This window comes from Pontibacter chinhatensis (genome assembly GCF_900113285.1).
Classification (GTDB): Bacteria; Bacteroidota; Bacteroidia; order Cytophagales; family Hymenobacteraceae; genus Pontibacter; species Pontibacter chinhatensis.
On record NZ_FOOT01000008.1, the window covers coordinates 57,672 to 139,363 of the forward strand.

Genomic DNA, 81,692 nt, shown 5'->3' on the forward strand with positions numbered 1-81,692 from the left:
GCTGTTGGAGTAGGATTTACCGTTACAACCGTAGCAGCTGATGTGGTGTTACAATCTGTACCGCTTACTGATACTGAAACAGTATAACTGCCGCTCTCTGATACAACCAGCGTTGGACCTGTACCAACTTGTTCAGTTCCATTCCTGAACCAGGTAAAGTCCGTGCCAATATCTGTGTTGGCGGTTAAAGTTATAGAACCTCCTGAGCAGAACACAGTCGGACCAGACGCACTAATCGTAGCTGTAGGCGCTGGATTTACAGTAACAGTTGTAGCTGCAGATTCAACAGAGCATTCGTTATTTGTTACTACTACAGTATAATCACCCGCTGCGCTTGCAGTGTAGCTGCTGCTAATTGCGCCTGGTATACTTGCCCCATTTAAAAACCACTGATATGTATTACCTGTAGCCTCGGGAGCACTTAACACCACATTGCCACCCTGGCAGAAAGTAGTAGGGGTACTTGTGGTGATAGTAGCAGTTGGCAGAGGCTTAACTTGAAGCACAACAGCGCTGCTGGCATCTGCACACCCTGCTGCCGAATTGCTCGCGGTTAAGGTGATGGTGGCGCTGCCGGTGCCGGTAGCAGTTACGGTAGCGGTAGCTACTCCTGTTTCGGGGTTTATAACCTGGTTAGAAATTACAAAGCTCCCATTATCTGAACTCCATTCAGCTGTCTCGCCAGTAAATGTAGCTGTTACCTCAAAGCTGGCAGTGTTACCAGGCACAAAGCATACCGCTGCACCACCGCTCGTTATACTGGCTGCAGGCTGTGGACTAACAGTAACAGTTACTTCTGTTGAGGTCTTGGTGCAGATACCATTGCTAACTCTAACACTATAATCTCCTGTTGCCGTAGCAAGATAGGTACGCCCGGTTGCTCCATCTATCTCCTCACCATTAACTAACCACTGATAAGTATATGTTTGTCCAACTGGTGCCTGCGTGGCTTCCAAAAGCACACTACCACCTTCACAAAACTCTGTTGGCGGCGTAAATGTAATTGCTGCCTCTTCAACATTGCTTACTCTAACTACAGTAGCCGCTGAAGTATTAGGGCATCCTTCTTCACTTGTAACAATTACGCTGTAGCTACCTGAGTCTCTAACTGTTAGGCTGCTTGATGTTTCGCCTATAATTTCTTCTCCATCCAATAACCACTGATAAGTATATTCTCCGGTAGTTGGCACAGGAGCATTAAGCACAACAGAACCGCCTGTACAGAAGTCTGTTGGCCCTGTAGGGGTGATAGTTGTCGGCGGCAGTTGGTGAACCGTAACAGTTATTGGCTCAACAGCCACAACAGAACATGTATTTACAGTTACCTCTACATTGTAAGTTCCAGAAGCAAATACTTCATAGGTTTGTGCTGTACCTAGCGTTGTTTCAGGAGAACTTTCTTCAAACCATCTGTAAGTATATGTCCCCACTTCAGGCGTTTCCGGGTCAGCTACGGCGGTCAATACAACAGAGCCACCCGCGCAAAACTCAAGTTCAGACCCTTCCGTTATGCCGATGGTTGGCAAAGCCTGCTCCGTAACTATGGTAGCTGCCGACATAACAGTACACTCCCCCAGCGTAACTTCTACGGTATAGCTGCCTGAGGCATCAGTGCTAATACTGCTTTCTGTTCCACCAGTTATAATCACTCCATCCAGGTACCACTGATAGGAATAGCCTGTGCCTGTCTGGGCAGTAAGTGTTACATTTTCCCCTTCACATACCACGGCATTTGGTCCCTGCGTAATCACGGCAACTGGGTTAGGGTTAACTGTTACGGTAACCTGAGAGGTAACGGTACAGCCTCCTGATACAGCTGTAACAGTATAGGTAGTGGTTGTGGCAGGGCTTGCCGTTACAGTAGCACCAGATGTTGCGCTAAGTCCTGCTGCCGGCGACCAGGTATAAGAGTCGGCACCACTTGCTGTTAAGGTAGTAGAGCCTCCCGCACAAATCGCAGCAGGATCAGCAGTTACTGTAACCGTAGGCTGTGGTGTAACCGTCACCGCAACAGCATTAGACCGTGCGCTAGTACAAGCACCTATCGATGTGCTAATCTCTACCGAATAGCTGCCCGATGTAGCTGCAGAATAAGTGGCTGATGTAGCCCCAGGAATAGCTGTATCTCCGTTATACCACCGGTAATTATAAGTAACACCTGAAGGTGCCGCTGGAGAAGCCTGTGCTGTTAGCAATACTGTTTGTCCCTGGCACACTGCAGGTGGGCTAGCAGGAGTAACTGTTGCGGTTGGTGTTTGAATAGCTCTAGCTACTACTGCTGTCCTTGTCGCACTTTCACAGCCTGCTGCACTTACACTGGTTACAAAATATGTTCTGCTTTCTCCAGCAGCTAAGGCAGGAGTTGTAAAATCCGCACTTGTGGCACCATCGATTGGTGTTGTAGCAGTATTGGAAATATACCAACGATAACTGCCGCTAGCAGGTGCGCCAGAGGCAGTTAATGTAACGGTTCCAGGACCACATCTCACCTGCTCTGCTGCAGTTGGTGCATTAGGAATATCGTTAATAGTTGCCGTTACAGCAGTTCTCGTAGCACTTTCGCAACCGGCCGGACTAACAGTACTAACATAGTAAGTTGTAGTGGTAGTTAGGCTTGGAGTGGTAAAGCTTGGGCCAGTAACAGTTGCACCTGCTGAGTTTGTAAGAGCTGTTCCGCCGGTGACTGTAGAATACCATCGATAGCTACCCCCATTAGGTGCGCCAGAAGCCGAAAGTGTAACTGCACCATTACCACACCGACTATTAGGTGTAGTGTTTGGTGCAGCAGGCAAGTTAACGCACGTTTGGGTAATAATTAAGTCATCAATAAACATTGATGCGTTATTAATTGCTGTTTCTACATATAAACCGATATAAAGAGTTTGCTGGGCATTAACTGTGAAAGAATTAGAATTTAAAGTTCTATAAGTTGTACTTGTAACATTATTACCTGTAGATGTTAAAATTCTATTTGCAGGATTTTTTGCTGCTGTAATTGAAGAGCCACTTAAAATTTCAAGTTTTCCATCACCAGCGTTTTCTCTTGCTCTTACGGAGACACGATAACTAACATCTGGATATATGGTAAGGCCTGTATTAACCACAACATATCCTTGATACCCTCTTGGATTGCCATTAGTACCAGGTACTAGTAACTCGTTGTTTGAAATAACGGGGCCGCCTGTTCCTACATAAGTGAATTCGAACGACAATCCTGCCGCACTTGTAAATCCATTATTATAGATGGTGGTTGGCTGCCCCAAAGCCACATTTCCCATCATCAGGAATAGCAGGAGCAGCCAACTGGTTAGGTAAACTTTGCCAAGGCGGGCGCTGATAGCTTTGGCAATCAACTGAGTAAAACGTTGTTTCATAAAATGTGGGAATAAGATTGGGGTTTAAGGCTGTATGCTTTGGCCTTGGTGATGCTTGTGGGTCAGGTGAAACGAAAGCCTGGGGCTTTACAGTAGGGCAAAGTATAGCTAGGCAATAGGTTTATTAGCCGATTTTACCAGCTAAAACCATATTGCAGATAGGCTAAGTCTAACCAGCCTATAGAGTTGGGTATATAGAGCGCAGGAAGAAAAAGTGATTCAGGCTACCTCGCTTTGGCCAGGCCCTAAGGGGCTCCACGCACATAGTAGGGGGTAGTAGCTATAGGCATATATTCTATTTCTATAGTTTTTTATTATTATTCAAAGAGAATATACCCAAGTTACTATAATTTGTTACAGCGGCAACGCAATATTTATTCTATAAATAATATATAAACCTATAAGATTGTACTACAAAAACAGCCTGTAAACTTCTGCTAGTATGGGACATACAGCTTAACACATATACAGGTATGATTTTATGGCAACACCGGCACATTAAATTGCACTAAAATAATTTTAATTTTATCTAAGATTTTGCGATGTATTTGCTGCAGAACACTCCCTTTTTGAAATAAGAAGTACTGAGGAAGCATTAATGCAGGTGGTGGAAGTGTACCTAGTAAGGGTAGAGTTTATCATACTTTGGGTAAAGTATAAAAGAGCATCTGCTCAAGAACTTACACTTGCCAGCAATGGTAAATGCTGGAGCTAAATATTCCGATTCTGCGCTTGTACTGTTATACTTGGCTTATACCTGCGTTTCTTGCACCAGACGCCCGTATTTTATACTTGCAAAAGCCTCCGCAAAACAGGAAATTGCAGGTATAACCAAACATCTAACCTATACTTCCACCTTTACTCATGAAAAACCTACGCATGCTTGCTGTAGCAGCCATGCTGGGCCTAAGCCCGGCCGTGGTGGCGCAGCAAACCGAGACGCCTCTCTCATATTACCTGCCAGCGGGGCTCAGCTACAACAGCAGCATCCCCACGCCTAAAGATATCCTGGGCTACAATGTGGGCGAGTGGCACGCCAGCCACGACCAACTGGTGATGTTCATGCGCGAAATTGCCAACCTGTCCGACCGCATCAGCATCACCGAGTATGGCCGCACCCACGAGAACCGGCCGTTGTACCTGCTCACCATCACCTCGCCGAAAAATCACCAGAACATTGAGCAAATAAAGGAGCAGCACCGCCAGCTTACCGACCCGGAGAAGTCCGGCAGCCTAAACATAAAGGACATGCCAGCCGTGGTGTGGATGGGCTACAGCGTGCATGGCAACGAGCCAAGCGGCAGCAATGCCTCGCTGCTGGCCGTGTATCACCTGGCAGCCGCACAGGGCCCAGAGATAGAGAAACTGCTGGATGAAACCATCATCCTCATCGACCCTTCTATTAACCCGGACGGCATGAACCGCTTTGCCAGCTGGGTAAACTCGCACCGCAGCAAGAACCTGGTAACCGACCCCAACAGCGCCGAGTTCAGCGAAGCCTGGCCTCGTGGCCGCACCAACCACTACTGGTTCGACCTGAACCGTGACTGGTTGCCGCTACAGCACCCGGAGTCGAAGGGCAGGCTGGCCAAGTTCCACGAGTGGAAGCCGAACGTGCTGACTGACCACCACGAGATGGGCACCAACTCCACGTTCTTCTTCCAGCCGGGCATCCCGAGCCGTAACAACCCGCTCACGCCGGAGAGCAATTACAAGCTCACGCAGAAAATCGGCACGTACCACGCCAAGGCACTCGACAAGATTGGCTCGTTTTACTATACCGAGGAAAGTTTCGACGACTTTTACTTTGGCAAAGGCTCCACGTACCCCGATATCAACGGGGCGGTAGGTATACTTTTCGAGCAGGCCAGCTCCCGCGGACATGCGCAGGAGAGCGTAAACGGGGTGCTGACCTTCCCGTTCACCATCCGCAACCAGTTTACCACCACCCTCTCTACCTTAGAGGCAGCGCAGGCCATGCGCGAGGAGTTGCTGGCGCACCAGCGTGACTTCTACAAGGATGCCCTGAACGAGGCGAAGAAGGCCAGCACGAAGGCCTATGTTTTCGGCTCGGAGAAAGACAAAGCCCGCGCTTTCCACCTGGCGGAAATCATCCAGCAGCACCAGATTGCCGTGTACCGCCCGAAGGAAAGCTTTACGGTGGATAAGGTGACCTATACGCCGGAGAACGCCTACATCATCCCGACAGACCAGCCGCAGTACAAGCTCATCGAGGCGATGTTTGAGAAGCGCACCACCTTTAAGGATAGCCTGTTCTACGACATCTCTGCCTGGACCTTCCCGCTGGCGTTCGACCTGGAGCATGCGGCGCTCTCCTCCCGCAACTTTAAGAAGAGCCAGCTGGGCCAGAAAGTAGAGGCGTTTGCCTTGCCGGCAGGCGAAGTGATAGGCGGCAAAAGCGATTATGCCTATGCCTTTGAGTGGCACGGCTACTACGCCCCGCGCGCGCTGAACCAGCTCATGGACCGCGGCATCAGCACCCGCGTGGCCACTGATAAATTTACCGGCGCCGATGGCAAACAGTTCGACTACGGCACCATTCTAATACCTGTGTCCGGACAAAGTATAAACGCTGACCAGTTGCATCAGGTACTACAGGAGGTAGCGCAGCAAAACGCTCTGCAAGTATACGCCATGGGCACTGGCTTCACCCCGCAAGGTATAAAACTGGGCAGCCCGATGGTGCGCAGCCTGGAGCAACCCCGCATCATGATGCTGGTAGGCGACGGCGTGAACAGCTACGACGCCGGTGAGGCCTGGCACCTGATGGATGACCGCTTCGGCATGCGCCCCGTGCTGGTAAAGACTACCGACTTTAATCGTTCGGACCTGAGCAAGTATAACGTGCTGGTGATGGCCGAGGGCTCCTATAACAACATCTCCAAGGATAAACTGCGCGCCTGGGTGCAGCAGGGAGGCACCGTGGTAGGAATGGGCGGTGCAGCCAAATGGCTCGCCGACAACGGCATCGGCAACATCACCTTCAAGAAAGTAGAGCCAGACACGAGTGCACAGAGAGCGTACGCTGACCTGGAAAATGCCGAAGGGGCACACGTGATTGGCGGGGCTATTTTCGAAACGAAGCTGGACCTGACGCACCCGCTGGCTTACGGCTATACCGATGCGAAACTGCCCATTTTCCGCAGCAACACGCTGTTTATGGAGCGCTCCAAGAGCCCGTACGCCAACCCGGTAATGTATACTTCGGAGCCGCTGATGGCCGGTTACATCTCCAAGCCGAACCTGCAGCGGGTGAAAAACACCGCGGCAGTAGACGTAACGGCTTTAGGCGCAGGCAAGGTCATTGCGATGCCAGATAACCCGAACTTCCGGGCCTTCTGGTATGGTACCAACAAACTGTTCCTCAACAGCATCTTCTTCAGCCAGATTATCAGCGGCAACTCCGCCCGCGCCGAGGAAGCGGCACATTAAATAAGTATAGCAGCTGTAAAGCTCCCCCTCTTCTTGTCTTAGAAGAGGGGGAGTTTTTGTTTTGGGATTTTCATTAAGCTGTTTCGGACTTCTTCGTCTGGCACTTCTTCTGGTGCGGATATCCGTGTCCGCTTTTTGCAGTACCGGGTCCAACCACCCCTGCCCCTCAGAGCTACGCTCGCTACCTTCGAACTCGCGTTCTCGGTAGTCTAAGGAGGGGAGTCTGTAGTTACTAAGGCGAAAATATAAGCTTTGTAGCTGGTGTCCTCGCGCGGACAGGTCGCGACTTGTCCCTACCAAGTTTAAACCCACCCCTAGCCCCTCCGAGGAGGGGAATTCTCTGTAGGCGATTAACATCCCCCTACCCCCTTCGAAGGGGAACTTTGGCTAAAGTTGCAACAGCAGCGGCTATCGAACTAATTACCAGCCTTTGGGTTGAGCGCCTTGTGCATGTTGCGGTGCCGAACGTAGTGAGGCAGCCGGAGCAGAGCGGAGGCAGCTTCAGGCACACAGCGCGATGCCCGAAGGCGAGGCCTCCCGGCCTGGGAGGGCAGAAAGTATAAATGCAACAATAGCTTATGTAAGGCTGGAGGATGAACAGCAGCTAGCAAGAATAGCTTGTGTCAAGTTGCGGGAAGCAGCGGCTAGGAAAGTATAAACCGGCAAGTATAAAAGCAAAAGCGGACGCTTGCGCCAGAGAAAGCAGAAAGTGTAAGCAAAGTATAAGCATGGCTTTTCAAGCCAGAAAAGTATAAAGTACAAAACCGCCAAAAAAAGTATGGCCAGCGCAAAAGCACTGGCCATACCTGTTTATACTTTAATAATCACTCTTACGGCAGTCTAAACCCAAGCACAATCTCATGCGAGCCAGCGCTGTGGTGGCGCATGGGTGATACCGTGATGTCGTAGGTATAACTCAGGCGGTACTGCTCCTTGAACTGCACGCCAACCAGGCCCACCACGGCATCTTGGGTACGATAGGAAATGCCGGCCCAAATCATATCGTCGTAAACGGTTTTGCGGCGCTTGGTGAAGTGGTACTCGCCGCGCACGTTAATGTCGGCCTGGATGGGGGCGGGGCTCACATACTTGAGCAGCACCGAGGGCGTCACGGTGATGTTTTTGTTTACATCGAAGTGATACCCACCCGACACAAACAGGTGGCGCGACAGGCGGGCCGGATCCTCAATCTCCTTGTTCTTGTTGATTTTGTTGCCCAGCACCTGAAACAGCGAGGCGCCTACAAAAAACTCCTCCGAGTGCAGGTAGGTGCCCACGCTCAGGTCGGGCATAAAGGAGTTTATACTTCCCTGCCGCGTCACCGGGTCACGCTCGTTGGAGCCGTCTGCAAGGTGTATCTTGTTCTCATCGAACTTATACTGCTGCAGCCCCCCAAACACTCCCGACGAGAGGTAGAGGTTTTGGTTGAGGGGCACGTGGTAAGCGTAAGAAAGCAAGACGCCGGTCTGGGAAATCGGGCCGGTCTGGTCTTTGTAAATGTAGCCGCCTGCTCCGTGGTAAGGGCGCGACCTGCGGCTTCGGAGCGTTTGCTTGAACAAGGCCGTCTCGGCACTCAGGTAAAAGGTTTTGGGTGCTCCGTCGAAGCCCGTCCATTGGTTGCGGTAGCCGGCTTTTATGTTCCAGTCCTTCTCCACCCCAGCCACAGCTGGGTTCAGGAGAAAGTAGTTGGTCATGTATTGGCTATACAGCGCCTTCTGCTGTGCCACAGCTACCGAACTTACGAGCAGAAAGCAAAATATAAGGATGTAATTTTTCATAACACGTCTTGTTTGGTAAATGGGCAATTAGCGCATAATGGTCACTGAAGTTTTGATTGGAGCCGTGCCGTCGCCGAACTCGATGATGGTGTAGTAGGTACCATCCGGCAGGCGCTTGCCTTTGTAGGTGCCGTCCCATGGCCGTTTGTATCCTTTGGACGAGAACACCTCGCTGCCCCAGCGGTTGTAAACCGTTACCTGGCAGTTCGGGTACAGGTTTGGCAGGTTCTTCAGCACCCAGGTATCGTTCATACCGTCACCGTTTGGCGTAAATCCGTTCGGAATATCGATATCACCCAGGCCCTCAATCACGAAGGTGGCCGTCGTCATACAGCCTCTGCTGTCTTTCACCGTCAGGGTGTATTCGCGGGCGCTCAGGTTGGTGAACACCGAGTCGGAGGTGAAGCTGCCGCCATCCAGCGAGTAGGTATAAGGCCCTACCCCACCAGTAATTTTGGTCACCGCCGCGCTGCCTGTTTTCTCCAAGCCCACCGCTTTGGTGAGTGGCGTTACTTCTGCCAGCATCACTTCTGCCTCCTTCACCTCCACAGTACCTACATTGATAGTGCACGCTTCGGAGAATTTGGTAATAAGCTGGTAAGTGCCTTTAGCCAGTTCCTTGAACACAGGGCTTTTCTGGAAAGTCTTGCCGCCGTCGATGCTGTACTGGGTCTGGGCATCGGCGCCTGTCGAAGCGAACACAATCTCGCCGGTGTTACCGCCCGAGCAGGCCAGGTGATGCACGTAATCCAGCTTGCTGCTCACGCCTTCTTCCACCTGCACCTCTATACTATAGGTACAGCCCGCCGCATCTTTCACCGTTAGAGTATAAGTGCCCGGTGCTACATCGGTTAGTGTGGCAGCAGCCGTAAAGGTGGCGCCATCCAAGGAATAAGTATAAGGAGCTGTGCCGCCAACAACTTCGTCGATGGAAATGCTTCCGGCAGGCTGCTCGCAGGTAGGGGAATTTACTGTAGCGCTCAGGTTGGTGATAGGCGGAGTGTTGCGGATGGTCAAGACCTCGATGCTCACGCAGCCGGCTGCACCCTTCACCGTTACCGGGTACTCTCCTTCGGCCAGGCCGGTAAACTCCGGCGCGTTCTGGAAAGTGGTTCCGTCTATACTATACGTGTAAGGACTCACGCCACCGCCCACGTTGCTGATGACGATACGGCCGTTGGAAGCGCCACAGCTGGCGTCGGTGCCGGTTGCCGTGAAGGTTGGCGCTCCGCTGTTGCTCACCTCTTTCGTTACCTCCAGCACGCAACCTTCCGCATCCTTAATGGTGATGGTATACACGCCCACCGCCAGGTTGCCAAAAGTAGCCGACGTCTGGAAGTTCTTGCCGTCTATACTATAGGCCAGCGGCTTGGTGCCTTCTTTTACAGCAGTCACTGTGATGGTGCCGTTATCCTCGCCGCAGGTAGCATTTGTAGCAGCCACCTCAGCCTCTTTCGGCCCTTTGATGCCTACCGTTACCTTCACCGTGGTGCTGCAGCCGTTGGCATCCTTCACGTATAGGTCATACTCCCCAGCCGCCAGCGAACCAAAATTGCCAGCCGCCTGGTAGGTTTTGCCATCCAGCGAGTAGGTATAAGGCGCTTTGCCGCCGGTTACGCCGCTCACGGTAATGGTGCCGTTATTGGCCGTGCAGGCCGTTGGCGTGGTAGAGGCAGCGATATCAGAAGGACCAGCAATGTCGCTTACCACGACTTTCTTCTCCAGGATACAGCCGTTGGCATCTTTCACCCGGATGGTGTACTCGCCGGCTGCTACGTTGGCAAAGGTAGCGGCCGCCTGGAAGCTGCCGTTGTTTAGGGCGTAGGTATAAGGCGCCGTGCCACCGGTTACCTTGCTTACCGTGATAGAGCCGTTGGCCGCGCCGCAGGTAGTGGCTACCGTTGCCAGCTCATACTTTTCCGGCCCACTGATGTTGCCCACCTCGGCGGTTCTGGTGAAAGTACAACCGTTGGCATCTTTGATGGTGATGGTATGCGAGCCTGCAGCCAGTCCGGTCAGCTTAGCATCGGCCTGGAAGGTTTTGCCGTCTGCGCTATAGGTATAAGGAGCCGTGCCGCCCGTCACGTTGGTCACCGTCACCTCGCCGTTGCTGCTGCCGCAGGTAGAGGCTTTGGTAGCAAAGGCAAATCCTTCCGGACCGGTGATGTTGGACACCGTGATTGGCTTCACGAACAGACAGCCCTTGGCATCCTTCACCGTTACCAGGTACTCGCCGGCAGCCACCCCCGTAAAGGCAGCGGCCTCCTGGAAGTTGTTGCCATCGATGCTATAAGCATATGGTTTGGTACCACCGGTTACGCCCGTGATGCTGATTTGGCCGTTGCTGTTGCCGCACGTGGTGTTGGTAGCCGTAGCCACCAGGTCAGACGGACCATCCACGTTGCCGACCATCACTTGGCCGGAGTAAGTACACTGGTTGGCATCTTTTACCGTGATGGTGTAAGCTCCTGCCGCCAAGGCTGTAAAGCTGGCCGAAGCCTGGAAGTTGCCGCCGTTTATACTATAGGAATAAGGTCCTACACCGCCGTCTACAGACGCAATCGTGATGCGGCCGTTCGCGTCGCCGCAGCTAGCCGACACAGTCGTGCTGGCAAAGCTGGCCGGGCCGTCCTTACTTACCTGTACTTTTTCGGAGAACTCGCAGCCGTTGGCGTCTCTTACCGTGATAGTATACTCGCCCGAAGCCAGCCCTGAGAAGGTAGCCGCGCTCTGGAAGTTCTTTCCGTCAATCGAGTAAGTATAAGCTGATGTTCCACCGATTACGCGAGTTACCGTGAGGCTACCGTCGTTGTCGGCGCAGCTGGCAGCCTTGGTAGTAGCCGCTATGGCGCTTGGCCCGGCCATGTTGGTTACTTCCACCGCCTTGGTAAAGGTACAGCCGTTGGCATCTTTTACCGTGATGGTGTGGAAGCCGGCCGCGAGCCCTGCAAAAGTGGCTGAAGCCTGGAAGGTGGCGCCATCTATACTATAAGTATAGGAACCCGTGCCGCCGCTCACGCTGCTTATACTTACTTCGCCGTTGCTGGCACCGCAGGTAGAGGCTTTGGCCGTGGCTACAAAATCCGTAGGCCCGCCGATGTTGTCTACTTTTATACTTGCGGAGAAGGTACATCCTTTGGCATCCTCCACCGTGATGGTATACGCGCCGGCCAGCACGCCCTCGAACGTAAGGCCGTTCTGGAAGTTCACGCCATCCAGGCTGTACTTATAAGGAGCCGTGCCACCCGTTACGCGACCTACCGTGATGCTGCCGTTGCGGTCGCCGCAGGTAGAGGCCGTGCTAGCCAGCTCTAACCCGGATGGACCGGCCACATCTTCCACCACAACTTTCATCGTGATGATACAGTTGTTAGCGTCTTTCACCGTGATGGTATGCTCACCAGCTAACAAGCCGGTCAGCGTGGCAGCTTCCTGGAAGTTAGTACCGTCTGCGCTATAGGTATAAGGTGCGGTTCCGCCGGTTACGGCATCTACTTTTATACTTCCGTTCGCACGACCGCAGCTCGAGGCCGAGGCAGTGGCAGTGAAAGCAGATGGACCCGGGATGTTTTCCAGCGTAATGGCTTGTGTGAAGGTACAGCCGTTAGCGTCTTTCACCGTTATCTCATACTTGCCTGCAGCCAAGGAGCCGAAGCTGGTGCTGCTCTGGAAGGCGGCGTTGTTCAGGCTGAAGGTATAAGGGGCTGTTCCTCCTGTTACGCCGCTCACCGTGATGGAAGCGTTCGGGCTGCCGCAGGTAGAGGATTTTCCGGTTAAGGCAAGTGCCGATGGTCCAGCGATATCTTCCACCTCTACCTCTTTGCGGAACGTACAGCCTTTGGCATCGCGTACGGTGATGTTGTAAGTGCCTGCTGCCAAGTTGGCAAAAGTAGCCGACGTCTGGAAGCTGCCGCCGTTCAGGCTGTACATATAAGGTGCCGTGCCGCCGGTAACTGCACCTACTGTGATGCTGGCATTGCCGGCGCCGCAGGTAGAGGCTACCGTCGTGCTGGCAAAATCGGTCGGTACGTTCTGGTTTACTTTTATACTTGTAGTAACCGTACAGCCATTTTTGTCTTTTACCGTTACCGTGTAGTCTCCGGAAGCCAGGCCGGTGAAAGAGGTAGATGCCTGGAAGTTTCTACCGTCGATAGAGTACGTATAACCTGCTGTGCCGCCTGTTACCTGGCCCACCGTGATGCTGCCGTCGTTGTTCTGGCAGCTGGCTGGCAGCGACGTGGCCGCTACTGCCGAAGGTCCGGCAATGTCGGCTACACTAAAGGTTCTGGCAAACGTACAGCCATTCTTGTCCTTCACCGTGAGAGTGTGCTCCCCGGCCAGCAGGTTCTCGAACACCAGTCCTGCCTGGAAGTTCACGCCGTCTATACTATAAGTATAAGGCGCCACACCACCTGTAGCTCCTGTCACTGTCAGCTTGCCGTTGGCCGCGCCGCAGGTAGAGGAAGTAGCGCTGGCCAGCAAGCCCGTCGGGCCTCCTGTATTCTCCACCACCACTTTCTTCTCCAGAATACAGCCATTAGCGTCCTTCACCGTTACGGTGTACTCGCCAGCCTTTACGCCAGCAAAGGTTGTTCCCTGCTGGAAGGTCTTGCCGTCGATGGAGAAGGTATAGGAAGCCGTGCCGCCTGTTACGCCGCTCACCTCAATTTTACCGTTGTTCTCGCCGCAGGTAGAAGGTGTAGAGGCAAGTTGCAGCTCGCTTGGGCCAGGGATGTCGGTTACATCAATCGTACGGGCAAGCGTACAGCCGTTCTTATCCTTCACCGTGATGGTATACTCGCCGGCAGCAAGGTTTGCAAAGGTAGCCGAAGTCTGAAAGTTCTTTCCGTCGATGCTATAAGTATAACCTGACGTTCCGCCCACCACGTTGCTTACCGTAATGGTTGCGTTAGCAGCGCCGCAAGTGGAGGCTTTAGCTGCCAGTGTCATATCGCTTGGACCGGCCACGTCGTCTACCACAACCGTGCGTGTGCCTACGCAGCCTTTCATATCCCTAACAGCGATGGTGTAGGTGCCCGCTGACAGCCTGCCGAACGCTGCCGACTCCTGGAACGGTCCTCCGTTTATACTATAGCCATAACCGCCTGCGCCGCCGGATACGTTGCTCACGGTGATGCTGCCATTGCTATCGCCGCAGGTGGTAGCTTTAGCCGTGGCAGTGAAGGTCGGTCCTTCCAGGTTGGCTATGCCCACTTCGCTGGTAAACGTACAGCCTTTGGCATCCTGCACCGTGATTTTATAAGTATCGGCCACCAGCCCGGTGAAGGTAGCTGAGGTCTGGAACGCCCCTCCGTTTATACTATACTTGTAAGGCCCTGTGCCACCAGTTACCACGCCAACTGTAATCTGACCGTCTGGGCGGCCGCAGGTTGCGGCTATCGTATTGCTGGCAAAGGCAGTTGGCACGTTAGTCCTTACAACTACCGATGCCGTTACGGTACAGCCGTTCTTGTCTTTCGCCGTTAAAGTGTAGGTACCGGCCGCCAGGCCCGTAAATGTAGTAGAGCTCTGGAAAGTGGTGCCGTTGATGGAGTAAGTATAATCTGCTGTGCCGCCCGTTACGCGACCTACCGTGATGCTACCGTCATTGTTCTGGCAACTGGCCGGCAGCGACGTGGCCGCTACCGCCGTAGGTCCGTTAATGTTAGAGACTGTAACCGAAGCAGACACAACGCACTTATTCTCGTCCATGGCATACACCGTATGCGTGCCGGCCGCAAAGCCGGTCAGGGTAGCGGAGGTCTGGTAGTTCACCCCATCCTTGCTATACTTGTAAGCGCCTGTTCCGCCGGTCACACCCGTGATGGTCACCTCCCCATCCGCTCTACCACAAGTGGATGCCTTGGCGCTTGCCGTAAGGGCTGTCGGGCCGGCCACGTTATCGACTACAATTTCTTTTGTGAAGGTACAGCCGTTCGCATCTCTTACTGACAGGGTATACTTGCCAGCCAACACCGCCCCGAATACCTGTGACTCCTGGAAGTTCTTACCATCTATACTATAGGCATAGGGGGCCGTGCCATCGGTTACACCCGCAACGCGGATTGTGCCATTGCTGTCGCCGCAGGTAGAGGCAGTGCTTGCTAGGGCCACATCATTTGGACCTGCAATGTCGGTTACTACAATTTTCTGGGTAAGTTCGCAGCCGTTGGCATCCTTTACAGTGATGCTATACTCTGCAGCGGCCAGTCCGGAGAAAGTAGCCGAAGCCTGGAAGTTTCCATTGTTGAGGGCATAGGTGTAAGGAGCCTTGCCACCAGTTGGGCTATTCACGGTGATGCTTCCGTTTCTGGCGCCGCAGGTAGAGGCCTTTGCGGTTAAGGTAAACGATGGACCTGCAATGTTGCTCACCGCTACTTTCTCAGAGTAAGTACAGCCGTTGGCATCCTTTACATAGACCGTATAAGTGCCTTCAGCCAGCACCGTGAAAGTACCGGAGTTCTGGAAGTTCGCCCCATCTATACTATAGGTATAAGGCGAGGTACCACCCGTCACGCCGCTCACCGACAACTGTCCGTTGGGGTTACCGCAGGTAGAGGCCGTAGCCGTGGCTGTAAGGTCGGATGGACCGGCTACATCAGTCACTGTAATGGCCTTTGAGAAAGTACAACCTTTGGCATCTTTTACCGTGATGGTATGCGCACCGGCTACAAAACCGTTGAGCGTAGCAGAGGCCTGGAAGTTCACGCCGTCTTTGCTGTACTCATATGGGCCGACACCTCCTGTTACTGCTCCCACTATGATCGTGCCGTTATTACTGCCGCAGGTAGATGGCTCTGTAGTGGCGGCAAAGTTCGTAGGAACAGTTTTGCCCACGGTAACAGACCTGGTGACAACACAGCCGTTCGCGTCTTTCGCCCGAACGGTGTAAGTGCCGGAAGCCAGGCCATTGAAGGTTGTTGAAGCCTGGAAATTAACACCGTCTATAGAGTACGTATAACCTGCGGTGCCGCCCGTCACGCGCCCTACTGTAATGCTGCCATCGTTAGCACAACCGGCAGGCTGTGCAGTTGCGGCTACCGCCGTTGGTCCTGCGATATCAGTCACAGCAAAGGCGCTGGAGAAAGTACAGCCGTTGGCATCTTTTACCGTGATGGTATGCGTGCCCGCCACGAAACCGGTAAGCGTAGCGGAAGCCTGGAAGTTCACGCCATCTTTACTGTAAGTGTAGGGAGCCGTGCCGCCGGTTACGCCGGTAACTGTTAGCTCTCCGTTGTTGCTGCCGCAAGTGGATGCCTTAGCACTAGCCGTGATATTTGTCGGGCCGGCCACGTTCGTCAGGGTGATTTTCTTGGAGATAACGCAGTTGTTGCGATCCTTTACCGTGATGGTATACTCGCGGGCAAGCAGGTTTGCAAAAGTAGCCGAGGCCTGGAAGGTCTTGCCGTCTATACTATAAGTATAGGCACTGGTTCCGCCGGTTACGTTGCTTACGGTCAGGCTGCCGTTGCTCGCGCCACAGGTAGAAGGCGTTGCCGTCAGCACAAAATCACTCGGCCCGGCAATGTCCGTCACTTCCACTGTTTGGATAGACTCGCAGCCGTTGGCGTCTTTTACCGTCACCTTATACTCACCCGCCTTCAGGCTCGTGAAAGTGCTCCCGCTCTGGAAGCTGCCGCCGTTGAGCGCGTAAGTATAAGGAGCATATCCTGCCGCCGGGGCGCTCACGGTTATACTTCCGTTACTTGCGCCGCAGGTAGAGGCCTTTGCTGTGGCCGTAAAGGCAGGACCTGCCATATCAGTCAGGACAACGGCCTCTGAATAGATACACCCGTTGCCGTCTTTCACATAAACAGTGTAATTGCCTGCAGCCAGCCCGGTAAAGGTGGCTGACGCCTGGAAGTTGGTGCCGTCTATACTATAAGTATAGGTGCCCGTGCCGCCGCTCACGTTGGTCACCGTCACTTCGGCGTTGCTATAACCGCAGGAGGAGGCTTTAGCTGATACCGTCAGGTCTGTCGGGCCGGCGATGTTGCCTACCGTTACTGCTTTGGTTAAGCTACAGCCTCTCGCGTCGCGTACCGTAACGGTGTAGTTACCGGCTGTCAGTCCTGAAAGTGTTGCGTTTGTCTCAAAGTTCACTCCGTCTACACTATAGTATAAAGGAGCGACACCGCCCTGCACATTGCTTACAGTTATACTGGCATTGCTGTTTCCGCAGGTAGAAGAGGCAGGGGTAGCTGTGAAAGCTGTCAGGGTTTCCTGGGCAACGGTTACTGTTCTGGTAACAGTACAGCCATTTTTATCCTGTGCAGTAACGGTGTAGGTACCTGCTGCCAGCCCTGTAAAGGTGTTAGCATCCTGGAAAGTGCTGCCGTTTATACTATACTTATAAGGAGCCGTGCCGCCGCTCACCTGGCCCACAGTAATGCCGCCATCGTTGTTTTTACACGAAGCCGCCACGCTAGAGGCCGCTACCGCCGTCGGGCCGGCCACGTTCGTGATAGTCACGCTCTTGGAAACGGTACAGCCGTTGGCATCCATCACGTAGATAGTATAAGTGCCGGCCGCCAGGTTCGAAAGCGTGGTGCCTGTCTGGTAGGTTTTGCCGTCGGCGCTATACTTGTAACCTGCTGTTCCGCCCACCACACTGCTGATGGTAACACTGCCGTCGCTTCTGCCGCAGGTTTCCTGGGTGGCGCTTAGGGTAAAGTCAGTAGGGCCATTTACCTGTGTTACGGTGAAGGATTTGGTAATCGCACAGCCCTTTCCGTCTGAAACCGTGACAGTATAAGTACCTGCAGCCACGCCCGTGATGGTGGCCGTAGTCTGGCCGCTGCTCCATTTATAGGAGATAGACCCCTTGCCGCCTGTTACCTTGGCTGATATCGTCCCGAGGGTACCGTTACAGATCACTGGCGTGCCCGTCAGTTCCACATCGATGGGGTAAAACGTAATCAGCACGTCATCTTTCACGGCCGTACACGATCCGTTGCCGGTAGAGGTAAGCGTGAGCCTTACGGAACCTGCTGCAATCTCAGTTGCCGTAGGGGTATAGACTGCATTAAGCGCGGTGTTGCTCGGGCTGAAGGTGCCCCCGCCCCCGCTCCAGACGCCTCCGGTGGCTGCTGTTATAACACCCGCTAGTTGCACTGGACTCTGCGAACACACCTGTTGATCGGAGCCAGCGTTTGCCGTCAGGTCCGACACTACATCTATCGTGGCTGTAAAGTCCTCACAATCTTTCGAGTTCTTAGGAATAGCCTTTAGAGTATAAGTTCCAACCGCAGTGGCAGTATAGTTCAGTTTGTTTCCAACCTGCACGCCAGCTGCATTTGTCCAGACATACTCAAACTCACCATCGCCTCCCGTTACATTTCCGCTCAGGAGCACACCACTGCCACCAGGGCAGATAATCGCAGGTGTAGGCCCCACCGTAACGACAGGCTTTGGGAAGAAATACACCCGTATATCATCGTAGTAAAGGGTTGGTGCACATGTAGTTCTTATAGATGTACCCCTTACGCGATAGTCCACATAGGCAGGTGCATCGTCATCACCTGTTACAACCGCGTTTTTCTTGCCATTCGGGAAACTTAAGTACTTAAGATATGCTCCACCTCCAGTTAGGTCCTCCCACACGATGTCTGCCTCATTGAAAGTCGCAGGCGCCCTCAGGATATCGGAGCAACCTGCCGTAAGGGAAACATCTGCCTGCGGCTCAAAGGCAGCGATAGATCTTATCGTATACCTGTTCGCATTACCACCAGGCTTGCAGGAAGTAATCGTCAGAATACCTGTATTAACAATACAAACTGGCTCATTCGCATTTTTTGGATTTGCGGCATCACAGTTAATAATATATTTCATGGAGCCAGAACCGCCATCAACTGTTACTTCTATTTGGCCAGCGTCTTTATGGAGCCTGATATTAAACTGAATACAATTGTCGCCTCCGCAGTTACTACCACCTCTCTTCAGAGGTTCTGAAGTATATACGCCATTTGGATCTCCACTAAGGTCCACATCATAGGTCGGAACATTTGAGAGCGCTACCGCTATGGATGCTGTACTGATACAGCCATTCACATTAACCGTGAGGTTGTAAGTGCCCGCATCACTGGTTCTTATATTAGCCCGGGATGGTTCTCTTAAGTTAGAGCTAAATCCATTCGGCCCTGTCCAGGAGTATGTCGCCCCAGGAATTTCAGTCGCTGACAAGTAAAGCGTGCCTCCAGCACTGGGGCTGGTGGCTGTCAGTTCAGGTACCGGTGGTGTGGGCTTGATAATCAGGTCCGCCCCATTATCAGACCCCACAAAACCAGGATTAGTAGCAACAACCCGTATGCGGTACTTGGATCCGGCAGGGGTATTAGCCGGTATGGTAGCCGAAATTGAACCGGTGTTGCCATTAAAATGAATAGAGCCTATCTTAACAGGACTGGCAAAGCTTCCGTTAGCATCTGAAAGCTCGGCGTGGTAGTCTCTTCCAAGGATACTGGTAGTCTGATACCTTACAGTAACTGTCTGCCCTGCGCAGTATGGGCCAGTCGTGACGCTGGTAGTAGTTAAAAAGGGGTCTAGTTTGGAAATGAAGGTCTCCTCCCCCCCCCTGTTCGGAATCGGGATGCCGCCGAAACTGGTGGTAGCACCTTGAAAATAACCGGTCACATACACGTTTTTCGAGGCATCCGAAACAATCCCGAAGCCACGGTCATCCACACCGCTGCCAGCACCGATTAGCCACTGTGGTGTGCCATCGCTTAGGTAATGGGCCGCATAAATGTCTAACAAGCCTGTTGTGCTGAAATTGAAGTTGCCAACCCTCAGGCTGCTGCTAAAACTGCCTGTCAGATAGATATCTCCATCCGCATTAACCGATAAGCCATTTAACTCCTCTGTGCCGTTGCTGCTTATACTTTTTGCCCATGTATTTGCTCCTGAGCTGGTATATCTGGCAAGGAAAATATCCTGATTGTTGCCGTTGGTGCGTAGTTGTGTGGAGCCAAAGGTTGATGTGCCAGTGAAATGACCTCCTAAATACAGGTTACCGCTGGCATCTATGTCCAGGCTGGTAACAACATCCGAGTTGGTTCCGCCTGCGCTGGTTGCCCACTGCAGGGTTCCGTTGCTGTCAAAAGAGGCCAGAAAAATATCCTGCCCGCCTTTGCTTGTTAAGGTGGTGCTGCCAAATGAGGCGCTGCCTGTGTAATTTCCGGCTACGTAGACATTTCCATTACCATCAGTAGCAATGCTTCTTCCCTCGTCTGCGCCCATACTTCCGGCATTTCTTGCCCAAACAAAAGAACCATCTGTGCGTAGCATGGCCACAAAAACGTCCTGGCCGCGGGCGTTTAAGCTTGTGCTCCCAAAGGTTGCTGTACCCGCAAAGCTTCCGGTTATGTAGCTGTTACCGGCTGCATCAATTGTTATACTTTCGCCATTATCAGCTGAGGCTCCTCCCGCTTTTGCAGCCCATACCACTGTACCGTTAGTGTTATACTTAGCCACTACAATGTCACTGGAGCCACTGCTGGATAGTGTGGTACTGCCTAAACTTACAGAACCGGTAAAGGTGGTAACAACGTAACTATTCCCGGCGGCATCGGTTTTCAGGCCATGCCCATTTGTCACGTTGGTATCCGAGATCTTCCGGGCCCATGCAAAATTGCCGGTGTTACTATACTTTGTAAGGTAGGTACCCGTGCCGGGGGTTGACAGGGTGGTTGTCCCGAACAGAGCAGAAGGATTAGAGAAGAATCCTACTACATAAATATTGCCTGCGGCATCAACTTGAATAGCCCGGCCATGGTCATTTTTCGTACCGCCGGCGGTTTTTACCCAATTAATGTTCTGGCCCATAGTGGGGGTGGCGCAAAACATGGTTAGGTAAAAAATTGCTAGAACCTGTAAAAGTTTCTTCATATAGTGAACGATTGATTGGGGAATAGGTGGTGATATCTGATTAGATCGGGTATAAAGGGCTATGGGCCGTTGCGTACGTGCAGCAGCCTCAGAGTCAGAAAAGTTATAAAGTCAGTGTTTTGGGTAAAGGTTATTCTCATAAGCTTCCGTTAAAACGGTGAAGATGTTAGTAGCAGAAGGTTACTTTGGTACACGTTGTTAATAAGCTGTGCTATTCTGGCAGCATCATAGCTTGGCGTCACATCAGCAAAACACTAAATCAAACATGCTACGGCTTTCGGATGCTACAGCAGCATAAATCCACTCGCTCGCTATTTTATTATACTTCAGGAGCACAATCATCCAATTACAGCACACTTACAGGCAGCTTCTTAGCCCGGCATCATGGTTATTACTTAATTGTATTTATTATTACACTACCCTCCAACCAGTAAGCGTCACCCCATTGGTGCGCTTTTTCTCTTCTTTAAATAACAGTGCAATTATTTTTTAGCCTGCAGCACACTAAAAGCACCTATCACAACGTTTAAGCAAAACTAAAACAAATTAAATAGGAATATATATAGCAAGCAATACAATTCAAACTTTTAGAACAACCCAAAGTACAGATAAAACATAACTATAATTATTCCAATAAATCAGATACACAATATATAGTTAGCTTTATATATACTCCCTGCTACCCGTTTGCTCACCTACTCTTCATTCATCCAATTCTCTTATATCTCACCCCGGAAGGCCAGACGTATTTCCGCAAAAGACGCCCAACGGATAAGTCCAACAGACCGATTTTCAGCGGCAGCTATTAAGTGCTTTTATCAATCCTATTTCCATCAGTTTGCTTTGGCCAACAAGTCGTAGCGTAAGAAAGTATAAATCACTACTTTTGCGTTTTGACAAACCAAACCAGCTATGAGCGCCAGAAGCTTTGAACTGCTATTAGAGACGGCTTTCGACAGCCCCACCCCCCACGTGTTTGAGGAGGGTGCCGCCACCGTGTATCAGGAGCTGGAGCGCGCGCTGCGTGAGGCTAAATTCTCGAAGGGCGCCGCCCGCGAGCACCTGAGCTTCCGGTTTGAGCGCTTGCGGCTTGGCGTGGCCATTGCCTTTGTAAAGGCCTTTCTGCGCCTGGCCGATAACGAGAAGAGCAAGGAAGTGCTGGAGGTGCTGCAGGAGGCGCTTACAGCCAAAAACACCCGCGAGATTGACAAGATTGTGCAGAAGCGCATCGCCTCGTTTGATAACCTGTACCACGAGATTTTCGTGAATCCGCAACGGGAGGAAATCCTGCACCTGTTTGAGCAAACCCTGGATGCCGGCACCAAGGAGGAGCTGGATGAGCTGATTCTGGACGGGCTGGATTTGCTGAGCCAGGTTGACTGGAATGCGGACCGCAACCCGGAGGAAGACGACGATGACATTGAGCCGCTGGACGAGGACTTCCTAAAAAGCCTCTAGCCGCAAAAAGCAGAACGTATGGAAATCACCCTGACCACTCCTGCCCTGCTTTTTCCAGCACTATCGCTGCTGCTCCTGGCCTACACAAACCGCTTTCTGGGGCTGGCTTCGCTTATCCGCAGCCTGAAAGACCGCTACGCTGCCTCGCGCGACCAGCGGGTTTACGGGCAGATACGTAACCTGCGCGAGCGCCTGATCCTGATCCGGAACATGCAGGCCTTCGGCACCCTGAGCATGTTTGGCTGTGTGCTGTGCATGTTTTTGCTTTTTGGCGGCTACATGGACGCGGGCAAGTATGTTTTTGCCTTCAGTTTGCTGATGATGCTCATTTCCCTGGCACTGGCCATCCGCGAAATACAGATCTCGGTGAAGGCGCTTGAGCTGGAACTGAACGACCTGCAGGAAGCAGCTGACAAATAAACTATTTGAGTTAAGAGTTGAGAGTGATGAGTTAAGAGTTGCAAGTGGCGGGACAATAAAGGGTCCTGTACATAAAAAAGTAAATCGATTATAATCAAACGATTTACAGGAGCCAATTCTTTAGCTATACTTTAAACCAAGTTTGCCTCTACACCTATAACTTTTAACTCATCACTCTTAACTCTTAACTTTTAGCATGTCTGACCCCAAGAAGCTGGCGATAAAGGATTTTGTGTACGACCTGCCTGAGGAGCGCATTGCCAAGTTTCCGCTACCTGTGCGCGACCAGTCGAAGCTACTGCTTTACCGCCAGGGCCAGTTCATAGACCATACTTTTACAGAACTGCCAACACTGCTGCCGCCTGACACGCTGCTCGTGTTTAACGATACCAAAGTGGTGCAGGCCAGGCTGCTGATGCAGAAGGAAACCGGCGGGCTGGTAGAGATTTTCTGCCTGGAGCCTGTGGCCCCGCACCGTGAGGTGCAACTGGCGATGCAGCAAACCGGAAGCTGTACCTGGAAGTGCCTGGTAGGCAATAACAAGCGCTGGAAAGGCGGACTTGTGCATTTATACTTTGAGGGAGGCGTGTTGCAGGCCGAACGAGAGGCGCAGCAGGAAGGCCATTTCCTTATCCATTTCACGTGGCGGCAAGCTGAGCTAACCTTTGCTGAAGTGTTGGAGCGTTGCGGCCGATTACCCCTGCCCCCCTACCTCAACCGCGACCTCACCCCTGAAGATCATACCCGTTACCAGACCATCTACGCCAGCCAACAGGGTGCCGTAGCAGCCCCAACCGCCGGTCTGCACTTTACGGATCGGGTAATGGATGCCCTCAAAGCCCAAGGTATAGACACGGCTTACCTGACGCTGCACGTGGGAGCGGGTACCTTTAAACCGGTTAAGTCGGAGACGATGGAAGCCCACGAGATGCACGCCGAGCAGGTGTACATCAGCAGAAGTATACTGGAGCGGCTTCTGAAGCAGCAGGGCAACCCGGTGATACCGGTAGGCACGACCAGCATGCGCAGCCTCGAAAGCATTTACTGGCTGGGGGCCAAGGTGCTGGCACAGCCCGAGCTTACACAACAAGAACTGCACGTGAGCCAATGGCAGGCCTACGAAAGTATAAACCAACCTACTGCCGCCCAGGCGCTGGAGGCACTACTGCACTACCTGGACCGCCAGGGCACAGACCACCTGCACGCCAACACACAAATCATCATCGCGCCGGGTTATACTTTCAGAATGTGTCACGGCCTGGTTACGAACTTCCATCAGCCGGAAAGCACCCTGCTGCTCCTGGTTTCTGCCCTGATAGGTGAGGACTGGCGCAAAGTATACCAGCACGCCCTGGCGCACGACTACCGCTTCCTGAGCTACGGCGACAGTTCGTTGTTACTGCCGTAGGGTTTTAGGGATTCTCGCAGTTACCGGGTCCAACCACCCCTGCACCCTCCTTAGCTCTAATCTTGTAGGGAAAAGTTTGTATTCTTTTGTTGTTCTTCAATAAGCCTCCATCCTTCTACCATATTTTGAAGCTTGACCAGCGCCCGGCCCAGCAGCTTTACCCCCGGCAGGGGCTGCTGCTTCGTCGGCTGAAACTCCATACCAGCCTGCCCAGCGCCAGCACGGCCTCCTGCAGTGTCTGGACCGGCTTTTGGGTGCTGGCCTGCAGGATTTTCACCTCTACCGGTTCCAGGTACTTTGCTGCCGGGGCCTGGCGGCTGCTGTAGCAGGAGGGGGCGTTGCAGCAGGTGTGTACATGGTCAGCCTGCAGCTTCTCCACCTTCAAGCCGCCGGATCTGTGGCCTGCACGTGGCCCTGGAGCATCTTGTCTGTCTGCTTCTCTTGCTTGGCCAATATGGCGGCGATGGCAAACGTGTTGCCCGGTGCTTTGGAAAAGGAGGAACCAAGCTGCTGGTAAGCCAGGTCCGCCGCCCTGAGAAGACTACTGACGTTGCGGCCGTGTATCTCACTTAAGGCTACACTAAATCCTGTGGCTGCCCACATAACACAAGTGTTTCCTTCCAAAACAATTTCCCCTTAAAATCCTTCCGGTTTTTCCCTACAAAATTAGGGCTAAGGAGGGGAGCCTGTGACTACGTTGGCTGAAGTATAGGGTTCGTAGTTGAGGCTATTACGCAGACAGGTCGCGACCTGTCCCTACGAAGTATAAACCCACCCCAAGAGCTGCGCTCGCTAGCTCAAAACTCCCGTTTTGGCTAGTCCACAAGAGAGGAATTTATACTTCCTACTTTCCCTATCATCTCGAGCAGCGCGAGAGATCTATCGGTAATCCTAAAGAGATCTATCCCAAAGGTCGAGATGACAGCAATAGAAGTAGCTATCGAATCAATTCCCAGCCTTTGGGTGGAGCGCCTTGTAGATTTCCGGTGCCGCCTTAGCGGCATTGCGAAAGCAAAGGAAATGTACACCGCGCGATGCCCGAAGGCGAGGCCTCCCGGCCTGGGAGGGCACCAAATCCAGAGATGCAACAGTAGCTTAAGTAACCTGGAGGATGAACGGTCGCTAACAAGAATAGCTTGTGTCGAGTTGCGGGAAGCAGCGGCTAGGAAAGTATAAAGTATAGCAGCAAGAGTAAAGTATGGCTTTTCAAGCCAGTCGAGTTTCAAACCCGACACCACAAAAGGACACGAGTCTAAAGACTTGCGCCATATAACCATAAACGCAAAGAGGGTGCCCTTTCCGGACACCCCTTTTATCAATGCTAGTTATACTTCTCTTAATACTTACTTCTGCACTTTCGCTGTACCACCACTCAAACCATACTCCGAAATCAGGTAGGCCAGGGAAGCCATAGAAGCTGCACCCAGCTGCATCTCGCGGCGGTTCACCTGCTCAAATGTGTCGATTTCTGTGTGGTGATAGTCGAAGTAGCGCTGAGAGTCTGGCTTAAAACCAATCAAAGCCACAGAGCCCTGCCCTTTCAGGGGGCCAATGTCGGCGCCACCGTAGCCCGGCGCAATGTCGTGCAGCCCGTAGGGCTCCAGCAAGGGTTTCCAGGCCAGTACCGCCTGCAGCTGCTCCTTAGAGCCATCCAGACCGAAGCCGCGCGGCGTAAAACCGCCCGCGTCCGACTCTATGGCCGCTACGTGCTTCTCTCCTTTCGCCTTGGCAACCTCGGCATACTTGCGACCGCCGCGCAGTCCATTTTCCTCGTTCATGAACAGGACCGCCCGGATCGTACGCTTCGGCTTAATGCCTAGCTCATTGAACACACGCAGCACCTCTATCGACTGCATACAACCGGTGCCATCGTCATGCGCACCTTCGCCCACGTCCCAGGAGTCAAGGTGGCCGCCTACCAGGATGATCTCGTCCAGCTTTTCAGAGCCTCTTATCTCCCCAATCACGTTGTAGGAAAGCACATCCGGAAGCGTTTGGGAAGTCATGCGCATGTAGAACTTCAGGCTTGGGTCGTCTTTCAGCAGGCGGCTGAGCTGTTCTGCGTGTTTAGTGCTTATAGCAGCCGCCGGGATTTTCTCTACCCCGTCTTCGTAGCGTGTGCTACCGGTATGCGGCACGTCCTGGATGTCGTTCGTCATGGAGCGCACCAGCACCGCCACGGCGCCCAGCTTGGCCGCCGCTATCGGGCCTCCGCCGCGCTGGTCTACCGCCTCGCCGTAGGCAGATCCGGTGTGAAGATGTCTGTTATCGAAAGGCCGGTTGAAGAACACGATTTTCCCCTTCACCTTTTTCTTGCCCAGTTTCTCCAGTTCCTCAAAGCTCTTCACCTCCACCACTTCGGCAGACAGGCCCTGCCCGCCGGTGCCAACTGAACCGCCCAGCGCCAGGATGTTCATGTCAGCGGAGCCTACCAGTTTGGAGTTTATCACACGGCCAATTTCCTTGTCACCGCGCACCCAGTGCGGCACCATCACCTCCTGCAGGTATACCGTGTCCAGGTCCATCTTTTCCATCAGCTGGCGGCTCCACTCTACGGCCGCAGCGGCTTGCGGCGAGCCGCTCAGGCGGGCACCGATGTTCTTGGTCAGGTAGCGCAGGTTCTCGTAGCTCTCGTAGCTGGTGAGGGCGTTGTCATAGATTTTCTTGATCGTGGCAGAGTCCTGGGCATAGTTCTGCGCCATGGCCGGCAGTGTAAGTACCGTGGTGGCAGCGGCCGCCAGCAGGCAGCGTAGGTTGTTTCTGTTCAGCATTTTGTAAAAGGTGAAATAGGATTTAGTTCGAGGGCTTTAATTTATGTATTTTATTTCAGAGAAGCCTTACTCCCCGCCATCCTACTCTAAAAAAGCTCCCAGGTATACTTTGCAGGGGTACAAAAAAACGGGCAACAGCCGTCATGCTGTTGCCCGTTTATACTTTGCGTTAGATTTCAGATTTATACTTCCGGCGGCATAACCTATTTCAGCAGCTTCTCCATTTGCTGCCGGCTCACATCCAGCAGGCCTACCTCGGGCAGGCGTGTGGTCAGTTCGCGCCAATTGGGGTCTTTCTTGTAGATTTCGCGGAGCAACTTGGCGGCCTCGTCAATCTGCCCGTTGTTGGCCAGGCTGATAGCGTGCCAGTACCTCATCTCCAGGTTATTGGGGATCAGCGCCTGGGCTTTGCCATACTCCTGCATGGCCTGCTGCACCTGCCCCTTTTCGATGGCCAGGTCGCCGGCGTTCATGTGCTCATAGGCCCGGTGCACCTTCAGCAGGCGCTCCAGCTCCTCCAGGGGCTGCTCATGGTCGTCCACGCGCAGGTCTATGGTGGTATCGTCCCAGGGCTGGTTGCTGCGTTGCCCCTTCACCACCACCAGCGCCGCCGATTGCTTGCCGCGTATGTCGCCGCCCTCCTGCTCGGCCGCCTGCATGGCCAGCAGCACGCGCTCGGCCAGCGGCTGTCCCTCGCTTCGCTCAAAAGCCTTTGCCATGGCCGGCCATACTTTGTCGGTCAGCATCATGTTAGCCTGCACCGAGAAGTTTTTGCCCGAGATATGCCCCGCGTAGCGGATACATTGCTTGCCAGTGTGGGTCGCCACGTTTCCCCGGGCATCCATAATGGCTACTTGTCGCACTTCGCGCGCCTCGTCAGTTTCTAAAAGTATAGCCAGCGCCTCTTCGGGTGTTTTGCCCTGCCGCAGCAGCTCCAGCCCCCGCGGCCCAAACGACTTGTTCGTAAAAGATTGCGTGGCTACCGCGCCCACGCCCGCCTCTGCCCAAGGCACCACCGTGCCCACCGAAAACCAGTGGCTTTGAACGCCCACGGCCATCTCGCCGGTCTTAGGGTCGCGGGCCACTATGGAGTACGTGTGGGCCAGCGGCTCCTCCGCCTTAAACACCTGCGCCCTGGCCGGTCCGACCGAGGCCAACAAGGATACTCCCATCGCTAAAAGTGTGGTTTTATACTTTTTCATATGGATGATGTATACGTGGTTAAGCAAAGGCGCGCTGCCGCTGCGACAGGCGGAAAATTAAAATAACAGTCGGCAGCAAAATTATACCTACATTTATAGCTGGCTGTATATCAATTTATAACAAATATAAGTTTTATACTTTAGCGCTGCCCGCTTTTCTGCTGCTACAACCTCCATCATAAATAGCAGTATAACTATGTATGGCGATCCTATGCCAGACCCGGAAGCATTTTGCCTCCATTTCCTAAACATTTGTACATGAAGAACCTACCCAAAAACAATAAGATTGATAAAATGGCGATGCTGATTGACGGCGACAATGCCCAGCCCAGCCTGATTGCCAAGCTGCTGGCCGAGGCCGGCAAGTATGGCGCCCCTACCATCCGGCGCATTTACGGCGACTGGACCACCCCTCAGATGAACGGCTGGAAAGAGTGCCTGAATAACCACGCCATACAGCCCATCCAGCAATTCCGCTATACCGTAGGCAAGAACGCTACCGACAGCGCCCTCATCATCGACGCGATGGATTTGCTGCACTCCGGCCTGGTGGACGGCTTCTGCATCGTCTCCTCCGACAGCGACTACACCCGCCTGGCCACGCGCATCCGCGAGGAAGGCATTTTTGTGATGGGCATTGGCCAGCGCAAAACCCCCAAGCCTTTCGTCAACGCCTGCAACGTGTTCATCTTCACCGAGAACCTGACCGGTAACATCGATGAGAAGATAGACCAGGCCGAAAAGACGAGCGACAGCTCCGGAAACCAGCAGCGCCCTAACCCGGTGCCGCTCCTGAAAGAGGCATTCGAGATGTCGTCGGATGAGGATGGCTGGGCGCACCTGGGCATGATGGGCACCAGCCTGCGCCAACTCGACCCCAGCTTTGACCCGCGCACCTTCGGCTACGGCCAGCTGCTGCAACTCATCGACGCCTACAAAGACATCTTCACCATCCGCAAGGAGGACGACAAGGGCCGCTCTGCCGTGTATGTGAAACGCAAAGAGACCCGCCGCCGCCCCGTTCATAAGAAGGCTGCCGAGGCCACTACAGACACAAAATAAACCTGCCTTTAAAGTATGGCTTCAGCTACCGACTCCTGGCAAGAGCCATACTTTTAAATTTATACTTCTTAACCATCTCACAACAGCCTGTTAACGAAGCCTTAACGTGCACCCCCTAGTTTTGTGGCCACTACCACCGAAACTATGGAATTAGTACTGGCTACTTTTACGGCGCTCTTCACGGTTGTAAATCCGTTCGGGGCCATGCCTGTGTTCATCACCCTCACCCAGGACGACACGGCCGCCAACCGAAACCAGCAGGCCCTGCGCGCCTGTATCTACATGGCGCTTATACTTTCTGTCTTTTTTGTGGCCGGGCAATACGTGCTCAATTTCTTCGGGGTAGGGCTTACCGATATCCGGATTGTGGGCGGGCTGATGATCATGCGCGCCGGGTTTGGCTTGCTCACCAGCAAATCGCACCAGGGAAAAAAAGTATCGAAAAGTGTCCTGAAAGAGAGCCTGGAGAAGGATGACATCTCTTTTACACCCCTGGCAATGCCAATGCTTTCGGGACCGGGCTCCATTGCCGTTAGCATCGGCATGTTTTCCCCGGCCCTTTCCTACTCAGGTATCAGCCTTATACTTGTCTCCATTGCCCTGATGGCCGCCATTACGTTTGTTTTACTTGTTTTCTCGCATCAGCTGGTAGGCTATATCGGCAAAGCGGGCTTATCGGCCTTGTCGCGTATTATGGGCTTTATCGTGCTGTCTATCGGGGTAAACTTCGTGACCACGGGCATACTTTCGCTGTTGGGGAAATAGGGCGCCTACCTGCTACCTTTGACAGGGTAAATTCCGTATCTTTGTAACATGCAACTAAAGAATGATCTGCTTTTAAGAGCTGCCCGGGGTGAGGCTGTGGAGCGCACTCCCGTTTGGCTAATGCGCCAGGCTGGCCGTATTTTGCCTGAGTACCGTGCTGTACGCGAGAGTTTGAGTGGTTTTAAGGAGCTGGTGGAAACACCGGAGTTCGCCGCCGAGGTAACCATACAACCAGTGGACATCCTGGATGTGGACGCTGCTATTATTTTCTCCGACATCCTGGTGGTGCCCGAAGCCATGGGCTGCACTTATGAAATGATCGAAAAACGCGGCCCTATCTTCCCGAACACGATACGCTCTGAGGAGGACATGAGGAAACTGCGCGTAGCTGATCCGCACGAGCACCTGCACTATGTACTGGATGCTATTAAGATCACCAAAAGAGCGCTGAACGGACGTGTGCCGCTCATCGGTTTTGCCGGCGCTCCGTGGACAATTCTGGCCTACATGGTGGAAGGCAGCGGCTCAAAGACATTCTCTCATGCGCGCGGTATGTTGTATACCAACCCGAGGCTGGCGCACCAGCTGCTCCGCATGATCACCGACACCACCATTGCCTACCTTAAGGCGCAGGTAGAGGCCGGTGCCAACCTCATTCAGATCTTTGATTCCTGGGCAGGCATCCTTTCACCGGCGCATTACCGCCAGTTCGCTCTGCCTTACATCAGCGAAATATGTAACGCTATCCGCAACGTGCCGGTAACGGTGTTTGCCAAGGGCGCCTTCTTTGCCATGGAAGACTTCAGCAAGCTTAACTGCGAAACCATCGGCGTGGATTGGAACATGGAGGTAAACAAGGTTCGCCAGCAAGTAGGTCCGAACAAAACGCTGCAAGGCAACATGGACCCATGCCTGCTTTACAGCTCTTTCGAGACTATCCAGGACGAGACTATCAAAATGTTAAAGGAGTTCGGCCCGCACCGCCACATCGCCAACCTCGGCCACGGCGTATACCCCGACACTGACCCTGAGAAAGTAAAATGCTTCGTGCAGACAGTGAAGGAGTTCAGCCCGATACTGAAGAGTGAGGGAGTTTAGAAGTTGGGGAGTTAGAGAGTTAGAGAGTTTGAGTCTCCCAAAGTATAAAACGCGAGCGGCTGGCCTTTAAGTAGTGCCAGCCGCTCGCGTTTTAGAAAATGAGATAAATATAGTAGCAGCGCAGTTGTTGATTGTGAGAGAAAGGCAGAAGTTATACTTTATACTTTGTCTGAATCAGGATTTGGGGATGAACAGGATTTCTGCAATGCCGGGTCCAACCACCCCTACCCCTCCTTGGCCAGGAGGGGAGCCTGTTACTACTTTAGCTAAAGTATGAGCTCTGTAGCTTCAGCTTAACCTTCCTTCTGCAAAGTTCCACTTAGGATGGCAAAAAGGAAAAGCCTAGACTGTAATGGTGGCACAAGAAGCAGTAAGAACAAGCTCCCCGCCTTGGATAAGGAGGGGCTGGGGGTGGTTGGACCCGGTACTGCAAGGGTTATACTTTATACTTTGATAACCTTCATACCGCAAGTTTATCAATAGCTCAACTTGCGGTTGCTTTAGCAGCAGTTTGAAACTGCTTTGCTTTGAAAAGGCAAGGTTGCCAAAGCTTTGGCTCTACCTTATACTTTGGTTAAAGGTATACTTTTCTGCTCCGCAGAAAGCAAGTTGCAAACTTGCATCATGCACAGCCACAAGTTACGCTATCGTTAAACTTGCGGCAGAAAGTATAAACTCAGAAAGCTCTACCCACTTTCTAACTTTTTAACTCTCTAACTCTCCAACTCCCAAACTCTCTTACCCCACCGGCAGGTGCGACTCAGGATACTTGTACTCTGAGTAGGCTGCTCTGGTGCTTAGGGCCAGGGCTAAGGTAAGGGAGCCTACCCGGCCCACGTACATGGAGAAGATCATGATGCACTTGCCCACATCCGACAGGCCTGCTGTAATGCCCGTGCTCAGCCCCACGGTGGCAAAGGCCGACACCTGCTCTACGGCCAGCGCGATAAGGTCGAATTGGGAGTCGGAAATGGTGAGCACGAAGATGAAGAAGATGTTGAAGATTGCTGCAAAGGTGAACACCGTGAAAGCTTTGTAAGCTACTGAGTGCGGAATGGTGCGGCGCCCCATCTCCAGATGCCGCTTGTTACGCACAGTTGCCGCCACCGCGAACAGAATTACTGCAAAGGTAGTAGTTTTGACACCGCCCCCGGTGGAACCCGGTGAGGCACCGATAAACATCAGCACGATGAACATCATCAGCGTTGGCACACTCAGCGCGGACATATCCACGGTGTTGAACCCAGCAGTACGTGTGGTGACGGACTGAAAGAAAGAGGTGATGATAGCCTCCGCAAACGTCATTTGCGAAAGCGTGTTGAAGTATTCCAGCAAAAAGAAGCCCACGGTGCCTAATGCCAGCAAAGCCGAAGTGGTATAGATGATGACACGGGTCATGAGTTTCCAGTTCTTCCAGGGCGCTGCCATCCGCTCCCGCATAGCTCTGGGCGAAAAGATGTCTATCATAGCCGGGAAGCCAAGGCCACCGAAAATAATGAGCAATGCCACTACCAGGTGCATGATGTAGGAAAAGCGCACAGGCTCGGTGTAAAGCCCCTGCGGATATAGCGAGAAGCCGGCGTTACAGAAAGCAGACACGGCGTGAAAAACAGAAAAGAAAATCTTGCTGCCCAGGTTAGCGAACTGTACTTCGCCGCCCCAACTCATGAAAATCATGAAGGCCCCTATACTTTCTATCGTAAGCGTGAGGTAGATAAGTTGGCGCAGCAGGCTTTTGGTGGAGAACAGCGATTCGCTCTCGAGCAGCTCATGCATGGCTACGTGCTGCTTTACCCCCACCCCCTGCCGCATCAGGGAGGCAAAGAACGTGGCAAACGTAAGGATACCCAAGCCGCCCATCTGTATCAGCAGCAACAGCACTACCTGCCCCGAGAAAGTAAAGTAAGTGCCGGGGTCCACCACGGCAAGCCCCGTAACGCAGGAGGCGCTGGTGGCCATGAACAGGGCATCCAGGAAACGCATACTACCAGGTGTTACCGTCATCTTGGGCAGCATCAACAAGCCGGTACCCAGCAGGATGAGGAAGACGAAGCTGAGCAGGAAGGTAACGGAAGGCTTAAGCTGCAGCGCTTTCAGGTGTATCCTGGTCTGGATCAATTCCACCGTCAGAAACACGAGCATGTATAACGAAACACTCACCCGGTACCACTCCACCGACAGCGGGATGCCTATACTTTCGGAGATATCGTAAATCAGCGGAATCCCAAAACCATAGGTAAAGAGCTCGTTCAGGGAAATAATCCCCATCAGTATTCCCTCAAACCAGGTACGCTTCAGGAACTTAATCCGCTCAAAAGCATAAAGAATACGCAGGATGTAGATAATTACAAAGATGGCCAGGATGCCATCAATGATCCTGAACAGTATGTTTAACTGCTTTGGGTCCTCTACCACCCCATGCGCCAGTATAAGCAGCCCAATCGACAGAATGGAAAGGCTATACGTAGTGCCCCGCATCATCTTGTATGCGGTCAGCTTACTGCCGTAAAGCGCTCTGTTTAACGCCTCTGTGTTCATACGCGCTTACTGTTGCTTAACAATTAAACCGCTTCTGCCTAGTTTATACTTTGCTGTGGTCGTCGAAGCCTGCAAAGCTAAAACAGGATTTACGAATGCCCCTGCTTATAGGCGTAAATAATTTAATGACAGTGCTTGCTTAGCCCACTGGCAGGTGTGAGGTGGGGAGTTTGTAGGCCTTGGTACTAACGCGCGTGCTCAGCGCCAGCGCCAGCGTAAGGGTACCCACCCTGCCCACGTACATCGACATAATAATAATCAGCTTACCGGCGTCCGACAAGCCTGCCGTAATGCCCGTGCTCAGCCCCACCGTGGCAAAAGCCGATACCTGCTCAAACATAAGCTTTAGGATATCAAACTGTGCATCGGTGATGGACAGGAAGAAGATGCAGATGATGTTGATGACAACAGCAAAGGTGAATACGGAGAAGGCTTTATAGGCCACAGAGTGCGGAATGTTGCGCCGCCCGATCTCCAGGTTCTCACGCCCCCGTATCGTAGTAATCACCGAAAGTATAAGCACCACAAAAGTGGTGGTTTTGATACCCCCACCCATAGAGCCCGGCGAAGCCCCGATAAACATCAAAGCCAGGAACAGGAGTACGGTAGGTGTATTGAGCACCGAGATGTCCACTGTATGAAAGCCAGAGGAGCGGGTAGTAGCCGATTGGAAAAAAGCGGTCACAATGGCCTCGGCAAAGTTCAGGGTAGAGAGCGTGTTAAAGTACTCGAGCAGGAAAAACACCACCGTGCCAAAGGCCAGTAAGGCGGCAGAAGTATAAATGGTCACCCGCGAAAGCAGTTTCCAGTTGCGCCAAGGGGCATGCATGCGGCGGCGCATGGCCGAAGGCGAAAAAACATCCAGCATGGTAGGGAAGCCAAGTCCGCCAAGTATAACCAGGGCCGCTATGGTCAGGTGCATGATGTAGCCGGTTCGGAGCGGCTGCGTGTACAACCCTTCCGGGAAAAGGGAGAAACCGGCATTACAGAAGCCGGACACTGCATGAAAGACGGAATAGAAGATCTTGCTGCCCAGGTTCGTGAACTGCACCTCAGGACTCCAGGTGGCAAAGATGATCACCGCCCCCACGGCCTCGATGCTCAAGGTAAGCGTGATGAGCTTGCCCAGCAAACCTTTGGCAGAAAGCAGCGAGTCGCTGTCCATGAGCTCGTGCATGGCCACGTGTTGCTTTATCCCCATGCCCTGGCGCATGAGCGTGGCAAAGAAGGTGGCAAAGGTCATTACCCCCAGCCCTCCCAGCTGCACCAGCACCAGCAGCAGCACCTGCCCCGACAGGGTAAAGTAAGTGCCGGGGTCCACCACGGCAAGGCCCGTAATGCAGGAGGCGCTGGTAGCCATAAACAGGGCATCCACAAACCGCATCCCGTCCGGGGTGGTGGTCATTTTGGGCAGCATAAAGAGCCCGGTGCCAATGCATATCAGGGAAATAAAGCTAAGCAGGAAGGTGATACCCGGCTTGAGCTGCAGCGTTTTCATGTGCACCTTGGTCTCGAGCAGCTCCACAATCAGCAGCAAAAGCATGTACATCGAAACGCTTGCCCGGTACCACTCCACCGACAGCGGGATGCCTATACTTTCGAAGATGTTGTAAATGACGGGGATGCCCAGCACGTAGGTACTGAACTCGTTGATGAACACCACCAGCATCAGGAAACCCTCGAAGCGGGTGCGCCTGAGAAACTTGAGCCGCTCGAAGGCATACAGGATGCGCAGCAGGTAAATCACCACGAAGATGGCCAGGATACCATCGATGGCATGGAAGAGCTTGCGCAGGGTGGCCGGGTCCTCCACCACGCCGTGGGCATACAGCAGTATACCCACGGCAAGTATGGTGAGAACATAGGTGGTCCAGCGCATCAGGGCGTAAGCCCTTAGCTTGCTGTCGTAAAGGAATCTGTTAAGCGATTCGGTGTTCATGTGTTTCAAACAGGCGTATACGCTGTGCCTCTTCGTATAGCCGTTGCTTGTCTACGGGCACCACGCCTACCTGCTCACACACCAGGCCGCCGCCCAGGTTACTCAGGCCGGCCATAAAGTGCACAGAAGTTTTCAGAGCCATACAGAGCGCCGCAATGCTGATAACGGTATCACCGGCCCCGGAAACGTCGGAAATAGAGCGGCGGTGCGCCTCGATGTAGGTTTTCGCTGCCCCATCTGCCACAAACACGCCCCGCTCCGACAAAGTAACCAGCACCTGCTTTACCTGCAAGCGCTCCTGAAGCTCCTCCACGGCATCCTCAAAGGCGGGCAGGTTCTCATCGGCAAAGTCGGCTTTCAGGCCTTCCTTCAGCTCTTTCAGGTTTGGTTTAAACAGCGTACAGCCCACATAGCTCAGGAAATTCTTTTTCTTCGGGTCGATGACGCTCGGAACCCCGCGCTGGTTGGCCAGGTCCAGAAAACGCCTGATGTTGCGCTCCGAGAACACGCCTTTGTCGTAGTCTTCAAAGATCACCACGTCGGCCTTCTCCAGCAGGTGCACAAAGCGTTCTTCCAGGTAGCGTTCCTCGTAGTCTGTCAGGTTGTGCTCTATCTCGGCATCCACGCGCAGCAGCTGCTGCGCCCCGGCAATAATACGGTGCTTGATGGTGGTAACGCGCTCCGGGCTCTGCACGATGCCCTCGGTAGAAAGGCCCCGATCCTCCATCAGGCGCAGGTAATCGGCCCCGTCCTGGTCATCGCCGATAACGGAGCAAAGCAAAGGCGTGGCTCCCATGGCCTGCACGTTCAGGGCCACGTTAGCGGCCCCACCCAGGCGCTTCTCCCGCTTCACCACGTTCACGATCGGCACCGGTGCCTCCGGCGAGATGCGCGAGGTTTTGCCCCACAGGTAGGAGTCTATCATCACATCGCCCACCACCAGCACGTTCAGGCGGTTAAAGGCCTCAAAAATACTCTCTAAGCTATTAATTTGATTCATTACTGCAGTTTTGCGAGGCTGTTCTTGATGCGACGCATTGCCTCAACTAGTTTTTCGTCGGAAGCGGCAAAAGAGAAGCGGATGCACTGCGGTGCCCCGAATGCCTCTCCGCTTACCACTGCCACATGGGCGTCGCTCAGTATAAACATGCTCAGGTCTTCGGCACTCTCCATCGTTTTGCCTTCGAACTGTTTCCCAAAGTATGCGCTAACGTCCGGGAAGATGTAAAATGCCCCGTTCGGAAGGTAGGTCTTGAACCCAGGAATGTCGTTCATCAGGTCCAGCACCAGGTCGCGGCGGCGGCGGTAGGCCTCAGCCATTTCCAGGGCGCTGGCGTTGCCGCCTTTCAGGGCAGCGGCGCCGGCTTTCTGGGCGATGGAGCAGGTGCCGGAGGTAATCTGGCTTTGCATCTTATCGCAGGCGGCGGCAATCTCACGGCTGGCAGCCAGGTAGCCCACACGCCATCCCGTCATAGCGTAGCCTTTCGAGAAGCCGTTCACCGTCACCACGCGATCGCGTATAGCATCGATGTTGGCTATGCTGAAGTGCTTGCCACTAAAGTTAATGTACTCGTAGATTTCATCGGCGATCACGTGCACCTGCGGATACTTCTCCAGCACGCTGGCAATCGCACGCAGTTCCTCCTCCTCAAACACGGCACCGGTTGGGTTGCATGGCGAAGAGTACATTACCAGCTTGGTGTTGCTCGTGATGGCTTTCTCCAACTGCTCGGCGGTCACCTTGTAGTCGTTCTCCAGGCGGCCCATAATAGGCACCGGAATGCCCTCAGCCAGCTTCACGATCTCCTCATACGACACCCAGTAAGGCGAAAAGATGATTACCTCGTCGCCGGGGTTTACCAGGCACAGTACCGCGTTGGCTATACTTTGCTTGGCCCCGGTAGATACCACGATCTGCTCGGGGGCATAGTCCAGGTTGTTATCGCGCTTAAACTTTTTAGAGATCTCCTGGCGCAGCTCCGGGTAACCGGGCACCGGCGTGTAAAACGTGAAGCCTTCGTCTATGGCCTGTTTGGCGGCGTCTTTGATGTACTGCGGCGTCTGGAAGTCAGGCTCCCCGAAGCTCAGGTTGATCACATCGTAGCCTTTAGCTGCCAGCTCACGGGCCTTTTTAGCCATGGCGATGGTCTGCGACTCAGCCAGGGACAAAATTCTATCAGAAAGGATTGCTTTCGCTTCTTCGGTTTCTCTCATATACGTTGAGTTAAGCGGGCAATTTACTCATAAAGCCACACACTTTCCACAAACCGAAGCGAATATCAACTACAATGATTTAAAGGACACAAAAGGGAGGTATAAAGTATGAAAAACAAGCGTTTGCGTAGCAGGATAGGGGTTATGCCTTACCACAGGTTCTGCGGACAAAGCACCTTGGCCTTGTTAAAAATGCGCATGCCCAGCACCACCTCGTGGTTGCCGTTACCCATGCCGTAGTTTGCCTCCACCCCTCTGTCGTAGGCATAGCCCAGGTCGAAGATGTGGTTGATGGTTACCCCTGCTAACACGGCAAAATTCCCGTTCTGCCGGTAAGACCCGCCCACCCACAGCCTGTCCTGGTATACAGCGCGCAGGTTAAAGTCTATCGTGCCGGGGGCCGTCTGCAGCCACATCAGCATGACCGAGGGCACCAGGCTAATTTCCTCCGTGACGCTGAAGCGGTAGGCCCCGGTCAGGAAGTAGTGCTCGTAAAGCAGGTTACGGTCTTGCACGGAGTTGTCGAAATTGACGGCGTTGCCCAACAGCTGCGTGCCGGACGTGCCGATGTAGAAATTGCTGCCATAGAGCCACAACCCCGCCGACAGGTTTGGTTTCATCATGTTCCAGTTGGTGTTGGCGGCATCGCCGGGGTTGGCAAACTGCAGTTCGTCGGCCCGCTGCTGCTGCTGTATCAGGCCGGCACTGATGCCGCCGGAAAGACGCACCTCCCGCGACAGCGCCAGGTGGTAGGCATAGGCCATACTTGCCTCGGTACGGTAAAAAGCTCCTACCCTGTCATGCACGGCCAGCAGCCCGACGCCATGGTGCGGCCTGAACTGCTCGCTGATGCGCCCGCCCTTGCTGCTCCCTCCAAACGAAGGGGACCGGCGGCCAGCACTTTTCCGCCCTCCTCTCGAAGTGTAGCCTATAGGAGCATGTGCGCTGACATAGTAGGTTCTGGGGGCGCCCTCCACTCCGGACATGGCCGACCGGCTACCTATTTTAACGTCGGCATACTCTTCGATCCCCGCAATGGCAGGGTTAAGCAGGTAATTGTTGATGCTGTACTGGCTGTATTGCGGCTTCTGCTGTGCAGAGGCCAGTAAAGGCAATAAACAGAAAAGAAAAGGAAGTATAAGTCGCTTCATAAGCGGTGCATTAATTAACTAGGTTCAGGTAGCCGGTAAATTTGCCCTTGCCAGGCACTGTTATCACATAAAAGTAAGTGCCGACCGGAAGCGCATTGCCCCTGTAGGTGCCATGCCACTCGTTGCGGTAGTTTGTCTGCTCAAAAACCATACTTCCCCAGCGGTTATACACCTCCACCTTTGCCTGCGGGTAATAGGTGATGTTTTTGATTTCCCAAGTGTCGTTCACGCCATCGCCGTTGGGTGAAAAGGCATTGGGTATCTCCAACAGCTGCCGCACCTGCACTTCCACGCTTACGCTGTCTTCGCAGCCCTCTTCGTTGCGCACGGTCAACGTATAGCGGGTTGTTTTATCGGGGGTGGCTACCGGGGTGGCACTGGTTGGGTCATCGAGTCCGGCAGCGGGGCTCCAACTATAGCTTGCGCCCCCGCTGCCGCTCAGGCGGGTGCTGGCGCCTGCGTCGATCTCGGCCTCCTGCACACTGGCTGATGCCACGGGAACAGGGTATACAAAAGCCTTCACCGGTACCCGCTCCGTCTCACACCCGTTCCGGACAATGGACACATAGTAGGTGCGCGTGCTTTGCAGGGCTGGCGTCTCAAAATCGGCATTTACCGCTCCTGCTATGGGCTTGGCAGTGGCGGCATCCTCGTACCAGCGGAACTCCCCATCGGCGCCGCCAATAGCGGAGAGCAACACCTTACCGGGCCCGCAGGAAATGCCATCGTGAGCCACCGGTGCCTGAGGGGCCGGCCATACGTTAATTTTTATGCTGTTGGAAGAAAGGGTTGCCCCGCAGTCGTTCTGTAGTTTTAAAGTATAGACGCCGCTTTCGGTGGCCTGCAGAGTGCTAGTGCCGCGGGCATACTCTTTCCCATCGCGCAGCCACACATACTCGCCGCCTTTGTGCACTGTTTTGCTGCTTATCTCCACAGCCCCGCCCTCACAGAACTCCAAATCGCCTTTTGCTTCAATGGTTGATACCTCCGGCTTGGTTTCGATAACCGCCTCCACCGGCACCCGCTCGCTCTCACACTCTCCATTGGTGATGGCGACATAGTAGGTGGTGGAGCTTGCTAGCACAGGCGTAGTGAAGGAAGGGCCATTGGCACCCGGTATAGCCGTGCCACCCTTGGCGGCAGTATACCAGCGGTACATGCCGTTCTTTCCGCCGGAGGCTGTAAGGGTAAGGGAGGACTTGGTGCAGCCTACCACCCGCTCGGCAGCAGGAGGCTCCGGAAGCCCCAGCAGCTCTACCTGCATGCTGTTGCTGCTCTTAAACGTACCGCACTCGCCGGTGATGGCGGCCGTATACGCCCCGGCTTCGGTGGCCTGCCAGGTATGGCTGTTGCTGCCCGGTAGCGCTTTGCCATCCAGGTACCAGGCATAGGTTACATTTTTATGCTCCGGCACCGACAGCTTTACATTGCCGCCCCTGCAGAACATTAGCTTACCGGTTGCCACCACCTCGAAGGGGGGCAGCGGTTGCTGAATCACGAACTCTACTTTGTTGGCGCTGCGCACATACCCGCAGAAGTTGGAAAGCTCCACTGTATAAACGCCCGCCTCGGTGGCGGTAAACTCGTTCGACTTGTCCGACACCGGCACACCGTCTTTCTTCCACACATAGGACGCTCCCTCCTGCTCCTCCACACGCATGGTTATACTTCCTTTGCCACATACGATAAGCGGATCGGTGTACTCAATCTTAGGCGCCTTCAGTTTGGCAGACACCTCCACCTTTACCACATCCGACTTGCCCACGCAGCCATTCTCATCCACCACCTCCACGGTATATTCCCCTGAGTGTGTGATGGTGATGGATTGGGAGGTGGCGCCGTTGCTCCATTTATAGCTTTTGCCCGGGCTTGCCGTAAGCAGCACGCTGCCACCGGCGCATATGGTGGGCGGGCCATTGAGGGTAATCTTTGGTTTTACGGCAGTAGAACAGGAAGCCACTTCCAGCGCACGGGGAGCTTCATTTACTACCCTGGCGTGGGCAGAAAATGTGCAGAAACAAAGGATTAGCAGCAAAACGCCGGTTAAATTCTTATACTGCCTAAAAGTAAATGTATGATTAGGTAAACGTGATGCTTCCATAGGCACCGATGGCTAAAGCTATTAATTACGTCCTATACATACTTATTAGTCTTATATTTAGTTCCACTTACAATTAATTTAAGTCTATTTTTTGAAAGTATAAATCAATTAATTCAAGCTAATATATAGGTGCAGTTATATTCTAACAGGATGTGATAGACACAAAAAAAGGCTGCAGAGTATTTCTGCAGCCTTTCCTGTCCAATTTTATACTTTTTATACTTTTCCGTAAGCCGTGCGCTCTACGATGCTTCTGCCGAGCGTTACCTCGTCGGTATACTCCAGCTCGCCGCCTACCGGCACACCGCGGGCGATGGTGGTGATGCGCAGGTCAAAATCGCGGAGCTTGCGCGTGAGGTAGAACGCTGTAGTATCGCCCTCCATGGTGGGGCTAATAGCCAGCAGGATTTCTTTCACCTCCGAGCCTGGCAAACGCTCCAGCAGCGCATCAATGTACAGATCGGATGGGCCAATGCCTTCGATAGGCGAAATGACGCCACCCAGCACGTGGTAAAGGCCTTTGTACTGCGCCGTGTTCTCAATGGCAATCACATCGCGGATGTCGCTGACCACGCACAGCATGCTGCGGTCGCGGAGGGGGTTGGAGCAGATGGAGCAGACCTCGGTATCGGAGATGTTGTGGCAATGCTTGCAGTGCTTGATCTCGGTACGCATCTTCACCAGCGCCTCTGCCAGCGAGAAGGTATCCTCCGACTCGTGCTTGAGCATGTGCAAGGCCAGGCGAAGGGCGGTTTTCCGGCCCACACCGGGCAGCTTCGCCAGTTCCTCTACGGCGTTTTCAATAAGTTTAGAAGGAAAATTCATCAATCCAGCTGCGCCTCCTCTACTCTATATTCGCTGAAAGGTCTTTATCGTGCAGCGCGGTGCACATCCCCTTCAGTTCCTCAAACGTTCCCACCTTCACGGTGCACTTGCCTTTGTAGTGGATGAGCATGGTGCACTGCTCGGCCTGCTCTGCCGTGTGGCCGCATACTTTGATGAGCGTGTCAATCACATGGTCAAACGTGTTCACGTCGTCGTTGTACACCACCAGGTTCCGCAAGTCGGTGGTTTCTTCGAGCAACGCAACGTCAAAATCCTCTTTATGTAAAATACCTGTATCCCAATTCATACTGCAAAACTACTAAATTCTACCCACTAAAAGAAGTGCGTGGCCTAAGTATAAGTACCTGTTCCGGCGCCTTTTTATACTGGTAAGGCGTATGGATTTTAACAAAATACAACGGGGTATGATTCCCCGTTTTCAAGCATACTTTGGCGGCTAAGGGCCAGTGGTTTTTGTAAAAAAGGCAGATTAAGCGTTTCTTGCATACCTTATTTTTATACTGTTTATACTTACAAATGATGATTATTTCATATTTACAAAAGCGGCTGTGCCTGCTCCTGCTGCTGGTGGTGGCCATCGTGCCCCTACAGGCCCAGGACAAGGTGCTGACCATGGAAGACGCCGTTATCAACCCGGCCCTGCAGCCCCAGAACCTGCGCCAGCTTGCTTGGGTGGCAGGCACCAGCGACTTCACCTACCTCAAGGCAGACAACGGCAATCAGGTGCTTGTACGCGGCAACGCCACCTCCACCAAGCAGCAGGACATCCTGACGCTGGAGCAGCTGAACGCGGCCATAACGGCTACAGGCGCCGATAAGCTCAGCAGCTTCCCCGCGCTCTACTGGCGCGACGGCAGCAACTTCCTGATGGACGTGCAGAACCGCATCATCGGCTATGACCTGAAATCAGGCAAGGCGCGCGTTACGATGACCTATGCCAAAGAGGCCGAGAACAAAGAACTGGACCCGACCATGCAGCGCCTGGCTTACACCAAAGGCAACAATTTATACTTGTCGGTACCGGGCAAAGAAGACGTGGCGATAACGAAGGAGGAGAACGCAGCCATTGTGAACGGGCAGGCGGCACACCGCTCTGAGTTCGGCATCACCAAGGGCACCTTCTGGTCGCCGACGGGCAGCAAACTGGCCTTTTACCGCATGGACCAGACGATGGTAACCGATTACCCGCTGGTGGATGTGGCCCCGCTGCCGGCGCAGCTCAACAACATCAAATACCCCATGGCAGGCGGCAAGAGCCACCACGTGACGGTGGGCGTGTACGATGTGGCCTCCGGCAAAACGATTTACCTGCAAACCGGCGAGCCAGCCGAACAGTACCTGACCAACATCACCTGGAGCCCGGACGAGAAACACATTTACATTGCTGTGCTCAACCGCGACCAGAACCACATGAAACTTAACCGCTACAACGCCCAGACCGGCGCCTTTGAGCGCACGCTACTGGAGGAGCAGCAGGAGAAGTATGTGGAGCCGGAGCACGGGTTATACTTTGTACCGGGCAAACCCGACCAATTCGTGTGGGTGAGCGAGCGCACCGGCTTCGACCATTTATACTTGTACAACACGAGCGGCAAGCAGCTGCGCCAGCTCACCAAGGGCAATTGGATGGTTACCGACATCCACGGCTTCAGCAAGAAAGGCGATGAGCTATACTATACCTCCACGGCCGAGAGCCCGCTGGAGCGCCACATTTACGCCGTGAGCCTGCGCAACGGCAAAAGCCGTCGCCTGTCGCAGGGCAGCGGCGTGCACAGCGCCCAGCTCAGCCCCGACGCCAGGTTTATTCTCGACAACTATAGCAGCCAGGAAGTACCACGCAAAATCCAAGTGCTGAGCACCCACGGCAAAGTAGAGCAAACGCTATTGACAGCCCCAAATCCACTGACTGCCTATAAGCTGGGGGAGACTACCATCTTCCCGATTAAGGCTGAGGACGGTACGGAGCTGTACGCCCGCATGATTACGCCACCAAACATGGACAAGAACAAGAAGTACCCGGTGGTGGTGTATGTATACGGCGGCCCGCACGTGCAGCTGGTGACCAACAGCTGGCTGGGTGGCGCCAACCTTTGGATGCACCTGATGGCCCAGAAAGGCTACATCGTCTTCACCCTCGACTCCCGCGGCTCTTCAGGCAGAGGCCTGGCGTTTGAGCAGGCTACGTTCCGCCAGCTCGGCACGGTGGAGATGCAGGACCAGCTGCGCGGTGTGGAATACCTCAAATCGCAGCCTTACGTGGATGGCACGCGCCTGGGCGTACACGGCTGGAGCTACGGCGGCTTTATGACCACTTCCCTGATGACGCGCTACCCAGGCGTGTTTAAAGTGGGCGTGGCCGGCGGTCCGGTCATCGACTGGAAATATTACGAGGTGATGTACACTGAGCGCTACATGGACTCGCCCGAGCAGAACCCGAAAGGCTATGAAGATGCCAACCTGCTCAACCACGTGAAAAACCTGCAGGGCAAATTGCTGATGATTCACGGTACGGTGGACGATGTAGTCGTGTGGCAGCACAGCCTGGCCTTCCTTAAAAAAGCGGTGGATGAGGGCATCTTGCTCGATTACTTCGTGTACCCAGGCCACCCGCACAACGTACGGGGCAAAGACCGCGTGCACCTGATGCGTAAGGTCACGCAGTACTTTGACGACAACCTCTAAAGTGTAAAATGAGAACGGCGCTGAATGTATCGGCGCCGTTTTCATTTTATACTTCTGCTTATACTTAAATGTAGCAGGATGAAGGAATTTTAGACAAAAGACTTTAAAAACACCAGTGCCCTCGCTCGCCTCTGGCGAGTGTGCGGCATGGCTCGGCCTCTGGCCGCTTAGAGTATAAGTATAAGTGGCGGGACGCCGCCAGATAGCGCACACTCGCCGGAGGCGAGCGAGAGCATTTTGCAAGAACTATTCATTAGAGTTTCTGCCTTATCCCCTGTCCAGAGTATACATTCCCTTAAACCGCTGAATTGCGTACCTTTGCAGCAGATTTATACTTTAGCGTTAACCTATGCCAGCCGTATCCCCCGCCTTTCGCCAGGCCGTAAAGCAACTGAGCGACAAAGAAAAGGAAGCCATTATACTTCGCGCCGCCCGCCGTGACGCTGAGTTGTATGACATACTCAAGTATGAGCTGCTGGTGGAGGTAACGCTGGAGGAAGTGTATGAGGAGGCCGCCGATAGGATACACGAGCTGCTTATCAACGCCAGTGGCCGCAGCCTGAGCAAGGCGCTTACCAAGGCGCTGCGCAAAGCGATGAAGGAGATTGCCCGCTTCAAGCGCATCACCAAAGAGCCCAAAGCCGAGGTAGACCTGCACCTGTATACCCTGCGCCTCATCTTCGACAACTTCACCGGCCAGTTCGACAGCTACTACAAAGGCTTTTTTACTGCCACAGCGCGCCTGCTGCTGCGCACCCTGCAGCTCATCCGCAAAAACCTGCACGAAGATTACCACCTGGAGTATAAAGCCGAGCTCGACGAGTTTCTGCAGCAGATCCACAGCCGCCCCAAGCACCTGACCGTGGCTTTGCCGAAGGAGTTTGATGTGGAGTAGGTTTTCAACTTTGAATGAGTGGATGAGTGATTGAGTGAATGGATAATTCAATCTGCCCCTCGTCCCGAACGCTTTCGGGAGGTGCGGTATTTGGTGGCGTCCCGCCAGGTCATAAAAAGTATAGAGTATATGCTGAAGTATAAAGAATAAACTCAACCGGCCAGAGGCCGTGGTATAGCCCGCACTGGCCAGAGGAGAGCGAGAGCAATCATCAATCTTACAAACAAAAAGAAGCGTCATGTTTTGCGCCTCTACAAGTATAAATCTGGCTACCCTCGCTCGCGTCCCGCGAGGGTGAGAGATGTATGAGTGAGCAGAAAAATCCATTGAATAAAGACGTAGCAGACATACAAACACCTACCTAAGTGAGATATTAAACTGATATGGCGGTTAGCAACGACATCAAAAACTGGAAGGATTATCTGGAGCGTAAGTTTTCGGATGAGGCGCTTTATCAAATCATAGATAACACAGACGTGCTTTCTAATGGTGTCTACAGAGTAGAATCAAAAACAAACGAAACCGTTATAGACTTCATCTGCCCAAACCAGGACTGGAGCACATTGGATGACATACAGTTCTACAGTGGTGCGGCTAAAGCATGGTCAGGAGAACTGCTAGGCGGCAACAATCCTAAAGCAGGATTATTTAACCGGGAAAACCTCGATTCGGTTGAGCGGCTGTTAAAGACGCCAATCAAGTATGGGTGGATAAGTGTGGAGTATTATCTCGGGAAAAGACTCTTCAAAGCAGTGGCCTACAAAAACGAAAATGGAAGTATGGGAGAGAAGATTTTTACAGATTATAACACAGGCCTTGCAGGCGTGATGCTGCTCCCTTTCACCCTACTCATCAATATTTTCCTCCACTTAGGCTGGATAGGCAAGAAGAGCATGATAGTCGTTGATCCTATCGTAAAAACGCGCAGGTAGTTATACTGCAGGACCGTTCGTCAGCCCTACCCTTACTCCACTACTCCAACTCCCGCACCTGTACTCCTTCCAGAATGATTTCGGATACTTTCTCCAGCTTGCCTGCTTCATAGGCCCTGTCGTAGTTGTCGATCGGGAAGTTAAGGTCATCGATCTTATAGTTATTGTAATCCTGGAAACGCACACCGCCCACCTCGTAGGCTTTAATTACCTCCCGGAAGCGGGATCCGCCATCGTTCTCCTGGAAGTTATAAGCTAGGTAATCCATGGTGTGGCGGTCTTTGTGGAACCAGTACACGTACTCGTCTTGGTAACTGTCGCCGCCGCCTTCCTGGGCAAAGGTAACTTTCACTTTATGGTAAGGCTCGCCTTTTACTTTGGCCTCGCCCAAGTATGATTTTTGCACGGCCGGGTCGTTGAGGAAGTAGGGCAGCAGGGCAAAGTATACCACCGAGTTAACTGAGTTGCTGAACGCCTGCTTCCGCTCTTCCGGTATCTCCACCTCCACGTCGTCTACCGTTCGTTTAAAGCCGCTGTTGCTGAGCACGTCGTGGATGCGCTGGCCCGTGGAGTCGGTAAAGGTGCGGCTGTAGACGAAGGCGCCGTTGTCGCGCAGGGCCCGGTACTGGATGTCGCGCAGCCGGAAGCTTACGATACTTTTATCCAGCTTTTGCCCCCCGTGGGCTTTAATGGCGGCATCCACAATGGCCTGCGCCTCGCCATCTCCGGCGGGTTTGCTCTCAGAGCAGGCAGCAGCAATAAACAATAAGCCCAGCAGCAGCCAGGTATAAGTATACTTTAGCATAAGGGTGATCTTTTCTGTAGGTGCACTTTCCCAAAGGTAAGAAAGCCACGGGCAAGTATAAAAGAAAACCGCCCCGACTATGGAGCCGGAGCGGTTAAAGGGACTATTCAGAAATCAGATTTATTTCGCAGCCGTCACGTCGAACGTGATGGTGAACTCATCAGCGATAGCTTTGTCGCCCAGCTCACCCAGCAGGGTCTCAGAGCCGTAACGCACGTCGTACTTAGAGCGGTCTACTTTCACGTCAGCTTTCGCGTTTACTGTACCGTTATCCACAGTAACTACAGCTGGGAAGCTTACTACCTCAGTTTTCTCCTTAATGGTCAGGTTGCCTTCTACGTTGTGGTTAGGCGCGCCGGCAGCCGCATCAGCGATAGGAGAAATGCTGGTAATTTCGAAAGTGGCAGTTGGGTAAGTCTCCACGCCGAAGAAGTCGTCAGACTTCAGGTGGCCTACCAGTTTGCCATTGTATTCTGCATCTTCGATGTCAGAGTTGGTGATAGAGTTCATGTCGATCACGATCTTACCGCCTGTCAGCTGGTCGCCGTTTACAGTAAGCTCGCCGCTCTGCACCTTAATTTCGCCCATGTGCTCGCCACCTACTTTGGTGCCGTGCCACTTCACGCTGCTCTGATCCTGCGCTATCTGGTAAGTCTCGCCTTCACCAGTTGCAGCGGCAGGAGCCTCAGAAGTTACGGCAGTTGTCTCGGCAGTATTGCTTTCGGAGCTGCAGGCAGTGAAAAACAGGGCCGCAGCGAAAGATGCATAGATTGCTGTTCTTTTCATCTTGGTTTTGTAATAATTAATTGAGTATGGAAAGATTGATTATACTTGGTTGTTATAGTTTTGCGGTCACGTCGAGTGAAACCGTAAAATCGTCGTAAATGGCCTTGTCGCCCAGGTTCTCGAAGAAGCTGTTGGAGCGGTAGCGCACATCATACTTGGTGCGGTCTATCGTTACGTCGGCCTTGGCAGAAGCTACTCCATTCTTCACCGACAGCACTGCCGGGAACGTTACCTGGTTGGTGATGCCTTTGATGGTCAGGTCGCCGGTAACGGTGGCGTTTGGCTTGCCTGCCGCCGCATTGGCAATCGGCTTCACACCCGTAATTTTAAATGTAGCCGTCGGGTGCTTCTCCACGCTAAAGAAATCGTCGGACTTCAGGTGGTTTACCAGCCTGGTGTTGGAGCCTTGGTCTTTGATGTCCGTGCAGGTGATGCTGGCCATGTCGATCACGAAAGTTCCGCCCACTACTTTGTTTCCGTTCACCTGGATGTCGCCGCTCTGCAGCGTGAGGTTACCCAAATGCTCGCCGGTCACTTTCTTGGCGTGCCACTTCAGCGTGCTTCCGGCAGCGTCTACTTTGTAAGCACGCACTTTGGCAGGGGCGGCTGCCTCCGTGGCTGTTGTTGCAATCACGGTACTTGGGTTTCCTGCCTGGGCCGTAAACATCATGGCACTGGCAAGCGAGGCTAGGACTACGTACTTTTTCATCGGTTTTGTCTTGGGTATGGTTAAACTGGTTTAGCTTCTTATTTTGTCGAGCAGGCTGTTCAGCTGCGTAGCCTCCTCTTCGGTAAGGTTCATAATACCAGTGCCTTTGCCTCCCTCCAGTCCATCCATCTGCTTCAACAGGTCCAGGCCCTTTTCAGTTATCATCACGTCCACCGTGCGGCGGTCAGCCGGGCATTGCTTGCGTGTTACCAGCTCCTTGGCCTCCAGCCGGTCCACAATGCGCGAAGCGTTCGAGGTTTTATCCAGCATGCGCTCTATCAGCATGCTGATGGTGGCCGGCTTGGGGTGCTGCCCGCGCAGGATACGCAATATGTTATACTGCGGCAACGTTATTCCAAAGGGTTTGAACAAAGCCGCCTGCGCCTGCTCCAGGTACCCGGCCGTGAACACCACGTTGATGTAGGCCTTCTGATACTCTGTCTTAAATACGCTCTGCTTAATCTCTTCTTCTATCTTCATATGCGGCATTTGCATCCGAATTATCTGCAATAATAATGTACATACATTTAATGTACAAACATATCAACAGAAATAATTTCAGAAAGTTTCATTAAACCCCTGATTTTCAGAAAACATATAGAAAGTATAGCCTCGTTTGCTCTTTGCTTTTAAATGCAAATAAGGCCAGCAATGGTACAGCGTGCTTTAGCAACATCCATACTTTCGACAGCTCATGACAACTTGTTTGCCTTCAATGTGCCGCATAAAGTATGATTTCCCTCAGTAAGTATAGTAAAGTTATATATTTATACTTCCTGTAACAACGTACCTAAGAAATGGTTTCATACTTTGTTGCTTGGGCCAAAGCATAACTTGAAAAAAAGAATGGCTTAAAACAAAAGAGGCTAACCGTTTCCGATTAGCCTCTTTTAAGTGCGCAAGAAAGGACTCGAACCTTCACACCTTGCGGAACTGCCGCCTGAAGACAGCGCGTCTACCAATTTCGCCACTTGCGCATTTTGTTCCTCAACCGCGGTTAAGGATTGGTACTGCAAATATACTAAGCAGATTCATAAATGCAATACCCTGCGTGCCGGATATTCTTTTTTTGTTACTTTAAAATTTCTCAAAGCCTCCTTATTGGCGCACCGTCACGTAGCCGCTCAGACTTGCCCCCACGAACTTCTCCCAACTGCCCAGACTTGCTTTGCGTGAGTAGCTGGAGCCGCCCAACTTCCCTCCCAGCATGATGGCCAGCCTGTCGGAGCCGGTGGCTGGCAGGTACTCAATGCCCAGGAAGAAATCCTCATCGGTATGAATGCCAAAGGGTTCCAGGTCAACCGTCAGCCAGCCTTCTTTGGTCGAGAACCGCCGCACGATGGGCTGCTCCACCAGCCGATCGCCCGGTAAGCCGTTGTCGTTGCGGTATAGGTTGATGCGGAATAAGGCGGAGTCGAGCTTGGTGCTGGTGAGGTAAAAGTGTGCCGAGAGCAACTCGGTGGGCTTGCCGCTCACCTTGATGAAATTAGCGAACTCATAAATGTCCTTTTCCTCCCGCTGGTCGGGGTTACCCCATACTACCGGCAGCCGCCCCGTTACCCCAAGCCGCCTGAGCTTTGGCTTGCGGCTGTGCACTTCCACCTCCTGCAGGCCGGTTACCTTCTCCTGTAGCCTTACTTCCAGCGGCACCATACTTGCCAACGCCCGCACCGGCACCGGCAGCTCCTGGTACCCGACAGCCGAGAAGGTCAAAGTATCCTGGGCACGTTCAGATGGCAACGCAAGTATAAACCTGCCTTGTGCATCGGAGGCGGTGCCTATGTTCTTGTTCCGGATGCCGATGTTGACGTAAGGCAACGGCTGGCCACTTTCGGAAGCCAACACGCGCCCCTGCAGTTTTATACTTTGGGCTTCCGTGGTAAACGAAAAAAGCAGTAGCAGCAGGGTGATGATTTGTTTCATAGCGGATTGGGTGAGGGTAGTTTATACTTGCGGGGAGGCTCAAACCTTCCTGTACCTTTCGCATCACCAGACCAGTGTTGCGGGAAAGTATAAAAGTATAGGAGGAGCAATTAACTGCCCTTACTTACCTGCAGTTTCACGTTTTTATGGGTCTCCTGGCTATCCGAGCTTGGGTAGGGCATTACATCCAGCAGGGTAATCTCATACTCCTGCCCGTCTACGTCCACCGTCTGGGTGTGCTTGTTGCGCATGGGCTCCGGCCGGCAGTCGCCGATGCAGAAGGTAACGGACTGCCCTTTTTTGTTGCGCCCCAGCACTTTTACTTTTACCACAGCATTGCCGTACCACACGCACACCACGTCCTTGGGACAGCGCGAGTCGGTCACCTCCTCCACCTGCAGCCCCAGCAAATCCGTTTCCGCACCGCTTACCTTCAGCACCTGTCCCTGCGCCATTGTAAAAGCTTCGCCCAGCTCGGCGGACCGGGGAGATACATCCTCCTGGCACTGCGTCATCAGCAGCAGCACGGCCACCATAGCGTATAGGTAATTTGTCATAGTTTGGCTTATTCCTTACCTGGAAGAGCCCCAAACTATGGCCAAGGGTTGCATGAACCCTCAAATTCTATTTAAGGAAATAGCCGTTTATAACTTCGAGCCCACGCTCATTTTACTGCGGGGATGACTCTCCCATCGCATACCGGATGCCGCCCCACATATGGCGCAAAAAGAGTGTGTCGCTGTAGCTTTCCTTGGTGTGGCCCAGGGCAGTATAAAAGGCGCGCCCGCCATCGAATTCGTGGTACCAGGCAATAGGATGATTTTCTCCGTTTTCGCCGCCTTTGTAGCTGCGCTCGTCCAGGTTAGCCAGCACATGCACCTTGGGGTTCATACTTTTGAAATTGTACCACTCGTCCGTATGCTCCCAGCGGTCGGGCAGATGGCTGGTGGAGAGGTGGTCTTTGTCCAGCACATCGATAGCAGCCTTTTGCACTTCCGGGTGGCTCGTAAAGTATGCCCCCACCAACTGGTTGTACCAGGGCCAATCATACTCGGTGTCGCTAGCAGCGTGCACCCCGGCAAATCCTCCGCCCGACTGGATATATTGCTTAAAAGCCTCTTGCTGCGTCTCATCCAGCACATCTTTGGTCGTGTTGAGGAACACCACGGCCGCGTACTTTTTCAGTGAGTCAGCGGTGAAGTAGGCAGCATTCTCGGTGGTATCCACCCCCACATTATACTCCTGCCCCAGTTGCAGCAGCGCCGCCTTGCCCGCCGGAATGGACTCGTGCCGGAAACCAGCGGTTTTAGAGAACACCAGGATCCTTTTCTGCTGTGCGCTCTCAGTTGCAGTTGCCTGCTCAGACGCTTCCGAAGAACAGGAAAAGGCACTGCATGCCAGTAATAACAGGCTGTAAAGTATAATGCTCTTTCGCATAGTATAATGGCTTATATGATTCTTCTAATATACTTTTTTGAAGCTGGAAATAAAACAGAAAGGCCTATACTTTGAGTATGGCACAACACAGGGTATAGCCATAAAAATAAGAAGACGGGAAGTATTTTCGTACCTGCTAATTCTGCTATATTGCACCAAAAATCCAACTTTCTATGAAACAACTTTACAGAAAAACACGCCTGCCGCGCTGGCAGGTGTTCCTACCGCTTTGTTTGCTGCTGTTTGCGCAGTGTACCTCCACCCGCCTCTCGTTGCAGGACGGAAAACGAATTGAAGAGTTAGGTGTCTGCCTTGTTTTTGCTGAGGATGTGCCACCCGCGTTTCAGGAGCAATTTGAGAATACGCTGGAAGCGTATATGCAGCGATACAACAGGCAGCCGCACGCCTTTAAGCTAACTGAGTGCCGGGATGAAAGCGCCCTGCTTCTTCGGGTAGAGCATGTGCAGTACACTAACTCCGGTCAGCGTGCCGCAGGTGTAGTCGTGAGCTCCGTCGGGTTGATCGGCGTTCCGGTAGCGATGGTGTCGGCCGGATTGCCTTTCTACCTCGCTTTTTGGTATTTCCCCACCAACCAAACACAGGCTACCCTGGCCCTGAGCAACGACATCGCGCACCCTACATTGGGGGCAGTAAACAGGGTGTACACCAGCGGTGGCATGTTCGGCTCCGATGAGCGGCAGCGCCTGCGCCACGCCAAGAGGTTTGAAAAGCACCTGACAGCCATCTTCTTAGAACTGGAGACCAGCTACAAGAAAACTGCCCGCAAGCCTGCTCCGAGAGGCGCACAAGAGGTTATCTCTGCCGGACCGGTACAGTAACCATACTTAGCCAAAATAAAAAAGCGGCTGCCCTCTTAGGAGAGCAGCCGCTTTTTTATACTTTATACTTCACTTTACAGCGATGCCAGGCTTTGCTCAATGGCGTGGATCTTCGCCTCCGCGTCGGCTTTTTTCTTGCGCTCGTTGGCAATTACTGCTTCCGGGGCTCCGCTCACAAAACGCTCGTTGCTCAGCTTCTTATCCACCGATGCCAGGAAGCCTTTGGTATACTCCAGCTCCTTCTGCAGGCGCTCGCGCTCGGCTGCCACGTCAATGTTGCCTTCCATTGGGATGAAGAACTCGTCGCCGGCCACGATGAAGCTGATGGCACCTTCCACATTTTCCTGCACAAACCTGATCTCGCCGAGGTTGGCCAGTTTGCTTAGGATGCTGTGGAACGGCTCATAGTTATCCTGGTTCATCACCTTGATGTACAGGTCGAGCTGCTTGGAGTTAGCGATGTTCTTGGAGTTGCGGATGTTGCGCACAGAACCTACCACGTTCAGCACGTTCTCCATCTTCTCGATGATGTCCTTATCGAACTTGTCTTTCTTCGGCCATGGCGCTACAATCAGGTACTCCTTCGGCTTACGCTCTTTCAGCTCGTGCCAGATCTCCTCGGTAATGAACGGCATGAACGGATGCAGCACCTTCAGCACTTTCTCCAGGATGGCCGTCGTCGCCTCCAGCGTTTGCTTGTCGATCGGTTGCTGGTAGGCTGGCTTGATCATCTCCAGGTAGCTGGAGCAGAAGTCGTCCCATACCAGTTTGTACACAGCCAGCAGCGCATCAGAGATACGGAACTTGCTGAAATGGTCCTCTATCTGCACAAAGGCCTCGTTAAAGCGCGACTCGAACCACTTCACGGCCATCTCATTCGGGAATGGCAGGCTCTCGTCCACCTCCCAGCCTTTAATCAGGCGGAAAGCGTTCCAGATCTTGTTCGAGAAGTTACGGCCCTGCTCTACCAGCTTTTCGTCGAAGAGCAGGTCGTTGCCGGCCGGTGAGCTGAACAACATGCCCGCACGCACGCCGTCGGCCCCGTACTGGTCGATCAAATCAAGCGGATCCGGGGAGTTGCCCAGTGATTTGGACATCTTGCGGCCCTGCGCATCGCGCACAATACCTGTCAGGTACACATTTTTGAACGGCAACTCGTTGCGGAACTCGTAGCCGGCCATAATCATACGGGCCACCCAGAAGAAGAGGATCTCCGGAGCCGTTACCAGGTCGTTGGTCGGGTAGTAGTACAGGACATCTTTATTGTCCGGGTCTTTGAAGCCGTCGAACACCGAGATAGGCCACAGCCACGAGGAGAACCAGGTATCCAGCACGTCTTCGTCCTGGCGCAAATCTGAAAGTTGCAGGTTGTCGTTGCCGCTCTCTTTACGGGCCAGTTTCAGAGCTTCCTCCGCCGTGGCAGCCACTACGAAAGAACCGTCCGGCAGGTAATACGCCGGTATCTGCTGTCCCCACCACAGCTGGCGCGAGATACACCAATCGTGCACGTTCTCCATCCAGGAGCGGTACATGTTCTTGAACTTGGGCGGGTGCAGGCGTATTTCATCGTTCATCACGGCCTCCAGCGCAGGCTTGGCCATCTTGTCCATCTTGCACCACCACTGCATCGACAGGCGCGGCTCTATCACGGCACCCGTACGCTCGGATGTCTGCAGCACAGAGGCATACTCCTCTATCTTCGCCAGCAAGTCGGCCTCTTTAAGGTCTTTGACGATGTTGCGGCGCGCCTCAAAACGGTCCTGCCCCACATACAGCTGCGCCTGCTCGTTCAGGGTACCGTCGTTGTTCAGGATGTCGATAGTAGGCAGGCGGTGCTTCTGGCCCAGCTCGTAGTCGTTCAGGTCGTGGGCAGGCGTTACTTTCAGAGCACCCGTACCGAACTCTATACTTACGTATTCATCCAAAATCACCGGAATCTCTTTGCCAAGCAGCGGAATACGCACGCTTTTGCCATGCAGGTGCGTGTAGCGCTCGTCGTTCGGGTTCACGGCCACGGCCACGTCGGCCATAATGGTTTCTGGACGCGAGGTAGCCACGGTCAGGTATGTTTTTTCGGCTCCATCAGCTACCACCTCATACTTGAGGTGGTACATTTTGGCCATCGTATCTTTTGGAATCACCTCTTCGTCGGAGAGGGCGGTCTGGCCCTGCGGGTCCCAGTTTACCATGCGCACGCCGCGGTAAATCTGGCCTTTGCGGTACAGGTCCACAAACACCTCGATTACGGCAGCAGAAAGGTCCTCCTCCATCGTGAAGCGGGTACGGTCCCAGTCGCAGGAGGCGCCCAGTTTCTTAAGCTGCTCGAGGATAATGCCGCCATACTTCTCTTTCCACTCCCAGGCGTACTTAAGGAATTCCTCACGCGTCAGGTCGCTTTTGCTAATGCCTTTTTCCTTCAGCATGGCCACTACCTTCGCTTCCGTGGCAATGGACGCGTGGTCGGTGCCCGGCACCCAGCAAGCCTCTTTGCCCTGCATGCGCGCCCGGCGAATAAGCACATCCTGAATCGTGTTATTGAGCATGTGACCCATGTGCAGCACGCCCGTTACGTTCGGCGGCGGAATCACGATGGTGTAAGGCTCCTTGTTCGGGTTTGGCTCGGAGTGGAAGAAGCCACGCTCCATCCAGCTGTCGTACCACTTTTTCTCTACTTCCTTGGGGTTATATTTCGTTGAGATTGACATCGTATACTTTCGTTTTTTGCTTGTTGGGCGAAGAAGCAAAATTAGGGATTTTTGCTGATTGTTGATTGTTAATTGTTGATTGACTTACCGGTGATGAGGGAGATTTAAGCGATTTGCAGGATTGGCCCATTTAAGCCACGGTTTTACCTGGCTTTACAAGCTTTAAACCCTCAATACTGATGCTGTCAAAAATCCTGTAGCATCGGCCTAATCCTTGTAAATCACCGGTCAGACGATTTGCAGGTTATACTTGGTGAGCAAGCCCTGTAGCCCATAGTTAGAGAATTTCGCTTTTTTGATGGTGTTGGCCTCCGGGTCAATGTCAAAGTTAAAAGCTGTGGAGAAGTCTGCGCCGGAGAGGTTGGTGCGGTTAAAGACAGCCCGGTACAGGTCTGTATCCTCAAAAACGGCATGTGCCAGGTCGGCCCCGGAGAAGTCGGCGCCCTTTAGCGAAGTATGGACAAACTTAGTTCGGGGCATTTTCCGGTTCTGGAAGGAAGTATAGTCGAGCACGCCATGCTCAAACCGCACTGTAAAGAGCCCCTCCTCGCAGGCGCTGAAGTTCACCCCCATCAGCTTGCACTCCTTAAAAACCGCATCATTCAGGGTCGTGTGGCTTAGGTTGAGCATCGCCAGGTTACAGCCGATAAAGATGCAGTCGGTAAAGCGGTTCCGTGAGAAATCGCCGTTCGAAAAGTCGCAGTTTTTAAAGGTGCACCTTTCGAATTCCCTGTTGTTGATGGGCTTGTTCGGGTATACTATCTTGTCAAAGGTTTTGCCCTCGTGTATGGCTCCTTCCATGATGTTATACTTTAAAACTCAGGTTCTGATGAACCCACCCCTAACCCCTCCCGAGAGGGGAATTCCTGTAGCTGTACTATAATTCCCCTCCTCGGAGGGGCTGGGATAGGTTTACACCTTCACGAAAGCACGAAAATCGCAGCTTAAGTTTATGAAACAAAAAAACCTGCCCATTACAGACAGGTTTTTATACGTTGCTGATGCTTTATACTTAAGCCTCCTGGTGCAACCAGCTTTTCTTGGCCAGCAGTTCTTCCTCTGTCTCGCGGTAATCCGGGTCGTCTACGCAGCAATCCACAGGGCAAACGGCAGCGCACTGCGGCTCCTCGTGGAAACCTGTACACTCGGTACACTTATCGGAAACAATGTAGTAGAACTCATCAGAAATGGGTGTCTGTGGCGCATCGCCGGGGATAATCTCACCCCCGTCAATCTCCACCTCCTTCAGTGCAGTACCGCCTCCCCACGTCCACTCCGCACCGCCCTCGTAAATGGCAGTGTTCGGGCACTCCGGCTCGCAGGCTCCGCAGTTAATGCACTCATCGGTTATCATGATAGCCATAGTCGTATCTCCTGTATATTTTTTATACTTTTGTACTTCGATTCAGTTTATACTTAGGAACAAAATTAGGAACAAACCCTATCCCTATCAAGTTTATTTTTAGCAGCCATACATTTTGCCATGACATTAGAGAACAGGATTGAAGCCTTTGTAGAACTCGGGAAACAGTTGCAACACCTTTCTCCCGAAGAGCGGCAGGCCTGGGCCTTCTCCGCCGCCTCCCGCAACCCCTGGTTTACAGAGGATAACGTTTCCTGTGCGATGCAAGGCGTGGCTGTCATGCTGGAGGAGCAATACCTCCGTGAATGGCTGTACCCGTACCACTTCAAACAGGTTACACCTAAAAAGGTTGGCGTGGTGATGGCCGGCAACATCCCGATGGTAGGCTTTCATGATTTACTGTCGGTGCTTATCAGCGGGCACACCCTGCTGGCCAAGCTCAGCTCCAGCGACGACATGCTCATCAAGCGCCTGGTGAATATGCTCATCGCCATAGAGCCTGCCTTTGCCGACCGAATCGAATTCGTGGATTTGCTGAAAGAGGCCGACGCGATTATCGCTACCGGCTCTGATAACACCGCCCGCTATTTTGAGTACTACTTTGCCAAGCGCCCGCACATCATCCGCAAGAACCGCACAAGTATAGGCGTGCTTACCGGCCACGAGGAGCCCGACGACCTGCGTGCCCTGGGCGAGGATATCTTCCGCTACTATGGCTTGGGCTGCCGCAACGTGTCGAAGGTGCTGGTTCCGGAAGGTTATACTTTTGAGAAGCTGTTCGAGGCCAACCAGCACCGTGCTAACCTGCTGGACCACCACAAGTACCAGAACAACTACGACTACAACAAATCTATCCTGCTGGTAAACCGCGTACCGCACTTCGACAACGGCTTTATGCTGGTGCAACAGAGCGATAAGCTGGTATCGCCTATCTCGGTGTTGTTTTACGACACCTTTGCCTCCCTGGCAGACCTGCGCCACAAGCTTCACGAAGTAAAGGACAAGACACAGGTGGTAGTGGCGGCACACGGCTGGCTGGAAGGCAGCATTCCGTTTGGCCAGGCGCAGACGCCTATGGTGTGGGATTATGCCGATGGCGTGGACACACTGGCGTTTCTGCAGCGGCTGTAGTACCCTAAAAATCAGCGTTCAAACATTGCATATTTCCAAGCAGTTTCTTAAATTGTTTAACTAAACTAATAGAAACCGCACATGGAAAGTTATGTAAACACCATCCCAATGGTGGAGAAGGAGCTTATTCCTTCGCTCCGCTTTGGGCAAGAAGACGTACTCACAGACCCTGAGGCGCGCAAGAAGCGCATGTGGGACTTAAACCGTGCCACCGCACTTGGCAACGTATACCGGGGCAAGGTAGAGATTACCTTTCAGACAGCCGACGGGGTGCAACGGCGCGTGGACACCACCGTGTGGGCCGTGGATGACCGTTTTATGACGCTGAAAGCCGGCTGCTCCATCCCTGTCACCTCTATTGTAGGTATCGAGTTCTTCTAAACAAGAGCTCCCCCTGTTTCTAATACTGAGGCAAGTATAACTATACTTGCTTTTTTTGCTGCTGCCTCACTTCTGTGTTTAAACGCAATTCCGGCATGGTATCTGCACTATATATCCCGAACCAAACGAGAAATATATGATGCAAGACACCAAGAACAACACACAACTAATCAGTAAAGAGCGCATTCCAACCTTAAAATTCAGCAAGAATGACGTGCTGCAGGATGCCGACGCGAAAAGCCGTCGCTACTACGCCGCCAACCGCGCCACCATCCTGGGCAACACTTACCGCAACAAGTCCATGATCACGTTCAAGACAGCTTCCGGCGAGATCAAATGCGTGGAGGCTGCACTCTGGGGCTTCGACAAGGACTTTGTACTACTTAAATCCGGCATGTTTCTACCGCTGTGCGCTATCCTGGAAATTAATTACTGCTAAACCATGACACCACTCCCGCCTATACTTCCACCCAAGTATAAAGTATAACAGCTTGCCCGGTAAACCTGAGCAAGCTGTTATTTTTTTGGCCGGTTTATACTTATATTCTATCCAGCACCTTCAGGATTAGCTCGTCAATAACCTGCTCGGCGTTCTCGGCAAACTGCTGCGTGATGCGGTTGGCCACAATGGCGTTTAGCGAGAGCATCTCGTGCCCCAGCAGGCGGCCCATGCTGTAGTAGCCGGCTGTTTCCATCTCGAAGTTGGAGAGCATGTAGTCGTTGTGGCGGAAGTTGTGGTAAGTCTGCAGCAACTGCTGGTTACGCAGGCCTCCCCGCAGCACGCGGCCCTGCGGCGCGTAAAAGCCGGGGCAGGTAAGCGTGTTGCCTGGTATCATGTCAAAAGCGATTTTTTGGATGAGGCTTTGCGAGCCGCTTACCAGGTAAGGTTGAAAGCCCAGGCCCAGTTCCTGCTGTAATTTGGAAGTTATACTTTGTTCCTCCGCTGTCTGCTCCAGGGGGTAGAACTGCATGAGGGTATCCAGGCCGATGCTGGTGTGGGAGGCCAGGTGGCTGCCCAGCGGCACCGACTCCTGCAGCGACCCTGAGGTACCGATGCGCACAATCTTCAGGCTTATTTTATCCTCATTCACCTCGCGGCTGCGGAAATCGATATTCACCAGCGCGTCCAGCTCATTCATCAGAATGTCGATGTTATCGGTGCCCATGCCCGTGGAGATGACTGTAAGCCGCTTGCCTTTGTAGTAGCCGGTGTGCGTGATAAACTCGCGCTTGGCCACCTCCACCTCTATCTCATCGAAGTGCCGGCTTACCTTGACCACGCGCTCCGGGTCGCCTACGGTGATGATGGTGTCGGAAATATGCTCGGGCTGCAGGTTGAGGTGGTATACTGTGCCGTCTGGGTTGATGATTAGTTCTGATTCAGGGATGTAGGTCATGGTTCTTTTTTGCGTATCACGTAGCACGTATCATGTAGCACGACTGGATTCTTTGATAATGTGACAAAAGACCTTCTGACAAATGACTCAGGAAGTTTTAAAGAAGGTCTGAGCATTTTTTGGCATAAATCCTTTGTCAAAAGGTCGTGCTACTTGTGTCGTGGTACGTGATACGTAGTTTAAATAAACACGAAAAGCGTGGCCGTTGGGCGCACGCTTTTCTGAGCTTTAGAGAATACTTATATTTGTACGTCAGTTTTCTTCTTGCGGTTAAATCCTTTTAACGGATTATAGCCATTCAACTCTTTTTGATAGTAACCGGTACCATCGTAAGGGCGTTTCTCGGGGTGCTCCTTGCACTCTGATGAGCAGGCGCCATCCAGTTCCCAACCACAGGCCTCGCAAATCGGCACGTGCAGGTTGCATACCGGGTTAGCGCAGTTCACCATGCGGTCGCTCTTAGTGCCGCACACGTGGCAGGTAGAGATAACGGTTGGGTTCACCGTGTTTACATTCACGGCCACGCGGTTGTCGAACACATAGCACTTGCCTTCGAAATCCTCGCCGCCGGCCTCCATGCCATACTTGATGATGCCGCCGTGCAGCTGGTATACGTCCTCAAATCCCTGCTCCAGCAAAAAGGCGCTGGCCTTCTCACACTTGATGCCGCCGGTACAGTAGGTCAGGATTTTCTTGTCCTTGTACTTTTCCTTCAGCTCCTCTACTTTCTCCGGAAACTCACGGAAGTTCTCGATGTCCAGCGTTATGGCGTTCTTGAAGCGGCCCACGCTGTGCTCGTAGTCGGAACGCACGTCCAGTACCACCACATCCTCGCGGTCCTTCATCTCCTTAAACTCTTTCGGAGCCAGGTGCTTGCCGGTGCGGGCGTTCGGGTCGATGTGCAGCAGGCCGGAGTGCACAATCTCGGATTTAGTGCGCACGTGCAGCTTGGCAAAAGCGTGCTTGTCGGAGTAATCCACCTTGAAGTCGATTTTGGCAAAGCGCGGGTCAGCGTGCATGGCAGCCATATACTTCTCGCAGTCTTCTTTCAGACCAGAAATAGTGCCGTTCAGGCCTTCTTTGGAAATGATGATACGCCCGAGCAGGTTGAGCTCCAGGCAAAAAAGGTGGTGTTGCTCACGAAACGCCTCCGGGTCCTCGATGGGCGTGTAGCAATAGTACAGTAATATGCTGTAGGGTTTGTTCATAACTGCTTAGTTTCGGCTAAGTGTTTGACTTTATTTGGTTATTAGTTATTCGTTGTTCGTGATTGGCCTAAATCAGGATTATTCCTTCCCTTATTCACTCATCCGCTCACGCACTCATTTAAAATTTCCCGCAAAAGTATCACCTGCCGCTCGGCCGCAAAATGACTTTTGTCAGTTCTGTAACAGCGGGGGCAAGTATAAAAGTTTACTTTACAGGGGCCGCCGGGTTACCGAACACCGTGGCTTTGGCAGGCACATCGGCCACCACCACCGAACCGGCGCCTACGCGGGCGTTCTTGCCGATTTTCACACCAGACACCACTACCGCGCCTGTTCCGATAAAGGCTCCGTCTTCTACCACTGCCTCTGCGTTGATGATAGCGCCGGCACCAATTTCTACGTTATCACCCACCTCTGCTTTGGTATCCACCAGCGCGCGGGCGTGGATGATGTTATTGTCGCCTACTCTGGCGTTGTTGCTGATGATAGCGCCCGCGCCCACCAGGTTACCGTGGCCCAGCCAGGCATTCTCCGATACGGCGCTGAAACGGTGGATGGCGTTTACCGGCACTGCCTTATACTCTTCCTTCAGCAGTTTCACCAGGCCTTTGCGCGCGGCGGAATCCTCTACGGCCACAAACACGTCGCACTTCTTGCCTACCAGCTTCAGGAAATCGCTGTTTTCGGTATTGCCCATCACCGCCACGTTGTTCACCTCTTCCTGTTGCAGTTTATCGTCCAGGAAGCAGTATACCATCACGCTGTTGCTGTTAAAGATGTCCAGAGCGGTCGTACCCAGTTTTTGGGCACCCAATATGATTACCGGATTTTGCATAACTCAGTCTTAAATAAGGCGCAAAGGTACAAAAAAGCGAGGGAGTTTGAAAGTACCGCTACGGGAAGCGCAAGCGCTGCAGCAAGCGCTGAGCATACACATTTTGCAGCAGCAGGTACACCAGAAACGGCAGGTACACGATGCGGTAGCGGCTTAGGGTGCCGAAGTTCGGGGTAGAGAGCCCGGTAACGCCGGCCATGCAGAGTATAAACACGAGCAGCAGCACGTGCAGTAGCGCCACCCTTCTACTTGCCCCGTTTCGAAAAGCAGATGCCACAGCCAAAGCAGTCAGCAGGAGCAGCAGCAGGTTCTCCAGCCCACTCAGCAAGTATAACAGCCGCCAGGACTCGCCAAGGAAGGGACGGTAGATAGAGCTCAGCGCCGCCTCGGGGTAGTGCAGGAGCATACTTAGCAGAGTTGGTTCCAGGTCGTGGAGATTGATGTGCGGCCTGTGCTGGGAGCGGCTCAACAGCGTGCTGTAGTTGCGCTCCAGGTTCCAAAGTATAAAATCGGGATTAAATACGGAGCGTTGCCACATCACTACCAGCACCACTACACCTGCCAAGGCCAGCAGAAGCAGCAACTGTACCCTAGGCGACTGCAGCGGCTTGACGTATACTTTCAGGCGTTGCACCAGCACGTAGGCCAGCAAGAGCGGCAGCAGCAAACCGGCATAAAACAGTTTTATTTTGATGAACACGTATACCTGCAGGGGCAGCAACAGCCAGGTCCAAATGCTGAGTTTTTGCCCTTGCGCCAGCTGCAGCGCCGCTCCCACTACCCAGCACATGCTGCCAAACATCACCGGCTCCTTCATCACGCCCGTGCTCCAGAACACCACCGACGGGAAAAACAGGAATGCCGCCACCGCCGCCGATTTATACTTTGGAAGTACGCGCGTAAGCACCGACACCAGGTATAAACTGCCCCAGAAACTGAAAAGCGACAGGTAGAGGTTGTTGAGGTAATATGCCCCGGCGGTCAGCAGATTCAGCACGCTCAGCAGCTTGACAAAGTAAAAGGAGTTGGTAAAGTCCGGAAACCGGGAGAAAGGCAAGGAAGCGCGAAACGCCTCGCTCTCAAACTGGTTGAAGAACAAAAGCCTCAGGTAAGCCGATGGATGTTGCCCAGCATACTCCATTAGTTGCAGACTGGCGGCATGGTACACGTGGGTATCGCTGGAGTTGGCATAGCTGTAGCGAAAAATGGCAAAGGTCAGAGCCAGGAGCAGTTTGAGCCCCAGCGCCAGCCAGAAGTATGGTCTGAGTTTTTGCGTCCACGCCTGCCGGTACAGCCACCAGACCAGGCCACCCAGTATAAGCAAGTTAACGAGGTAGATGAGAAGTATGCTCACAGGGCGGCTTTATGCTGTTTCATGATTTTGTTGCCGACGGCGCAGCGCATGCAGTTGATGGGGTGGCAATAGTGTTTGTACAGCCCCAGGGCCGCCTGGTTATCTGCCGCGGATTTGGCGCACCAACCCAGCTCCTCATAAAGCCGCGTATACCTATTGCTATCCTCCTTCAGCAGTTCTAATAAGTTAATGGCTTTCTCCAAATAAGTGCGCTCGCCGCTATAGTTGGCGTAGGCGGCAAGTATAGGCACGGCCACGTTAATCACCAAATTGCGGGCGCTGCTTTTGCCCATTCCTTTGGTTATCGTTTTGCTTTCCCGCCCAAACATATAATGCCGCTGCCAGTAGGGAGATACACTTGCCAGAAACAGCTGCTCATACTTTTTTACAGCATCTGCTTCCAGTATGTTGGTGAAAAAGGAAGGATGCTGCAGCAAGGCCGCCAGTTGGGCCAGCCGCACCGTCGGGAAGTTGGCCGGGCGCATGCGGAGGAAATTCCAGTGGTGGCGCGGCAGGGGCTCTAGTTTATACTTGTGCCGCAGAAACGTGTACTCCCGCTGCAGCTGCTGTGCATAACCGCCCTCCGCATCAGCTAAAAAGCCAGCTTGACCCAGCAGCAGCGCCTCCAGTTGCAGCAAGTTATGCTGATGCCGCCGCACCACGTGGAACGGCAATGATTTGGCCAGCAACTCAAAGGCCTGCTGGTTTATTTTAAAGCCGAAGCCACGCAACAAAGTATAGAAACTCGCCTGCTCCCAGTCGTTGCCGTAGCTGCGGTATACCTGCAGCACCTCCCCGCCCTTTTCTTCCAGCCGCTCTACCAGCGCCCGCTCCAGCATCAGCGCCTTGGTAATCTCCGGAACGCCGGGCCAGAAGGAAGCACAGGGAATAGCGTGCTGTGATTGCTGCAAGGCTTCATAGGTTTTTAGCAACTGTAAATCCACCCTATGCTGCAGTTCGAGCACCGGCACCAGGGTTCCGTCGGTTCGCAGCACGGGCACGTCGGCCTGCCAGACCACGTGCAACACCACCTGGTCATACTTAGGGTCGTGCTGGTGCTGATGGCGGTGCCAGTCGGAGGCGTTCAGGTGCACCTCCACGCTGCCCGCCCACTCCACCTCCCCTATCCGCAGGAAGGCTTCCCGGAAATCTGGCCCCGCATCGGTATTATAAAACCCTATCCGCAACACCTGCAGCGGCTCACCCACGGTGGTAGCCAAATCGGTTTTATCGAAATACTGATGCTGCCAGATGTAGTGCAGGAAGTCTTCCTTCATGGTGCGGGTTTATACTTCAAGATGCGGAAAGTAACGTATAAAATCAACCAAAGTATAAACGCCTGCTCCTAGATAAAGGAACAGGCGTTTATACTTTGAGCAGGCTATACTTAGTTTTCGTTGCCTCTATACTTGATTTGCATGCCATGCAGGAAGTTTCGCAGGATTTGGTCCTTTAGCGGGCGGTAGTGCTGGTGGTCAGGTTTGCGGAAGAAGGCACTTAGTTCGTGCTTGCTCAATCGGAAGTTAGCCAGCAGCAGGATCTCCAGAATGTCCTCGTCTTTCAAGTTAAGGGCTATTTTGAGCTTGCGCAGCGTGACGTTGTTGTTCAGGCGCTTCTCCGGCTCCGGCTGCGGACCTTCTTTTTTACCACGTTTTTCGTTGATAAAGCCGTTGAGGAAAGCCGCCAATAGTTCATCATTCAGCTCTTTGTACTCCGGGTCTTCTTCCTTCTTCAGCCAGTCGCTTACCTCGGCGCGCGTTACCTGCTTGCCGCCCGAGCCGAACAGTGCTATCATTTTATCGTCACCGTAATCAAAAGTATAGCGGATGCGGCGAAGTATGTCGTTGTTGGTCATTTATTCTAAATAAGGTTGAATTTATAGCGTTACCTGACTTTACCTAAACCAAGTAATCAGTAAGTCTGTTCAGCAAACGTACACAGCCTGTAATATACTTCAAAGTATAAATTTGCAAACAAACTATTTACAGAAGACCATCGGATAGCGCACAGCAACCTGCCCTTTTGCAATTTTCTTCAGTTTTCCCTCCAGCAGCCTCCTGGTCAGAGGCTTCAGGTAATTAAGGAAAAGAATGCCTTCGGTATGGTCGAACTCATGCTGCACCATTCTGGCCGTTGCACCGCTGAAAGTTTCCTGGTATTTCTGAAAGTTTCTGTCGTAGTACTCCACTGTAACCGACCATGGCCTTGTTACTGCCTGCTGCAGGCCCGGAATGCTTAAACAGCCCTCATCATCCTGCCAGGTAGTTTCGGAACGTTCAACGATGCTGGCATTGATGAATGTCTTTACAATACCGGTATCGCCCGGGTTAAAATAATGCCTCCTGTCACTGGCGCCCATGTGTTCATAGGTAGACTTGCTGTTGACCACAAACAGGCGAATGGCTCTGCCAACTTGCGGAGCAGCCAAGCCACAGCCATTGGCGTTATACATGGTTTCCCACATTGCGTCGATAAGGTCATCAAGCCCAGGATAAGTTTGGGGCACTTCCACGCATCTCTGCTTCAGGATGGGATGACCGTAAGAAAGGATTGGCATTTTCATCTCGCTGTCTTTTTAGGCAAAGATCCAAAGAACCGTGTGCCTGCGAAATGAACCTATGTTAAGAAATCTGCCTGCGGATTCTGCTAAGCCCCTGCGGCGTAACACCAATATAGGAGGCTACATACTTGAGCGGAATTTGCCTGACAATGTTAGGCTGCTGGTAGAATAACTGAAGGTAACGCTCTTTGGCTGTATACTTTAAAAGCGATAACTCCCGTTTGCTTTTGGCCAGGAATAGCTTTTCGGCAGCTATGCGCCCTAAGTAATTTCCGACTTGCGTGTTGGCATAAACTTTCTGGAGATCATCAAAAGAGATTCGCCACACAGTGGTGTCGGCCAGTGCCTGTAGCTCGTATTCAGAGGGCAAACGGGTTAGGAAGGAGTCGTAGGCGCAGGTAAATTCCTTTTCGAAGCAGAAGCTAAAGGTAAGGTCATTGTCTTCGCCTGGCACATAGTGGCGTATGATGCCTACTTCCACAAACGACAGGTAATTCTCCACCTGCCCCTTTGCCGTAATAACCTCTCCTTTGGCAAAAGACTTCCGCTCAAAGCAAGAAGATATGTATTGCCAATCAGCCTCCACCAGCTTTACAATTCTCTCGTAGTATTCTCTGACGTATCCCATAGGCAGCTGGATTGTTTGCTATACACCTTATCCGTATATTTATTCCTCCAGGTTTAGCTGCCACGACACGCCATACTTGTCGGCATATTAAAAGTAACAGGCTACCTAAGCCTTTCTCACAAACTCAGATTTAAGTCCCATCGAGCCAAAACCATCAATTTTGCAGTCGATGTTATGGTCTCCGTCCGTCAAGCGGATGTTTTTTACTTTTGTGCCAGCCTTTACAGGTTTCGGAGCCCCTTTTACCGGCAGGTCTTTAATTACGACAACCGTATCGCCATCCTGCAGGACGTTTCCGTTGGCATCTAATACCTTCAAGCCCGCCTCTTCCTCCACTTCACTGGGATTCCACTCATTGCCACACTCCGGGCAAGCGTACATTTCCTCACCCATTGCATAGCCATAAGGCGAATTACACTTTGGGCATTGCTTCATTTCTTCTGACATAGTACTATTTGATATTAATGTTTTGGATTTGACTAATTAGAAAGTCTCTGCTCTGAGGTAGTGTAGCCATAGGTCGGGGGCTAGATATTCTATTTCCTTACCGATATAAATTAAGTATGCAATTGATGAATTATACATCACTACCTCCAGGACTTTACTGCATTAGTTAAGTTATATTCAACCTGTAATGATAATATTCTTCAATCACGCTTTCTAAAACACTTTTGATTGCTGATAATCTATCTATCAAATTTTCTAAATCTACTTCTACATTCCCGATTTCACCTACATAGAAGTGGTTTTCATACCTATTGCTGAAAGGATATCTAGAAAAATCCATTTTATCAGCCTTATCTGTTGATTCTATCTTTTCTGATAGTTCATTTATATAATCTGACAATCCTCTAGACCACTCGTCAAACTCTCTCAAAGCTTCTGATCCATCTAGTGTTTCTACTTTCCTCCTAACAGTAGAGAAGATTTGTTTAATGTTGTGCTTTCCTTCAACTTTTAACTCAAGCTGGAGAAGTTGGTTAAGGGTCCAATTAATGGCCTTCAGATATAACTCTATACCATGATTGGCATTTGTTAGAATCGGGAAAATTAAAATATCTGCTCGTTTATCCTGATTATCCTTGAGGCAGTGTTTAGCTAACTCTATGGATGATATCAGAAACCCTTCAGCAATGTTAATTAAATTAAGTATATCAGACCTTTCTGAAATTCTCCAATTCAGAAAAGCTGTTTTGTTATAATCTTCATTTCCTGAAAATACTGGCTTCATGTTTCTTAGTAACTGAAAGCACCCTTACCCCTACAACAACTCCTCCAGCAGTTTCTCCATCTCACGCTGCACGGCAAAGGCAGCTTCACGGGCGCGCTCTGCAAAGTCATAGCCCGAGGAGGCGTAGATGATGGCGCGCGATGAGTTTACCAGCAGGCCGCACTGGCGGTTCATGCCGAGGCGGGAGATTTCTTCCAGGCTGCCGCCCTGCGCTCCCACACCCGGCACCAGCAGGAAATTGTCTGGTGCTACTTGGCGCACGCGCTGCACGTAATCGGCTTGCGTGGCACCTACCACGAACATCAGCTGGTCGGCAGTAGCCCACTCCTGGCTGGTTCTCAGCACCTGTTCAAACAAGTATTCCTCGTTGCCATCCTCCAGGCGCAGCATCTGGAAATCCTGACTGCCGGCGTTAGAAGTCAGCGCCAGCAGAATCACCCACTTGCCCGCCTGCGTCAGGAACGGCTTTACCGAGTCGGCACCCATGTAGGGGGCCACCGTTACCGAGTCAAAGTCCATGTTCTCGAAAAAGGCGCGGGCATAAAGCTCAGAGGTATTTCCAATGTCCCCACGCTTAGCATCGGCTATTGTGAAGATGTCCTTCGGGATAACCTGCAGCGTTTTTTGCAGACTTACCCAACCCTGCGGCCCCTGCGCCTCATAAAAGGCAATATTGGGTTTGTAAGCCACGCAAAGGTCGGCAGTGGCCTCTATGATCTGGCGGTTAAACTCGAAAACCGGATCTTCCAGATCCAGCAGGTGCTGCGGCAGCTTCAACGGGTCGGTGTCGAGGCCGATGCACAGGTATGATTTCTTATTGAGGATCTGCTCGAAAAGCTGCTCTCTTGTCATGGCTTGCAGGGAAATGGTTTATGCAAAAGTATGAATTTGCCCCAGAGCCCGAAACTTTCCCCCTCATTTCCTGCCTACGCTCCCTTATTTATACTTTAAACTTCAGTTGCGACAAACCCACCCCTGCCCCCTCCCGAGAGGGGAATTTCTGTAACTGTAATATAATTCCCCTCCTCTGGATTAGCCAAAACGTGAGTTTTGAGCTAGCGAGCGTAGCTCATAGGGGTGGGTTTACACTTTTACCAAAGTAGTAAATCTCAACTAGGGCTAAGTACAACTATAAAGCAAAACAGGCTGCCCCAAATGGGGCAGCCTGTCTCAGAATCATAAAGGGTTAGGTTTATCTTAAATCTACCACACTCACGCCTTTATACTTGGCCTTATTAAAGGTGAAGGCATCGGCAGCAAGCGTCGGGTTTGCCTGGAAATTGCTGATGGTGTAAGTATAACGGTTGCCGTTGTTACGGAACATCTGCCAACTTCTCAGGGTCTTGTCTTTCTGGTTGATGTACAGGCGCACCTTGTAAATCGGGTTCTTACGATCTTCAGGGGCCAGTTCAATCACATCATACTTCACGCCGCTGATCGTCTCTGTGCCGGCATGCGCATACTTATAGCCTTTTTTATACATGTCGAAGATCTTGCTTGGCGCCATTGCCTCTGCTTCTTCGTCCGTCTCAGTAATCGTTACTTCGTTGGCATCCTTCAGGAAAGTATACATGGTTTTGCCATCGCTGATGACCTCCTGGCCACTTACTCCCAGTCTATACTTGTCGCCGCTCACGGTAACGCTGCCGTTCATGGTTTCCTTTACATTGGCCGATGGGTTTTCCATTGTCTGGGAAAAATCAGCTTTAAAGGCTTTCATGGAGCGGTACTTCTGGCTCATAGCGTTCAGCACCTTGGCCGCCTCCGGGTCTTGCTGTGCATGGGCCACAGACGCAATCATCAACACTGCCAGCAGAAGAGAGAGTAACTTTTTCATATCAGGTTTACGTGTACTTGTTTCTTGGTTTACCCAAGCGTATTCAATAACTGTTCCAAACTGTACTCATCCTGAATCAAAACTTCACGGGCCTTGCTTCCCTCAAAGGGTCCTACTACTCCGGCTGACTCCAGCTGGTCTATCAGGCGGCCGGCGCGGTTGTAGCCCAGCTTCAGGCGGCGCTGCAACAGCGAGGTGCTTCCCTGCTGGTGCTGCACAATCACGCGGGCGGCCTCTTCAAACAACGGATCACGGTTGCTCGGGTCGAAGTCTGCCTTGTCGTTACCGCCCTCGTCACCCACGAATTCCGGCAACAGGTAGGCATCGCTGTAACCTTGCTGCTCACCGATAAAGTCGCAGATGCGGTCCACCTCCGGCGTGTCCACAAAGGCGCACTGAATACGGATCATGTCCGAGCCAATGGAGAAGAGCATATCACCCTGTCCAATCAGCTGGTCGGCACCGCCGGCATCCAGAATGGTGCGGGAGTCGATTTTAGACGTTACCTTAAAGGAAATACGCGCCGGGAAGTTGGCCTTGATGATACCTGTGATTACGTTTACCGACGGACGCTGCGTGGCCACGACCAGGTGTATGCCAATGGCACGGGCCAGCTGGGCCAGACGGGCAATGGGCGTCTCCACCTCTTTACCGGCGGTCATCATCAGGTCGGCCAACTCGTCTATCACCAGCACGATGTACGGCATAAAGCGGTGGCCCTTCTGCGGGTTCAGCTTGCGCTCCACAAACTTGCGGTTATACTCTTTCAGGTTTCGGCAGCCGGCATCTTTGAGCAAATCGTAGCGCATGTCCATTTCCATACACAGCGAGTTGAGCGTGTTCACCACCTTTTTGGTGTCGGTGATGATGGCCTCGTCAGTGTCGGGCAGCTTGGCCAGGAAGTGGCGCTCTATCTTGTTAAACAGCGAGAGTTCCACCTTCTTCGGGTCCACGAGCACAAACTTAAGCTGCGAAGGGTGGCGCTTGTAGAGGAGCGAGGTCAGAATCGTGTTCAGACCAACGGACTTACCCTGGCCCGTGGCACCCGCCATGAGCAAGTGCGGCATTTTGGCCAGGTCGGTGATGAACACCTCGTTGGTGATGGTCTTACCGAAGGCGATTGGCAGATCCATCTCGCTCTTCATAAACTTCTCCGTGGAAAGTATGGAACGGATGGAAACCATCTCCTTCTTCGTGTTCGGCACCTCGATACCAATCGTACCTTTGCCCGGAATCGGCGCAATGATACGGATACCCAGGGCAGCCAAGCTTAGGGCAATGTCATCCTCCAGGTTCTTGATTTTAGAGATACGCACCCCGGCGTCCGGCACAATCTCATAAAGCGTCACGGTAGGGCCAATGGTAGCCTTAATGCTGGCGATGCCGATGTTATAGTTGGCCAGCGTCTCTACAATCTTATCCTTGTTGGCCTCCAGCTCCTCTTTGGTCACCGATACTTTGTTGGCGCCATAGTCATTAAGCAGCTCGATGCTCGGGTATTGGTAGCGGGCCAGATCCAGTGTCGGGTCGTAGTTCTCCATCTCTCCAATGGCAGGCGCCTCTTCGGGTACCTCCTCAATTTCCAGCGCCATTTCCGGTTCTTCTTCCTCTGGCATCACCTCATCCAGGTAAGCATCCTCCGGCAGGTCAATGTCCAGTTCCAGGGCAGGAGACTCTGTTTTGGCAGGAGAAGCGGGCGGCACAGGCTTCTTCTGGTCCTGCAACGACTGCAGTTCCATCTCCAGCGCCCGGTTTATCTCCTCGTCCTCCTCATCAAACGGCGGTTGCTCTTCCTCATAGTCCAGCGAGGCCGTTGGATCGGTGTTATGGTTGATGCTGCTTGTCTTCTTACCCAGCACATCACCTAGGTTCTCAGCATAGTTTTTATCGGCTTTGCCAGCGCCCGCCGCTGCGGCGGCAGGTTTGGAGCTACTCCAGTTTATACTTGTAATGTTAAAGAAACTCACCACAAATACCAGCAGCAGGAAGCCCAGCAGCAGCCAGGAGCCCCAGCCAATCAGGCTGTTAAGCCAGATGGCCGCCTCCACACCGATGGCACCGCCCAGAAAGCCCAGCCCACTAATCGTTTTGGTGGAGAAAACAATGTAACCCATTGTCAGGCTCAGCCACAGCATGCTGAAGCTGCACAGCCCCAGCACATAGCTCAGCGATACCTGCAGGCGCTTGAACACGATTTTAGATCCGGTAAAGAAAAGCACCGGGATCAGGAAAAAAGCCCCGATGCCCACCAGGTCGTTTATAAAGAAGTGCGAGATCCAGGCACCCAGCAGGCCCAGCCAATTCTCCGCCTCCTGCCCCGACTCTTTTAGGCCGGTGCCGCTCACGGTTTCCACCACGCTCTGGTCAGCGTTACCGGTGAAGAGGTAGGATACAAAGGCAATGGTCAGGAAAAAGGAAAGGAGCAGGAACGTAAAGCCCACCGTCAGCTTAAAGCGGCGGTCGTGCAGAAAGCCTATTCTTAGATTTATCCGGGGAGTCGGAATCCGGAAAGACCATTTCTTCTTTTCTTTCTTCGGTTTCTGTCCCTTCGGCATATTTGCCCCACGTGGCTCATTCTTACCACGCACCTCGTTCTTCCGCCCTGCTTGCAGCGTGTCGTCTCTGTAAGTGTTCTTGGCCATACCCTCAGCTAAGTTAGAATCTCAAATTTACACTTTTTCGTGGCATTGCCTCAGCCTTTCAACCTGAAAGTATTTCTACCGGGAGAGTATTTTTTTATTGATCTGGCTTATCAGGGAGGGTCCTTCATAAATAAAGCCGGTGTAGAGCTGTACCAGGTCTGCGCCCGCATCCAGCTTATCGATGGCGTCCTGGGCCGCCATGATGCCCCCCACCCCAATCAAGCGGATCTCCGGTGGCAGGTAAGTGCGCAGGTGCTGTATGATCTGGGTAGATTGTACTGTTAAGGGCTTGCCGCTCAGTCCACCCATACCAATCTCCTGCACCCGTGCCTCCGGTGTGTGCAGTCCGGCGCGGCTCACCGTGGTGTTGGTGCCAATGATGCCGCTCAGCTTCGCCACCTGGGCAATTTCGATGATGTCGTTTAGCTGGTCGAGGTTGAGATCCGGGGCGATTTTGAGCAGCAGCGGCTTGGGCGTACCCATCTTCTGGTTCTCCTCCTGCAGCGATACCAGCAGCTTCTGCAGCGGCTCCTTGTCCTGCAGCGCGCGCAAATCCGGCGTGTTGGGCGAGCTCACGTTCACCACAAAGTAATCCACCACCTGGAACAAGGCCCTGAAGCAGTATAGATAATCACTCAAAGCCTCCTCGTTTGGCGTTACCTTGTTTTTGCCGATGTTGCCGCCCACGATGATGTTGCTCTTGCGCTTCTCCAGCCTGCGAACGGCCGCATCCACGCCCTCGTTATTAAAGCCCATGCGGTTGATGATGGCCTGATCCTGCGGCAGGCGGAACAGGCGCGGCTTGTCGTTGCCTGCCTGTGGCTTGGGCGTCAGGGTGCCAATCTCTACAAAGCCAAAGCCCAGTTCGGCCAGTTCATCCACCAGTTTGGCGTCCTTGTCAAAGCCGGCGGCCAGCCCCACTGGGTTCGGAAACTTCAGTCCAAACAATTCCCGCTCCAGCCTCGGGTCCGTTACCTTAAACATACTTTCGGTGATGCCTTTGGCAAAAGGCAGCTTCAGCGAAGCGCGCAGGGCATCGGTCGTCAGGTAATGTACTTTCTCGGGGTCGAGCTGAAACAGCAGTGGGCGAAGGAGGCTTTTGTACACGGCGTATCGGATTAGGTTATACTTGCCTGCAAAGATAAGATCTGGATGTTAGGATGTAAGGATAGACAGGACTTTATTAGGTGGGGAAGTATAGCCGCATACTTCTTTATCTTATCATCTTACAGGTAATGTCTCCTATATTACTTTGAAGCAGGCAGCAGGCAATCTTATCCATCCAAAAATCCTTACATCCTGATCAGCTGCGCGGATGGAAATCCCGGATCACCTGTTTGAGGTAATCGCGGTCGAGGTGCGTGTAGATTTCGGTGGTGGTGATAGACTCATGGCCCAGCATCTCCTGCACAGCCCGTAAGTCGGCACCGCCCTCTATCAGGTGGGTGGCAAAGGAGTGGCGGAACGTATGGGGACTCACCGTTTTCTGGATACCGGCCTTGGCGGCCAGATCCTTGATGATCGTAAACACCATCACCCGCGTCATTTTAGCGCCGCGCCGGTTGAGGAAGAGGATATCCTCGTGCCCTTTCTTGATATTGAGGTGGCAGCGCACGCCTTCGCGGTAGAGTTGAATGTGCTTTAGAGCATCCCGGCCAATGGGCACCAGCCGCTCTTTGTCGCCTTTACCGGCAATTTTCAGAAACCCGGCATCGGCATACAGGTTGCTGATGCGCAGATCGAGCAACTCAGACACGCGCAGGCCGGAGCTGTAGAGTGTTTCCAGCATGGCGCGGTTGCGGGTACCCTCCGGCGTGGAGAGGTCGATGGCTGAGAGCAGCTGCTCAATCTCATGGAAGTCCAGCGTGTCGGGCAGTTTGCGGCTCAGCTTGGGGGGCTCAATGGTATCCGTCGGGTCGGTCTGCATCATGTCTTCCATGATGAGGAACTTGTAAAAGGCGCGGATGCCGGACAGGGTGCGGGCCTGCGAGTGGGCCGTCATGCCCAGTTCGTTTATCCACTCCAGAAAATCCCGAAGGATGGCTGGCTTCACGTCCTGTGGGGAAACTTGCAGTCCCTTGAGTTCGAGAAACTCCACCAACTTGCGCACATCCCGCCCGTAGGCTTCTACGGAGTGGCGCGAGAGCGACTTCTCCAGTTTCAGGTATTCCTCAAATTGCTTTAAACAGATGCGCCAGTTCACGGTTGGAAGTTAGAGAGTTAGAAAGTTAAAGAGTTAGAAAGTTAGGTAGTACAGCGAATTAGTCGCTTTACCCAAACATCCAGCAATTTAACCATCCAACAATTAAACAATTTTCACTGTGCAAAGATAGTTAATCCTTACCTTTGTAGCCTTGGAAATCTGCATTCGCTGAACTATGAAAGTACTCATTCTAAACGGCCCGAACCTGAACCTGCTGGGCGTGCGCGAGAAGTCGGTGTACGGCAACCGCTCCTTCGAAGACTATTTTGAGGAGCTGAAGGAGGCCTTCCCCGCGCTGGAGCTAACCTACTTCCAGTCTAACACCGAAGGCGTGCTTATCGACAAGCTGCACGAGGTGGGCTTTAGCTACAAAGGCATCGTCTTCAACGCCGGGGCTTATACCCATACGTCCGTGGCCATTTCGGATGCCATCCGGGCCATTGATGCCCCTGTGGTGGAAGTGCACATTTCCAATGTATTTGCCCGTGAGGCCTTCCGGCATAAAAGTATGATTGCCCCTTACTGCAAAGGCAGCATCAGCGGGTTTGGTCTGGACAGCTACCGCCTTGCGCTTCAGTATTTTGAGCGCCTGAAACCGAAACAGATAGGTTTTAATGTATAAGTTCTGCAACCTGGCCCGTTATCAGATCGTTAAAGAAACTTCGTTAATATAGTTAGATAGCTATATAAAAATTCCTGCATTATGCTCAATTTCTATCCCGGCCCCTCCAAAGTATACCCCGAAGTACGCTCCTATTTGGTAGATGCGTACGACGAGGGCTTTATGAACACACCGCACCGGGGTGAGCAGTTTGTGCAGATGTCGCGCACGGTGGTAAACTCCATCAAGCGCAAGCTCAATATCCCGCAGGATTACTACATCTTCTTTGCCTCTTCGGCCACCGAGTGCTGGGAAATCCTGATTCAAAGCCTGACCAAGCACAAAAGCTACCACATCTACAACGGCTCTTTCGGGGAGAAGTGGTATGAGTATGCCAAAAAGCTGCGTCCGGATGCCGAGGGTTTTCAGTTTGACCTGAACGAACCCATGCCGGTGACGGACCTGCAGGTGAGCGCCGATACCGAGCTCATCTGCTTTACGCAGAATGAGACCTCCAACGGCACGCAGGTTAGCCCTACTACCATCCTGAACCTGCACAACCGCTACCGCGACACCCTGATTGCCGTGGATGCGACCTCGTCTATGGCGGGACTCAACCTGAAGCTGATTAAGGCTGATATCTGGTTTGCCTCCGTGCAGAAGTGCTTCGGTCTGCCCCCGGGGCTGGCTGTAATTGCCTGCTCGCCCCGCTCAATTTTCCGGGCCAAGAAACTGGCTGAGCGCAGCCACTACAATAGCCTGGTGCCGATGTACGAGAAGATGCTCAATTACCAGACAACTCATACGCCGAACGAGCTGAACATTTACCTGCTCAAGCGCATGCTGGAGGACCGCCCCTTTATCAAAGGCATCGAACAGCACCTGACCGACCGGGCCCAGGACCTCTATACTTTCTTTGAGCAGTTCGCTGACTTTAAGCTGCTGGTGGAGAACGAAGAGGTGCGGTCTAAGACAGTGATAGCCGTGCAGGCCAACGAGAAACTGGTGGAGGACGCCAAGAAGCGCGCGCTGCACCATAACATCCGGCTCGGCAACGGCTACGGCCCCTGGGCACGCAACACGTTCCGCATCGCCAACTTCCCGGCTATACTTGACGAGGAGTACGAAGAACTAAAGCGCTTTTTCCTGCATTACTACGCCTAAGCCGAGTTAGAGAGTTTGGGAATTAGAGAGTTTAAGAGTTTTTTTGCACTCAAAAACCGTAAACTCTTAAACTATAAATAACTCTCTAACTCCTAAACTCTCTAACTGTCTATGTTTAGTATCAAAGAGATAGCCTCTGTTACGCTCACGCTGTTTGCGGTAATCGATATCCTCGGCTCTATTCCGATCATCATCAACCTGCGAAAGCGAGAGGGCAAGATCGAATCGGAGAAAGCCACCATCATCTCGGGCATCCTGATGATCGCCTTCCTTTTTCTGGGGCAGTCTATTCTCAAGTTGTTCGGGGTGGATTTACAATCTTTTGCCATGGCCGGTGCGATCATCATCTTCCTGATTGGCTTAGAAATGATCCTGGGGAAAGACTTCTTTCATACTGATCCGGAGAGTAAAAGCGGCTCCATTGTACCACTCGCTTTCCCACTTATTGTAGGTGCCGGTACCATGACCACGCTGCTCTCGCTACGGGCCGCCTACTCGCTGCCCAACGTGCTGGTAGGTGTTGTGATCAACCTGTTGTTCGTATACATCGTGCTCAAATCGAGCAGCTGGATTGAGGCTAAACTGGGCAAAAGCGGCGCCGACGTGCTACGCAAGGTGTTCGGTGTTATCCTGCTGGCCATCGCCATTAAACTGTTTAAGACAAATCTGTAATTTTGAATGAGTTGATGAGCGAATGAGTGAATTGAATAAAAAATCACTTATTCGCTCATCAACTCATTTACTCATTTAAGTACATGATCGAATTGTATACTGACGGAGCCTCTCGGGGAAATCCGGGACCGGGCGGCTACGGCACCATTTTGCGCTGGAGGCAGCACGAGAAAGAGCTGACAGAAGGCTTCCGCAAAACCACCAACAACCGCATGGAGCTACTGGCCGTGATCAAGGGGCTGGAGGCGATTACCAAGCCGGGCATGCAGGTTACCGTTTACTCCGACTCGAAGTATGTGGTGGATGCTGTGGAGAAAGGTTGGGTGTTTGGCTGGCAGAAGAAAGGCTTTAAGGGCAAGGCCAACGCCGACCTGTGGGCCCGCTTCCTGCGCGTGTATCCCAAGCACCAGGTAAAATTCGTGTGGATACGCGGCCACGCCGGTCACCCCGAAAACGAGCGCTGCGACCAACTGGCCGTCGCCAGCGCCCTCTCTCCCAACCTGCTCGTAGACCAAGGGTTTGAGTCAGGAGCTTACCTGCCGAGTTAATTTAATTAGCGAATGAGTGATGGGGTGAATGAGTGAATGTAATTTTCAGTATCAGTTATAAGGTAGCTTTGGTTGAGAGTAAAACTCCGGATTCCAAATAAAATCCTCCTGAAGTATAAACATCAAATTATTCACTCATCCACTCAATCACTCACTCAAAACTCCCCCTCCATGCCCAACTCATACTTCCAATTCAAACAGTTCCGGGTGGAACAGGACAGGTGCGCCATGAAAGTGTGCACCGACTCCTGTGTGTTTGGAGCCTATGTAGAGGTTGGGAAAGCGCAGCGGATACTGGACATTGGCACGGGCACGGGGTTGCTCGCGCTGATGGTGGCGCAGCGCAGCGGGGCAAGTATAGATGCCGTGGAGATAAACGCCGAGGCGCAGCAGCAGGCGCAGGAAAACTTTACCGCCAGCCCTTGGGCCGACCGGCTGCACCTTCACCCCATGCCGCTTCAGGCCTACGCTCAACAGCAGCTTCCGAAGTATGATGTTATACTTTCCAACCCGCCCTTTTTCCTGAGTTCGCTTAAATCCGCGGATGCTGCCAAGAACACGGCCAAGCATACCGGAGAGCTGCTTTTTGAGGATATTTTATACTTTGCACAGCAGCGCCTGACACAGCACGGGAAGTTATACTTGCTGCTGCCGCCAGCCGAAGCCTTATACTTTGCCGGGTTGGCCAAAGCATCGGTTTTATACTTGGCGGAGGTGCTGCAGGTGTATACTTACCACGGCGGCAAATGCATCCGCCACATCCAGACCTATACTTATACTCCCGTAACAGCGCCTGAGGTAAAAGACTTCTTCATCCGGGAGGCTGATAAAACCACCTATACTTCCGAATTCCGACAGCTGCTGCAACCATACTATTTATACCTTTGAAAGTATAGCCGGCTTAGCTGATATCCTGCAGCCGTATGATTTTATCGCCGGAGAAATGGAAAATAGACTTCCCCTCCATACTTACCTTGTCGCCCGCCTGCATCCCGTTAGGTAGCTCAAAGGCCACTGTGCCCTCGTAATCAATCTCCACCTCGGCCACGCTATCCTGGAATGTTATACTTTTAATCCGCTGTTCCCGCTCCTGAAAAAACTCCGTGGCCTGCTCAGCCTGCGTTCTAAAGCCGGAAATGCCTTGAATCTTAAGGTTAGTCATCCCGTCGGAGATGTTCTCAAACACCACATCGGGGTGCATGTCCTTCACCATGCCTGCCACATCGAAGGTGTTGTAGGCTTGGATATAAGCCTCTATGATTTGCCGCTGGCACGTTTCGTCTGTCATACTGCAAAGTATAAATGTATTAGTTAACTTTTGGGTTGGCTAAGTATAAATCTATGGTTTACCCTACCCGCTCGACTACCTTCTCCGTCTCCACAAAGCGGATACCGTACCCCTCCAGCTCGTCCAGCACCGGCTCATATAGCTCCGGGTAAATGGGAATCACAACGCCGCGGTGCGTGATTTTGCCCTGCAAGAGCAGTCGGGCCAGCATGCCTACCGGAAGGCCCACGGTTTTGGCCATAGCCGTCTGTACTTCGTCTTCGCCCAACACCACTAAGGTAGAGCATACTTCGCGCTGCTCCCCGTGCAGCTCATACTCAAACAGGTGCTGCATCACAATCATGTCTTTGTCGCCGGGAGTCAGCGTCCATTTGGCTTTCAGGATTTTCTCCAGCACCTGCGCCGGTGTAGCTGCCTCCAGTTCCACAGGTGTCTCCTCAAACAGCCCCAGCCACTCCAGCTTCTGCATCACCTCCCCTTCCTGCGGAATCCCTAAGTATAAACTTACCCGCTCGGCCATACTTTGTACTGATGAGGTAGCGGCCGGTAGAAAGGCTTCAACAAAACTGCGGTGCGTCATGCGCTCCGAGCCTTCTAAAGTATAGCTGTCGTCGGTGAGGCCGAGCTGCACGAACGCATCCCAGGCCTCGCAATAGCCTGGACGGCGCAAGGTGCCGCGTAGCATGGTGGGAATGGTGAGCAGGCCGTAGGGTTCGCGGTAGCTCAGGGAGTCGCGGTTGGCGTAGCCCTCGAAGGGGCCGTAGCCATCCACCTGAAGTGTTTCAGTGCGTTGAAAGAGTTGATGGTACGGGATGTACTTGTACTGGCCCTGCCGAATGTACTTGGCCGTGCCCTGGCCTGCCAGTACCACGTTGCGCGGGTTCCAGGTAAACTTATAGTTCCAGGGATTGTTATCTGATTCCGGGGCCACCAGACCACCCGTGTAGGATTTAAAGGACGTGAGCGTTCCGCCGGCCGCCTGTATACTTTTTATCACCCGCATGGCCGACATATGGTCGATGCCCGGGTCCAGGCCAGACTCCATCAGGAACGTCAGGTTCTTCTGCTGGGCCTCCGCGTGCAGCGCCAGAAACTCAGGCGACACGTAGCTGGCCGTGATCAGGTGCTTTCCTTGCTTGAGGCACTCCTTGGCTACTTCGGTATGGAAAATGGCTGGCAAGAGCGAAATCACCAGGTCTGCCTGCCCCACTTCTTTCGCCCGCTGCGCCGCATCGTGCACATTAAAAGTGATGGCCTCGGCAAAGGCAATGGGCTCCACCAGCGGCTGCAGGTGCGTGATACTGATGTCGCCGATGGTGATGTGCCAGTTTTCAGAGGTGGCGTGGTCGAAGAGGTAGCGGATAAGCGAGGAGGCCGATCGGCCGGCGCCCAGCAGGAGAATCTTTTTCATAGGATTATCGGGTTCTGGCATAAGTTATAAATTAGCTGGTGCAAGGCAAAGATTAAGTATGGTTTTATCAGAATTATGGGCTAGATTTATACCCCTTTTCTAATTTTCAGACCTATTTATACTTAGATGGCAAGCAAACTGGAAGTACAAATCAGCGTGGATGTGCTGGAGCCGCAGGAGCTGACACCGCAGGAGCAGCAGGCCATGCAACTGGCGCAGGAGGCGGCCAACGATGCCTACGCCCCCTATTCTAACTTCCTGGTGGGCGCGGCGCTGCTGCTGGAGGACGGCTCCTTCTTTAAGGGCAGCAACCAGGAAAATGCAGCTTATCCTTCCGGACTTTGCGCCGAACGCACCGCTTTGTTTGCTTTGAGCGCACACTATCCCCAATCGAAAATAAAGCTGCTGGCCGTAACAGCACGCCGGCGCCAGGAGAAGCACTTTCTGCCCGCGATGCCTTGTGGCGCCTGCCGGCAGGTAATGGCCGAGTATGAGTTCAGGCAGCGCGAGCCCATTCCGGTGCTGCTGCAAGGGCCGGATGGCCGGTTCTACCGCTTCCAAGCCGTAGCCGACCTGCTGCCGTTCCAGTTCACGCCGGACAACCTGTAGGAGTTGGGGAGACGCATTGCGTCTCTGGAGTTAGAAATTTAAAAAGTTAGAAGGTTAGAAAGTTGGGCTTGGCGTGGTTCGTAACTTTTGGCTTCGTGCGGTATTGGGCTTGTAATCGAACTGTCTAAACTGCCGGTTATACTTTGCGCCAGGTATACTTATACTTTAAACATTCTGGGTGAAGGTGGCAGAAGTATAAATCCTGAAACCACCTTCTTTTGAACATGAACGAACACAGCCTTACTGTACCTCGCACGGCCCGCTATTATACATTGGGCACGCCTTCTGAAAGTATAACAGACCTCTGGATTGTGTGCCACGGCTATGGCCAGCTGGCGCGTTTCTTTCTGCGGCATTTCAGTGTGCTGGACAACGGGCAGACGCTGGTGGTGGCCCCAGAGGCGTTGTCGCGGTTTTACCTGGAGCGATTCTCCGGCCGCGTGGGCGCCACCTGGATGACGAAGGAAGACCGCCTTTCTGAAATCGATGACCAGGCGAGCTACCTGAACCTGCTCCTGCAGGAGCAACTGCGGCAGTTGCCGCAAAACGTGCGCCTCACGGTGCTGGGCTTCTCACAGGGCGGGGCTACCGTGAGCCGATGGCTGGCTACGCAACAGGTGCCCGTGCACCGGCTTATACTTTGGGCCGCCTCCTTCCCCGAAGACATCGACTTTGCCACCGGAAGAGCTGCCTTTGCCCAACTGCCCGTGGCTATGGTCTACGGCACTCAGGACGAGTTCATCACCCCCGAGGCCCTGCAGCGCAAGCAGCAACTCATGCAGGAGCTGGGCATCAACCCCCGAATCTATACTTTCGAAGGCGGCCATACGCTGCACCCTGGAACACTGGCGCTGGTGGATGGAGAATTGTAGGTAAATAACAGCTTTACTATATTACTATACTTATGGCCATGTAGACCAGAGTCCCTGCAATACAACCTGGTTAAAACTTTTACCTATAGTGCAGATAAGCGTAGGTTGTGGTTTATACAGTAGTTGTATGATATTAACAGAGATGAAGGATAGTTATAATAACTCTATTTCAAAAACAGATATTATTTTTTTTGATTGGTGTGAAACTAACGGAATCCCAATCTTTAAAATTCATCATGTTGTAACATGGGAAGATTGGGATAACGGAATTGGTATTTATTTTTTCACAAAGACCAATAGAGAATTGAAGGATTTAAGTGAAGTTGAAATGGAAGAGTTAAAAATGAAGTATTTAGAGTTCTTGAATATTAATAATTATCCTTTCAGTAAATTCCCTAATGTAGTTTTCGAATTCGACTCCGACCAAAATGTTACAGAGAACTATGAAGGGAATTACTTTTATAGATTGAGATAATAACAACATACAACAACTAAGGCTTCGTTGGGTACGGAGTGCCTACAATGAAGCCGTGGTTGCACCCAACCGGGCGACGCGTTATGGGTTTTAAGTCGGAAGAGG

General features: G+C 52.7%; 64 protein-coding genes and 1 tRNA gene (1 of these 65 only partly in view). 22 read left to right on the forward strand and 43 right to left on the reverse strand.

The window, feature by feature from the left end; all coding sequences use genetic code 11:
* Positions 1-3,374 carry the 5' portion of an Ig-like domain-containing protein gene (locus BM040_RS18500; protein WP_092104680.1) on the reverse strand. Its footprint begins 3,322 nt before the window's first position, so the window shows 3,374 of its 6,696 coding nt (coding positions 1-3,374); its start codon is at positions 3,372-3,374; the stop codon falls past the left edge of the window.
* Positions 3,375-4,238: 864 nt separating this feature from the next.
* Between BM040_RS18500 and BM040_RS18505 the strand changes: the two genes are divergently transcribed.
* On the forward strand, positions 4,239-6,827 hold the full coding sequence (locus tag BM040_RS18505; RefSeq protein ID WP_092104682.1) for a M14 metallopeptidase family protein: 2,589 nt from the start codon (positions 4,239-4,241) through the stop codon (positions 6,825-6,827).
* Positions 6,828-7,657: 830 nt separating this feature from the next.
* Here BM040_RS18505 and BM040_RS18510 read toward each other — a convergent pair.
* Positions 7,658-8,605, reverse strand: coding sequence for a PorP/SprF family type IX secretion system membrane protein (locus tag BM040_RS18510; RefSeq protein WP_092104684.1), 948 nt, complete (start codon positions 8,603-8,605; stop codon positions 7,658-7,660).
* Between the two features lie 27 nt (positions 8,606-8,632).
* The gene (locus BM040_RS18515) at positions 8,633-20,491 is read right to left on the reverse strand and encodes a T9SS type B sorting domain-containing protein (RefSeq protein WP_092104686.1); all 11,859 of its coding nucleotides are present in this window, start codon (positions 20,489-20,491) and stop codon (positions 8,633-8,635) included.
* Positions 20,492-21,403: 912 nt separating this feature from the next.
* On the opposite strand from BM040_RS18515, the gene BM040_RS18520 reads away from it, so the two are divergent.
* From BM040_RS18520 to BM040_RS18530, 3 genes are all read left to right on the forward strand, one after another.
* A complete protein-coding gene (locus BM040_RS18520) occupies positions 21,404-21,949 on the forward strand; it encodes a hypothetical protein (RefSeq protein WP_092104688.1) in 546 nt (181 codons plus the stop codon).
* Positions 21,950-21,967: 18 nt separating this feature from the next.
* Positions 21,968-22,369 (forward strand): DUF2721 domain-containing protein, encoded by a 402-nt coding sequence (locus BM040_RS18525; protein WP_092104690.1) that lies wholly within the window; start codon positions 21,968-21,970, stop codon positions 22,367-22,369.
* A 196-nt stretch (positions 22,370-22,565) separates the two neighbouring features.
* Positions 22,566-23,777 (forward strand): S-adenosylmethionine:tRNA ribosyltransferase-isomerase, encoded by a 1,212-nt coding sequence (locus BM040_RS18530; RefSeq protein WP_092104693.1) that lies wholly within the window; start codon positions 22,566-22,568, stop codon positions 23,775-23,777.
* A 157-nt stretch (positions 23,778-23,934) separates the two neighbouring features.
* Here the strand turns inward: BM040_RS18530 and BM040_RS18535 are convergent, their stop codons facing one another.
* The 4 genes from BM040_RS18535 to BM040_RS18555 form a co-directional block, all read right to left on the reverse strand.
* The gene (locus BM040_RS18535; protein ID WP_139217852.1) at positions 23,935-24,162 is read right to left on the reverse strand and encodes a hypothetical protein; all 228 of its coding nucleotides are present in this window, start codon (positions 24,160-24,162) and stop codon (positions 23,935-23,937) included.
* Entirely contained in the window at positions 24,159-24,380 is a 222-nt protein-coding gene (locus BM040_RS18540) for a hypothetical protein (RefSeq protein WP_092104697.1), read from the reverse strand. Before BM040_RS18540 ends, BM040_RS18535 begins: the two co-directional genes overlap by 4 nt.
* A 740-nt stretch (positions 24,381-25,120) precedes the next feature.
* A complete protein-coding gene (locus tag BM040_RS18550) occupies positions 25,121-26,548 on the reverse strand; it encodes a M20/M25/M40 family metallo-hydrolase (protein ID WP_092104701.1) in 1,428 nt (475 codons plus the stop codon).
* 203 nt (positions 26,549-26,751) lie between these two features.
* Positions 26,752-27,720, reverse strand: a complete 969-nt coding sequence (locus BM040_RS18555; protein ID WP_092104825.1) for a DUF1028 domain-containing protein — start codon at positions 27,718-27,720, stop codon at positions 26,752-26,754.
* A 288-nt stretch (positions 27,721-28,008) separates the two neighbouring features.
* On the opposite strand from BM040_RS18555, the gene BM040_RS18560 reads away from it, so the two are divergent.
* The 3 genes from BM040_RS18560 to hemE all read left to right on the forward strand — a co-directional run bounded on the left by BM040_RS18560 (position 28,009) and on the right by hemE (position 30,675).
* On the forward strand, positions 28,009-28,812 hold the full coding sequence (locus tag BM040_RS18560) for an NYN domain-containing protein (RefSeq protein ID WP_092104703.1): 804 nt from the start codon (positions 28,009-28,011) through the stop codon (positions 28,810-28,812).
* Positions 28,813-28,956: 144 nt separating this feature from the next.
* Positions 28,957-29,577 (forward strand): MarC family protein, encoded by a 621-nt coding sequence (locus tag BM040_RS18565; protein ID WP_092104827.1) that lies wholly within the window; start codon positions 28,957-28,959, stop codon positions 29,575-29,577.
* Positions 29,578-29,625: 48 nt separating this feature from the next.
* Positions 29,626-30,675: a uroporphyrinogen decarboxylase gene (hemE, locus tag BM040_RS18570; RefSeq protein WP_092104705.1), complete on the forward strand. Its 1,050-nt coding sequence runs from the start codon at positions 29,626-29,628 to the stop codon at positions 30,673-30,675.
* A gap of 738 nt (positions 30,676-31,413) precedes the next feature.
* On the opposite strand, the gene BM040_RS18575 is transcribed toward hemE, so the two are convergent.
* The 8 genes from BM040_RS18575 to BM040_RS18610 all read right to left on the reverse strand — a co-directional run bounded on the left by BM040_RS18575 (position 31,414) and on the right by BM040_RS18610 (position 41,750).
* Complete coding sequence (locus BM040_RS18575; protein ID WP_092104707.1) at positions 31,414-33,213, reverse strand: TrkH family potassium uptake protein; 1,800 nt, start codon at positions 33,211-33,213, stop codon at positions 31,414-31,416.
* Positions 33,214-33,352: 139 nt separating this feature from the next.
* On the reverse strand, positions 33,353-35,152 hold the full coding sequence (locus BM040_RS18580; protein WP_092104709.1) for a TrkH family potassium uptake protein: 1,800 nt from the start codon (positions 35,150-35,152) through the stop codon (positions 33,353-33,355).
* The gene (locus BM040_RS18585) at positions 35,133-36,152 is read right to left on the reverse strand and encodes a bifunctional heptose 7-phosphate kinase/heptose 1-phosphate adenyltransferase (protein ID WP_092104711.1); all 1,020 of its coding nucleotides are present in this window, start codon (positions 36,150-36,152) and stop codon (positions 35,133-35,135) included. The genes BM040_RS18580 and BM040_RS18585 overlap by 20 nt, the downstream gene beginning before the upstream one ends.
* A complete protein-coding gene (locus BM040_RS18590; protein WP_092104713.1) occupies positions 36,152-37,366 on the reverse strand; it encodes a pyridoxal phosphate-dependent aminotransferase in 1,215 nt (404 codons plus the stop codon). The genes BM040_RS18585 and BM040_RS18590 overlap by 1 nt, the downstream gene beginning before the upstream one ends.
* Positions 37,367-37,515: 149 nt before the next feature.
* Positions 37,516-38,517, reverse strand: coding sequence for a PorP/SprF family type IX secretion system membrane protein (locus BM040_RS18595; protein WP_092104715.1), 1,002 nt, complete (start codon positions 38,515-38,517; stop codon positions 37,516-37,518).
* A 10-nt stretch (positions 38,518-38,527) separates the two neighbouring features.
* A complete protein-coding gene (locus BM040_RS18600; RefSeq protein WP_175491125.1) occupies positions 38,528-40,552 on the reverse strand; it encodes an Ig-like domain-containing protein in 2,025 nt (674 codons plus the stop codon).
* Between the two features lie 282 nt (positions 40,553-40,834).
* The gene (gene recR / locus BM040_RS18605) at positions 40,835-41,443 is read right to left on the reverse strand and encodes a recombination mediator RecR (RefSeq protein WP_092104721.1); all 609 of its coding nucleotides are present in this window, start codon (positions 41,441-41,443) and stop codon (positions 40,835-40,837) included.
* 19 nt (positions 41,444-41,462) lie between these two features.
* Positions 41,463-41,750 (reverse strand): ATP-dependent Clp protease adaptor ClpS, encoded by a 288-nt coding sequence (locus tag BM040_RS18610; RefSeq protein WP_092104723.1) that lies wholly within the window; start codon positions 41,748-41,750, stop codon positions 41,463-41,465.
* A gap of 230 nt (positions 41,751-41,980) precedes the next feature.
* Between BM040_RS18610 and BM040_RS18615 the strand changes: the two genes are divergently transcribed.
* The 3 genes from BM040_RS18615 (at position 41,981) to BM040_RS18625 (ending at position 45,973) form a co-directional block, all read left to right on the forward strand.
* Entirely contained in the window at positions 41,981-44,146 is a 2,166-nt protein-coding gene (locus BM040_RS18615) for a S9 family peptidase (RefSeq protein WP_217646797.1), read from the forward strand.
* A gap of 349 nt (positions 44,147-44,495) precedes the next feature.
* Positions 44,496-45,041 (forward strand): hypothetical protein, encoded by a 546-nt coding sequence (locus tag BM040_RS18620; protein ID WP_092104725.1) that lies wholly within the window; start codon positions 44,496-44,498, stop codon positions 45,039-45,041.
* A 383-nt stretch (positions 45,042-45,424) separates the two neighbouring features.
* Positions 45,425-45,973, forward strand: a complete 549-nt coding sequence (locus BM040_RS18625) for a hypothetical protein (RefSeq protein ID WP_092104727.1) — start codon at positions 45,425-45,427, stop codon at positions 45,971-45,973.
* Positions 45,974-46,013: 40 nt separating this feature from the next.
* Here BM040_RS18625 and BM040_RS18630 read toward each other — a convergent pair whose 3' ends face one another.
* The 8 genes from BM040_RS18630 to BM040_RS18665 all read right to left on the reverse strand — a co-directional run bounded on the left by BM040_RS18630 (position 46,014) and on the right by BM040_RS18665 (position 51,633).
* Positions 46,014-46,778 (reverse strand): DUF6503 family protein, encoded by a 765-nt coding sequence (locus tag BM040_RS18630; protein WP_092104729.1) that lies wholly within the window; start codon positions 46,776-46,778, stop codon positions 46,014-46,016.
* A gap of 120 nt (positions 46,779-46,898) precedes the next feature.
* The gene (locus BM040_RS18635; protein WP_092104731.1) at positions 46,899-47,564 is read right to left on the reverse strand and encodes a YceI family protein; all 666 of its coding nucleotides are present in this window, start codon (positions 47,562-47,564) and stop codon (positions 46,899-46,901) included.
* Positions 47,565-47,616: 52 nt separating this feature from the next.
* The gene (locus BM040_RS18640; protein ID WP_092104733.1) at positions 47,617-48,273 is read right to left on the reverse strand and encodes a YceI family protein; all 657 of its coding nucleotides are present in this window, start codon (positions 48,271-48,273) and stop codon (positions 47,617-47,619) included.
* Positions 48,274-48,303: 30 nt separating this feature from the next.
* A complete protein-coding gene (locus BM040_RS18645; RefSeq protein ID WP_092104831.1) occupies positions 48,304-48,753 on the reverse strand; it encodes a MarR family winged helix-turn-helix transcriptional regulator in 450 nt (149 codons plus the stop codon).
* Between the two features lie 415 nt (positions 48,754-49,168).
* A tRNA-Leu gene (locus BM040_RS18650) sits at positions 49,169-49,250 on the reverse strand.
* 121 nt (positions 49,251-49,371) lie between these two features.
* Positions 49,372-50,196: a carboxypeptidase-like regulatory domain-containing protein gene (locus BM040_RS18655; protein ID WP_092104735.1), complete on the reverse strand. Its 825-nt coding sequence runs from the start codon at positions 50,194-50,196 to the stop codon at positions 49,372-49,374.
* Between the two features lie 110 nt (positions 50,197-50,306).
* Entirely contained in the window at positions 50,307-50,753 is a 447-nt protein-coding gene (locus tag BM040_RS18660) for a hypothetical protein (protein ID WP_139217853.1), read from the reverse strand.
* Between the two features lie 112 nt (positions 50,754-50,865).
* Positions 50,866-51,633: a ThuA domain-containing protein gene (locus BM040_RS18665; protein WP_092104739.1), complete on the reverse strand. Its 768-nt coding sequence runs from the start codon at positions 51,631-51,633 to the stop codon at positions 50,866-50,868.
* A gap of 173 nt (positions 51,634-51,806) precedes the next feature.
* Between BM040_RS18665 and BM040_RS18670 the strand changes: the two genes are divergently transcribed.
* On the forward strand, positions 51,807-52,472 hold the full coding sequence (locus BM040_RS18670) for a hypothetical protein (RefSeq protein ID WP_092104741.1): 666 nt from the start codon (positions 51,807-51,809) through the stop codon (positions 52,470-52,472).
* 74 nt (positions 52,473-52,546) lie between these two features.
* Here BM040_RS18670 and BM040_RS18675 read toward each other — a convergent pair whose 3' ends face one another.
* From BM040_RS18675 to BM040_RS18685, 3 genes are all read right to left on the reverse strand, one after another.
* Positions 52,547-55,177, reverse strand: a complete 2,631-nt coding sequence (locus tag BM040_RS18675) for a valine--tRNA ligase (protein ID WP_092104743.1) — start codon at positions 55,175-55,177, stop codon at positions 52,547-52,549.
* Positions 55,178-55,405: 228 nt separating this feature from the next.
* On the reverse strand, positions 55,406-55,978 hold the full coding sequence (locus BM040_RS18680; protein WP_092104745.1) for a pentapeptide repeat-containing protein: 573 nt from the start codon (positions 55,976-55,978) through the stop codon (positions 55,406-55,408).
* A 211-nt stretch (positions 55,979-56,189) separates the two neighbouring features.
* On the reverse strand, positions 56,190-56,540 hold the full coding sequence (locus tag BM040_RS18685) for a 4Fe-4S binding protein (protein ID WP_092104747.1): 351 nt from the start codon (positions 56,538-56,540) through the stop codon (positions 56,190-56,192).
* 120 nt (positions 56,541-56,660) lie between these two features.
* Between BM040_RS18685 and BM040_RS18690 the strand changes: the two genes are divergently transcribed.
* The 3 genes from BM040_RS18690 (at position 56,661) to BM040_RS18700 (ending at position 58,491) form a co-directional block, all read left to right on the forward strand.
* Positions 56,661-57,671, forward strand: coding sequence for an acyl-CoA reductase (locus BM040_RS18690; RefSeq protein ID WP_092104749.1), 1,011 nt, complete (start codon positions 56,661-56,663; stop codon positions 57,669-57,671).
* An 81-nt stretch (positions 57,672-57,752) separates the two neighbouring features.
* Positions 57,753-58,052, forward strand: coding sequence for a hypothetical protein (locus BM040_RS18695; RefSeq protein ID WP_092104751.1), 300 nt, complete (start codon positions 57,753-57,755; stop codon positions 58,050-58,052).
* Between the two features lie 136 nt (positions 58,053-58,188).
* Positions 58,189-58,491: a hypothetical protein gene (locus tag BM040_RS18700; protein WP_245756298.1), complete on the forward strand. Its 303-nt coding sequence runs from the start codon at positions 58,189-58,191 to the stop codon at positions 58,489-58,491.
* 100 nt (positions 58,492-58,591) lie between these two features.
* Here BM040_RS18700 and BM040_RS18705 read toward each other — a convergent pair whose 3' ends face one another.
* The 15 genes from BM040_RS18705 to xerD all read right to left on the reverse strand — a co-directional run bounded on the left by BM040_RS18705 (position 58,592) and on the right by xerD (position 73,947).
* The gene (locus tag BM040_RS18705; protein ID WP_092104753.1) at positions 58,592-59,449 is read right to left on the reverse strand and encodes a nucleoside phosphorylase; all 858 of its coding nucleotides are present in this window, start codon (positions 59,447-59,449) and stop codon (positions 58,592-58,594) included.
* A 239-nt stretch (positions 59,450-59,688) separates the two neighbouring features.
* A complete protein-coding gene (trhO, locus tag BM040_RS18710; RefSeq protein ID WP_092104755.1) occupies positions 59,689-60,657 on the reverse strand; it encodes an oxygen-dependent tRNA uridine(34) hydroxylase TrhO in 969 nt (322 codons plus the stop codon).
* Between the two features lie 205 nt (positions 60,658-60,862).
* Positions 60,863-61,492 carry a NeuD/PglB/VioB family sugar acetyltransferase gene (locus BM040_RS18715; RefSeq protein ID WP_092104757.1) on the reverse strand — a complete coding sequence of 210 codons (630 nt, stop codon included), beginning with the start codon at positions 61,490-61,492 and terminating at the stop codon, positions 60,863-60,865.
* A 58-nt stretch (positions 61,493-61,550) separates the two neighbouring features.
* Positions 61,551-62,846, reverse strand: a complete 1,296-nt coding sequence (locus tag BM040_RS18720) for a hypothetical protein (protein WP_092104760.1) — start codon at positions 62,844-62,846, stop codon at positions 61,551-61,553.
* Complete coding sequence (locus tag BM040_RS18725) at positions 62,843-64,123, reverse strand: DUF2851 family protein (RefSeq protein WP_092104762.1); 1,281 nt, start codon at positions 64,121-64,123, stop codon at positions 62,843-62,845. Before BM040_RS18725 ends, BM040_RS18720 begins: the two co-directional genes overlap by 4 nt.
* A gap of 110 nt (positions 64,124-64,233) precedes the next feature.
* Complete coding sequence (locus BM040_RS18730) at positions 64,234-64,701, reverse strand: YehS family protein (protein WP_092104766.1); 468 nt, start codon at positions 64,699-64,701, stop codon at positions 64,234-64,236.
* 123 nt (positions 64,702-64,824) lie between these two features.
* A complete protein-coding gene (gene def, locus BM040_RS18735) occupies positions 64,825-65,409 on the reverse strand; it encodes a peptide deformylase (protein ID WP_092104769.1) in 585 nt (194 codons plus the stop codon).
* A gap of 58 nt (positions 65,410-65,467) precedes the next feature.
* Positions 65,468-66,034 carry a Crp/Fnr family transcriptional regulator gene (locus BM040_RS18740; RefSeq protein WP_092104771.1) on the reverse strand — a complete coding sequence of 189 codons (567 nt, stop codon included), beginning with the start codon at positions 66,032-66,034 and terminating at the stop codon, positions 65,468-65,470.
* A gap of 105 nt (positions 66,035-66,139) precedes the next feature.
* Complete coding sequence (locus BM040_RS18745; protein WP_092104773.1) at positions 66,140-66,481, reverse strand: zinc ribbon domain-containing protein YjdM; 342 nt, start codon at positions 66,479-66,481, stop codon at positions 66,140-66,142.
* A 166-nt stretch (positions 66,482-66,647) separates the two neighbouring features.
* On the reverse strand, positions 66,648-67,265 hold the full coding sequence (locus tag BM040_RS18750) for a hypothetical protein (RefSeq protein ID WP_092104776.1): 618 nt from the start codon (positions 67,263-67,265) through the stop codon (positions 66,648-66,650).
* Between the two features lie 30 nt (positions 67,266-67,295).
* On the reverse strand, positions 67,296-68,117 hold the full coding sequence (gene pyrF / locus BM040_RS18755; RefSeq protein ID WP_092104778.1) for an orotidine-5'-phosphate decarboxylase: 822 nt from the start codon (positions 68,115-68,117) through the stop codon (positions 67,296-67,298).
* A gap of 340 nt (positions 68,118-68,457) precedes the next feature.
* A complete protein-coding gene (locus tag BM040_RS18760) occupies positions 68,458-69,102 on the reverse strand; it encodes an outer membrane lipoprotein periplasmic chaperone LolA1 (protein ID WP_092104780.1) in 645 nt (214 codons plus the stop codon).
* Positions 69,103-69,131: 29 nt separating this feature from the next.
* On the reverse strand, positions 69,132-71,744 hold the full coding sequence (locus BM040_RS18765) for an FtsK/SpoIIIE family DNA translocase (RefSeq protein WP_092104782.1): 2,613 nt from the start codon (positions 71,742-71,744) through the stop codon (positions 69,132-69,134).
* A gap of 75 nt (positions 71,745-71,819) precedes the next feature.
* Positions 71,820-72,851, reverse strand: a complete 1,032-nt coding sequence (locus tag BM040_RS18770; RefSeq protein WP_092104784.1) for a quinone-dependent dihydroorotate dehydrogenase — start codon at positions 72,849-72,851, stop codon at positions 71,820-71,822.
* A gap of 196 nt (positions 72,852-73,047) precedes the next feature.
* A complete protein-coding gene (gene xerD / locus BM040_RS18775; RefSeq protein WP_092104786.1) occupies positions 73,048-73,947 on the reverse strand; it encodes a site-specific tyrosine recombinase XerD in 900 nt (299 codons plus the stop codon).
* A gap of 175 nt (positions 73,948-74,122) precedes the next feature.
* Here xerD and aroQ point away from each other — a divergent pair, with 175 nt between their 5' ends.
* From aroQ to BM040_RS18800, 5 genes are all read left to right on the forward strand, one after another.
* Complete coding sequence (gene aroQ / locus BM040_RS18780; protein WP_092104788.1) at positions 74,123-74,569, forward strand: type II 3-dehydroquinate dehydratase; 447 nt, start codon at positions 74,123-74,125, stop codon at positions 74,567-74,569.
* 81 nt (positions 74,570-74,650) lie between these two features.
* Positions 74,651-75,712 carry an aminotransferase class V-fold PLP-dependent enzyme gene (locus tag BM040_RS18785; RefSeq protein WP_092104791.1) on the forward strand — a complete coding sequence of 354 codons (1,062 nt, stop codon included), beginning with the start codon at positions 74,651-74,653 and terminating at the stop codon, positions 75,710-75,712.
* Positions 75,713-75,823: 111 nt separating this feature from the next.
* The gene (locus BM040_RS18790; protein WP_092104793.1) at positions 75,824-76,384 is read left to right on the forward strand and encodes a MarC family protein; all 561 of its coding nucleotides are present in this window, start codon (positions 75,824-75,826) and stop codon (positions 76,382-76,384) included.
* An 83-nt stretch (positions 76,385-76,467) separates the two neighbouring features.
* A complete protein-coding gene (gene rnhA / locus BM040_RS18795; protein ID WP_092104795.1) occupies positions 76,468-76,932 on the forward strand; it encodes a ribonuclease HI in 465 nt (154 codons plus the stop codon).
* A gap of 171 nt (positions 76,933-77,103) precedes the next feature.
* Complete coding sequence (locus BM040_RS18800) at positions 77,104-77,820, forward strand: tRNA1(Val) (adenine(37)-N6)-methyltransferase (RefSeq protein ID WP_092104797.1); 717 nt, start codon at positions 77,104-77,106, stop codon at positions 77,818-77,820.
* A 13-nt stretch (positions 77,821-77,833) separates the two neighbouring features.
* On the opposite strand, the gene BM040_RS18805 is transcribed toward BM040_RS18800, so the two are convergent.
* Together BM040_RS18805 and BM040_RS18810 are read right to left on the reverse strand one after the other, a co-directional pair.
* Positions 77,834-78,220, reverse strand: coding sequence for a nuclear transport factor 2 family protein (locus tag BM040_RS18805; RefSeq protein WP_092104799.1), 387 nt, complete (start codon positions 78,218-78,220; stop codon positions 77,834-77,836).
* 58 nt (positions 78,221-78,278) lie between these two features.
* Complete coding sequence (locus tag BM040_RS18810; protein WP_092104801.1) at positions 78,279-79,631, reverse strand: saccharopine dehydrogenase family protein; 1,353 nt, start codon at positions 79,629-79,631, stop codon at positions 78,279-78,281.
* A 126-nt stretch (positions 79,632-79,757) separates the two neighbouring features.
* On the opposite strand from BM040_RS18810, the gene cdd reads away from it, so the two are divergent.
* From cdd to BM040_RS18825, 3 genes are all read left to right on the forward strand, one after another.
* A complete protein-coding gene (cdd, locus tag BM040_RS18815; RefSeq protein ID WP_092104803.1) occupies positions 79,758-80,240 on the forward strand; it encodes a cytidine deaminase in 483 nt (160 codons plus the stop codon).
* A gap of 224 nt (positions 80,241-80,464) precedes the next feature.
* Positions 80,465-81,112: an alpha/beta hydrolase gene (locus BM040_RS18820; RefSeq protein ID WP_092104805.1), complete on the forward strand. Its 648-nt coding sequence runs from the start codon at positions 80,465-80,467 to the stop codon at positions 81,110-81,112.
* A gap of 127 nt (positions 81,113-81,239) precedes the next feature.
* Entirely contained in the window at positions 81,240-81,587 is a 348-nt protein-coding gene (locus BM040_RS18825; protein WP_092104810.1) for a hypothetical protein, read from the forward strand.
* The last annotated feature ends 105 nt before the right edge of the window (positions 81,588-81,692 follow it).

Bases quoted from the DNA above. Each gene is read 5' to 3' on its own strand.
- BM040_RS18505 (WP_092104682.1), top strand. From the start codon at position 4,239: ATGAAAAACCTACGCATGCTTGCTGTAGCAGCCATGCTGGGCCTAAGC.
- BM040_RS18510 (WP_092104684.1), bottom strand. From the start codon at position 8,605: ATGAAAAATTACATCCTTATATTTTGCTTTCTGCTCGTAAGTTCGGTA.
- BM040_RS18515 (WP_092104686.1), bottom strand. From the start codon at position 20,491: ATGAAGAAACTTTTACAGGTTCTAGCAATTTTTTACCTAACCATGTTT.
- BM040_RS18520 (WP_092104688.1), top strand. From the start codon at position 21,404: ATGAGCGCCAGAAGCTTTGAACTGCTATTAGAGACGGCTTTCGACAGC.
- BM040_RS18525 (WP_092104690.1), top strand. From the start codon at position 21,968: ATGGAAATCACCCTGACCACTCCTGCCCTGCTTTTTCCAGCACTATCG.
- BM040_RS18530 (WP_092104693.1), top strand. From the start codon at position 22,566: ATGTCTGACCCCAAGAAGCTGGCGATAAAGGATTTTGTGTACGACCTG.
- BM040_RS18540 (WP_092104697.1), bottom strand. From the start codon at position 24,380: ATGTGGGCAGCCACAGGATTTAGTGTAGCCTTAAGTGAGATACACGGC.
- BM040_RS18550 (WP_092104701.1), bottom strand. From the start codon at position 26,548: ATGCTGAACAGAAACAACCTACGCTGCCTGCTGGCGGCCGCTGCCACC.
- BM040_RS18555 (WP_092104825.1), bottom strand. From the start codon at position 27,720: ATGGGAGTATCCTTGTTGGCCTCGGTCGGACCGGCCAGGGCGCAGGTG.
- BM040_RS18560 (WP_092104703.1), top strand. From the start codon at position 28,009: ATGAAGAACCTACCCAAAAACAATAAGATTGATAAAATGGCGATGCTG.
- BM040_RS18565 (WP_092104827.1), top strand. From the start codon at position 28,957: ATGGAATTAGTACTGGCTACTTTTACGGCGCTCTTCACGGTTGTAAAT.
- hemE (WP_092104705.1), top strand. From the start codon at position 29,626: ATGCAACTAAAGAATGATCTGCTTTTAAGAGCTGCCCGGGGTGAGGCT.
- BM040_RS18575 (WP_092104707.1), bottom strand. From the start codon at position 33,213: ATGAACACAGAGGCGTTAAACAGAGCGCTTTACGGCAGTAAGCTGACC.
- BM040_RS18580 (WP_092104709.1), bottom strand. From the start codon at position 35,152: ATGAACACCGAATCGCTTAACAGATTCCTTTACGACAGCAAGCTAAGG.
- BM040_RS18585 (WP_092104711.1), bottom strand. From the start codon at position 36,152: ATGAATCAAATTAATAGCTTAGAGAGTATTTTTGAGGCCTTTAACCGC.
- BM040_RS18590 (WP_092104713.1), bottom strand. From the start codon at position 37,366: ATGAGAGAAACCGAAGAAGCGAAAGCAATCCTTTCTGATAGAATTTTG.
- BM040_RS18595 (WP_092104715.1), bottom strand. From the start codon at position 38,517: ATGAAGCGACTTATACTTCCTTTTCTTTTCTGTTTATTGCCTTTACTG.
- recR (WP_092104721.1), bottom strand. From the start codon at position 41,443: ATGAATTTTCCTTCTAAACTTATTGAAAACGCCGTAGAGGAACTGGCG.
- BM040_RS18610 (WP_092104723.1), bottom strand. From the start codon at position 41,750: ATGAATTGGGATACAGGTATTTTACATAAAGAGGATTTTGACGTTGCG.
- BM040_RS18615 (WP_217646797.1), top strand. From the start codon at position 41,981: ATGATGATTATTTCATATTTACAAAAGCGGCTGTGCCTGCTCCTGCTG.
- BM040_RS18620 (WP_092104725.1), top strand. From the start codon at position 44,496: ATGCCAGCCGTATCCCCCGCCTTTCGCCAGGCCGTAAAGCAACTGAGC.
- BM040_RS18625 (WP_092104727.1), top strand. From the start codon at position 45,425: ATGGCGGTTAGCAACGACATCAAAAACTGGAAGGATTATCTGGAGCGT.
- BM040_RS18630 (WP_092104729.1), bottom strand. From the start codon at position 46,778: ATGCTAAAGTATACTTATACCTGGCTGCTGCTGGGCTTATTGTTTATT.
- BM040_RS18635 (WP_092104731.1), bottom strand. From the start codon at position 47,564: ATGAAAAGAACAGCAATCTATGCATCTTTCGCTGCGGCCCTGTTTTTC.
- BM040_RS18640 (WP_092104733.1), bottom strand. From the start codon at position 48,273: ATGAAAAAGTACGTAGTCCTAGCCTCGCTTGCCAGTGCCATGATGTTT.
- BM040_RS18645 (WP_092104831.1), bottom strand. From the start codon at position 48,753: ATGAAGATAGAAGAAGAGATTAAGCAGAGCGTATTTAAGACAGAGTAT.
- BM040_RS18655 (WP_092104735.1), bottom strand. From the start codon at position 50,196: ATGAAACAAATCATCACCCTGCTGCTACTGCTTTTTTCGTTTACCACG.
- BM040_RS18660 (WP_139217853.1), bottom strand. From the start codon at position 50,753: ATGACAAATTACCTATACGCTATGGTGGCCGTGCTGCTGCTGATGACG.
- BM040_RS18665 (WP_092104739.1), bottom strand. From the start codon at position 51,633: ATGCGAAAGAGCATTATACTTTACAGCCTGTTATTACTGGCATGCAGT.
- BM040_RS18670 (WP_092104741.1), top strand. From the start codon at position 51,807: ATGAAACAACTTTACAGAAAAACACGCCTGCCGCGCTGGCAGGTGTTC.
- BM040_RS18675 (WP_092104743.1), bottom strand. From the start codon at position 55,177: ATGTCAATCTCAACGAAATATAACCCCAAGGAAGTAGAGAAAAAGTGG.
- BM040_RS18680 (WP_092104745.1), bottom strand. From the start codon at position 55,978: ATGGAAGGAGCCATACACGAGGGCAAAACCTTTGACAAGATAGTATAC.
- BM040_RS18685 (WP_092104747.1), bottom strand. From the start codon at position 56,540: ATGGCTATCATGATAACCGATGAGTGCATTAACTGCGGAGCCTGCGAG.
- BM040_RS18690 (WP_092104749.1), top strand. From the start codon at position 56,661: ATGACATTAGAGAACAGGATTGAAGCCTTTGTAGAACTCGGGAAACAG.
- BM040_RS18695 (WP_092104751.1), top strand. From the start codon at position 57,753: ATGGAAAGTTATGTAAACACCATCCCAATGGTGGAGAAGGAGCTTATT.
- BM040_RS18700 (WP_245756298.1), top strand. From the start codon at position 58,189: ATGATGCAAGACACCAAGAACAACACACAACTAATCAGTAAAGAGCGC.
- BM040_RS18705 (WP_092104753.1), bottom strand. From the start codon at position 59,449: ATGACCTACATCCCTGAATCAGAACTAATCATCAACCCAGACGGCACA.
- trhO (WP_092104755.1), bottom strand. From the start codon at position 60,657: ATGAACAAACCCTACAGCATATTACTGTACTATTGCTACACGCCCATC.
- BM040_RS18715 (WP_092104757.1), bottom strand. From the start codon at position 61,492: ATGCAAAATCCGGTAATCATATTGGGTGCCCAAAAACTGGGTACGACC.
- BM040_RS18725 (WP_092104762.1), bottom strand. From the start codon at position 64,123: ATGAAGGAAGACTTCCTGCACTACATCTGGCAGCATCAGTATTTCGAT.
- BM040_RS18730 (WP_092104766.1), bottom strand. From the start codon at position 64,701: ATGACCAACAACGACATACTTCGCCGCATCCGCTATACTTTTGATTAC.
- def (WP_092104769.1), bottom strand. From the start codon at position 65,409: ATGAAAATGCCAATCCTTTCTTACGGTCATCCCATCCTGAAGCAGAGA.
- BM040_RS18740 (WP_092104771.1), bottom strand. From the start codon at position 66,034: ATGGGATACGTCAGAGAATACTACGAGAGAATTGTAAAGCTGGTGGAG.
- BM040_RS18745 (WP_092104773.1), bottom strand. From the start codon at position 66,481: ATGTCAGAAGAAATGAAGCAATGCCCAAAGTGTAATTCGCCTTATGGC.
- BM040_RS18750 (WP_092104776.1), bottom strand. From the start codon at position 67,265: ATGAAGCCAGTATTTTCAGGAAATGAAGATTATAACAAAACAGCTTTT.
- pyrF (WP_092104778.1), bottom strand. From the start codon at position 68,117: ATGACAAGAGAGCAGCTTTTCGAGCAGATCCTCAATAAGAAATCATAC.
- BM040_RS18760 (WP_092104780.1), bottom strand. From the start codon at position 69,102: ATGAAAAAGTTACTCTCTCTTCTGCTGGCAGTGTTGATGATTGCGTCT.
- BM040_RS18765 (WP_092104782.1), bottom strand. From the start codon at position 71,744: ATGGCCAAGAACACTTACAGAGACGACACGCTGCAAGCAGGGCGGAAG.
- aroQ (WP_092104788.1), top strand. From the start codon at position 74,123: ATGAAAGTACTCATTCTAAACGGCCCGAACCTGAACCTGCTGGGCGTG.
- BM040_RS18785 (WP_092104791.1), top strand. From the start codon at position 74,651: ATGCTCAATTTCTATCCCGGCCCCTCCAAAGTATACCCCGAAGTACGC.
- BM040_RS18790 (WP_092104793.1), top strand. From the start codon at position 75,824: ATGTTTAGTATCAAAGAGATAGCCTCTGTTACGCTCACGCTGTTTGCG.
- rnhA (WP_092104795.1), top strand. From the start codon at position 76,468: ATGATCGAATTGTATACTGACGGAGCCTCTCGGGGAAATCCGGGACCG.
- BM040_RS18800 (WP_092104797.1), top strand. From the start codon at position 77,104: ATGCCCAACTCATACTTCCAATTCAAACAGTTCCGGGTGGAACAGGAC.
- BM040_RS18805 (WP_092104799.1), bottom strand. From the start codon at position 78,220: ATGACAGACGAAACGTGCCAGCGGCAAATCATAGAGGCTTATATCCAA.
- BM040_RS18810 (WP_092104801.1), bottom strand. From the start codon at position 79,631: ATGAAAAAGATTCTCCTGCTGGGCGCCGGCCGATCGGCCTCCTCGCTT.
- cdd (WP_092104803.1), top strand. From the start codon at position 79,758: ATGGCAAGCAAACTGGAAGTACAAATCAGCGTGGATGTGCTGGAGCCG.
- BM040_RS18820 (WP_092104805.1), top strand. From the start codon at position 80,465: ATGAACGAACACAGCCTTACTGTACCTCGCACGGCCCGCTATTATACA.
- BM040_RS18825 (WP_092104810.1), top strand. From the start codon at position 81,240: ATGATATTAACAGAGATGAAGGATAGTTATAATAACTCTATTTCAAAA.